Below are 115,343 nucleotides of genomic sequence, written 5' to 3'. Positions count from 1 at the left end.
ATCAGGACTAAAGTTAGCCGGCATCAATGCCGCTTCCTTTTCCTGCCATAATTGCATATTGTCACGAGCCCGTTTAATTTCTTCATCAAGGCGAAGAAACTCATCACGACTCAAAGCGAGCTCACTATTGTACTGCTGCATGTGCATACGTGCCTCTTCACTGCGACGATACGTATCCCATGCACGCAATACTACATCGATACCATCCCGATATTCCTTCCATTCTTTCAACTGATTTTGCAATTCCATTTCGGTTTGCTCCGTACTGTGAAAGACGGTTTGTAATTCCACATATTGCGCTTCATGCTCCGCCAACTGACTCAGCTTTTGTCGATTTTCTTTAAGCTCATCCATCAATACATTGATACGACGTTTACCATTCGAGGATGCTACAAGTAGGTCTGTAGCCCCTTTTTCAACATTCTTAACAGCTCCACCTAAGTGTTCTCCTCCTTCGGCGCCAAAGAATCGAGAACGAACCTCTACCTCTTGTAATACATCAAGTCCTTGTAGGTCGTCTAATGTTAGCGCAAATATGCGGTTATATGTTTTTTTATCGATGCCATGCCACCAATATTGAGCCGGCTCTTCATGGATAGCAGGATTACCAGGACTGTAAAAGTCTAACTGCTTACCCTTACGACCGATATAGTAGCTTTCACCATTACGGTCCACATCAAGGGCCCCCGTCATAGGGCCATAAACCTTATGAGTACCGCCAAATAACAAGGTGCGCATCCCTTCGAGCAAGGATGTTTTACCACTTTCATTAGGACCATACATGAGTTGAACCCCATTATCACCCGTGGTGAAAGACCAGTCGCGATACGGGCCAAATTCATCAAATCGTATGCGTTTAATGTTCATCATTAGCCCCCATCAATACAGTAACACCTTCAATTTCACAACGTTTTAAAGCTCGTGCCAATAATTCATCACTTAATAAATCGGCATATGCGCCTAAGCGCTTAAATTCAGGACGATCAGCCATGATTTGGCGCGCAGTCTGTATCGCATCCCCATCTACCATATCATCATAAGCACGCAAATAATCACCTACTACATCTGTTAATAGACGTCGTTCAACTAGATTAATACTAGGTCTTGTATTAGAAGTGATACGGTAAGGCATAACAAATATAGATTTGCCTTTCTCTTCATTTTGAGACTCTTGCAACCATAGTTTTCGAATCCCCTCTTGCGTACATAGGCGATGTAGAGGTCCTGTACCGGACACAACGATGGATAGCAAGATGTTTTTCTTATGCTGCTTTCGCAAATTTTCTTTTTTACGGCGCAAAATCTCTAAGAAATCCGTTTCATTTTGCATGCCAGCAATATCGATTTTGATTTCCTCAAATCGGACAGCGCAGGTATCGATAAATCGCAAATCACAATGACCATTATGTGATACAGATACAATATAACATCCCTTAGGTCCATGTTCTTTACGATGCAAGCCTTGCGGATTACCAGCATAAACTACGAGAGGTTCCTCGCTAAGAACTTGAGATTTATGAATATGGCCCAATGCCCAATAATCCATAGCGGCCTCTGTTAAATCAGTTAAATTACAAGGTCCTGTTACATTATGGTTTTCAGAGCCTACACTAGAACCTACAGTACCATGCATGACAGCAAGGGAAAATTCATCCCGTTCAAAAGCTCTGTATTGACGAGCATAGTTGTCACTTTCATTACCATGACCACAACTAATACCATATACGCCACCAATTTCTATATTGTTAACGATGAGCGGAAAACGTTGTACCTGTTCACTAGAAAATATATGGACATTATCTGGCATCTGCAGTTGCGCCTTCCAGCTTTCAGCAGGATCATGGTTACCTTGTACCATATAGACATCAATACGATGCTCCGCCAAGCGATACATGGCGCGCACAAAACGGACTTGAGCCTCTAAATTATGGTCTTCACTATTATAAATATCACCAGCTATTACGACAGCATGAACATGTTCTGTAATAGCAGTATCAATAATTTTATCTAAGGCTACATAGGTTGCTTCACTTACGGCGCGATCAACAGCGCTGCTAATACCTGTAGCATATTGAAAGGGTGCCCCTAAATGCAGATCACCACAGTGTATAAATCGAAACGGCTGCATCTATATCCACTCCTCCATTAATATTCTTATTATAGTTATATATAGTAATTACAATAGTTTATTATACTACAAAACCTTAAAGATAAGTTAAAAATAACTATCATTTAGCATCAAAACAATATAGTTAAACTAAACTTCTCTTAACTATTAATAAATATAAATTATAAGATAAGCACATTTTCTTTCATCATAAGAGATAAATCATAATATGTTATTATTTTTGTTAACCAATTCACGCATTAAGTTGACAATTTATACGCGAACGTTTACAATCAAATTGTCAATATATTATGTTTTTATTAAGTTAACAATTTCCTGGAGGCTATTATGGCTTTGCCTATAGATCAACAACCATCCCAAGTGGGTACATACGAAAAAATACTTACCATTGCAAACCGCATCATGAACGGCGGCGAAATTACAAAAGAAGAAGCAATCGAGCTAATTCATACTTCAGATGATGATACTATGATTCTACTCGCTATGGCTGATAAAATTCGCCAACATTTCAATGATAATTCTGTAGATGTATGCGCCATTGTTAATGCTCGATCCGGCAAATGTCCTGAAAACTGTAAATTCTGTGCTCAATCCGCACACCACAACACAGGCGTTCAGGAGTATCCTTTCATGGATGAAGAAAGCATTCTCCAAGCAGCACGTAAAGCTAAAAAGGCTGGTGCCATTCGTTTTTCCATCGTAACAAGTGGTCGTAATACTAATAACCCTGATGAATTTGATCAAATCATCCACGTATTAGGCCGTATCAAAAACGAAATTGGCCTTGAAATCTGCTGTTCTCTTGGGTTGTTAACTTACGAACAAGCACTCAAATTAAAAGAAGTTGGTGTTACTCGATACCACTCCAATATCGAAACGGCACCTAGTCACTTCCCAGATATTTGTACTACACATTCCTACGAAGATAAAATGTTTACCATAGATAATGCACAAAAAGCAGGCATCCGTGTTTGCTCTGGTGGCATTCTTGGCCTTAACGAAACATTAGAACAACGCGTAGAAATGGCGTTCGAACTTAAACGTTTACATATTGACTCCGTGCCATTAAACATTTTGAATCCTGTTAAAGGGACTCCATTTGAAAGCAACGAAGCTTTACGTCCATTGGATATCTTACGTACCTTCGCCGTATTCCGTTTCATCTTGCCAAATGCATTGATTCGTACTGCAGGCGGTCGCGAAGTAAATCTACGGGACTTACAAGCTTATGCTCTAAAAGGTGGCCTAAACGGTATCATGGTTGGTGGCTACTTAACCACTGGCGGTCGTTCACCTCAAGACGATCTCCAAATGATTCAAGACTTGGAGTTGACTCGCAATACAGCTCAAGTCTAAAAACCTCATATATACCATTCTCCATATCTAGAGGATGTAGTATATAAATTATTCCCTAATGCTTTATAAATATTTTACACATAAAAAGAACCATCTAGTTTGCTGTACTAGATGGTTCTTTTATTTCCATAATAAAATGTAAATGGCTTGACCATTTGTGTTACCCGCAATGGGCTCAGGATTCTCATTAAATTCTACATTCTCATACGGCGTCCCGTCTGACATGTACGCATCTACCTTCAATGTTTCCATGGTTCGATTATATCTACTGATATAAACTTTATATCGCAATTCGTCGCCACCCAGTTCATTAACTCGCAGCCACAAAAGTGCATCGTAATCACTCTTCTGTACACTATCATTGTCAATAAATAATTGGTTTCCTGATGCATCTGGTCCAACATAGTACCAGTCCGTTGCGTTAGTAGTCCCCCCTATACTGAGTAGCCACAAAAGTGTTAATATGGTGAATATTTTACTCATATGACTGCCCCTCTCATGCTATCGAGCTGTATATTTTATAAAAGCTTAATGTGGATAAACCTTTATAAAATATACAACTTCTCCTTTATATAATACCAAAATTGTCCCATATTTATCAACAATAATTAAAATTAATTACCATGTTTTTTACAAATATAAGAAACTTAAAGAAATTTATTAAATTTCTTCATTTTTAACTCATTTACCCTTCCTATAATGATAATGTCAAATGATAGACAAAGGTAACAATTCCCTGGTTACCGTACGTGTATTTATCTCCCGACAAGTAATACTAACCCCAAACCTACTACTTGTTTAAATACATGTTTCATTTGATATTAATACTAACACTCCCCTTACATGAAAAAAGGACTCTATATAGAGTCCTTTTTTCGTTGCTTCATAAACTTATACATATTGTTAAGTCTATATACATATTACCATAAGGGTTAATAGTAAAGGGTTTGTAAGAACTCACGAATTAACAAGTAACACTATACTCTTATATAAAGAAAAAAGCTCAAAAGCTTAAGGAAATACGATAACCATTACGCTTTTGAGCGTTTCTTATTATAAACTATAATTTACTAATTACTATTTTACTTCAGCCCAACCTAAAGCAGCGCGTTTTTCATCGATATCTGCCAAGATTTTCTCAGCTACTTTAGCAGGATCTGTATTAACATACATAACAGAACCTAAGATGTCTTTAGTGTCCTCTTTCAACCATTTTGTTACAGCATCAGAGCCTTGTGTAGGTGGTTCAACGCAGTGGTAAGAGTTAATACCCATTAGGCGGAAGCCAAGGGATGCATCGATACCTTTTTCGTTAGACCATTCAGGACTAGACATAGCAAATGGCAATTGAGGTAAGTTAAGGCCAAGTTCTGCAGCAATACCGCCGAAGATACCAGAGGAACGCGCATTATCTACACATTCACCCACATGCCATACTGGTGGTTGATCATCGCCCAAGAACTCTTGCAATGCAGGGCTACATTTCTTGTTAGCATCTGTATTACAATAGCCAAGTTTCATCAATGGGAAAGATGCACAACCGTTTGTAAGGATGATACAGCCATTTTTAATAAGTGTATCAACAATATCTACAGTTGCCTTTTCATAGATAACACGAGGGTTAGAACAACCTACTACGTTAACGATACCGCGAACTTTACCAGATTTTAAAGCCTCTGCCAATGGTTTGAAGGAACCATAATGTTTAACAGTGGATTCTGGAGAGAAGCCAACTTCTGCTGTGATTTCGTATGGCGGAATGAATACAGGCATACCTTTACGCAATTCATGCGCTTCAAGAGCACGATCCAAAATTTTGCGAGCCAAATCTTTTGTTTCAGCCAAGTTAGTGTGATGATGATCGTAGCCGATGTGTTCAGCACCTGGTAAACGAGCTGCATCAGATGTAGTGATAACCTTTGTGTTGAAGCAACGTGCTACGTCCATGATAGCAGGATATACGTCTTGTACGTCAGCTACCCAGCAATCGAGTGCGCCTGTACCAAGTACGAGCTCAGCGCCGATAGCATTACACAATGGAATAACATTTTCATAGCGGTACATACTGGATAAGCCAGAGCAGCAAATACCATAGAATTGAATACCTTTAGCTCCGATAGCTTTTGCTTTTTCTAAATACTCTTCGGACGCACCAATCTTACAAATTTGAGAAACCAATGTTGGCAAGTGACCATGAACAGCGATGTTAACATACCCTTTTTTCAAGGCTCCAATGTTAACTTTGGATGTACGGCGACCGCCTTGACCGAATAATGCATCAGTAGCGATATCTGCGGCCACTACGCCTGTGAATGTGAACGCAAGACCACAACGTAAGAATTGTTTCATGTTGCTTTCCCAATCGCCATCTGTACCTACGGTTGTACGATGATATGCATCAAAGGCTTCATTGTATGCGGAAACAGGCAAGATATCCAAGTTTTTCCAAACTTCGCGACGCTCTGCAGGAGCCATAGCTGTAATTGTTTTATATTCACCTGGCAATGCACGGCTCAAATCTTCGAGCAATACATCTGCTAAATCATTAGCCACTTCTTTCAAGGAACGACCTTCTTCAGGGATGTTGAAAGCCTTACATACAGTACGGATTTTTTCTTCCCCTAAAATTGGAATGTCCAATTGGTCATTAGCAGCAGCTTTCAAAGAAATCAAGATTTCACGAGCATGTGCACCATGTTGAGTCAAACCACCTGCAGCAGCACGTGTCATATTACGAGCTACGATGAGGTCAGCATCCGCACCGCAGACACCACGAGGACTCTTAGGTGTAATTTTACAAGGGCCCATGAAACAGATACGACAACATATACCAGCAATACCAAATGTACATTGTGGTTGTTGTTTATCAAAGCGGTCAAATACCGTATCACAACCGATTTGCTCCATACGAAGAATCATTTCACGCACAGCAGGATCTGGTGTTTGTTCAATTACATCTTGTTTTGTAGGCCATGTTTTACGATACTCAGCAACAGCTTTCATGTAGTCATTTACACCATGTTCATGAGGTACCCCTGGTTCATGAGTGTGTGGCACCCATTTATCCGTCGGAAGAGCCTTTGCATGACTATGATCGTGGTCATGTTGATGATCGTGGTCGTGACCATGATGATCATGACCGCCACAGTGGCAATGATGTTCATGATTATGGTCGTGACCATGTTGTTCACCATGATTGTGTTCATGGGTATTTTTATTTTCCACATCTTTACTCATTTGAAACCTCCTAGGGGCCTACATAGGCCAACCAATAAAAACAAAAACATATTCTACTTTTAATTCACTTTAAATCCACTACAATGATGGGTTTTAAATCCTATCTCCTAAATATGTTTTAATCTACTATAAGTATATTTTCTGAAAAGACATTTGTCAATTAGAATTTGAGAAATTTTTGACGCATCTATATCTAAGAATATGATAATTACTATATTTATTTAATTCGATTTTTTCAGTTTCTTTTCATAAATAAAAAGAGACTAATTCCTAAATTTTACAGGAATTAGTCTCTTTATTTTATTGATTAATTGATTGATTTACGTATTAATTTATATATTAATTATTAATTTATTAATATGATCCACCCCTCAGGATATGCCACCTAACTATCTTTATACCTATACACTACAAAAATTGCAGCATGATATGTGCTACTTCAGATAAATGGAAACGTTTTGCCCGATCAGACCTCGCCACAAGAACTAATTGGCGGAAACAAAGTTTCGATGCAAGAGGATAGAATTTAACCTTATCGTCATCCCCCTTTCTATTGAGCGTGCTCGGCAAGAATGTAATACCATAATCATCTTCTACCAAGGACCGGCATGAATCTAGAGTTTCAGAGCCAATGACGGCTTTGGGCACAAAGCATTCCGCTTGGCATAAACGGTTTACCAACGTCCGTAATTTGAGTCCTTCTCTTAGCAAAATAAACGGAAATGCTCCAAAGGGTGCAATTTCTCGAATTCCATCACCAGTCATGAGAGAATCTGCAATGGCTATAGCCTTCTTATTTTCCACACTAATGGCCAATAAAATCTGCTCATCTAAAACGGGATAACTTTCAAGATCCTGAGAATAAATCGGCGTTGGGAATAACCCTACATCTACTAAACCATCACAAATTTGCTGTTCCAAGAAGTGAGATTCACCCTCTACAACATGGAACTCCCAAGACGGTTCAATCTGTTGAAAGCTTTTCAATGTTTTCCCGAGCATATGATGTCCATAAAATTGAGACAAGCCGATACGCACATGATAGGCTACATCTGTGCCTTGATTAATGATAGATTGCGTTAAAGCCTCCGCCTTTAAAACTAACGGCATGCCCTCTTTTGCAATTTGTAATGCCGCAGCCGTTGGCACGACTTTTGTACGATCACGAACAAACAACGTAACTCCTAGCTCTGCTTCAATACGACGAATTCCCTGACTCAACGCCGGCTGAGAAATATATAACTTTTTAGATGCCTTAGAAAATGATGCCATCTCAACGATGGTACTAATATATTTAATGTCTTTTATGTCCATATACGAGTCCTTATAACTATGTACATATACAAGTCTTATAATAAAACATTATTTCTATTATAACTATATATTACTAAAATATACGTTACATATACATGGGGAAAATAAAAAAATACCAAGAAATTTAGTGCCTTACAAACCTAAATTTCTTGGTATGTCTTATAAGTTAAACGAACTACATATAGTATGCGGTAAAACCGCATTCTATTACAGCCCTTTTTAATTTTTAGATTACATTAAAGATTTAAGTACATCCAATACTTCTTGAGGTAATTCGTTTTTATGACCTTTAAGTTTTTCTACATAATCATAGCGGAACTCAAAAGCTTGGTGCAATTGGTGATGATACTCGCGTACTTCGAATGGAGGTTCAAAACCAGGAACCTCTACATAAGAAAGATTTTCGTATTCACAGAACGGTTTAAATTCTAATGTACCTTCTACTAAACGCTCTAATAAATCAAGAGTAACTTCTTTAGGAATTTTATTTTCCAAGAAGAAGCCGGTGTTCATGATGTAGCACTCTACGCCACATTTAGAAAATAATTTTTTGTAGCTTTCATAATCACGAACCAATGGATATGTACGGAATGGATTTGCATATGGTTCGATAACAAGCGCATTTGGATCGACGTGAGCATCAAGTTTTTCTGCTGTAGAACGACGAGTCGCAAGGGTTGCACCCATTGTAGAAGCCAATACAGGATCAGAAATCTTAAGGATTGGTGGCAATGTTTTATCTTTCATAAGCCATACAATCGCATTAACAGGTTCACCTACGTAGTTTACGCGGTTATCTGTCCAGAATTGAGATTTAATAGCACGTCCATTGCTGTTTCGCACATCTTCGGCCAGTACAACCTTACGGCCATCCTCATCCATCGTTACACCTACATTTTGTAGCGTCAACAAGAATTCGTTAGCAGGATGTTCCACAGGATAATCTTGCATTTTGTCAAAGTATGTAGGTTCAAGAGCAATAGAACTCAAATCGTTTGTATTGATAACATACGCATCGTCATGCAAGATAGAAATATCATAACGACCATCATGTTTTTCATGAGTCAATGTGGATTTACCGGAACCGGACAAACCGAATACACCAATAGTGTAGGATTTGCCCCCTTCAAGGTTGTAACGTTTCATACCGCCGTGGCATGCAACATAATCAAAGCGGTTTGCCAAGGACCACGCAAGTGTAAGCGTACCTTTTTTATGCTCCCCGAAGTAGCGCATACCAAGAATCATGGCACAGTTATGAGCAGGGTCAAAAATAGCAAGACCACCTGGATGACCTGGCACAACATAGTCAGGATCAGAGTAAATATAGATATCGCCTTCCGGAATGTCTACACTATCGTTGTAGAATTCTTTTACAGCCGCATCAAAGAACTTAAAGTTCATAAGCCAAGAATATAAAATAGACGCGTGATCTTTTGGAATCATCAAATGAGCACGAGCTGTGAATTTTTTATCAAGACCAACGATAGATTCCGCAGAAATCCACTCTTTATTGCGGCTATCATATACTGCGTCACGTGCAATGTTAGCGAGTTCAACTTCATCTATGCCTTCATCGCCAATAATGCGGCGAGCTTTAGCATAACGGCCAGTAGTTTTACCATCGTTTGTAACAAGAACCTTTGCATCAGCTGGCAAACCTTGCTCTAAAGGTTTAAATACTGGCATATCGAGGACGATAACACCTGGCTCTTCAGAGGCTAATTGATACGCTTGTGCCACAGATGTTACAGGAGTTACATTGTTCCCATAGAATGCAGTTTCAATTGTACTGCGCATCATAGAAAATAATGGGTTTGTTTTGATTTCACTTTGCTTCCAAACGCGTCTTGTCGACATAGTATCTAGATCCTCACCTTTAAATATATTAGTAATTTCTCTTGTAAAAGTAATGTTGTACATGAAAACACTGCTAAGGCAAATACTTTCATTATTTTCTATTTTACCCTGTTCAATCAAATTTGTATACATAAAACAGATGATTTATAGGAAATTAATGTATGTTTATTTTGAATTAGTGCAACACATTTGTAATGTAATAAATTAATACCTAGCGGCATGAAACTATTAGTATGCAATGGAACACCTTAAAAACTAGACAGAGTTACAAAGTAACTAGTTATATGTACAAATCAACTAGTCAAATAGCAAAACGAAAAAGAGGCAAAGTCCTAAGCACTTGCCTCTTTCACGTTTGAAAGTACAACTATTTCTTATCTTTATTGATAAATGCATCGATTTTACTAATTAGATCATCTACCTCAAAATCGCCACGTTCTGCCATCATCTTAATTGTTGCCACCTTGGCCATTACTTTTACCATAGGTGTTTTTAATTTCTCGAATTTAGGATTTAAAGAAATCAAATGATCTACAATATCCGGACAATGTTTAATTAGATTAGACAATGTTGTTTTTGCATCGATATGGAATCGACCATTTGCATCAGTTGTTAATGGTTCTTCTTCTACCTCTTCTGCTGCCTCTTGAGCCAAAGATTTTTCCTTACCACCATCGCCTACAAAATCAGTTTTATCCCAAGTCAACAATGTACGAGAACCCTCAAGTTCACGGATATGAGTACAGTCTTGCATCATTTCCAATACACCGCGGAATTTACCATTTTCATCGCGCACCGCTGTGTAGATAACATAGATGAACAAGCCTGGTTTATTGATCCAGAATTCCGCTTGGCTTTGTTCGCCAGAACGGAACTTCTCTACGATTTCCTCTACTATATGAACGGATTTTGCGGGGTGACAATTCTTCACCTCACGGCCGATAACGTTCGCACTGCGAGGGAAAATACGATGTGCCGTATCGCTGTAGAACTTAACTAGTTCATTTTCATCTACATAGGATAAATCTACCGGTAAATGACGGAACAACAAATTAATTTGCTCTAATGTCAATTTACCCGTTGCTACATCGAGGACTGCATCCTTACCAGCGGGCGCCGCACCAACAGGGCCTACATATTTAGATAGCAATCCGGCTAAATCATTTAAGAATTCGTTAGATACAGCACCACCTTGAGCTGAATTATTACCATTCAATTGCGCCGCAGAATCATTGATACCTGGCACTACATATAAGCCTGGCGCATTGATGATAGCATAACCAATTTCATGGTCATTTTTACTCATCCGAACAAACTCTTCGTCACTCAACAATTTATAAGAAGTCGGCAGTAAAACTTCTAGTTCTTTAGAATTCAAATCCCGTAATTTCGCCAAAGTTTCTGGCACAGACGCTAGGAATTCTTCATACTTATCTTCCCGAAGCAATGCATAGGATGCAGAGATAGCATCGCGCACAGCATCATCAAAGGTCCACATAATGCGCGTTGGGCGGTCAAAACCGTGGTCCTCAAGCATTGGATACAGTTGATTTTGCTTACGAGATAGATGAGTTCTCCACTCTGCTAAGGAATCAAAAACACCGAGCCACGGATTTTTGATAAACTTCTCTTGTTTCAACAATTCGTCTGCTTCAAGGGCTACCTTTTCAACAGCGTTGATTTCTTCCAAGTACGCCCACAACGGATGGTTCTCAGGATACTCATTTTCAGCACGCACCAAAACGCCATCAAATAGATCTAAGAGATCATCCATTTTCTCTAGGATTTCTTCGTCCTTGTAAACACCTTTCAAGCTTTGCTCTGCATAGGCAAACTCATCAGGTGTACAAGTACCTAGTTTCTCTTTTAAAATGCGATTGCCCTCTTCTAAGGACAATTTACCATCTAAATAATCTTCTTTAATGGACACAATAATTCTGTAACGTTCATTGTTAATATCTAGCTTTTGTTTTAATGGATTCATATGCTTATACCTCCACGGGCTAATCTATAATTATATTTTTATTATACCATTTTGAAAGTAATTTTCAGTTGCTACAGATACAATTTTGATTTATTTTTAAAATTTACGAATCCAATGTTATGAAAGTGAATAACCTTACTTTATTTTTTAGAATATTTTGGCATACAAAAACTGCACTTCAAAAATTGTGTCCAATTTTTGGAGTGCAGTTCTGTATGAGTGCCTTTGATTAGTTTTTAAAATCAATATATTCAGTTTTAGAAGATGCTACAGGTTTACCATTAGAATCTGTGGCAGGACTAAATCTCCATTTAGAAATAGTATCAACAATGGCTGCATCAAGAGCACTAGAGCCACTAGATGAGACAACTTCAACGTCCCCTACAGAACCATCTTCCTTGATGGTAAAACGTATATCTGCACCATGAGCAGCTTCACCATAGGCAGCGAGCAATGCTCGGTCAATAGGTGGTGTAGCTATAGCTACTGGTGGATCATATGGAGCTGCCAACACAGAAGCTACCATACTCATTACAAACAATGAGCTTAAGATAATACAACGCAACACTTTATTCATCATTTTCTCCTTATTTAGCTTTCACAGCTTGCTTAGGCAGAGTAATTGTCATCCCAATAATGGATTCGTGTGCCTTTTGATCTGTGCCAATAGCAGGGGTAAACTTCCACTGCAAAATTGCTTTTTTTACTGCTTCATCAACAGGAGCATATCCAGAAGAGCGCTCTACGAAAACATTTTTAACATTACCTTTTTTATCAATCAAGAAGCGTACGCGCATATCAGGCGCTACCGTAGCGGTTTGAGGGATTTCAGGCAACTCAGGTTTTACAATAGTAACCTCCCTTGGAGATTCTAAAAACTTCGCTGCATCAGCTGTATAATCACCTACCATGCCAAAAGATGCAACGAGTACTGCTACAGCAGCGTATCGGAATAATTTATTCATAAGAAGCCTCCTTATTAACCTTTTATCTATGCATAATATCATACTAAATAAAGATGAATATTAAAAGAATAAATTCTTATTGATAAAATTTCTCATTTATGATATATTGAATTCAAGATAACTGTTCGAACTCACATATCTAGTTGATATGACAAAAAACTACACAAAGGAGGTTCATCATGAGACGTAGAAAGCGTATTCAAATGAAGGTCATGATGGTACTTGGTATCGTTGCCCTCATTGGGCCTAGCCATCTACAAGCACTTATTCCCTAGATTATTTTGACCTTAGCAGAAGACCGTATAACTGCCACTAGCCGCTACGTTAGTAGCGGCTATTTTTCCGTTTAGATTCAGAGAGATATTTTCCTTCTTCAAATTATTTCATTATTAGAACAAAATATTTCCCTCAAACAAAGTCATTAATGTTTTTAAATTTAGTATCTATTAAAAAGGAGGCTTATTATGAAATTTAATCGAATTTTATTAGTCGTCGTATCATTAGCACTTATAGTATTTGCCCTTGCAGGCTGCGGAAAAGACACAGCCCAAGATAGTCAGAAAAAACTTAATATCGTAGCTACAACGACGATGTTAACGGATTTAGTAAAAGAAATCGGCGGTGACCATGTAACCGTTCAAGGTCTCATGGGACCTGGTGTAGACCCTCACCTATATCAAGCGAGTGCAGGCGATGTAACAGCTATGTCTAAAGCGGATGTAGTAGTATACAACGGCATTCACTTGGAAGGTAAAATGGGCTCCATTTTCGATAACCTAACAAAGCAAAATAAAGCGACCATCCGCGTATCTGACGCCATTGATCCAGCTACATTGCTCGACTTTGACGAAGAAGATGGTGTAAAAACAAAAGACCCTCATATTTGGTTTGACGTTGCTAACTGGAAACTGGCAGCAAAAGCAGTATACGAAGGTCTTGCTAAAGCCGATCCGGCTCATAAAGAAGATTACAAAAAACGCTATGACGCATATCTTACTAAGTTAGATGAAACTGATGCGTACGTTAAAGCTCAAGCAGAATCTATTCCGAAAGAATCTCGCGTACTTGTAACAGCTCATGATGCATTCCAATACTTCGCTCGCGCGTACGGCTTTGAAGTAAAAGGTTTGCAAGGTGTAAGCACTGCTACAGAAGCAGGCACACAAGATGTGAATGAACTGGTTCAATATATCGTAGACCACAAAATTAAAGCGATTTTCGTAGAGTCTTCTGTACCACATAAAACAATTGAAGCCGTTCAAGAAGCAGCTAAGGCTAAAGGCTGGAATGTTGCCATCGGTGGCGAATTATATTCCGACTCTCTCGGCTCCGAAGGCACTGAAGGCGGTACATATATCGGCATGGTAAAAGCCAATATTGATACAATTACCAAAGCACTTAAATAATCAATTGCTAGATTTTCTTAATTAAATAAGACAAATTAAATTTACGTATACTAACTTAAATAGACTCAAATTTACTTTGTTATTGTAAGTACATGTGCTACTAGCAATATTAGCTAGTGGCACGCATTAATACAAGGAGGTTTCCATGGAATGGGCCGTTGAAGTTGAAGATATGACCGTAGCATATACGACAAAACCCGTATTATGGGACGTAGATATGAAGGTACCCATCGGTTCCTTAGCGGCCATTGTCGGCCCTAATGGGGCCGGTAAGTCCACATTATTAAAGGCCATGCTTGGTCTACTAACAGTTATCTCAGGAAGTGTAAAATTTTATATCGATCACCACTTAGCGATGGACAAAAACGATTACAAAAAAATCGCCTACGTCCCTCAAAGTGGCAGCGTAGACTGGGACTTCCCTACCACAGTACTAGATGTAGTACTCATGGGCCGTTATGGTCATCTAGGTTGGTTTAAGCGTCCTAGCAAAAAGGATAAGGAACTCGCCCTCTCCATGATTGAAAAAATGGGCATGAGCGACTATGTGGACAGACAAATTCGCCAGCTTTCAGGGGGACAACAACAACGCGTCTTCCTCGCAAGAGCTCTCGTCCAAGAGGCAGATATTTACCTCATGGACGAACCCTTCAAGGGCGTCGATAAAACCACAGAGCATGCTATTATTTCGCTTTTACAAGAAATGAAAGCTCGAGGCAAAACGGTTATCGTCGTCCACCACGATTTAAATACGGTGCCCCAATATTTCGATTGGGTAACGATGGTAAACAAACAAACTGTCGCCTATGGCCCCGTAGCAGATACATTTACGGACGAAGCTATTGAGCGCACCTACGGCAAGGGGAGGATTGTATGACCATACTCCAATCCTATACGACGCAGATGGTACTGCTTGGCACGGCTCTATTAGGCCTCGCTAGTGGTATCGCTGGCACCTTTGCGGTACTTCGCAAGGAAAGCCTCATCGGTGACGGCCTATCACATGCGGCATTACCCGGTGTGGTCATAGCCTTCTTGCTGACGGGCATCAAGGACATCGAAGTTCTCATCGCAGGTGCTGCTCTATCCTCTATCACTGCGGCTTGGCTCATTACCATCACCGTAGAAAACAGTAAAATCAAATTCGATGGTGCTCTAGCTACTATACTATCTGCTTTCTTTGGGCTCGGTATGGTTCTACTCACCTACCTTCAAAGTCTAAACAATGCAGGTCAGGCGGGACTTTCAAAATTTATATTTGGACAGGCCGCCACCATATTAGCCCGCGACGTGTACATCACATCTGCAGCGGCGCTTATCATCATCGTGCTAACCGCATTATTCTGGAAGGAGTTAAAGCTCATCTCCTTCGATGTGGAATACGCCAAAACACTACAAATTCCCGTCACTTTCACCCTTATTTTATATCGTTCATTATTGATCATGACCATCATTATCGGCATTCAATCGGTAGGGGCTATCTTGATTAGCTCTCTCCTCATTGCACCCGCCGTTGGGGCAAGACAGTGGACGAATAAACTGGGCACCATGTGTATATTAGCAGGATTATTTGGCATGATATCCGCCATCGGCGGTACTATCTGGAGTACATCGGTCCCAAAATTACCGACAGGTCCAGCTATCATCGTCATTTTATCGATTCTCGTATTATTGAGCCTCATCTTTGCTCCTAACCGAGGTATGCTCTGGCAGTTCCGCAAAAATAGACAGTCAAAACACGCATTATTGTTAGAAACCACAAGGGCTCCCAAATCCAAAGCACAGCAAAGTATTTACGTAGCAGAGGACGCACAACCTCACATAGGAGGTGCCCCATGACAGTTCATACAGAGATATTCCTCATTGCCATTGCGGTGTCCATCGCATGTGCCATCCCTGGGGTCTTCCTCGTATTGCGTCGCATGTCCATGATGGCCGATGCCATTACACACACCGTATTCCTCGGCATCGTGCTCGCTTTCTTTATGACGGAAGATTTAAACTCTCCATTTCTACTCGTCGGGGCTACCTTAGTTGGTGTAGGCACCGTATGGCTTACGGAAATGATACACAATACGGGGCTTGTCAACGAAGATGCGTCTATCGGCATCATCTTCCCGCTTCTATTCTCTATAGCCATCATTCTGGTCAGCCTATACAGCGGTAACGCTCATCTCGATGTAGATACCGCATTACTTGGCGAAATAGCCTTTGCCCCCTTTGATCGATGGATTGTGAACGGCACCGACTTGGGACCTGTATCGCTATGGATTTCTCTAGGCGTAGCGCTCATCAATTTAATATTAGTCATGCTGTTCTACAAGGAATTGCAACTCTCCACCTTTGATCCGCTACTAGCGGGACTCTTCGGTTTTATGCCAGCCCTTATCCACTATGTACTCATGACCATGGTATCCCTCACCGTTGTGGCCTCGTTCCAAGCGGTAGGCGCCATTCTCGTCATCGGCCTCATGATAGGGCCTGCGGTCATCGCTTATTTATGGACGGACTCTGTGAAAGCCATGCTTACTAGCAGTATCATCATCGGTATTATCTGTGCTGTCGTCGGTACGGAAGTATCTTTCACCATGGACGTATCCATCGCGGGTTCCATTGCAACCACCATCGGTATCGCACTGATTATCGCTGTTATCGCAACACCAAAGACAGGCTATATCGCCACATACCGTCGTCAACGTCACTTACGTCGCCACTATCGGGAAACGATGATGTTGTGCCATATTTATACACATATGGATACACCTATCGCGCACATTGAAAACGGCATTGGTACCATTCATGAGCATTTGAACTGGAGACCTGATTATACTCATCAAGCTGCTTCACAGCTAAAGAAACAAGGTCTATTATATGTGACAAATGGACACTACGTGCTTACTGATAAGGGTATAGCACAAGTTAAAGAGATTATTTAAATACAATACCAATACTTTTCCCAACAAAAAGAAGCTGAAATCAATGCTGCTCTGCAAAGATTTCAGCTTCTTTTATTATTAACTAATTATTTTACAGCCTATTAATATAACTGGATTCACGTCAATGATTATCTATAATAAATAGTTCCAACACTATAATAAGCTCAACGCAATCACAAAGAATCCTATTAATTAATAATAGCTTCTAATGGAATTACATGAGGTAGCCCATTGTCATCCATATAAATTTTCGTTTTAACACGGTATACATCTTCCATCATGGCTTCTGTAAAGATGTCTTTCGGCGCGCCTTGAGCATATACTGTACCCTCTTTAAGCACGATGATTTCATCTGCGAACATAGCCGCCAGATCAAGATGATGCAATGTTACGAGTGTTGTAAAATCATTTTCTTGAGTCAGGTTTTTTAGCAATGTTAACAAGTCAAATTGCTTGTGCAAATCTAAAGCACTTGTCGGTTCATCAAGAATTAAGATTTTAGGTTCTTTTACAAGGGCTTGCGCCATGAACACAAGTTGGCGTTGACCACCGCTGAGCTCCATGATGCTGCGCGATGCAAAGCCCTGTAAGTTCAACCGTTCCAATACCTCTTGTGTGGCTGCAATATCCTCATCACTTACACGGAATGATATGGATCCCATGCGCCCTAGCATAACGACTTCAAAAACAGATAGATTGACTTTACAGTCATTATCTTGAGACAAATAGCTGACTGTACTGCTAAAATCCTTTGTAGAATATTGAGATACAGGTTTACCATTAACGGAAATCTCGCCCTTGCCTTTCAAGATACCCATAATTGTTTTTAAAAGTGTAGATTTACCAGCACCGTTAGTACCAATGAGCGCAGTCAATTTACCTGTTTTAGCAGCAAAATCAACGCCCTTTAAGATTTGTCTGTCTTCCGTAGCGGAATAACCAAAGGTTAGATTATGAACTTCAATCATTTGAAATAGCTCCTTTTCCTAGTTAATACCAACGAGAAGAAGAAAGGTACACCGATGATTGCCGTCACAATACCGATTGGGAACATCGCCCCAGGAACGAGCATCTTACTCGCAATAGATGCGAGAGACAAAATCGCCATGCCACACACTGCAGATAACGGCAAGAAATACCGTTGATCCTCACCCACAAGCATACGTGCAATATGTGGTCCTACAATACCGATAAAACCAATGGTTCCAACGAAAGAAACAGCAACGGCTGTAATGATGGAGATGAAAGCAAACACTTTTACTCGTAAGCTTTCAACATTAACACCAAGACCAGAAGCCTTTTCATCGCCTAATTTTAATGCTGTTAAACGCCAAGATTCACGCATCATGAGCGGAAGCATGATTGCTAGCACGATAAGAACAATAGAGATGTTCACCCAATTTGCCTTAGCTAAACTCCCCATAGTCCAGAACACGATGTTTTGAAGGGCCTCAGGAGATGCCATATATTGCATCAAGGATTGAAGCGCTTGGAACAAGAACATCATGCCGATACCAGCGAGAATCATCGTTTCAGAGGAAAAATTCTTAATCTTATTGATGGAATAGATAAAGAAACTCGTCAAACTAGCAAATACAAAGGCGCCAAATGGAACCATAAAGACACCTAAAAACTCTAATGCACTAGCGCCTACAACAACCATAAGAGATGCACCGAAGCCAGCCCCTGCGGATATACCAAGTGTATACGGGCTAGATAACGGGTTATCAAGGATAGTCTGCATGCCAGCACCAGCAATGCCCAAGGAAGCACCTACGAGCAATGCCATAATGGCCGTCGGAAGACGAATCGACCAAATGATAACATATGCGTTTTTGGAAACCTCTGCTGGGTCTGTTAATGCGAGCCATACATCACTCAAGGTGAGTGATGCAGGGCCCACAATAATATCGGTAACAAAACTTACCGCACAAATGATCAGACCAATGATAATAAACATGAGCTTTTTATAGCTCTGTTTCTTATAATCGTACTGATTGTTAGTTTCTGTCACTACGAAAAACTCCTTTTTAGTTCAAATGCATAAACCAAACGCCACCGTAAGAGAATGGAAGGAATTTATCATAGAATTCCTTAAGTGTGCCTTCAGGATCTACATCCTTGAATTCCTCAGGATAGAATGTTTTAGCTAAGTATTCGAATACTGCAACGTCATATACTTCACGAGGTAAACCATGGTGAGTAGAGAAAACATTTTTAGATTGAACGGCTTTCAATTCAGGCCAGCCTTGACGTTCTGTGGTGAAAGCTTTCAATAACTCTTGAGATTTTGCTTCATTTGTATCAAAACCTAAACGCATGGATGTAGGTTTCTTAGGCCAATAAGAACCGATGATCATGATGATATCTGGATTTCTTTCCAAAATAAATTCTGGGTTAACAGGGCCTGCTTTTTGAACTACATCTTTTGTAATAAGGTCGCCACCAACTTGCGTTGCCAATGCGCCCCAGGCTACGTTTCCACTATACGCAAAACCTAAACCTTCTGGACCTTCGTTACCTGTTTCAATGTAAACAGTTGGTTTTGGTTTATTGATTTTGCTAATGCGGTCCATAACTCTTGTTAAACGTTCAGTATAGAACTTGTTGATTTCTGCTGCACGCTCCTCTTTACCCAATGCTTTACCGATAGCTTCGATAGATTTTTGGTGATTTTCAAGCTTTTCCGCATGGTAATCGATATAGATAGTAGGAATGCCAGCTGCATCGATTTTAGGTTTGTAATCAGCTTCATATTGATCTTTGAAATATAAAGGCATGAAGATAACATCTGGGTTTAAGGAAATTACTTTTTCCACATCAAATGTTTTATCATTTACGTTACCAATGAGAGGAATTTTTTCCAACTCTGGCACTTCAGATTTGTAGCGATCCCACATATCTGTACGCAATTTACTCAAATAAGGGTCAATACCAACAATAGTCTTAGCCACATCTTTGCCTTGCAACGCAGCCATAGTCAAGAACGCACCACCAGAAGCACTCAATTGAACTACTACGCGTTCTGCTGGTTTTTTCAACGTAACCTTTTGACCTGTTACGTCTGTAATCTCAATTTGTTTGCCAGATTGTGCCGCATCCTTTTTCGTATCTGCTGGACCACCACAAGCTGTCATAATCATGCTCACAACTAGCAGGAGCACCGTGGCAAGATAAGCCATAAATTTCTTTTTCTTAACCATAGAATACCTCGATTCCAAACTTAATAAGTTCTAATAAACACAATATATAACAGCATTTATTTGGGTTTTACATCATCAGCTCCTTCACACACAACACAACCCTAATTCATATGCATAAACCAGATGCCACTATAAGAGAATGGCAAGAATTTGTCATAGAACTCTTTAAGTGTAGCTTCAGGATCTACATCCTCAAACTCTTCAGGATAGAAGGTTTTTGCTAAATATTCGAATACGGCTGCATCAAAGACTTCACGTGGAAGACCGTGGTGCGCAGAGTAAACTTGTTTATTTTCAACAGCTTTTAATTCGCTCCAACCTTGACGTTCTGTGGTGAAAGCTTTCAACAACTCTTGAGACGATGCTTCGGTTGCTTCAAAACCTAAACGCATAGAGGTTGGTTTCTTAGGCCAGTAAGAACCCATGATCATGATGATATCTGGATTTTTCTCAAGTATAAACTCTGGATTAATAGGAGACGTTTTCTTAATAACATCCTTGGTGATGACATCAGCACCAGCCATAGTAGCTAATGCCCCCCAAGAGTAATTACTACTAAAGGAATTACCAAATTCTTCCGGACCATTCATACCAACTTCAAGGTAAACTGTTGGTTTTGGTTTGTTAATTTTACTAACACGATCGAGAACTCTTGTCACGCGATCCGTATAGAACTTGCTGATTTCTGCGGCACGTTCCTCTTTACCCAAAGCCTTACCTATGGCTTCGATAGATTTTTGATGACTTTCAAGTTTTTCAGCATGGTAATCAATGTAAATCGTTTGTACACCTGCTGCATCTAATTTTGGTTTAGCATCGGACTCATATTGTTCTTTCAAGTCAAGAGGAATGAAAATAACATCGGGGTTCAAGGAAATAACTTGCTCCACATTAAATGTTTTATCACCGATAGTCCCCACTACTGGGATCTTAGCTAACTCAGGCATTTCAGCAGTAAAGTGCTTCCACATATCCGCTCTATAATCCTGTAAGGATGTATCCATACCAGCGATAACCTTTGGCGTATCTTTACCCATAAGGGCAGAAATCGTAAAGAATGGACCACCAGCACCACTCCACTGTAAGACAACTCTCTCTGCTGGCTTTTTAAGCGTTACCGTACGTCCTGTTACGTCAGTAATCTCAATAGGCTTGCTATTTTGCGCCGTATCTTTCTTTGTCTCACTAGGACCTCCACATGCAGCGATGAGCATACTAACAATTAGGAGGAAAACCGTGGCTAAATACGCCATAAACTTCTTTTGTTTGAACATAAGTACCTCTCTTCTCTCAACTAAAACTATCACTATAAGTGCACATAAAAAGCCCGTCTCCCCACGAAGAGGAAACGGGCTGTCATCTCAGTTAGACTAACTACCACGCCTAATAAGCTAGCATATAGTATGAGCTTTCAACTATGCATAGCTAGTATAAATTCATCTATATCAATCCCCATCCCTGTCTCTCGCAGGTCAATTGGCAATTGTTAATTAGGCAGTTCTCCTGGCTCCAGTTTAACGTTACTTTGCGCCTTCCCAAAAACTTCAGTGACCGAGAGCATTTCACCCTCTATGCAAAGTACCTCGCTGTTACAGTGGCGTGACCGCTTTGGCTTGTACCAAATTCTCTATTAAGTCAATAGACACCTAACCCAATCATATGTGATTTTTCTCATCGTAGCATGCGGTATATACAGTGTCAATAAACATATAGGGGTACAGCTATCCCTATAAAATCTACACTTTTCAACTAAAAAGAAGCTAAAACTCAACCACTAAGCGGAGTTTTAGCTTCTCATTAGGACAATCTGTAAAAATGTCCTTAAAATCCTATAATTTATTTTTATCGATTAATAACTTTTCCGCTACAATTCAAGGCGCATTTGATACCATTTAGCACCACCATGATCAGACTCTGATTCTCCTTCATTTACAAAACCAAACTTGGCATAATAAGGTATCTTTTCTTCCTTACAGGTTAAAATGACACCCTTTCGGTTTTCCTCTCTGGCCAATTCTATGAAAGCCTCTATCAACTGACCACCAACACCACGATTGCGGTATTCTGGCAATGTATTTAGGCCAAAAATCATTTGCCATGCACCATTGGGATTATGCAGCGAAGCATCGGCGAACATCTCATCCGTTAAGATTTCATCATTTGTTACAAATCCATCGATAAAACCAATAGGTGTATCGCTGTCAAAGGCAATTAAAAACTGACCTGCATAACGGTCTAATCGTTCCTTAAAAGCCTCACGAGGCGCCGCCTCTGCAGGAGGGAAACAAGTTGCTTCGATATATGTAACTACATCTAAATCTGCGGTTGTCGCTTTTCGTATTAACATATTAATATCCTTCTTTATGTACTTATGTACTTATGCACTTATGTATTTGTATAGAGCACATTTTAAAATGAGTCAGCTAAAATAAATCATTTTTAGTATAAATGGTTTACGCCATAAAGGCTACACGTAGAGATGTTACGTGTAGCCTTTTTCTGCTGAATCTTATATTTACTAAATTTACTTTTTCGTATATTTAGGCACATTGCGATATTGCATCGGTAAGGAATTTTCTTTTACTTTAAAACCATGTTTCTCGTAAAAGGTCGCATTCTTGCTTTCACCAATCATAACATTGATGTACAAATACGATTTGTAAGCGTCTTTCACCATTTCAAGCAAGTGCCCTGCAATACCTTGGCCCCGATAATCAGGATGAACTAGCACATAATTGATGAAGCACACAAGTTCGCTATCATCCATGACACGAATAAGACCTATTAAACGATCTCCATCCCAAGCAGAAATCACGCGCGATGAATTCATTAGTGCCTTGTGCAATCTATCAGGATACTTGCCCACCACCCAACGAACAGATAAAAACAGTTCTGCTACCTGCTGAGGGGTAAAGTTTCTTTCTTCGGTATAGGTAATCGCCCTATCGCCCTTAACGATATTAATCATGCTACTGCCTTTTCTAATCCATTTATCAACTATATCTTAGGTGTGTGACACAACTTCCTTAGGATTCCACCAAATTATAGCAGACCGAGAGGAAATCAAACATTTATTGTCCTTAGATTTTGCTATGATTTCTTTTTTGATTTGTTCCTCTGCTGCTGGCGTTAAGTCTCCATAGTACTGTTCGTATATGATCTTTCGGCACTCGATTTCATCTTCTACAGTACGTTCACATCTATAATCAATGATGCTTACATTAGGTGAGCGCCCTTGTGAAAGTAACATATTATACAGAATTTGAAACTCTTGTACATCAGATTTGCTAGCTTCTCGAGGATTCTTCCAATCGGGAATGCCAGCTACGATTGCACAATAGCCTTTAGAATATTGTTCCATTTGTAAAAGCCGAGGCCACACATCAGGGAACATCCAAAGCACAAGAGATATGGTTACCAGATCAAATTGAAAGTCTGGAGAGCCATCTGGGGATAAGTCCTGTACCATTTCTTCAATGATGTTAATATTCTCAACGTTTAATTCTTTGGCATTTTCTTTAAGGACTGCCACCATGCCCTTGGACGGCTCAATAGCAGTAACAGATTTAATATGTTGAGCAAAAGGAATTGTGAAAGAACCTGGACCAGCACCTATGTCTAACATACTAGAATCAGGTGTTAAGACACTACTTAAAGCAGCATACACCTTCCGTCCAAAGTCGTAGTCATTGCTTTTACGCATGAGAGAAAAGTCATTGGCTCGCTTGTCCCAATACTCTAATAATGGATTCGCCCGAATCTCTTTCTCACGATCATAATAACTTTGTTTCCACATTTCATTCCAGAACGAAAAATCTGTAACTTGCGGTGCCATACGAAACCTCCTGACTTAGTCTAAATTCCTCATTTCTCGGATAAACTCTTCTGCCTCTTGCAGATTCTTAGGGAACTCAAAATAAATACATTGCTCATGTCCACAATAAGGATTACGGAAGTCATAGCCGCTCAACAACAAATACTCGATAATCTTCCATTCTTTGTCATTAGATTTTTTAGGAGCCTTGAACTTCTCGTTCACAAAGTACATTTTACCTTTGCAAGTAGGGCAGGTTTTATTTCTGTTAAATAATTCGTAGTTTGTGCCCTCCGACAAGGAAATCCGGCAGTTTACACATACATTTTTATAACCCATAACTATTTACTCCCATATGGTTTATGCTGAAAGATAGCTTTTACAATCCCTTCACCAACAATATTTCCGCCTTCCATGATAAAAAACTCTGCACCTACCTGTATAGCAGAATAATCTACGGTTTCATATACTGGTAAAGCATTAGCTTGAATTGGCTTATCAAAGATGACATCTTCACCATCAATAAAATTGATACCAAGATATTCCTCAGTACCTTTTATAACGAAATGAGGATAGTACATTCCATTATTTAAATTCGGTGGAGTTCTCCTCTTCTTGCTGAAGAAAGTAACTGTACAACCAATAGTAAAATCTAAATTACTCATTTCGGGCCTCATTCAACTACATATACCATATCACCTTTAAAGTATATGTTCATTATACAGTGTACGGGATTCCCTTCGGTCCATAACCAACCTTGGAATACAGCGTGACCCCAATTATAGGTCTCTGTAATGACCTCGAATTCACTTTCACTATAATCCTGTTGATACTGAGATAACTCAATTCTTTTACCTGTGAAAGTATCTAGTATTGTATTATTAAATACGAGAATTTCAAAAAAATCTATATCGCACGTCTCAAACACGACCTGAGCCTTATGAGTTTGTTCAACACCGTTCTCATAGGAAAAAATGTACTCAAATGTAAGGATCAAATTATCGTCTACGTATTCTATTTTCTGTGCCCTTGCATCGTGGAGAGAATACTTGGAATACTCGCCAAAAGATTTTGTTGTTTTCATAGTTCCTCGGTTTCACAATCTAACAGTTGAAACATAATATCTATTAACCTAAAATCAGTATACCAATTTTTCGATACAATATAAAAGCCAATAGATATCATAATCTATTGGCTTAATTATTAAACTAGGCACTAACAATTACCTTTGAATTCCACCAGATTATGGCAGCCCGAGAGGAAATCAAGCATGTATTATCCTTAGCCTTTGCTGTGATATCCTTCTTGATTTGCTCCTCAACGTCAGCGGTTAAATCTCCATAATACTGTTCATATATGATCTTTCGGCACTCGATTTCATCTTCCACCGTACGCTCACATCTATAATCGATGATACTTACATTAGGAGAGCGCCCTTAAGAAAACAACATATTATAGAGAATTTGAGACTCCTGCATCAATATCTAACAAAGTAGAACCAAGAGTCAACACACTCCCCAACGCAACGTTCACCTTACGACCAAAGTCACAATCATTGCTTTTACGCATGAGGGAAAAATCATTTGCCCACTTATCCCAATACTCTACCAAAAGATTGACACCGATACCTTTTTCTCTTTCGTAATAACTGTCTTTCCACATTTCATTCCAAAAAAATCAATTACTTGCGGTGCCATAAGAAACCTCCTGATTTAGTATATCTAAATATCTTAGCTAAAAACCTCTTTATATAATGCTATCATCTCTTTAGCATATTTCGCAGCCTGAGGAATACGTATTCTTTTATAATAGTCAGCAAATATATCTTGATGATTCTTCAAAAGTTCGAATTCAATAATATACAAACCAACACTCGTTCTAGAGTATTTTCCTATTTCAATTACAGTTGATTCATCATCTTTAGACATCTCCTCACCTATAGGAAATTCACCATCAGGATACGCCTCACTAGTAACATCGCTATATTCCCAAAACCTCTTACTCCAAATGATAATATTTTTTCCATATTCTTCTATCATTTGAATGTAAAACTGCACCATTTCATTTTCTGAAAGCACATTACAATTAAAACCTTCAAGTAAGAATTGTCTTTGTTTTAATCGATTTTTTAGTTCTTCTACTTCAACACTTTGTAGGTCTTTATTAAAGTTGTCGACACCTAGTTCTTTTATAATATCTAAATATATGTCACTATCTAAAAATTCTTTTATAGTATCCATACCTTTATTCCCTTAACAATATTGTCAGTTTCCATTATGCAAATTCGGTGGAGACTTTTTCTTTTTATTGAAAAAGTAACTCTACATCAAATAATAAAATCTAAATTGCTCATTTTACGCATTCAAAATATAAGTATATTACGTCCAACAAATTATCAAATTTATTATAAAGACTAAAAATAATCCCAAATATTATTTGTGAGACTCTATATATTCCATAATAAAATCCCTAAACTTATGAAGTTCAACTCCCTTAATATAATAACCTAGATTAGTCATTATAGACGTTGTAGACCAAATTGCTTGATTAGTTGTTGGTATTTCTCTTACAATTACTTCGCCTTCAGCTCTATATACAGGGCCGGAATATAAAATACCAATTAATATTATTCTTTTCGCGCCTAAATAAGTATTTCCATCTCTATCAGAATATCCATTTTCATTTAATATAAAAATCGGTGAACCTGATGAACCTGGGAAACATGCCATATCTACTAATCCTATCCCCTCCTCATTAAAGTCTAACGCAGGATGAGATGCAGTATATCCACGCCTAAATATTGGAAAATTATTTTTTTCATCCCATAGACCAATAGGATATCCCACCATAACCACTTCTTCAAGAGCACTCAGTGTTTCCAGATTTTCTTCAGATGCAACAAGAGTGTCATCAATCGGCATTGTAAATACTTCTTTCTGACCAATAATATTCTTAATATATTCAAATAGAGGATTAATAAAGCAAAAACATAAATCCTTAGATGAATGAAAAATCCAATCAGCTTGATACTTTACCTTATAATTTTCACATAAATTACCATCTTCTCCCTTTAAGTGTAAATAAAATGTCATAATTTCATTTGGATTATTATTTACAACATGTTTATTTGTAACAAGAACTTGACAAATCTTCTCATCATCAATATTATAAATATAAAAAAATCCAGTTCCAGAAGATCCATTTTCAGCCTCTAATCTTACTGTACTAAACATTAGATATTCAGAAATTGTTTTTGGCTGCATAAAATTTTCCCTTATCTCTATAAAACCTAAATTCACTAACTACTATTATCATAAGAGCCTCCCACCAAATGATGGGAGGCTTTTACGCACTCTTTAAATCCAAAACTCTCCCTTTCAAACTTATTCTTTTACCTTTCAGTTGAATTCAGAATTACTCAAAAAGTACAGTTAATGAATTTAAAATCAATATTTTTTATTATTCCCACTCAATGGTAGCAGGTGGTTTAGATGTAATATCGTACACGATACGGTTGATGTGTTGTACTTCGTTTACGATACGACGGGAGATTGTATCCAATACGTCGTAAGGGATGCGTGCCCAGTCAGCAGTCATGAAGTCTGTTGTTGTTACGCCACGCAATGCCAATGTGTAATCGTATGTACGGAAGTCACCCATAACACCTACGGTACGTGTAGATGTCAATACTGCAAAGTATTGGTTGATACTACGATCAAGACCAGCTTTTGCAATTTCGTCACGGAAGATATAGTCCGCATCACGCAAGATGTCGAGTTTGTCTTTAGTGATTTCGCCCATTACGCGGATAGCAAGGCCAGGGCCTGGGAATGGTTGACGCCATACGAGGTAATCAGCCAAGCCTAATTCAGAACCAAGTTCACGTACTTCGTCTTTGAAGAGGTTGCGCAATGGTTCGATGAGGCCTTTAAAGTCTACAACTGCAGGCAAGCCACCTACGTTGTGATGAGATTTGATAACTTCCGCTTCACCAGTGCCGGACTCTATAACGTCAGGGTAGATTGTACCTTGCGCTAAGAAGTCAACGGAACCGATTTTACGGCCTTCGTCTTCGAATACGCGGATGAATTCTTCGCCAATAGCTTTACGTTTTGCTTCTGGATCTTCAAGGCCAGCCAATTTATCTAAGAAACGTTTTTCTGCATCCACGCGGATAAAATGCATACCGGAGTCTTTGAAAGCTGCTTCCACTTCGTCACCTTCGTTTTTACGCATCAAACCATGGTCAACAAAGATACATGTCAATTGATCGCCTACAGCTTTAGAAATAAGAGCTGCCGCAACGGAGCTATCTACACCGCCAGACAATGCCAACAATACTTTGCCGTCGCCTACAGTGTTGCGGATGTCTTCAATAGCAGTTTTTGCATAGTTTGCCATTGTCCATGTGCCTGTGAAGCCACATACTTCGTACAAGAAGTTGTGAAGCATTTCTTTGCCATGTTCAGTGTGCAATACTTCTGCATGGTATTGCATAGCATATAGTTTACGTTCTTTATTTTGCATGGATGCAACAGGGCAATCCTTAGTATGTGCTACGATTTCAAAGCCTTCTGGAACTTTTGCTACATAATCAACATGGGACATCCACACCACTTGGTCTTCGTCCAAACCTTTGAACAATGGAGATGTAGTGTCCACTTTCGTAGGTGTTTTACCGAATTCACGGTTGTCCGCAGATTTAACTTCGCCCCCCAATGTATGCGCCATAAATTGCATACCATAGCACATGCCAAGAATAGGAATACCAAGTTCAAAGATCTCTTTCTCAATTTTTGGAGAGTTTTCTTCATACACGCTGTTAGGACCGCCTGTGAAGATGATACCTTGCGGTTTTAATTCCTTAATTTTATCCAGCGCTTTGTTGTATGGATATACTTCGCAGTATACGTGATTTTCACGAACACGGCGCGCGATCAATTGGTTATATTGACCACCAAAGTCAACAACAATTACAAATTCCTTGTTTTCCATGCCTTCCTCCATATGCATCTATTTGTGAAAGTATATTCACTATTTGTTATGCCCATACATATCTGTACTGGGGGTGCGTTTTTCCGAGCCAAACGCTAATTTTTCATTACATTTTATTATACCATAGGAAGTATAACGACTCCATATATTCCGTATGTAGATTATAAATAAATCTTTAATGTTCGGATTTCTAGTTATTACTCTTTTAGAGCCTTCCGTATGTAAGTCAATTTACTAACAATGTTGAAAGATTTCTAGCCATCACTTTTTAGGGGCCTCTCGTTTATACATTTTTACGGCCCCCACGGGACAGATGGAATAGCAGTCACCACAACTGATACAACCTTTCCCAATGATAAATCGAGTCTTACCTTCGGTGATGCATTGAACAGGACAATCCTCAGCACAAGCACCACACTTAACGCATGTGTCATCGATATTAAACTTTAGACTTCCCATTATACATCACCTCCTATCTACTGTGTACCTATTAGCCTTTACAAATCTACGTAATCATAAGCACCTATTACGATTCATGTATTTTTGCAATTAAATAACATATATATTTTCAAATACTACCAGTTAAAAGTATTTATTTTTAATTGGTAGTATCTGGAATTTAGCACAACAATAACTATCAAAATTATTTTTTCTTATTTAGTTCACTATTATACGCAATAGCGGAATAGATTGCCTTTGCCACGCCTTGGTGGTTATTGTCTGTCGTTTCGTATCGTGCCACTTCTTTAATGTTCGGCTTGCTATTGCCCATGGCCACGCCAGCGCCCGCAAAGCGTAGCATAGATAGGTCATTTTCGCTATCCCCTAGTGTCATTACCTCGTCAGGGCTTAAGCCCCAATGTTTTGCCAACGCTTCTACGGCTGTGCCCTTTGTAGTATGGGGCAAGACGAATTCTAAATTGCCTTCACTAGAGAGCAGCACATCATAGAATCGTTCACGACCTGTACCGTCGTGGGATAAACCTTGGTATTCATCGCGCAAGTCTTGCAAGATACGTTGACGCATCGGTTCATCACCGTAGAAGATTTGAATCTTTTCAGGCCCTTCGTCTAAAGATTCCATATGAGCTAGCAAATCACATACCATGGTCCGCGTAGCCAAGATAAATGGACGAATATTAGGTCTAAAGAAGAAATTAGATTGCTCTATTTCACATTCAGACATCTTTACCTTTGCTGCTTCGTTGCCTTCCGCCAATGCATAGTGATCGTAAGTTGCGCCTGGCAGACGAGTGTCCCCTATACCAGAGATCTGATTTTTAGTATTAGGCAGATGATTGTCCATTATGCCATGCAAAGTTTTTTTATTTTTCTCATTACGTTCGCTAGCACAGACTCCTAAACGTTCAGGTGTAATGCATCTAGATGGCGGATACATGCCAAAGATTTGGTCTTTCACATAAGCCTCTACATAGACACCATAGGTTAATAGTTTACGCAACAAATGTAATGCTTGTTCTTTATCAAAACTTACGTGGAATAGACTGCGGTTTTCGTCCTTATCCATTACATAAGCACCATTGGTGCACATGAAATAGCGCAAGCACGGCAATTTTTCGATGACATCATTCATCTCATTCCAAGCGCGGCCAGAAGCAATGGCTACGCGAATGCCACTTTCACGAGCGGCACGAATCGCCTCAATGGCGTCCTCAGGAATCGCCTTAGCATCGTTTACTAAGGTACCATCTACATCGGATGCGATAAATCGAATGGGCTTATCCCCAGTGAGGCCTATATAATTTTTTATTTGTAATGTTTCAGTCGAGGCCATACATCCTCCTTCTATTCCTTCTATTCCTTCTATTTAGAATTATTAAATTCGGCTATGATTTCTTCTAAGATTGTTGGATTTTCTACCAATCGCAATACTGTGCCACCAATGATGTTTGCACCGTCGATAATGGTTTGTTCAATAGTAGGCTCTAACATAGCAGCTGCAAATTCTTTAGAATGGCACACCTTCGGCTCGCCAGCGAGGCGCAATTTAGGGTGGAATGCTGCACATTGATAGCTTACATTGCCAATATCTGAGCTACCTCCAAGGGCTGCTGGACCGGGCTCAAAATCGAGACCCATATCGGCCATTACCTCTTCGATAAGCGCTGTGCCACGATTGTTTTGGTTCATATCATCATAGGGATTGCCATAAAACTCTACATCCACAGTTGTACCAGTACAAAGAGCAGCCCCTTCAAAGATTTTTTTGATTTGCTCGGATAAACCATTCAAGTACTCACGCTCCGTATGACGCACGGTGACCTCTAATTCACCGAAGGCAGGGATCACATTGGATGCGGTACCTCCCGCAATGATCCATGTGCCGATGCGCGTTTCAGGGCGCACTTGTTGGCGCATCATATCCATAGCATGGATAGCGAGTTGCACACCATTCACTGCATTGATACCGTTCCAAGGCTCGCCAGCTGCATGGGCCGGCTTACCGTGGTACTTAGCCCGGAAGCAATCGAGTGCCAAGAATTGTGAGTTAGGACGCGTTTCCTCGCCATCGAGGTGAACCATGATGGCAAAATCGTACTCTTTAAACACCCTTGCATTGCACATATCCACCTTACAGCCCATCGCTTCTTCGTCTGGTGTGCCGATAATATCGATGTCCATTTTAAAAGCTACGCCTTCTTGTTGCATTTTATGTAGTGTTAGTGCAGCTAACACACTCATAGAACCACTGGCAGAGTGACCGCACGCATGGCCCACCTCTGGCAGTGCATCGTATTCACAGAGGATTGCCAGACGACCTTGAGGGTTATCTACTTTCACGGCAGATGCCTTGAAGGCTGTCGGCAAATCACAGAATTCATAGATTACGTCCATGCCATATTTTTCGAGAACAGCACCTATGGTTTTAACAGACTCAAACTCCTGACTGGAAATCTCAGGGTTCTTGGCTAATGTGTAATTAATGGCAAACGCATCAGGTGCGAAGCTTTTACAAAGATCAGCAAAAGTAGTTGTAAGGGACATATTGCCTCCATGTATATAACCACATTATTGTAAAGGATTATGATACTCTACAATAAAGAATAGAAAACTCGTTTACTCTTAATTATACAATGTTATTGCCTATTGGTGTAAAATTCCGTACAATATAAACAGAAATGTATAAACCATGTATATGGATGTTTGAGGAGGATACTATGTTTAAGTTCAAAAAATTGACAGCCATCGCCCTCGTAGCGGTAGCAGCAATGGGTTTATTGGCTGGTTGTGGCAACGACAAACCTAAAATGACACAACAAGAAGGTGTATTGCGTGTAGGTTCTGAAACTACATTCCCACCATTTGAATTCACTGAAGGCGACAAATACGTTGGTTTCGACGTTGATTTGTCCGAAGCAATTGCTAAAAAACTTGGTTTAAAAATGGAATTCAAATCCATGGGCTTCGATGCTTTGATTCCAGCAGTTCAATCTGGCGATATCGACATGATCGCAGCAGGCATCAACGCTACACCTGAACGTGAAAAAGCATTGGACTTCTCCGATGTATACTTCGACCAAGGCGGTTTCATCACAGTTGTTCGTAAAGACAACACAACAATCCACAACATGGATGAATTAGCAGGTAAAACTGTAGGCGCTCAAATCGGTACAATCCCGGTTGAAATGGCTCAAAAAATTCCTGGTACAACAGTAAAACAAATCGATTCTAATGCTAATATCTTCATGGAATTGAAAGCTGGTACAATCGACGGTGCTATCATCGATAACGCTGTGGCTATGTACTACCTCAAACAAGGTGCTGATCAAGACCTTAAACTTGTAGGCGAACCTACACAATCTCCTGGCACAGTGCTTGGCGTGAAAAAAGGCAACAAAGCTTTACAAGAAGCTGTTAACAAAGCTCTTAAAGAACTTAAAGAAGACGGCACTTACCAAAAAATCTACGACAAATGGTTCGGCGATTACAACAAAAAATAATATGTATTCCTAAGAACTAGGATACATAATACCCCCTCTGAAAGATTGCAGACATCACATAAAATTTGTGACAGCAGATTTTCTTCAGAGGGGATTTTTTTATCATTTAAATCCAATACATGCTGAAGATTCTGTATTATGCATAGATATAAATTAGAAATAGGCTAGTATATTGTGAGAACAGGTAAACGATAGCAGTATGATATCAATGGAGAACATACAGATATACTAGTATTTTCTCTTTTACGGTACCTCGCGTTCGTTATATAATAAATATGTATTTACTATATACATGTATAAAAGGAGGCCTAATGGCACAGTACTTTACGGAACGCCTGCAAAAGGTCTTCCACATGATTTTTGCATCCTATAATCAAAAAATGGCTCAAGAAGGCTTGCGTCAATTAGAGCTCATCGTCAATAATCAGCAAAATCCCAGTCAGCTAAAAGATAGAGCCTTACGAAATGACAAAACAAGCCGTCTTGAAAGTGATATAGACACTAAAGAGGATGCTCTCAAAATAGCCAATGATCCAGAGGCTCGAGAGCTAGGTGATGCGTATGCCCTCTTGGCACGCGTCTATGCAGGCCCTCGCTTTACTTGGGAAGAGTCTAACTTCCCAGAGGATAATATGCGCACCTATCAATGCTTACACGATAGCATTCGCCGCTGTAGCCCTATCGGCATATTACAAGCTTTGCGCATCAAAGGTTCCATCACCCCTACCGTGGAGAAGGATATGCAAATTTCCTTCGACGAAGCATTTCGCATTGTCTATGATTACGCAAACCAAGGCGATGCGTATTGCCAATATGTTATAGGCAATGTCTTTTTCTGGCGTGATGACAATCGCATCGACTCAGCAGAGGCTATGCTAACACCTCCGCCTATGAGTTGGACTAAACGCATTCAAAGAAGCCTTACAGCAAACTCTGTGCAGGATCGCATCGCCGCTTTGCAAGGCACGGTGCCAGATGAAACATTGCAAGAAAATGCATCTAACCTTGCGAAAGAGTGGTTTAATAAGGCCCTCGATAACGGTCTTGCCATGTTCCAAGGGAACTTACGGAATATCTATATCGACGAAGCCGATTTTATCAATGCGCGCCGTGTTGCCAAGACTGCGGCCGAACTTGGTAACCCTGCTATGATGCTATATACAGGCCTCGACTGCCACGAAAACGGTAAATTCGAGGATGCTTTCACGTGGTTCACTAAAGGTGCCTCCTTAGGTCAATCTGAAAGTATCGCAGAATTAGCGGATTATTACTATCATTTCTATGATGCTAAAAAGTTACGTTCTACGATTCCCTACGATCCGGTAACGGCTATTGGTCTCTATCGCCGGGCTGCAACGAAACAGTTTAGTGATGCAGGATATACCGCCTTACAGGCAGCCTTTGGCTATATCTTTCACATAGGCCACCTGCCTCTCGACTGGGGACTCATTGCAGATTTAACACATATGGCGGCTACAAAAGATCGTTTCATATTCGCCTTGCCCTATATCGGATACATGCGAATCCACGGTTTAGGGGTGACGAAAAATATACGCTTTGGTGTGCAATCATTACTACGTGTCTTAGACGAGGAACAAAGAGCCTTTGAAGAGGAGAATCGCGTTCTTTTCTACGATATTACGCGCGCTTTAACACGCGTTGCCTTGGGCTATGCCTACGAAAAGGGCTATGTAACAGGCAAACCAGATTTAGATCAAGCCGTATCCTATTACGAGCAATCCCATCAATATATCTTGTCTCACAAAGCCAATTTGGATCCAGAGATAAAAGATATTCCCATCGATGACGAAGCAGAAGAACGATTAGCGGCCTTTGAAGAGGTTGATGGTCACTGGCAATACAAAGAAGGCATTGCCGAATCCACTACTACGGTGCGCCCTGCACCTGCCGCCTGGCCTCAAGATGCGGCCCGTTTATCTGTGACCATGGACGACTTCCTGTGGGATACGACTTTGTACGACTGGCAAACCATTGAAACCGCCTTAGAGTCACAGGAAGAAATGAAGCTCAGCTTTTACAATCGTTTCCTATCCATTCCAGATGTATTGCGCAATATCTTTAAGCTCGATGTAACGCGGATGCTACGAAATCATTATCAAGTAAGACTGCACGGTTATGATCCAACAGAAGGACAGGAAATCGTCTATAAGGCCCTATTCAACAAAGAAAATACCTTAAGCCTATTAAAAGAGCTTTACCATAATCGTCACTTGCCTAGCCTCGAAGAGAACTGGTCCATCGAAAAGAATGAAGAAAAGCCGACTTGGCACTACGTACTCGATGTTGATCAACAGCCATTCCTGTTAGAGGAATACGACGATGCGAACGCTATGATTCAGACTGCCTTGCAAGGGTTGAAAGAGAAAAAGTACGAACAAATTAATATTCGCACCCATGACTTTGTGGGCCCATCCTATTTTATTTTTAAAGGCAATCAATCGACCCCATTTAGAGTGCAGCTCTATCTGAAAGAATCCGCCCGTCACACCATCGATGAAGATGGAAACCCACAAGACACGCCTGGTAAGACCTACTTATTTGAGCAATATGTGGGGAACGAAGTATCCTTAAACTATTGGATTCAAAAAACGATAAATACCTTGGAAATTCCTGAACTAGATAATTGGAAACAATTAACAGTGCCAAAGGATTTACAAACATAAAGAAGACCATCCCCAGTGAACTACACCCCCAAATTTAGACACAATTTTTGGAAGTGAAGTTCAACAGGATGGTCTTTTTTTGATAATCCCTATAATCTTAATAATAGAATTATTTTGATTCTAGATTTTTACTACAGCGTTTCTATTATAGTAGTCTTATTACAGCACTTTTATTATAGTGTTTTTACAACATCGGCACAGCGTGCACAAAGTGTAGGATGTGCGCTATCTTGGCCTACTGTATCGCGGTGGATCCAGCAGCGTTCACATTTTTCGAGATTAGATGCAACAACAACTGTAGCAACGCCAGTTTCTTCGTCTTTTACAGCCTCTGCCGGTGCAGCGCCATTCACAATGTGAGCTTCGGATACGATAACGAGTTTAGCCAAGCCTTCTTCACCAAGTGCATGCAATGCATCGAATGCAGCGCCTTCAGCGTATACTGTAACAGATGCATCTAATGGATGACCGATTGTTTTATCTTGACGAGCAAGTTCCAATGCTTTTTGTACGGATGTACGCAAGTCTAATAATTGGTTCCATTTGTCAGCCAATTCTTGGTTGAAGTGTTCTGGATGACCTTGTGGCCAATCTTGAAGCATAACGGATTCGCGCATGCCCTCTTCTTTAGGCATGTATTTCCAAACTTCTTCCGCTGTGAAAGAAAGTACTGGAGATACCATGGCTACCAATGTTTTCAAGATTTCGTACATCGCTGTTTGAGCAGAACGACGAGCTACATTATCTTTGCTTTCAGCATACATTGTATCTTTCATTACATCAAGGTAGATGGAACTCAAGTCTACTGTACAGAAGTTATGAATTGCATGGTACAACATGTGGAATTCATAGTTTTCGTACGCATCAGTAACCTTTTGACGTACTTCTTCTAAGCGCAACAATGCCCATTTATCGAATTCGGACATATCTGCGTAAGCCACTTTATCGGTATTCGGATTGAAGTCATCCAAGTTACCGAGCAAGAAACGGAATGTATTACGGATCTTACGGTATACTTCGGATAATTGTTTTACGATGTCTTTGGACAAACGTACGTCTGCTTGGTAATCCGCAGAAGATACCCACAAACGCATTACATCGGCACCGTATACATCGATGATGTCGCTTGGAGCCACTGTATTACCTACAGATTTAGACATTTTGCGACCTTCACCGTCCACAACGAAGCCGTGAGTCAATACGGAGTTGTATGGTGCTTTACCAGTTGTAGCTACTGCAGTCAACAAGGAAGAGTTAAACCAACCGCGATGTTGGTCAGAACCTTCAAGGTACATAGCACATGGTACGTCAAGATCATTAACTTCGAGTACGCCAGCCCAAGAGGAACCAGAGTCGAACCATACGTCCATGATGTCTGTTTCTTTTTTGAACTCATCATGACCGCAATGAGGACATTTGAAACCTTCTGGTAATAATTCCTTAGCGCTGTGCGCCCACCAAGCATCGGAGCCTTCTACGGCTACTTTTTCTTGTAATGCTTTGATAGTATCATCGTTGATGATGTGCTCGCCACAGCTTTCACAATAGTAAATAGGAATTGGCACGCCCCAAATACGTTGACGAGAAATTACCCAGTCACCGCGGTCGCGAACCATGTTGAAAATTCGGTCGTGGCCCCATTTAGGAATCCATTGCACTTGGTTGTCGATTGCATCAAGCGCTTGTTGACGGTACCCATCTACAGAGGAGAACCATTGTTCTGTAGCGCGATAGATGACAGGATTTTTACAACGCCAGCAGTGAGCGTATTGGTGACGCAAGCTAGATTTGTGAAGCAATGCATTATTGTGCGCCAAGATTTTAATAACAGACACCTCTGCATCGTGAATTTCCACGCCAGCCAATGGGAATTCAGTATCGCCATAACGATTGTCATCTACTTGTTTAGTATAGTTACCAGTTTCGTTAACAAGGGAAATGATAGGAAGCTCAGTTTTACCTTCCTTGTTATAACGCATAACGATGTTAAAGTCGTCTTCACCGTGTGCAGGAGCTGTATGTACACAACCAGTACCTGCTTCAAGTGTTACATGGTCACCACACAATACAGTGGATGTACGTTCAACGAATGGATGTTTGAACTCAGCTAATTCTAAGTCTGCGCCGGAAAAACAATTTACGATTTCATAGTCTTCGATACCAATATCTTTCATAGCTGCGTCAACAAGTTCAGTAGCCATCAAGTAGTATTCGTCGCCAGCTTTCACCCAGCCATATTCTAGATCAGGGTTAACGGAAATAGCTACGTTGGCAGGCATTGTCCAAGGAGTAGTTGTCCAAATAACAGCGTATGCTTGTTTTGGATCTACGCCAGCTGGCAATGTTACCTTTTTCTCGGATACATAAGGGAATTTTACGTAAATGGAGAAGGATTTTTTCTCAGCATATTCGATTTCTGCTTCTGCCAATGCAGTTTCGCAGTGCGTACACCAGTATACAGTTTTAAGACCTTTATAGATATGTCCGCGTTTTGCCATTTCGCCGAAGATGCCAAGTTGTTTAACTTCGAACTCAGGACGCAATGTCAAGTACGGACGGTCCCATTCGCCTAATACACCAAAACGAATGAAGTCTTGTTTTTGTGTTTCTACGCACTCCAATGCATATTCCTTACATTTATTGCGCAAGTCCAATGGAGCCATTTCATGACGGTTAAGACCAGTGTTCTTAATAACCGCATGCTCGATTGGCAAGCCGTGCGTATCCCAACCAGGAATGTAGCGAGTATAATGACCAGTCATAGTTTTGTATTTCATGATAATGTCCTTCAACGTTTTGTTGAGGGCATGACCAATGTGCAATTTACCGTTTGCATATGGAGGGCCATCATGCAAAATGAATGGCTTTGCGTCTTTACGCAATTCCAAACGTTTTTGATAAATCTTGTTATCTTCCCAGAATTTTAAGATTTCTGGTTCGCGCTTAGGCAAATTGCCGCGCATTGGGAATTCTGTTTCAGGCAAATGTAACGTCTTACCGTAATCCATGATGTGCTCCTTTTACATAAAAAAATCGCCCGTCCCCGAAGGGACGGACGTAATATCCGTGGTACCACCCTACTGACTCTCGTTACTTGTGAAAGCTAACGCCACCGCATTTCTGCGATTGTCACACCATGCTAGCACATGATTGTAACACATAAGACGCAACTCATCTCTCATATTGTGAAAGCCACTTAGACATATAACGGTGTTCACCGGCGGCGTTGCCGCTTGCTCCAAAGTGATCCGCACATCTCTAGATTTCCAAACCTTTCAGCCCATGAGTTTGATCTCTACAAAATCCGCCTGAGACATGCCGTCTTTTTCAACGCAATATTCATATAATAGATAATTATAGGACTCACGAGGGGGAATTGTCAAATACTTCATTTCTAAGTTTAACAAAATCTACATGCCCTATTATCATAAATATCTTATTATAGACTACATCATAGCCTACATCGCACTAGTCATAAGTAGTTTATCTACCAAGAACCAAAGCACAAAGATAGCGCAGAATAGTCCTGCAGTTAGTCCCATAGATGGCGTAGTATCAATAAGACCTAATTCACGGGCCATTTGTTTTGTTACAACCACTTGACCTGTAGGGGAACCAAAGCGATTTGATTGGCTTTCACCAGGTAGAGCCATAAGGATCAACAGGATAATGGTCCCTACCACCGGGATAAAGCCAATAAATACGAGTCCGCCCGATCGTCCTTGATCGTGTAAGCGTCGTACTGAAACGGCCACACCAGGAATAACCATAATCACGGACAAAAGAACAAGAATGACCAAGCCAAAACCTACGCCTACTACACTAGACAGTGGGCTAATATAGCTCAAAAAAGCACAGGTAAACAGAATGGCCACAAACAACAATTGATAGACTAAGAAGAAATGCCAATATTCACTACGACTTGCACGACCATCAAAATCAGCATATTTATAAACCAAACATTGTTTAAAGTTTTCAATCAAGCCTAGATTATATTTATCTAACGAGATTTGTGGCCTACTAACATGCCCACATTCTGGACAGTAACAATCTGTTTTTAACACTTCATGTCCACAATAGGGACAAGATTTCATAATAAACTCCTTCTAGTTACAAACAGGAATCAGCAAAGATTACGAAGTCCTGCTGTACTTAACACATATAACAACTTAGATATTTTTTATTTATTAATATCTATATTTTTGAATTCATCTGAAATTCATTTTACTACAAAGTGTTATATTGTCTATAAAGGAGATGTTAAACTTTTATAAAATAAAATAATGAGATTGTTAATAAATGCAGATCTTTATTACATATATCCATTCCCATTAATACCATACCATAATATCTCTCTAATAATATCAGCAATAATAATAGATTGGATAATAAAGATAGCAATCCCCATCGCCCAATCTTGGCGACGGGATGGAGTTTCTTCTAGACCAGTAGCTTTGCCAACCTCAGGAGTAATAGGTGTATATCCGGTTCTTTCACCATATGAATTCTCTCTTTCATCACCACGACGCAATTCGTAAACGAGGAATATAAAGAATCCTATAACAGGAATAAATGAGATTAGCTGCGTCCAACCACTCCGGCCAATATCATGCATACGCCGCGCTGTGATAGCTATATTAGGAACTATAAAGAAAAGGGATACCCCTACAGCAACATTATCGATAAGCGCTTCATAATTAGGGAAGCCCAAGATACTACAAAGTAAAGCTAAAATGCCAAGTAATCCTTGTATCAATGTAACGCCTGCCACAAATCGCCAATATTCACTACGGCTAACACGACCGTTAAAATTAGCATAGTTCCTAATACCTAATTTGAAGGCATCAGTATAGTTCAAATCATATATATTTATGGTTGACATAACCTAATCCTCCTCCATGGCTTCAATAGCAACAATGCCCCAGCCTTTGCCTTCATTATGCAAACGAACTAATAGAGGCTCTGATTTATCTTTAAAAGTAACGGTAAAGCCCATATAGTTTACAACAATATCATCATCTTGGTCTTGAGAAACATAGTCAAGCTGTATCGCTTTCACCTTAGGAACCTCTTCCTTAGTCATGGCTTGTTCCCATAGTTCAAAGGTACCATATCGTTCCATAGCACGAGCGCTCAAATAACGATATGCACCATGATAATCCTTTTTATTGAGGGCTTCATAATAATTACTTACCACAGTACGCCCCTCTGTTGTAGCCGTTTCACTTTGTAAAAGACGATTTGCTTGTTTCGTTAACGAACTAGGTTCTAAATTGCCATAAGCAGTCTCCTCTACTATAAAATTATGATTAATCATTGTACTACCTGCACTAATAGCTAGGCAGCCTAATACTAATATAGCCACAATAAAGAGGCCCGATACGGAACGTTTTTCCTCTAATCCATTAGATACAGGCGATGTGCGCTTACAGAATAGATACAATAATGCAAGCCAGCCTAAAATAGGAACCAAAAGCAAAATCATCAACGTTGGATCATTATTAGAGTCTCGTAACCGTCTTGCCATTAGCATAATCTTCGGCAAGCATAACAGGATGGACAATACAAATAATACACCGCCACCGATAGAGACAGCATAAAGAAATCCGTACGGTATGTAGGTTGCAAGACCTGTAATACATATAATTAAGCCATATACAAAGGATATAGCACTTATGGTGAGCCAAAAATCGGCTGTATTGGTACGTCCCTTACTGTTCGCATAGTTTTCTACTAGCTCACGATAGAGGATTTCGTATACTCTCTGTTTCATAAAGCTCCTACTATAATCTTAGATAATATTAAATAATAAACATATATAGATATTCCTATTATACTATGATTTATCAACTTAGTTGATTCATTTTTTATTCATGAAATCTACCTATACTACAGATATATTTCTTACAACTAAAATTTGTACAATTAATTATACAGGAGATAATTATGAAAGCTAAATTAATTAAAGCAGTAGCCTTGGCCAGTTTAGGTGCCTTTTTAATAGTTGGTATTAGTGCCAATGTAGCCCAAGCCAAAGATTATCACTTCAAAATCGGTGAAAACCATCGCATGGTAAAAAATGATGATGGCACATTAGATAGCAGCAATCATCCATGGTACAAAGTAAATGATAAAAAGAAAAAGCACAGAAAGCATAGAATATCTGAACGTGAAAAGCATGATAAAAATGCAACAGCAAAACGCAGTGAACGACATCAACGTTCTGAATCCTCTAATGACTAAGCCTTGCGCATAATACATATTACTAGCCCTAAAAACACAAAACTAAATTAACCAACCAATGAAAAGGACGTTATACATTGCATAACGTCCTTTTATGTTATCCCCTATATAATTTTTCCCAAGGCTATATGAGTTATTATGTTATGCGCCAGCCTTTAGAACAGCTTGCTTCATGGATTGTACGTAATCAAACAACGCTTGATCTGCATGTTCACCGTGTTCTGCCACGATTTTAACGATGGCAGAGCCTACGATAGCTCCATCGGATACGCGCGCCATAGCTTCCGCTTGTTCTGGCTTAGAAATACCAAAACCAACAGCTACAGGGATATCCGTATATTTGCGAATGGTTTCAACGATGGATTTAATATCCGTCTTAATTTCACTGCGCATGCCTGTAACGCCAAGTGAGGATACACAGTATACAAAGCCTTCTGCGTCTTTGGCGATCATTTCGATGCGGTTTTCAGATGTTGGCGCAATTAAGGATACAACTTCAACACCATGCTTATGAGCCACACTAGCGAGCTCGCTTTTTTCTTCAAACGGCATGTCTGGTACGATAACACCAGAGATTCCCACCTCTTCACAGAGGGTAAAGAATTTTTCACGACCAAATACGTAAATAGGATTCAAATAGGTCATGAATACGAGCGGTATAGTCACCGCATCATCACCTGTACGCAGACGACGCACCATATCGAAGATATCATTGATTTTTACGCCTGTAGATAATGCGCGTGTACTTGCTTCTTGGATAACTGGGCCTTCCGCTGTTGGATCAGAGAAGGGAATACCGATTTCCACCATGTCTGCACCGGCTTTCACCATAATGCGAATATAACGTTCTGTATTTTCAATACCGTGGTCACCAGCACTAATGAACGGGATGAATGCCTTGCCCTTTGTAAAAGCATCTTTAATTTTACTCATGAAGATCCACCCCTCTATATTTCGCCATAGCCGCTACGTCTTTGTCACCGCGACCAGATAAACAAATAATAATGATGTCGTCCTTGCTCATAGTAGGAGCAATTTTACGTGCATGTGCCACCGCATGAGCACTTTCAATCGCAGGAATAATACCTTCCAAGCGAGATAAATATTCAAAGGCATCTACTGCTTCGTCATCTGTAACAGGCACATATTCAGCACGACCGCTATCGTGCAAGTACGCATGTTCAGGACCGATGCCAGGATAATCGAGGCCTGCAGAAATAGAATATACTGGAGCAATTTGACCGTCTTCATCTTGGCAGAAGTAGGATTTCATACCATGGAAGATACCAACAGACCCCTTCGCGATTGTCGCCGCATGTTCCTCTGTATCGATGCCGCGACCTGCTGCTTCACAACCGATGAGACGAACCCCTTCATCTGGAATGAAGTGATAGAACATGCCCATCGCATTGGAGCCACCGCCTACGCAAGCCATAACAGCTGTTGGTAATTTGCCTTCTGCTTCAAGGATTTGCTCACGCGCTTCACGGCTGATAATAGATTGGAAATCGCGAACGATCATAGGGAATGGGTGAGCACCCATAACGGAGCCCAATACATAGTGCGTATCGGACATGCGGTTTGTCCATTCGCGTAACGCTTCGGAAACCGCATCTTTCAATGTACTAGTCCCTGTTGTTACAGGATGCACCTTAGCGCCTAGCAATTCCATACGGTAAACGTTAAGTGCTTGACGTTCACAGTCCTCTGCACCCATGTATACTTCACATTCCATGCCCATCAACGCAGCGATAGTAGCCGTTGCCACGCCGTGTTGACCTGCGCCGGTTTCAGCAATAACACGAGTTTTACCCATCCGTTTTGCCAATAACATTTGACCGATTACATTATTCAACTTGTGAGAACCAGTATGGTTTAAGTCCTCACGTTTTAAATAAATTTTGGCTCCCCCAAGGTCCTTTGTCATACGGTCCGCATAGTATAAAAGAGATGGGCGACCTGTATATTTTTTATGTAAATCCTCAAGTTCATGTACGAAATCAGGATCATCTTTGTACTTGTTGTACGACTCTTCTAGTTCGATGACTGCATTCATCAATGTTTCTGGCATAAATTGACCCCCAAAGGAGCCAAAATAGCCATGTCTTTGTTTACTCATATAACTTACCTTTCTATATACCATTCCTGCTAGCACGCCATACTATGGCATTGCTATTGTTCTCACAATGTTGGTGAAAGCTTTTATCTTCTCATCGTCCTTCACACCTTCTGTTTCAATGCCGCTACTGATATCGATGCCGTACGGTCGAACCGTACGAATGGCACGCGCCACATTGGTGCTATCGATACCACCAGCGAGCATAAACGGTCGTTCAAACTCATCTAAGCAAGACCAGTCGAATACTTCACCCGTACCGCCTCGCTCGTCTTTGTGATATGCATCAAACAAGAGCATATCAGCATTGCTATCAATCCACGCCTCTGCATCTGCAGCACTGCGGATTTGAATGGCCTTCCAAACCTCTACATTAGTACGTTCTTTTAAGGATTGGATGAAAGCTTCATCTTCATCACCGTGCAATTGCACCGCATCAAGATTTACTTCTGTGGCAATCGTAACGAGATTATCTAGCGTTTCATTGACAAAAATGCCTACCGTTTTAATAAATTCTTGTACTACATCATTACTCCATTGTATGACATTTCTGTTATATCGATTTGCATATTGTTTGTGTAGCTCACTTACTAAAATCTTAGCTTGATCTACAGTGACTTGTCGTTTACTTGGTGCAAATACAAGGCCCATGTAATCAGGCTTTGCCTCTACTACAGCAGGGATTGTTTCCACCTTGGAGATTCCGCACATCTTAACCTTAGGTGTATAGTATGTCGGCCCATAAAGATAGGCTAACTTTTCAACCTTATTGGGAGAACGCATGAAGGTTTCACCCATCAAGGCTACGCCGATATTGTTATCCCGCAATACTTGGATATCCTCTGGCGTTTCTAGCCCGCTTTCAGATACGAAGATCACATCGTCTTGCACGAGATTGCGCAAGCGTACGCTGTTTTGTACATCTACAGTAAAGTCCTTGAGGTTACGATTGTTAACGCCAATAATGCGGGCACCGCAATCGATGGCCATTTGTACCTCATGTTCATCATGCGCCTCTACCAAAGAGGATAAGCCAAGAGAATCAGCTAACTCACGAAACTTTGTCAGCGTAGGCACATCCAGGCATGCACAGATTAAAAGAATGGCACTAGCACCCCATACCTTTGCTTGGTAGATTTGGTATTCATCGATGATGAAGTCCTTACGAAGCACAGGAATTTTTATGGTGCTTGCAATTTCTTGCAAATATTTTTTATCACCCTTAAAGAAATCTGGCTCAGTCAAAACAGAGATAGCCGCAGCACCAGCCACTTCATATTCTTTGGCAATCTCTAAATACGGGAAGTGCTCTGCGATGATGCCTTTTGATGGAGATGCCTTCTTTACTTCGCAAATGAAGTTAAAATCTTGCTGACGAAGGGCTGCTTCAAAAGGAAATCCTGTATCAGATGGTAATGCTAAAGCCGCTGCTTTCACAGACTCTGGAGATTCCACCTGTTTTTCTTGGGCTACCCGAATTTTGGTCGCCTCTATAATCTTATCTAAAATCAATGGTTACACCTCTTGGGTTGCTTTCACAAACTGTTCCATTGTAGCAAGCGCCTTGCCAGAGTCGATCATATGTTTCGCCTCTTCAATGCCCTCTGCTAATGTAATGCCATCTTTTGCAAGGTAAATCGCCATGCCAGCATTGAGAAGAACTGCGGTACGTTTACCGCCTTGCTCACCACCGAGAACGCGGCGTGTAATCTCAGCATTTACTGTTGCGTCGCCACCTTCAAGCTCAGTTTTATCAGCGTATTCGAAACCATAGTCCTTAGGATCGAATTCGTAGCTTGTGAAAGTACCATTATTAATTTCACATACGTACGTTTTGTTGGTAGCCGTAATTTCATCAAGACCGTCGAAGCCATGTACCACGGCTCCGCGTTTTACGCCAAGATTAGCCAATACGCGAGCCAATGGTTCTACCAAGGATTTATCGTAAACGCCCATCAACTCTACAGTTGCACCTGCTGGATTTGCCAAAGGTCCAAGGATGTTAAACACAGTGCGCACGCCCAAAGCCTTACGTACAGGACCTGCATATTTCATAGCTTGGTGATACACAGGAGCAAACATGAAGCACATATTCGCTTTGTTAAGAACCGCTTCGTTTTGCTCGCCGTTAAGCTCTAATTTAGCACCCAACGCTTCGATCAAATCTGCAGCGCCACATTTGCTAGATACACTACGGTTACCATGTTTTGCTACAGGAATACCTGCTGCGGAAATGATGAAACCAGATGTGGTAGAAATGTTAAACGTATTAGCTTCATCACCGCCAGTACCTACGATTTCTACAACAGTACCTTCGTGAGGAACAGAACCGGCCTTCTCGCGCATAACCTCAGCAAAGGCTGTAACCTCATCTACAGTAGGGCCCTTCGCTGCCAAGGCGCACAAGAAACCCGCCATAGGAACCTCGGGTACATCACCGCTCATAATCTTGTTCATTGTATCTTTAGCAAGGTCGTAGGATAAATCCTGACCGTGCGTTACTGCATATAATGCGTCTTTAATCATTTTATAGCTCCTTACTTGTTGTTCATTTTCTTTGGTTCAATGTTAATAGGGCATATACCTACTTTAATGCTACATGTGATTCACGTGGACCTATGCCCTCCACTGGCCGGGTCTGACTGCGGCCTGCGGCCTTCGCAGGGCCAAAGTCGGGCCTAGAACCCCGTGAACTCACATAAACACTAGGACACTTAATCTTTTATATGCCCTACTCACTGTCACACGCACAATAAAATGAACAACAATTCAATATCTCTTAAATGATCCTGCGCATTATATGGAGTAACGCACAGGTCATCCCTTTATAGGGAGAGTGGGAATGGTGGTGCTACGCACCACTTTTTCTTATATTAGGGGTTCTGATTCGCATATTTCTTTAGGAAAGTATGGCTATAGTTTACGATATGTATTGTAGAGGGGCTATTATAGGTACTGCCAAGGTTGAGTTGGCAGGAAATAAGGTCTTAAGGAACGACTTGGCGGCCCCACGTAGTGGGGAGAGTGGCCATTGGAGTTCCGAGAGACCTTATTTCTGCCTTACCGTACTAGTAACTAATAATAGCCCCTCGAATACAAAACAGTAGTTATTTTTCTAAGAAATTGCGAATCATTTGTTCCCCGTTTGGTGTCATGATGGATTCCGGATGGAATTGGACTCCATAGATCGGGTAGTCTTTGTGTTCCACACTCATTACTTCTCCATCGTTGGTAATGGATGTGACGATAAGTTCGTTTGGCATGGTTTCGTCGATAATCGCCAAGGAGTGGTATCGAGCGACTTCGAATTGTTCAGGCAAACCTTTAAGGATTTTAGATGGATGTACTTGTTTCGCCACGCTTTGTTTGCCATGCATCACTTGTTTAGCGTAGGATACGGTACCGCCGAATACTTCGCCAATGGCTTGGTGTCCAAGGCATACGCCGAGGATTGGGAATTCCCCTTTGCATTCGCGCAATAGGTCTTCGTATACGCCCGCATCAGCTGGTCTGCCAGGACCTGGTGAAAGTATCACATAGTCTGGTTTCAACGAACGGATTTCTTCAACTGTTAATTCATCGCTGCGGATGACTTTAATATCTGGATCGATAGAGCCTACTAATTGATATAGATTAAAGGAAAAGCTATCGTAATTATCTATAAGGAGTACCATTATTCTACCTCCTGTGCATCTGTAATTGCGGAAATCATGGATTGGCCTTTGATCAAGGTTTCATTAAACTCGCTTTCAGGAACGCTATCTCGAACGATGCCTGCGCCAGCACGAACATATACCTTGCCACCTTTATTCATAGCCATGCGGATACCGATACATACGTCCATGTTGCCGGAGAAGTCGATGTAACCTACGGCACCGCCGTATACGCCGCGTGGGCTTTTTTCAAGTTCGTGTAAAATTTCGATAGCACGAATCTTAGGCGCCCCAGACAATGTGCCTGCCGGCAATGTAGCACCGATAGCATCGAGTGCATCTTTGCCGTCTTGAATGTCACCGCTTACAGTAGATGTAATATGAATTACATGGGAGAAACGTTGCAACATATGTAACGCTTCAACTTTTACGGAACCAAATTTAGAAATTTTACCTAAATCATTGCGTCCCAGGTCAACGAGCATGTTATGTTCAGCCAATTCTTTTTCATCGTTAATGAGTTTTTCCTCAATAGCAAGATCCTCTGCTTCATTTTTACCGCGACGCATGGTACCTGCAATTGGGAAGGTATACATTTTACCAGCTGTCAGTTTTACCAATGTTTCTGGAGAAGCCCCTGTAAGCTCTACATCGCCACCAGATAGATAGAACATGTATGGAGATGGATTCAATGTACGCAATACGCGGTATGCATTTAACAAGCTCCCTTCAAACTCGGCTTCGCGGCGATTAGATACAACACATTGGAAGATATCCCCTTCCTTGATGTAGTGCTGCGTCTTTTTAACAACTGCTTCGAACTCGTCCTTTGTAAATTCAGAGGTAAACTCTGTTTTAAGAACGCCTTTTGGCACATCCGCCTCTTTGCCATTTACAACGAGATCAGCAAGAGTTTTCAGTTCGAGCTCAGCCTTGTTGTAGTTGCGTTCTAAATCATTTGTGCTGATGTTAGCGATTAAGTAAATTTTATTTTTGTAATGGTCAAAAGCGATAACCTTATCAAAGAGCATAAGGTCTACATCGTTTACCATGGCAGAGTCATCATCCGGTGTTGGAAAATCCAATGTTGGCTCGATGTAGCGAATATATTCACATGCGAAGTAGCCTACAAAGCCACCTGTAAAGGTTGGCAACTCTTCTAAACGAGGACTTTTATATTGACTCAAAATATTGCGAATCTCTGCAGCTGGATCAGAGCACTCAAAGGTACGTGTCGTACCGTCTTTGATAGTCATTTTATGATTTTTACAGAATAGCTCAATCTTAGGATCATAGCCCAAGAAGGAGTAACGGCCCCAATGATTACTATTATCCGCACTTTCAAGCAAGTACGTATGACTGCTCACTTGTTTTAACGCTTTCAACACACTAATCGGTGTGCGTACGTCGGATAAAATTTCCATATATACAGGCACGATATCGTAGCCCGGTGCGATAGCTTTCACACGGTCAAGACTAGGGAAAATCATGAGAACCTCCATCTGGCATTTGCCAATAAAAAAACTCGCCCATGACAATATAACGTCAAGGACGAGTTTATAGTTCTATTCTTATACAATTATTAGAAAATATTTGTATTGTGCTATAAATCGCGGTACCACCTTGTTTGAATGCAATGCATTCCCCTTTCGCAGGATACTAACATATCCCTCACGACTAACGCTCGTGTGACGTCGCACCATACTAGGAATGACTGTGAAAGTTCATTCTTTTCCATGCGCCCTCGGTGGTCCATTTAATAAGCTGCGTACTACGGGTTCTCAGCTAATCCCGCTCTCTGTGAGTGCATATCCTATTTTTATCTCCACCTCATCGGTTTATTTCAGGCGAGTATAAAATTATAATCTGATTATAATGTTTCTATAGAATGAAAGTCAAGAAGTTTTAATTATCTAATACCAATCTCCCATAAATAAGCCAATCGACCGATGCCACAATTTTCTTAAAGCATCCGTATATTTATAAGATTTTATTGGCAAACTACATATCTTTAATTTTCCTTGCTTATACTTTCAATACATTCTTTTGCCTCACAACTAGTGTCTAATTCAACAATCAATCACTATTCGGAAATAGTATAACTTCGCAAATATGAATCTCCTGTTCTCTCATTAACAATCAACAATACTAAATAAGAAAAATCTTTATCATGTATTAACACGGCTCCATAACAAGCTTCATTATTAGCATAAATTTTCTTTATCCTATTTTTTGTATTACTTATACTGGTTAAAACTATAGTAAATTCATTTATGGCAACAAAATAATCACCATTTATATCAAATCGATACCATTTACTATATTCCATCGGGAATTTATAGACAAGCCTATTATCCTGATATATCTCAATATCCTCCTCATATACTATCCATTTATTATCTATAAAGCCAATACTATTTGCACCTCTAAATTCACGTTCCCAATTCCTATATAAAGTGAGTTCATTACAAGAAGATAGTTTATCAATAGCTATGAAACTTAAATTATTATCAACAAAGTCCCACTGTATCATGAGAGAACTGGAAAATATGCTAATAGACCCTGATTTAAATACAGAAAAATACAAAATATAAATGCATTCACTCTCAAAATCATACTTTATGAACTGTGAATAATGTCTATTTAAATCAATGTACCATAATCCTGCTTCTAAATGGAGTACAATTCTATTATTTTCAGAGTCTACAAAACTATTTAAAATTATGACCTTTGTATTATCTAGTATATAAGATTCAACATACTCTAATTGAGGAGTGTAAATTATTACACCTCTATAATCATCATTAACAGTAACATAGTCTTGTGTCCTATTAATAAAATATAAATCATTTTGTTTAAGTGCGATTTTTATTTCATTTACTAAATTAATATCCATAACGCCTCGCCCATCAACATCATGTATTTATCTCTTAATCGCAATAAGCAATACGACAAAATCAAATCAATTTTCTAATCTCTTGTTTTTATGTCAAATGGTATTTTAAATCCAAGGCATTTCATTTAATTATCTATACACCAAGATTTTTTAAACAAAAGATGATAACTGACAAAAATATTGATATACGGAATAAAAAGGCCAATAATCCACAACCCGCTTAATAGAGAATCGTGAAGTCTACGTATACCTAGTGTAATCATAGCTAAGGTTGGCCATATTAGGATAACCATAAAGCCCCAACGTGGTATATGAAGATGGATACCCAGCTGAACAACTAACGACACTACTGCTATAGCCATATACATAATGATATCCATAAAAGTACGAGAGCCTACAAGACCAACCCAAAAGGCTGATGCGGGAGATCTTCCTTTAATATCAAAGAGCTTAGCAAATAAAACATCCCATATACAACTGCACACATAGTCGAATGTACCAACATCCTTATCTTCACTAACGGTGGAGCTTCTATCGTAGGCAATAATATAGTTATTATATCTATCCCGACCTTCATCTAAGCCATACTCATTAGATTCTGGTACACTAAGAGGCAAGGCAAAACAAGCTAAGATGAAATACTGCCAAAAGAAACCATCCCAATAAAAGCTTTCATTTACAATAGTTTCGGATATAGCTCCCCAACTAAAACTCATCCCCCAATACATCCATAAACTTAGGTATGCTATGGGAACCAAAATCATATACCACAAGGATGACCCACAATCATTTAGTCTACGTTTAAGCAAAAAAATAGTTGCAATTACATGCATAATCTGTAGGCATCCAAAATAAATATAAGACAAATACTGACTATCTTGAAGTGAACTATCTTGAATAAGCACTGCCAATAGCCCAAACATAAGATAGGCTAAAAATTTACTAACCATTAAGCCAAGTACACCCCACAAATATGCTAGTCTGCCTATCCTTTGATTCACTCGCAACATTTCTATATTTTGTTTAAATAGTGAAAGTTCATTATCTAACCACATTAAAATAAAGCTCTCTTCTCTCTCATACCGAAGGATATCTACAAATTACTATGTAAACATAATCAATACAAAAACATATAGATAAATAATAGTAACAGGAAGCTCAAAAATACTATCATAATAAGACTATTCTTGTAATCTTTAGATACTTTCTTTTGAGCAATCTGTATTATTCGACTTACAAGAAAAGAAATGCCAGCAATTATCATAAATCTAAAAGAATTTGTTGTTAGACCTTCAATACAATAATAAGTAAATGCAACAATAATCAATAAAGAACTACATATACAAACCCATTTATATAAATTGGGAAATAGCATAAATTCTCTCCTAGCTGCTTCACGCTCAGAGAGTTGCTTGCTCATAGCATACTTATAATACCCTCTACAATTAAGTATTATCATGGCAAATGCGGCAATTATCAAATCAAAACTAAGTTCTACCATTATCTTCCCTTCACTATTTATATTTTATTAACTCTTATATTAATTTATTCTAATACAAATAGCTAAAATTGAATATATTATCCCTCAAGCAATCGACAAATTCAGAATATTTATATTGTTTACGCTAAATACTAATAGTATACTGAAATTACATATGTTATCAGCTCCTACTGATTATTTTGTGGAAAAGAGAGCATAAGTTTTTATTTTAATCATCAAACACTGGATTCAAGATACCATTGCAAATGACAAACTTCTTGACTTAATATTGGGAATGAAGTCAAAAAGATATAGAATTACTAATTTTCTGGTACTATAAATTGTACTAGGACTAGTGAAGGAGAGATACTTTGGAAACGTGGAAACGTACGGTATATATAAGTTTAATATGTGTATTCTGTACATCCTTTGGGGTGAGCCAATTAGCACCTATTCTCCCTCTGTATTTTCATGATTTAGGTGTTCAAAGACCATCGGCTATGTCTCTCTGGTCAGGTTTAGCAACTGGTGCAACCTATTTAGTCGTATGTTTAGTGGCACCCTTTTGGGGGCGTGTAGCTGATAAGAAAGGTCGTAAAATCACATTAATACGATCTAGCTTTGGTATGGCTTTATGTAATTTATTGCTCGCCTTTCAAACAACACCTGAAGGGGTTGTAATTATTCGTCTCATACAAGGTTTAGTGAGTGGTTTTTATTCTGCAACCATTACATTAATAGCCTCAGAGTCCCCCATCGAACGAACTGGTTGGGCACTTGGCCTATTAGCTTCGGCCAATCTGGCGGGCTCTCTAATCGGCCCTTTATTAGGTGGATATATTGCAGATACTATAGGTATTCGCAATGACTTCATCTTGGTTGGTATACTCATGGGTTTAGCTGGATTATTAGCCACTATATTTATCCATGAAAATTATGTACCAAAGCCTAATATTGAAAAACTGTCTTTTAGAAAGCTAAAAGAACAAATTCCTGAATTTAATAGTATTGTAGCATTGTGTATAGCATCATTTATTTATGCTATATGCATCATGTCCTTACAACCTGTTATCTCCGTATATATCAAAGGTATTGTTCCGAGCAACACTGAAAATCTAGCATTTATTGCTGGCGCTGTCTTCTCAGCTATGGGTATTGCTCAATTGATAAGTAGTTCACCTCTCGGTAAATTAGTTGATAAAATTGGTCCTCGCAAGGTATTAGTCGTATCTCTTATCTATGTAGGCTTATTTAACATTCCTCAAGCCTATGTAACTGATGTTTACCAACTAGCACTCATTCGATTTTTACAGGGCTTCGGCCTTGGTGGTATGTTACCGGCATTAAACACCTATCTCTCTTCAAAAACGCCTCGTGAGTTTACGGGACAAGTATTCTCCTACAACCAATCAAGTTTATTTCTTGGCTATTTCTTAGGTGCTGTCGGTGGTGCAAGCCTAATGGCTTGGCTAGGTTTTACTACCTTATTCTGGGTAAGTGGTGGTCTATTTATAATCTCTGCCCTTTGGATTGGTTTAAAACTAAAATAATACGTATACATGACAAAAGAAAACCCTTCTATGTATCTGATTGGTAAAAGTTATATGCTCACGCATATGATTTAATCTAATCAGTATTAGAAGGGTTTTCTTTTACAATATAGTTTTATTGAACTAGAGTAATAATAGCATGATGACTACAGTCGCGATAATGCAAGGCACGGCATTACGTTTAGCCATTTCCATAGGGTTAATACCTGCCAGTCCTGCAATGATGATACCTGCCCCTGCAACAGGACTCATACTACGACCGATACCAGCACCGATTTGAGCCATGGATCCAAGTTGCATAATACCATAACCAAAGTCTGCTGCATGAGGTGTGACAGCACCATTAAAAGCAAGAGCTGCTGCATTACCAGAACCAGAAATAACCGCCAATAAGAACGGACCAAAGGCTGCCCCGATTTGGGCGATTTGTTGAGAGTTCTTCATACCATCGATGAGCGCACTTGTAAGTCCAATGAGTTGCATCCCTGCTGTAAAGCATGCTGCTGCAGCCATAAGGCCCACTACATCACACATACCATCTCCAGTACCGCGGAAGAACTTCTTAACAGCTTCTGCCACATTAGGACGCACGGCAATGATGCCAATAGCAGTACCGATGAGCATGGATACAGGAACAGAGATTTCTGGGATCACCGCCACTTGTTTACTACCTAATACAAGTAATACAAGAGGAATAATAGGAATGATTGCATAGAAATAATTTACTTTGAATTCTTTGCCTTCCTCTACAGTATCGTTTTTCATTACATACCCTGTATGTTCCTTCTTAACAATGGCCACAATATTGAGCAAAATAGCAGCCACTACGATACCAATAACGGCTTGCATGGAGAAGCTGGCAATAACTGTCATTACGTCTACCCCCGCCAGTTGTGCCACTTGAGGGTTAAACATAAGGCCTGGGCTCAAGGAGCTCCCCCATGTGCCTAAGAAGATAGCAGAACCAGCCATCGCTGGATGTACTCCAGAACGAATGAGGGCAGGAATCAAGAGTGCACCTACGGCCGCCGCACAGCCTGCCGCTGTAGGCAGTGCAATGTTGATTAAGAATGTAATAATAACCGCACCTGGGATGATGATTTTAGTCATCTTTTTAAGCCCTGCAGAAATGAAATACACCATATGCTCTGTACATTTTGTATATTCCATAACATAGCTAAAACCTAACACCGTACAGATTGTAGGCACAAGGCCTGGATTTGTAAGTTCTTTCACAAAGGCCGTCGTACCAGCACCAAGCTGCCCACCAATAAAGCACATCAGTAAGCCCGATAATAATAAAACGAGCCGCGTTTCAAACTGTTTAATAATAGCTATAAACGTCGCTACTACAATAACAATACCTGTAATAACCATAACTCTCCTATCCGTGTACATAGGCTGCAAGATAGCTTTATTCCCTCTATAAACACTTTACACCCAATACACAACTAACAACACTAAATACAATAGTCCTATCTATGCCTTACACCTAATAGGCCTAACAATAGTAAAAGTAATCACTTAATTATATACAGTATAACTATATAACTATATAACTATATAACTACTTATCTACATAACTACATAAATACATAAAGAAGTATATTAAACAATCTTTGTTTCTTCCAAGCTAAGTTTTCTAAGCACTTTATCAAGCACCTCTGCACCCGTTACGATATCATCCATTTCAGCAAATTCTGCAGGATTATGACTGATGCCATCGCGACATGGAATAAAGATCATTCCCGTAGGAACTGCCTCCGCCCAATGCATCGCATCATGACCGGCACCGCTCGGCATTGTCATGTACTCCACACCGACAGACTTAATAGCCTCTTCGATTTCTCGAATCATCGCCGGGTGCATCTCCACTGGATGGTCCTGTGCAATTGTTTCAATTGTATACGATAATCCACGTTTTTCTGCAGTAATATCGATAAATTCCTTAACGAGAGTAACTACAGAATTGCGAGCTACCTTAGATATGCTGCGAATGTCTACCCCTAGCTTTACAGCACCAGGAATGACATTCATCGCCCCTGGTGTAACCTCCACAATACCGACAGTTCCCACCACGGGTGGTTCCTCTTGCATAGATGCAATCTCCTCGATACCGAGGATGATTTTTGAAGCTCCACATAGAGCATCATGACGCAGGTTCATCGGTGTAGCGCCACTATGATCAGCATTACCACGAATGGTTACATAGAATCGCTCTGGCGCGGCAATACCAGTCACAATACCAATCGTTTTCTGTTCGTGCTCCAGCACCTTGCCTTGCTCAATATGAATTTCTGTGAAAGATTTTACAGGCCGTTTATATGCCATTGTTTCAATCCCATCGGGATTTAAGTTGCGGTCTTTCAAGGCTTCATACAAGGAAATCCCTTGTTTATCCACCAATCGGTGTAAATCTTGTAATGTCAATTCACCACGCATAGCCTTACTGCCTAGTGTAGCATTCCCAAAGCGACCGGACTCTTCGCACATAAAGGACACCACAGCGATGGTATGATCATGTTCATAGCCATCATCGGTCATGCTACGAATTACTTCAATGGCAGACAATACGCCAACCACACCATCGTAATTGCCTCCATTGGGCACGCTATCCGTATGAGACCCCACCATAACAACTGGCAAATCTGGTTTCTTACCAATCTTATAGCCAATGACATTACCAAAATCGTCTATTCCAACGGATAAACCTGCATCAGTCATGCGATCTATAATATATTGACGTCCTGCCCAGTCTGCATCTGTGAAAGCAAGGCGATTAATGCCCTCACCAGGTGCCGTCAATTGGGCCATAGCCTCAAAATCTTTAACCAATCGCTCTCGTTGAATCATGTAACACCTCACAATCTATTACATCAATTACTGACAAACCATATGGTGCTAGTCCATAAATCTTATTTTAAATAGTGAGCTGCAATGGTACCTAATGCAACGATACCATTTAGCATATCTTCTTCATCGATATCAAAGAGCGGATTGTGATGCGGTGCTTTAATGGCAGATCCCACAACCATATAGGTCGCTCTACCACCGCGATTGATGACACGATTCAAGAAGTACGCACAGTCTTCACTACCGCCACCGCTGTAATCGAAGGGAACCTCTTTAAAGATCCCAAGTGGTTCCACGATAGCTTGTACTTCACGAGCTAAATCGTCGCTGATGCGACCTGCAGGAGTTTCTCCTTGTTTTGTAATTTCAAAGGTACAATCATGCATTTCTGCAGCACCTTTAATAATAGTCTTCGACCGTTCAATCATGTAATCATTGATTTCTGTCGTAGCACCACGAGTTTCTAGTTTAAGCACCGCCACATCAGGCGTCACATTGCGGCCTGTACCGCTTTCAAAAACACCTACATTCATGCGAGAAGCGCCTTGACTATGACGAGCGATGGCTTGTAAGTTAAGAACCGCTGTACAGCCGGCGAGCATTGCATTTTGTGCCTTTTCAGGGGAGCCACCAGCATGAGCAGAGTAACCGTGGAATACCGCATCAAGTTTTGTTGTCGCTAAGAAGCCATGATCACTACATGCAAAGCAATTGGATAGTTTTTCGTTAAACCCAATATGCATGCCGAACATCAAATCTACATCATCCACAACGCCCGCTTCCGCCATCGCTTTAGCACCGCGCACGCCTTCCTCTGCTGGTTGGAAAATGAGTTTAATAGTACCTTTGAATTCATCCTTATGCGTAGCCAAATATTCAGCTAGGCCTAGCCCCATCGTCATATGTGCATCATGACCACAGGCGTGCATCGCCTTATCATGACAAGAACGGAACCCGCCCTTTGCGGGTACATGGTTATCATCTTTAGCTTCGATGACATCATTGGAATCCATGTCTACACGAAACGCTACTACGGGACCCTCGCCACCGAACTTCATAGTTGCGACGATGGCCGTTTTACCGTAGCCCATCTTTTCTACAAGTTCAGGATTAGCACCTTCTTCGATGGCGCGATCCATAGCGGCTTTCATGACCTCATCACTAGGTAAGCCCATGCGAGAGTCTAAATCGAGTACATCTGCCCCCAACGCCACATCATAACCCAAAGAAATAAGCCTATCCGCTACCTTCGCAGCAGAGCGATACTCAAGCCAAGCAGGCTCAGGGTACATATGAAAGTCGCGACGCATAGCGATTAACGCATCGCGCCGTTGTTGCACAAAATCTTTTACAGACATAAATACCTCCTTAACAAACTAATAATCACGTATACATTTACTATATGAATTGATATGTAAATAGTCAACTAAATGGAGCATGTATACAGTATCTAAAATATACTGTATGTTATAACAAAAAACACATATACCGCGAAATGATTTCTGTGATATATGTGTGCTTATCAATTTATTCTAATATTGTTTTATTCAGTTTTGCCAGTACTTCTCGTTTAACAGTTCGTTGTCTATCCCAAGCAATGATAACAACGGTAGCAATAATCATAGCCATACCAATTAGCCCTAATAGACTAAATTCATTTCCTAAAAAAGCCCACCCAAAGAAAGCCGCCGAAATAGGTTCAATAGATGACAAAATAGATCCTGGTACGGCCCCAATTCGTTTAACCCCTTCTAAATAGGCATTGAAAGATACTATCGTCCCTAGGAATATGACATTGAAACAACCAATAACAGTCCATGCGTCCCACACTGCATATGAATTCGGTTGATGGAATAATATAGCGGCTACAATACCACTAATAAGCATCCCAAACCCTACAATAGGCAATGTGCCATATTTGTAGAGTAAATCAACAGGAGAAATGCTATATATGGCTACACCGACAGCAGATAAAAGCCCCCATACGAGAACCATTAAAGGAAAGCTTTCAATAGAAAGGCCATCACCATTCCCCATCAAACAAATGGTCCCTACTAAAGCAAGTATAACAGAAACCGTCTCCCCCTTGGATGGTCGTTTACCATAGCGAACCAGCAGGTAAATAATAATCATAGACGGCGCCAGATATTGTAAAACCGTTGCAATGCCAGCTCCAGCTAAAGCAATGGATCTGAAGTATGTATACTGACATAATGCCATTCCAAATACGCCAAAAACAATGAGTCCTAGCGTATCCTTTACACTATGAAATACATTAAAGATGGAATTTCCAAATCTAAACCATGCATAAATAACAGTTAGTAAACCTGCTGTAATCAATCGCATAGTTACTAGCCATTCCAAATTCATATCTCTAAAATTGCTTAAGAACTGTACAGATGCACCTGATACACCCCATAGAACAGCCCCTAATAGAGTTATAATAACACCAATAACTTCATATTGTTTCATGCTAGTCACCAAGCAAAGATACGTGAACTTTCACAACCACCTTACGGATTTTAATAGGTTTATCATTTACAGCAAGCAAGGGCCGATGAACATCAGAGGGAAAGAATACGGTGTAGTACCCTTCTGGGCAATGGATTTGCCCTTCATCAACGGCTTCATTAGGATAGAAATAGCAATCTCGATCCGGATAGGACTCCACAGGTTTAACGAACCCTTTATCTACGAAAAAGCCCATATTTTCCTCGCCGCTCACCATAAATTGGATATCTACATAATTACGATGCGATTCTGGTTTTGTAGCTTCAAATAGTTTTGTTTCTACATCATCTACGTTCGCATACATCATGTCGCCCTCGATGGCATGACGTCCTCCAGGCAACGCTTTCAAATCTGTGTTTTTCAAGAAATCCAAAGCGCGCACGATGGCTTTAGGATAGCCCATTTTTGTATAATCTGCGGTAATACTAGAAAAAAACATACACAATCCTTTCACAATATCTATGGATATGGCACCACAATAAACCAATTATATTACCTTTTATGTTAGCACATATATACATAAAGAACTAGCTATTCTCTTATGTAAAAGCCCTCCATACGCTACATATATGGAGGGCCTCAGTAAAATACTATTCAAATTTATGACTTTCGTCAATTATTACGCTATTAAATTGTTACATTATTAAGTTGTTACAGTATGCAATTGTCTATTCAGTTGTAAAGATTCAAACTGTATTAAATACAGCATGTGGCCATTACTTTATTCTTGAGTTTTATGAGCAGCGATAATTTCTTCCGCTTGCTTATGTGGAACCTCTTCATATGTATAGAACTGACGGTTAAATACGCCTTGTCCTTGTGTGATAGAGCGCAATGCAGTCACATAATCGGCCATTTCAGCCAATGGTACTTGTGCTTTAACAACAGAAATACCTGTTCTTTCACTTTGTTCCATGCCCAATACACGACCTCGACGACTATTCAAATCACCCATGATGTCGCCCATGAAAGCATCTGGTGCAAACACGTTAACTTCATAGATTGGTTCTAATAGGACTGGTTTCGCCTTAGGGATCACATCCTTGATAGCCTGTGACGTAGCTACTTTAAATGCCAACTCTGAGGAGTCTACGCTGTGGTAAGATCCATCCAAGAGTGTCACTTGCACGCCAATCATAGGATATCCTGCAATTAGGCCTTTATCTAGGGTTTCTTTGGCACCCTTTTCCACTGCTGGTATGTATTGTTTAGGTACAGCACCACCAAAAATTTTGTCTACAAATGCAAATTCGCTACCATCATATAATGGATCCACTTGAATCTTAACGTGACCATATTGACCATGACCGCCACTTTGTTTCTTATATTTAGACTCGGTTTCAGCAGAGCCTTTGATAGTTTCGCGGTACGGAATATATGGAGTCACAAGTTTAGCTTGTACGCCGTATTTACGGTCCATTTTGTTGAGAATATGCTCGAGATGTACTTCGCCCATACAATCAATTTGTAATTGGCGAGCTTCAGCATTTTTCACTACTACGCAAGTAGGATCTTCTTCTGCCACTTTAAGAACAGCACTAGCTAATTTTTCCTCCTCACCTTTTTTCACTGGCTCCATAGCCACAGTGTATAGAGGTTGAGGGAAACGGATAGCATCGTATGTCACCTTAAAGTCAGGAGCCGTTAATGTATCGCCGGTCTTAGCATTGGCCAATTTCGGTATCACTACGATATCGCCAGCTTTTGCAGCAGATACAGGGATTTGTTGCTTCCCAATAAGGGTAACCATCTTGCCCCATTTTTCTTCTACACCTTGGTTTACATCATAAAGGCGATCGCCTTCTTTCAGTTCACCAGAGAAGATACGTACAAAGCTTTGTTTGCCTGCGAATGGGTCTAACAACGTTTTGAATACGAAAGCAGTTAATGGTTTATCTACGTGTATTGCACGTTGTTCGCCGGTTTCCGCATCAGTTGCGGTCATCACTTTTTTAGTTGCATCCGGCATGTAGCGGATCATACGATCCAATACTTGATCTAAGCCAATACGAGATGTGGCACTGCCACACATGATTGGGCACACACGGCCACTAATCATCCCTTCACGCAAGCCTTGGCGGATTTCCTCTAAGGATAATTCTTCGCCTTCTAAATATTTTTCCAACAACTCATCGCTACCTTCAGCCGCGGCTTCTACGGTCATTTCCCGAATTTCTTGAGCCTTTTCGATAAGGTGAGCTGGTACAGCGACCTCTGTTGGTTGGCCGTCCTTATAAGTAAACGCAGTCATTTTTGCTACGTCTACAACGCCTTCAAAATCGGCGCCTTCACCGATAGGAATCTGCAACGGCATGATGCCTTTGCCAAATAACTCCCGCATTCTTTCAATAGTACCGAAGAAGTCGGCACCATCGACATCCATTTTATTGATAAATGCCATGCGAGGCATTTGTAATTCCACTGCATAATCCCATGCGCGAACTGTGTCAGTTTCTACACCAGATGTGGAGGAGAGCACCATCAACATGCCATCGCACGCACGCAAAGCGGCACGAACTTCGCCATGGAATTCGTTGTAACCTGGAGTGTCTATGAAGTTAACTTTATGGTCATGCCACTCACATGGTGCCATGCCCAATTGAATAGTTACATTACGTTTAATTTCTTCCGGTTCAAAGTCCATAATATGTTTATTATCTTGACCTTTACCTACGAAATCAACCGCACCAGAGGTTAACAACAAAGATTCAACAAGAGCTGTTTTACCCGCACCATCGTGGGAAACAACAGCAACGTTTCTAATTTTATCACTACTGTACTCTTTCATTGGAATCGCCTCCTTACTGGCAAATTACGGCTTTGCTAATACATTTCGACACTACAATAAAAAAATCCTCTTTTTCTGAGAAAAATTTCTTAGAAAAGGAGGATTATATAATAATACTAAATTATAAAGAAAATTTTAGTATTCCGATGTAGATCCTAAACTTAATTAAATTATTAATAAGACTTTCTCGGTATATCCTATATATAGATGGGACTAGTTCTCTCACAAAGTTATAAAAAAGACGGTCTGTACTTGTGCCGCGACATCAGGAACGAGGAGCAAGCAAGTATAAACCGTCTTTTTTAATTAAGTTGTCGCTATGTAACGGGGCCCCATCTATATATAGGTAATACTAACGACAAAGATATAGTCAGCTAAATAATTTAGTTAGAACATAGAATACTAAAATTCTCCCGTCCGTTTGCCATAGTGTTTTGAGTCCCCATTTTGTTTCCAACCTACCGTATCCCCGATGGACATAACGCGTCGCGTCAAGCAGTCTTTACATTGTTCTGCATTGTCGTCCACACATGGTTTATTATCGTATAGCAAATATTTTGCACGGTGTTCAGGAATGGTGATAATAGGCATAAGGATATTCGCCCCTGCAGCCAAGCCTTTTTCACGGCCTAGTTTGTCTAGTGCTTGTAACGCCGTCGTAGCTGCAATATTTACGTCTTTCAAGAATAAACGAGTCAAGGCAATCATCTTGAGTCCCAGTTGAACGCGACGCAATTTACCTGCTTCGTCATCAATGCCCATCGCCAATGCTTCTTGGCCTAGAGGCGTATCATGATGCACTACATAAGGCCCCATGCCGATCATATCGATATCCATGTCGCGATAGAACAAGATATCGTTTACAAGATCTTCCTCGGTTTGACCAGGTAGGCCAATCATAACGCCTGTGCCAACTTGGAAGCCGACGCGTCGCAAACGACGTAAGCATTCTACGCGCGTCTCAAAGGAGTGCAATTCATCACGAGGATGAATTTTATGGTATAAATCTGTATTAGTTGTTTCAATGCGCAGTAAATAACGGCTAGCACCGGCTTCACGCATGCGGCGGTACGCCTCTTCGCTTTGTTCCCCTACACACATCGTTATGCCAAGAGAACCATCACCGATGGCTTTAATGTCGCGAATTAAATCCACAACATAGTCTACAAAGGCATCATCACAGCGTTCACCAGATTGGAGTGTAATGGAACCATATTCATGGTCGTATGCCCACTGCGCCATCTTGATGATGTCTTCGCGGTTCATATCAAAGCGTTCCGCCTTATCGTTTTCACGACGGATGCCGCAATAATTACAATTTTTAATGCATCGGTTCGAGAACTCAATGAGGCCACGATAATATGCTACAGGCTTTACGTATTTTGCCTTTACTTCGTAGGCCTTTTTATATATTAACTGCAACTGTTCTTCATCAGTTACAGACATGAGAAATCGCAATTCTTCCTCGGTCAGCCATTCATCGCCGACGAGATCTTTTGCAAGAATGTCTTGCACTTGCAAACAATCACTTCCTTTCATAACGAATCGTCATCGATTCGCTTGGTACGGTAATGGATTCAATGTCAGTGACACAGGTAAATCCATTGATTTCGTGCGGCAAGTCCCGCACATGTTTCACTTGTCGGGTTAAACATTCGTGAGCCATCACACCGCGACTCATTTTGGAGGACGTACTCATCTGCTTAAATGTATCGCCCCGTAATTCCCAAAATTCAATGGTTACCACCTTTGGATGGTTCACCATTTTTGCATATTCTTTAGACGCTAGGTTTAAAATCCAATCTTCCTTGTGAAAGTATGCGTCTACCGCTTCACGCCAGGTATCGTATAGATTAACCCCCACCTTATCGACCATATCGAGTCGATAGTCGCGCACACCCATATTAGGTTCAACGACACCATACAACGCGGACATCACAACGAGGTGGCTTTCACTAAATGCCTTAGCCTCCTTAGATAAGTTCGGCCAGTCTAAATATTTAAAAGCAATACCATCGTAGCTTTCACAAGCGATACCTACTGGATGGGACTCAAAAGCTTGATAAAAATCAAAAAGCGCTTGTGCCTTGTCATCCTTCAGCTTTAAAGCTTTACCAAGAGCCGTTACATCGAGAGCTTGCACATGTTTTATGATTTCTTGTGTGATGTGCGGCTGAAATTGTCCGTCTCGAACTGCATGATTGACTGCCCCATCGTTGCTAGCAGCATTAGTAATTGTTTTTGTCTTACTAGGAGAGAGGACGATTTTCATGAGATAATTCCGCCTTAATAGATTCCTCTGTCAAATTATCGATCAATTCAGGGTTCCACAACATGAGAGGCACCGCCACTACGTGGCTTGCTTTCAATTCTTTACATAATTTAATGCATTCTTTGAGATAATTAGAATCTTCATCTACAAGGTCGCATACGATAACCACGTGACGCCCTTTAAGGTTTACACCTTCATAATCGATACTTTCAGCAGATACTGTAAGCATGCCTGTTTCCAAGCGGCCTTCGCTCATGTCGTTCAAACGAGACATCAATACATGCTCAAGCATAGTAGATACAGGTGTCACTACGCGGCCTATGCCAATAAGAGCCTCAGGTTGTGCATGAACGATAACCGTTTTCTTGCGTTTATCCGTTCTGAACTCAATAAGGACTTTTTCTAAAGCGCCAAAAAATACGAATAACTGCCAAGGATCAAAAGAGCCTGTTTGGAACATATCAATAACAGAACCATCCTCATCCATATTGAGGCGCGTCAATAACTCTTCAGCAATGTCGTTAACCACAACACTAAAATCAGATTGTATTGTCTCTTGTACGTTGATTTCCTTTGCCATTAGGGCCTCCTAATTTTCCATATATCACACTGCTGAGTAATACTCTCAACAGATATTATATTATTCTTAAAAATATTATTCTTAATTATACTATTCTTAATTGTACCATATTTTATACCCCTCTTGGGTATTCAAAGATACGCTTTTCACATAATAGATACGTTAGCAACATGGCAAAAGGACCGCCATAGCGGTCCTTTGCATTTTAATTTTGTATTCTAATATTATACTCTAATATTGTACTCTAATGCTGTATTCTAATTATGATTTTATAATAAACCTTTTGGTAACTAACAAAGAATGTTCTATTAGCCTACAATCAATAAGTAGATATTCATGATTGTAACGATGATACCTATGCCCCATAAGAGAATATTTGTAAATTTACGGTTCGCGTATTCTCCCATGACCTTGCGGCTACTTGTCATGTAAAGTTGCAAGAAGATGGTGATTGGTAATTGCAAGCTCAAGAACATTTGAGAGAACAATAATGCTTGGAAGGAATCTGTAATAAACACGATCAACAATAATGCTGGAACATATGTTAGTGCCAAGCCTAATCGCGTATGGAAGTCTTTCATATCGTAAGACTCGCCAAACATTCCTGCAAAGATACTTGCCCCCGCCATACCTGCCGTAGCAGATGAGGCAAAACCTGCAAATAACAATGCTATCGCAAAAATAATACCCGCTGCGGGTCCAATGAGTGGTCGCAACAACTCCTCAGCCTGTTCAAGCTCTGTTACTTCAATTCCATGAACAAAGAAGACAGCCGCCGCCAATATAATCATGGCGGAGTTAATCATCCACCCAATCCCCATAGATAACAAAGTATCGAGGAATTCATAGCGCAACTGCCGTTTCATAATCGCTGGGTCTTGTGTATTAAACTGGCGACTTTGGATGATTTCAGAGTGCAAAAACAAGTTGTGAGGCATAATTACGGCCCCTAATATACTCAAAATAACAAGCATCGATGTATTAGGAATATTAGGATCCACCCAACCGATACTAGCCGCTGCCCAATCCACATTGACCATATTTACCTCAACGAGGTACGCCAACGCGATGAGGGACACAAAGCCAGCAATGATTCGCTCTAATTTACGATAGGAGTTCGTAATGAGCATGACCGTACAGATAAGAGCCGTCAGAATGCTGCCTATCAAGATAGGAATACCAAAGAGCATCTTCAAGGCGATAGCGGCGCCAATAAACTCAGCCAAGGCTGTCGCTGCCGCCGCAATTCCTGCCGTGCTAAGCACAAAGCGAGATGCATAACGCGGTAAAAACTCATAGGCACATTCCGACAAGCATTGCCCGCGTACAATGCCTAAATGTGCCACATTATGCTGTAATAAAATGAGCATAATCGTAGATAGTGTGACTACCCACAGCAATTCATAACCGTAACTGGCGCCAGCTGCCAAATTGGCGGCCCAGTTTCCCGGATCGATAAATCCAACGGTTACGATTATACCAGGTCCTATATATTTAAAGACCTCACTGACCTGTTGCTTACCGTTTTGATGGACAGTAAACAATTGTTTCTTTAAAAAATCAATCATTATAACCCCTTACTAAGAGTTATAGAGTGAACGTCATCTCCGTCTGCATACGAGCATCTGTTTTGGACTTTTTATCCTTGGAGTCCGCATAACGAATACGCACTTCATTATTTACCTTAACGCGAGAATCATCAATTTTGAATTTCTTCATTTTTTCTTTGATTTGTTCATCTGTTAAAGCGCGTTCTTCCGGTTTTGCTACTTCATCACCAGCCTTATCAAGAGCCTCTTGTTGATCCTTGGATACTTGATACGTCTTACCAGATTTTTTAGCCTTTTCAGCACGCTTTTCATCTAGTTTTTGACGGCGCTCGTCAGTAGCTTTTTTATCGCGAGCAATACGGTAATCCATTACATCACGCATATTTTCTTGGTAAATACGCAATGCATATTCCCGATCATTGTCGTTCATTTGCTCACGTTTTGTGACTACCTCATCGATAAGTGGCATAAGCTCATCCTTTGTGTAGCTAGCACCATCAAAAGTAAATCCGTGGGTATCTGTAATAGCACCATGTTTTATGAGCCTTTGTAACGCTGTATACGTCCAATCATTAGGCGTAATAACATCTGAGTTCACATGCTGTTGTCCTTTACTAGAACTACTAACAGTCTCTACATCAGCACTTACGCCATCCACCATAGGACGTGCACTTGGAATGGCAATACTTTCAGCATGACTAAAGCCAACAGACGCAACGAGGCATAATGCGCCAATGCCTAAGGCTCGACGGATGCGATTCATTTGACGTGTATGTTTTGTATTCATAAGAGTCTCCTTAAAATTACATTTTATACAATCTATTATATGAAACCCCTAGACATACGTCAACTCTATAACCTTACACACCTGTGTCATTCAATACTAATAAGGCCTTGGACTCACTCGAATCCTCACAAATTAGGCCTATATAAATAATATAATAAATCACTATATTATACAAAAAGACCCCACATCGAGTGATGTGAGGTCTTTACATGGCGGAGGATTAGGGATTCGAACCCTAGCGACGGTAACCCGCCCTAACGATTTAGCAAACCGTCCTCTTCAGCCTCTTGAGTAATCCTCCATGCTTTACTGAGTAATCATATCATACCCAATAAGGCATTGTCAATTGTCTTATTTCAACATGGATTTGATGAACCAGATTTGTTTTACATAGTATGCAACGTGATCTTCCATCATGCTCACGAGCAAGAAATCACCTTCTTCATCAGCTGCTGCACGAATTGCTACAGCTTGATCATTCATGTATTTAAAATCTTTAAGAAGGATATCAATTACCTTTGCTTGAGGGATGTCTTCTTGACCCAATTCTTCGATTTTAGTTAATTTTGCGTATTCTGCAGAATTTACCAATGGAAATTGACCTTGCATTTTTACATGTTCTGCTACTGCATCAAAATATTCAAATGCTTCATCATAGATGGATTCCAAGTATTCATGGATGGATTTGAATTGCGGACCAGTTACATTGAAGTGTAAATTATGTAATTTTACATTCCACACGGAAAGATCTGCTAAATATTGATTTACTTGTTGTATGTTTTTCATAATAATACTCCTTTTACCATTTAATTCTCAATTACAGTTCATTCTAAAAGCAGAACAAACTCAGTTGGCTTATATGCCATCAATTCGTTTATTTAATTTATAATCAATATTGATTATGTTTATATTCTACCAATAATGATTTTCCATGTCAATATATGAATAGATATTTTTGTATAAAAGTTTAATGAAAATATTATAACCATACTAAATCAAACTTATCCCCCATACAATCCATACCAAATCTAAATCCAATAATTCACGGAATCATATTTCTACGAATCATAAAAAACCCCTAACTACTAGTTAATCCAATAGTTAGAGGTTTGTATGATTCTATATTAAATATGATTATATATTAAATACGTTTCTATATTAAATATAGTATTCTATGTAATTATCAGGAATCTTCTTCTCCTCTGCTTGTGCAGCAGCTGCATTGCGACTAGGTTTACGGACATACATATTTTCTGGATCTGTTTCAAAGATTACCATATCCTTAGGAATATCATGTTTGATAACGAGATTACAGCCAATCTTCGTGCGCGCACCAATCGTAATATCCCCTAAGATTTTTGTACCCGTACCGATGAGTACATCATCTTCAATGGTCGGATGACGCTTTACCTTTTTAGAAGACATCCCACCTAGTGTTACTTGATGGAACAAGGTTACATTATCACCTACAATAGCCGTTTCACCAATAACAACCCCCATACCGTGATCGATAAAGAGACCGCGACCAATCGTCGCACCTGGATGGATTTCAATGCCCGTTACATGACGAGAATGGAGAGCCACACGACGAGCCAAGATGGGCCACCCCGCCTTATATAAACGGTGGGCAAAGAAATGCCAGAACAAAGCCGTAATATGCGGATATGTCCATATAACCATCCATACACTTGTGGCAGCTGGGTCAGAATCCATTACACGCTTAATATTATATTGAATTTTGCCCCATAATTCGCGCAAACCTTGCATCATAGTGACTCCATCTCAAATAACTCTACTTACATTCTACAGAAATATAGATATATCTAGTATACAACATATTTGGTCTATATTCCTATATATAAGGCTTTATATCTATATAGAACCTATTCTTATACCAATCCAAAATTCCGTATTGTATCTATTTAAAATCTATTATTTAACGTATTCGTTGTTGCCGAAGTCCAAGAGGGATAAATATTTCTCTACTCCATCAGGTGCAATAACAACGATGTTCGCCTTAGGTAACTCACGAGCCATCCGTTTTGCCGCTACAATGGCCGCCCCCGCGGAAAGGCCAATAGAAATACCACTTTCACGCATAAAGGTTTGCACCTCGCTAAAAGCTTCTTCGTCACTTACAGTTTGCACACCATCCATCAATGTTTGGTCAAAGTTTTCAGGAATAAACCCAGCCCCAATCCCTTGAATTTTATGAGGGCCGCCCTTACCTTCGGTAATAGCAGGAGATCCCGTTGGCTCTACAGCAATGGCTTTTAGATTAGGATTATGTTCTTTCAATCGTCTTGTAACGCCTGTGAAAGTACCACCCGTGCCGATACCCGCTACAAATACATCAACATTCGGCACTTGTTCTACAATTTCAGTACCCGTCGTGCGGTAATGCATATCTGGGTTTGCAGGATTTACGAATTGCCCCAAGGTGAAAGCATTTGGATACTTCTCTAAAATTTCATTGGCCCGCTCAAGAGCCCCCTTCATACCTGTTTCTTTTGGTGTTAAGATGAGCTGCGCCCCATACGCCTTAATAAGCTCACGGCGTTCTTTACTCATACTTTCAGGCATGATAATCACTGTTTTAATATGTAAAATAGCGCCTACCATAGCAAGAGCGATCCCCGTATTACCACTTGTGGCTTCTACGATGATGCTATCCTCATGGATGCGACCTTGCTCTCTTGCAGCCTGTAACATACCGAGAACGGCACGGTCTTTTACAGAACCGCCTACATTATATTTTTCAAGTTTTACATAAATATTGGTATTTGGCAATTGATATATCGGTGTTTTACCAATAAGTTCAGTTGTTTGGTTTGTTACTATACTCATCTAATTCTCCCTCTAGCGATAGATGATAAAAATCGTCCTTAGGAACATCCCAAGGACGATTTTATATTGCACCTTGTTATTCACCATATACGGGGTATAACCGTTTATGTATTCCAATTAATACAACCATACTCTAACATTTGAATCATTTCATTGTCAAGAGAATGAGAACGACTTTTAAAACCCTAAAAATACAGGAAATAACTAGCTTTATCTATTTTTTTGTAAGTGCGTCAAGTACCCCATCCCATGTGATGGGTACCATTATAATGATGAGGGCCAATCCTATAAAGAAAACCGCTCCTACCAAGACTGTAAGACGAGGGATAAGAGATATAGCCATACTACTAGCTAAGTGCGATACTTTAGTTACATCATGATGTAATGCTACATAGCCCCATAAGAAACCAGCAACTGCATAGGTGACAATGTATGGGTCGAAAATGATTAGGGTAGTCATTTCATTATCAACATGCATAATTCGGTTAATACTTGGTGATACTAGTACATTTGCAAGTATGGCTAGGATTTTAAACCACACTAGGCACACGATATAAGGCCACATTGTTTTTATCGTCATTCTCAGCATATAGAGCAAGCCCACCAAACTCGCTCCAAGAAAGCCTCTTTGACTCTCCATATACTGCTCCATCCAAGAAGGCTTATGTTTACCTACATCTACTTGGTCATAATAAAAGGATAAATCCCGTTCTCCATGAGCTAAATCAACGAGCCCTAACACTTGAAATAACACAAGCGAAAAGACTAGAATAACGCCTATTTGAAAACTTTCACTAAAGAACATGTCCATAGGATCGAAATCAAGATAACCAATGTTAAAAAGATTACCATATACATCGTGAAACGCAATATATATACCATTCGTTACGAGCATATCTAACACAAATAGGAGCAACACAAACATGATATATCCATTCCAGCGAGTCCATTTACTTTGTTCTCTTAAATGAGTGTGAGTCCCTACGATTATTGATGCAGGTTGTAAAGACAAGGTCACACCCATCATAAAACAAGTAATAAAGGATGCGACCATTGTTAAATATTCGTATGCCATATTAACGATATGCTACGCGCTCAGGCTGCATGTCATGGAAATGAAGGCGCTCTTTTGCCGTCTTTTCCCACTCTGTACCAGGCTTGCCGTAATTTGCGTATGGATCGATGGACAAACCACCGCGCGGCGTGAACTTACCCCAAACCTCGATATATTTAGGATCCATCAACTTCACAAGATCTTTCATGATGATGTTGATGCAGTCCTCGTGAAAGTCCCCGTGATTGCGGAAACTAAACAGATATAACTTCAAAGACTTGGACTCTACCATTTTCTTATCTGGCACATAAGAAATATAGATTGTGGCAAAGTCTGGTTGCCCTGTCATAGGACACAAGCTTGTAAACTCAGGACAGTTAAACTTAACGAAGTAATCATTATCAGGGTGTTTATTATCAAATGCCTCCAACACCTGTGGCGCATAATCAGTAGGATAATCGGTCTTGTGACCTAACATCGTTACCCCTTGTAACTCTTTTTCAGATCTGCCGGATGCCATAAGGAACCTCTTTCTATAAAATATAAATTCTGCGAAATCATTCAATATAAATAAATTATATCATACGTAGTGCTAAAAAAGTCCTCCCTCAGGTCTAGTTAAACTGTTAGTAGCAACTAATGCATCTAATAACATGCTCTCAAACATCAAATCCATAAAAACTAAAAGGACACTATGGTTCCAACCCATTCAGTAATACCGCTCACTGAAGATTAGACTATAGCGTCCTTTTTTAGATTCATATACCTTATATTAGCATTATACGTTAATCAATAGATCCTGCTATATGTACGGTCAGAATATCTAATAATAGGTCAAAATATATAAATATATGTATAAAGCTACTAGAAATAACCAAACATATACGCCAGCTTTAAAATTAAACTGATATTTTTCTACTTTATCACTTTCAAACTCATTATTTTTAAGCATAAAGTACATTCCAACTAAAGAAATCCCCATACAAAATATCCACCAAAACAACATAGTAAATGGAGATATTAAATTACGTATGAAAAATATTCCAAACCCGAGGACTAAGCTAAAAGTATAGATAATTCGAGCTAAACTAAGCTTACCTTTATGCGTAATAAGTTTGTATATGAGGAATATAATACCAAGTATTATAATCAGATCTTGATACATTACTTATCTACATCCCTTTTCAAATTAAATTTAATTTCATCTTTAATACGATCGCCAAATGTTGCACCAGCAACACCAACAGCAAAAGCTCCTACAGGACCAGCACCACTTCCTACAAGTCCGCCACCTAATCCAGTAGCTACAGGAATTAAATCAGCTCCCCAGGCTTCTACTAGTTCACGCCCACTGTATACTTGATAGTCCATATATAAGTCCTTAGCTAAATAACCAATTAAAACAGGTCCTCCAGTTCGAGAAACAGTACGTGCAAATTTTGATGCCTTTTCAGTATAATGAACATATCCAACCCATGGTTGATTTCCTACCTCTGATAATACATTTTGAGCTACAGACTTTCCTAAATCATCTTTAGTCCGAACAAATTCTGAATTATTAGAATTTTTTAGTATTTCACTATGATTAAAAGACAAGAACTTCGGTTTATCAAATAAATTAGCTTTATACTCTTTTGTTCCTCTAATTATAATATGATTTACTTCTCTTCCATCAGAATTATAATACTTATATATAAATCCATATGTAGGATTAACAGCACCTATTTTTTCTTTATATTGATGAATATGTTTTCTTATTAAAGAATATAAATTCGGATTATTTCTATAAGAGGCATTTTGATAATATTCATTTTCAATTTTATTTATTAATTCTGCTTCCTGTTCCCTATCAACTGATAACCAATATCCTTGGATATCATTACGTTCCTTCTGACTTTTAGCCTCCGCCAGTAACACTGATATTAGCCCCAACAGACCAATTTTTACGTTTCGCATTTTCAAGTCATTTGCTTAAATGAACGTAAAATAGGGACAACAGATAAAATACAAGTTTATTAGATTCTATCACAGTCCCGCTTTATTAATTATAAAGATATACAAATACTAATTACACATATAACAATTCCCCTAAAAGATTAAAAAATGAACAAAGATTTTTCATCATATAACTCGTTAGCAAAAATATCGCTTATTGTATGCCCCTCTAAACAGGGAATTGTAAAAAAACATCTAAATCCTACTCTTTAATGACGCATTCGTCATTAATCCAAAATTCCCAAACAACATTATTAGGAGTTATAAAACATTCTAACCCTTTATACGAAAATTCAATTTCATCATTCATAGCTAAATAACTTCTCATTTCATTTAATCTATTCATAGTTATGTTTACTCCTTTCATTATTAATCCATACATGTTTATGTGGGAGTAGATGTTTTCCACCATGAGAAAACTCAATATCTACTATTATATTACCATCATTATCAAAATAACGTCTCTGCTTAACTTCACCATTTGCAATCAAATCTACATAGGAATTAGGCTCTCCAAAATGATTTGATTTTTCTATTTTAGCTCTATCTAATACCTTATGCTTCTTCAATGGTACCCCTAAGTCCATTTGTTCATATTGCCAATCAGGAACCTTTCCTTTGATTGAAGAAATGTCCATGTGATCTTTTTGAATAATCCCACCAGTTTGTTGCTTCTGTGCTTTTGCGAATAAAGTAATATCATTCCCAAAATTCTTACCAGAATTAGCTATTACTCCACCTCCAGCCGCAATTTGACCTACTTCAGCGGAAGTTAATGAAAGTGAAGCACCAGAAGATGGTGCAGCACCAGCAATTGTCAAGCCAGTTTCCCCCAAACCAGTAACAACTAATCCAGCTCCCTCAACGGTAGTAATTGCATCACTAGTCATACGACCCGCATAGTAGTAGTTATTATTCGGTCTATTTAAATCTAATCTTGTTCGTACATGTGTAGTGAACGATTAAATAAAAAGGACGCTATAGTTCTAAACCATTAGTATATACTACTGAAGATTAGACTATAGCATCCATTTTAGGTCTATATACCTTATATTAGAATTAAATATTAATCAATAAAATCCTACTATATGCATTATCAAAGTATCTAATAATAGGTTAGAACATATAAATATATGTATAAAGCGACTAGAAATAACCAAGCATATACACCTACTTTAAAATTAGACTGATATTTCTCTACTTTATCACTTTCAAACTCGTCATTCTTAAGCATGAAATACATCCCAACCAAAGAAATTCCCATGCAAACTATTGACAGAAAAATCACCATAAATCCGGATAGAAATTCATGAAGTAGCCCTACTCCAAACCACGCAACAAGACCTAGCATATTAGCCATTCGGTCCTCACTAATAGGTCCTTTATGAGTTACTAATTTATATAAGATAGATATTATACCTATTACTGAAATTAAATCCTTAAACATTATTTATCTGTATACTTGATAGTTCATATATAAGTCCTTAAGTAACCAAACATATACGCCATCGTTAACATTAGGCTGATATTTTGCTAAACACAGAGTCATATAAATATCTAAATCCCCCCACCTTTAATAAATCATTTAAACTTATAATAAAATTATATGATTAGGCATCTTATCAAACGGAATTAAATACTCTGAAAGACTTGTTAATTCATCCAAATCATTACGAGTTATAACATATAAATGGAGTCCATCATCTTTTCCAACTATATCAGCCCGCTCACCATACCACGGTCTTTTATATGATAATATCCTACTTTTTATATCTCCATTTAGGTTAAAAATCTGTAATTGTTCCTCTCCAATAGCTAAACCATATCTATCCGTCACAGATACATCAAAATACGGGACAGAAATAGGATTTTTAATCTGAACCTTTTTAAAATAGTCTAATATAGTTATATTATCTGTATCCAAACAGACTAATTTTCCATTATGAGAATAGAACTCTTTTGTTTCACTTTCATAAACAACGTATGCAAATTTTTCATCATATTCTGCTACTTCATTTATAATATGAACAGAATAATCAACCAATGACAAAGATACTACCCCTTTATTGGTACGCATTAAAATTATGTCATCATTAAATTTGTATAATTGATAAAAATAGAATTCCTTAATATTATTAGGAATAGGTATTAATTTAACAAAATGTGTATCAATATCTACAAAGCATAAAGACGACTCTAATTTAAATACAATTCTGTTTTTCAGCATATCTGTATATATAGCTTCAATAAGTAATAATTGTTCGCCTATATAAATTCTATTAACTTCGCTCCACTCCATGTCCAAAATAATTAGACCATTAAGTTTATCATTTATAATTATATAATTTGCACATCGCAAAGCAAAAATTATAACATTTTCTGAACTTGGACTTTTTATCTGTTTAATAGGTTCTAATTCTATCATCTATATTCCTTACTAAGTTTCTTTTTAGAATCAACAGAATGTGGCTTTATTTTCCCCGTCAAAGGATCTGCTTCTCCTAAATGATTACCTCTTCTATCAAATACTTCCAAATGTGCTTTCTTTCCATAGTGAAGTGTATCTCTATAATAATATTTATTATCTTTTTTATAAACCTGAGCACCATGAGGTTCGACTTTACCCATTTTTTCAAATGTACCATCTGATAAAATAGTTTCAGAATCTTTAGGCAGACGATTTTCCCTAATATAAGGGGCTTCTTCATCAAAGTTAAATTTGGTGGATATTTCTGATTTCTCTCTATTATGCTTTGCAAACAGCGTAAGATTCTTTTCAAAATTATTAGCAGAATGAACTGCTAGTGTACTACCTGCCATTATTTGTGTCACAGATACCGGCGTAGCAACAGCTGTTACTCCGCCAGCTGTAAACACACCCGTTTCTATAATACCTGCGCCAGCAGTAACCCCACCACCAACAACACCTATTCCATCTCCTAATAATTTACCACCGTAATAATATTGGTTGTAACTAGGAGTAATTCCTAAAGAACGTTCAAATGCTGAAAAACCATCTTCAGTAAAGCTATCCAAAACACCTCTTGTAACATCAGTACTTTTTAAAATATGTGATAAGAGTTTATCTTCTCCTACTCGTATCCGATTATAATGATATAAAGTATTTTCATCAAATTCATCAGATCCAGCTTCAAAGCCCTCTATTTTACTTATTATTTCAGCCCGATTTAAAGCGAATATATTTTTCTCATTTTGTATTCGCTCAGCAAAAGAACTTTCCTCTTTCAAAGGTAATGATATTACTTTTACCATCGCCTCCTTAAGCTTACCAGTATTAGAATCTAAAGAGAATGCACGATCAAGACTAATATTATATCTGTTACGCTCTCGTTTATACGGAAGATAGATATTAAAATCAATTAAGTCCGATATTGTATTAAAATATTTTTTAAATATACTTTTCTCTTGACTAATATAATCAGCTTCTTGTTTTTCGTCAATAGCTTTCCATTTTTGAATTACTAGTTTACGTTCCTTTTCACTCTTAGCCAAAGAAAGCTCATACTCATACTGTTTTCCTTGCTCATGAGTTAAATAATTACTTGTTGTAGCAGATAATGAAATACCAGTTCCTAACGAAGAGTGTGAAACTGTATTACCTAATATTGCACTAGCAATTTTATATACATCAGAATTATCAACATATTTACCATCAGCATTTATTGTACTATTAGGGTGTTTAGCTAGTTCCTCAGCAATAGTCCCCACCATTATCTCGTTAGCACTAGCAGTTGCCAAACCGTCTAAACTAGAACCACCAGCCATATTAGAAACAACAGCACCAAAACCACCATGTAAGGCAACTTTATAAATACCGCCATCTTTCCATTTATCAGCTTCTTTTTGATATCGTTTTTTTAGAGCTTCATCAGAAGTGTTAGCTGCTTTTTCCTCATACTTCTGAGCTTGCTTCATTGCAACATCTCCAATTAATTTAAAGCCTTCATCAGATATAGCATTAACGTATTCCATACGTTCTTTTACATCAGCCTTATCAAATATTGGTTTAATACTATTGAGTGCATGTTCAGTGTCTCTGTTAATAGTAGTAAGAGTTTTACCCTCTACTTCTACCAATATAGCATCGCTAATAGCAGATTTAGTGGTAGATTGGGCTTCATCTGATACTGGAATAGAGACTACTGGAGATAATCCCAATGGGTTGATTTTACCGAGAATACCTTTTGCTGTCAATCCAGATGTATTCATGGCTATACCAGATTTTTTAGCCTTATAAGAAGCTTCATTATGAATGTCTTCCATAACTAGAGATTTTGTAGAAATCTTATTTTTTTCAGGTGTAGCCTTACTAGTTATAATGGCTCCTTTTAATGTTGTCGTATCGCCAACAACAATATTTACGCCATCACTACCAGCATAAATACCAGATTGTTCTGTAACACTCTTATAAGAACTATCAATATTGCCTTTTACATTAGCACCATTAATCATAGGTTGAGATATAAAGTTTGCACCAGATATAGATATCCCCTTGTTCTTGGATATTTCATGATAGATCTGACTGTCTTGCAAGCTTTCTACACTCAGATTATTACCTACATTCGCCGCTACACCTTTCCCAGAAATAGTAGAACCGATAAGGTTCGTATCATTTCCACTTGTAATAAATACGTTGTTTGAACCTACAACATGTGTACCAGTATGAGTAGTAGTATCTTCTACCCCATTCTCTGTCCCTTTATAAGTAGAAGCTGACCACCCTACAAGTCCACCAGTTCTCATACCAATATTAGCAGAAACATTCCAGCCACTAGACTTACTATTTGTCTCAACACGTTGCGTATTTGAACCGGCCTCCAAATTAATAGTATTTGAAGCAGTTAGTTGTACGGTCTTACCTTTAATTTGTTCACCAATTGCAGTAATATTACCTTTAATTGAATCTGCACTATTAGCATGAAGTAAAATAGTTCCATCAGAATCAATAGCACCACTAGAATATGTATAGCGTTCTAATTTCGATTCAGCTACACTTTTACTTGAGCCAATGCCAACTTGTATATTAACAGCTCTATCTACTGCTCTATCAGTGGCTTTATTAACAATTCCTTTATTCTCTTCTAAAGTAGTTCGTTTTTTCAATAAAAGCTCTTGTTTAGCCTTAAGCTCTGCTAACTTAGTTGAGTCAGTTTCTGGTGTATTGACTATATCAGCATTGACATGTTCCAATTGTGAATTAATCGCTCTCATTTGGCCATTATAACTTCTATCAACAATTTGCTTTGCTTCGCCAATAGCAGAGAATAATCGTTCTATAGACTGTTTACCTTCTAATGATTTAAAGTGACTGTTTCTTCTATCAGATGCACTGTGTTGTTTTTTTACAGCACTATCTATTTTTTCAACAACACTGCCACCTAAACTTACAGTTAACCCTGAAGACTTACGCTCATGACGCTCCTCTTGTTTATACAAGTCATCTTTACCATCTAATATAATATCTTGCCCTACAATGACAACGCCATCTTTCCCTACTGTATTCGTCGTGGTCAAATGAACTGTATCACCCGCTTGTACAGTAACTTCACCATTAGTAGATCCTAGAGTAGTGGCTTTATGAGTAGTTTCATCGATATAGTAGTTATCTTTCGATTGTTTTTTACCAATCATGATACCCATGCCAGCCCCCATAATACCAGATTTTTTTACATCTTTAGATGCGGTACTTAGCGTATGCTCTGCTGCTGCATCAGTTATTACATCATGACCTGCTAATACAGATGTTCCAGCAGTACTCACCACATTAGAGGATGTAAGAGTTACATCATTATTAGCACCCACAACTACAGTATGACCACTAACTGTACTCATTAAGGCATTTTTAGATTCATCATTCGTTTTGATTTTAGTTTCTTTTTTATTAAGAAGGCCTTTTTCTTTATATTTTAACGCAAATGCATCCTTAGATTCACTATATCCATTTTCAATGGATACGTCATGTTCACCAATTACTTTTACCGCCCCAGAGTCACTGCTAATGGTCAAATTACGAGCCTTAATATCATTTTTGGCGCCAATAGATACATTTCCACCAGCCTCTATTGTCGTACTTAGTTCAGTTTGACGATAGGTTCGTAAATAATTATCGCCATCTTGAGTCATATCTTTTTTTGCTGTAAGAGTATCTGTGGTGCTATTAATATCACGTCCAGCTGTAATAGTGATAGCACCTTCTTTACCCAATGCTTCGATAGTTGCACCACCTAGGTTTACATCATTACCAGCAGATACAATCATAACACCGCTATCACCGGTTACAGCAATACCTGCTGTTTTATGTAAAACATCTTGGTTTGTTAAATGCTCAATAGAATTGTTAAAAGTGATATTCTCTTTTGCTTGTAATTCTACAGCATCACGGCCAACAATTTGCCCTTGTTGGTAAATAGTTGTATCCGATTGCAAACCAACTTTGTCTGCATTAATATGACCGCTATTAATAATATCTTGATCAGATGCAAGAACTACTGTTTTACCTTGAATAACACCTTCATTATGAATACGTTTCTTTGCATTCATAACTAATGTATTAGCACTAATTAAGGTTCCGTCAGTATGTAACTGCAATCTATTACTTTGTTTAAGGTATACTTTAGGATAGATCATCTCAACAGGTTTACCCTCTACCATAACAACATCTTTTACAAGCCATACCATATCACTAGTGAGACTAGCTGCTTGTTCTGCCGTCAGCGCTACACCTGGAACAATACCATGTTGTTTAGCGTATACAATACCAGCATCCATTAAAGCTTTAAATTGACTTTCATCATCTGTATACCCATCAAGGAATCTATACCCTGTTCCAGATACAATCTGATTTCTAACTAAGGTCTGCTCATACAAGCCATCGCCTAGTCGTTTTTCAATATTCTCAGGCTTTGTTTTCATCTCTTTATACATATAATCGGATGATAAAAAGACTTTTTTATTCGTAAATTGCGGATCTGTTTCAACTACATAGTTAGCAGTGCTTTCAGGATGTATTCTATACAAAGATTCTGTAGGCAATGCCAAAATATTAGTTCCTGCTGTTGGTTTAGATGCATCATTACTGCTATCTTGTGCAAATGGATTTAAGAAGTCTTGTACCTCTTTACGGTGATTAGTCCCTACCTCACCTTTTGCCTTACCATTTTTATCTTCTTTTTTAGCCACCCCCAGTGATGTTGGATTTGTTTTATCCACTTGTGGCGTCATGAAGACTTGCCCCTTATAACCTCTTCGTCTAGATTTATGTGGCCATTTTCGTTTATAGGTATACGAAGCTTCTGTAGTACCAAATGTATTAGTCACTTCTTGATTTTCTTTTGCTACTTGATCAATAGCGCCCGTAGTACTTAATGTACCACCTACAATCATTTGACTATTTTCATTAGTACCATTTCCGGTGAATGACACATCCCCACCAAAGCGCACAACACCTGGTGTACTGTTTTTCACCTCTTCATGGGATGACATTTTTTTACTTCGAATAATAGCATAAGTATCTATTGGTTCTTTAGCTACACTAGAGACTTGTTGATTAAATACTTCGGCCTTTTTGTTATGAGCTTTAATTTTTTCATTTAATGAAGCTAAAATTGGCTTAAATTGTGCATCCCACGCTTCTTGTTCAGGACCTGACGTTAGTGGGCGCTCTGTTGTCATAGATGTAATGCCAAACTCTTTAAAAATAGGATCATCATAAGCGTATGAAGGTACTTGTGTACCAATATATTCTGCTGGAATTAACTCTTCACCTGCCGCTTGCTCTTCTGGCGTAATTTGTTCTACCGTAACATATTCCGCAGCCTCATATATTGGCATTGGGGATTTTCCGTAACTATGAAGTGCGCCATAACCACTATTTAAAGAAGTAAATTCAGACTTTTTAAAAACTTGACCATGCTCACTATGGTTTTTATCTGTAATTAAAATCTGATCTTCTTGCTCTGTAAGCATAGCATCATTACTTGCCCCAGAAAGACCTTTTTCAATTTCAGGACTAACTCGTTTTGCTGTAAAGGAAGAGTTCTTATTCTGATAGTCTTTACTTCGGATGACACCTTTTCCTAATCCCTCAATAGTACCACCGATATTGTGCAATGTGTCACGACCATCCAATGTCATAGTGCCACCACTATATATAAGAGATTTTTCTCTATTCAAGGTAGAATCCGCCTCAATAGTTACATCTTCTCGACCTGCTATAGTACTCCCTTTATGAGCAGATAATTCCTCTTGTACTAACTTAACAGCTTTAAGTTTTTCATCATATACTTGAGATAGTTCTTTGATTCGGTTCAAATATTCATCTTGTTCAGTTTTTGATGTAAAAGCTGTAGTATCTATAGCATAGGCTGCTTCAAGCTTATCCTCTACTACTTTCATATCTGCCATAGCAGCATCTAATTTAGATTCTAACGCCACATTCTTACGATTTTCCAGTACTTCAGTTTGTATTGCTACTTTTCCACCATAAATGCGACCATTCTCTATATTATGTACTTCTTTACTATTAATTCTAGTAGTACCACCAGATACAATCACTGCGTCAGTATTACGAATATTACCTGCCTCAACAGACAAGGAGCCATTACCTGTCACAGCGCCTTGAGTATTGGCACCAGCTGCCATTGTATTTTTGTTAGTTAAGGTTTCTTTTACCTTAACATGTCCATTTTTAGCGGATGTAATATGCCCTGTATTACTTAACTCTTTTGTTTCTAAACCCAAGTCGCCACCAGAAGCAATTGTCTTTGTATTCTGTATAGAGTTTGCTTTAGCCACGAGACTTGTATCGGATTGAAGTGTACCATTAACAGATAAATGACCATTAGCATCCACTGAAACAGACTGAACCCCTGCAACTACGCCATTAAGATTAACACCTACACCAGCTTCGGTACCAACCATAGTAATATGATTTGCATACATCCCACCAACTGCAGCCACATCTAAGCCAATAGTTGGCTTTGTTTCAGTAGACGACAAATCTAAAGCTGTAGCCTTTAAATTCTTGGCGTCAATATTATTTTGTCCAGTACGAGTATTAAGTTTGTTTGCCCAAACACCTGCATTTACATCAATAGTTCGTGCCAAAATAGACACAGAATCTGTACGTTTCCCATCAAGGCCTTTACCTTCAATAGAGACTTTGCCTTGTTCTACACGGTAATTTTGTAAATTTCCAGCACCATCTAATTCTGGTCTACCTGTAGTTAACACAGCATGCTCCGTATTAAGGAAGCCCCCACCATTAACTGTAATGCCATTAGGGTTAGCCACTACAACGGAGGCTTTTTGCCCCGCCACTTCTAAATAACCATTCATAGATGTCGGTGTATCTGATGTAACTTGGTTTACGATAACCTTTGCAGTACCATTCACCATGTTACTATTACCTTGCACATAGCCAGCAAGTTTTGTTTTACTCGTTACATATGAATTATTTAAAATAGCCCCTTGTTTCTCTACATCAAAACGATCATATTTATTCATAGAAACGCCACCATTAGTAGGTGCCGTCACGTTAACTAGTGGAATCTGATTAGCTGTTTCCTGAACTAACGGTCGTTCAGTAATAATAGCATTATTATCTGGCATAATTGGTGCAGCCAAGACCATCGATTGAGATGCTACAAATACACCAAGGGTTAGCCAAGACATTATCTTTCGTCCTAGCGTACGTCGTTCTTGATTTGTTTTACACATATAACTCTCCAATTATATAAATGATAATTCAACACATATTTAGTCTTAATTATATTAAGATTAGAATCTATATCCTACGGTAAAACCGCTATAAAACTTCTTCGTATGATATCCTTGTGGCTTATATAAAGGCGTGCTGATAAATGCATCAAATAATAAACCTGATGCATAATTACCTCTTATACCGATTGCAGTACCTGCAATAGTTTTGCCTACCAATGTTTCTGCACTTTTACCATATACAGCTCCTACATCTAAACCAAGATATACTTCTGTATTAAGATGAGGAATAACAGAGGCTACCTCATTACGTAAATACCACCCACTATCACCCATAAGTGTATATTCACCATCAAAACCATAGACACTATACCGATTACCAATATTTATAGTGTCTACACTATATAGCCTTTTACCGCCTTGTACCCATTGTCCATGGAATGAAGATGTAAAGGATGCAGGACGATGGCCCATAACAAATGGCTTACGATAATCGACATCAGCAAGCCACATATGATATCTAGATGTAGGCCCACCCATTGCAACAGATGCTGTACGTTCGGGCTGTGCACCAAATGCACCAATGCCCCATTGAAATCCTAAACGAGAATATAGGGTAGCATTACCAATATATTTACGATTAGAAACACCAAACTCCATTGAGGTAGTACGTAATGCTTGCACCGGAATTTCCATATCATTAACAAAGCGATGATTATGACGTGTACTGATAGAAATATCAAATGCACGTTTCTCACGCTGTGTACGAGACCAAACATGATTCCATTTCGCCTTTATAGTAGTTGACTTACCACTATATGTGAAGTCATATGGATTGGACTGTATCATTTGATGATATCGTGATTTAGAAAAACTAAAACTAAAGGTATCCTTTCCATGAGGTATAATATAATTAAGACTGGTTGCACGAGTTCCTTTTATACTACCTGATCCACTAAGATCACCTGATAATGACATAGTAAATGTATCATTAGCTCTAAAAACTTGATCAAAAGAGGTAGTAAAGCTACCTTGATATATTCCGGTTGATTCCAGACCACTATTATCAATACTAATCGATCCATGTACTGGCTTTTCTTATTTGATTGATAGCCCAATAACAGATGTACCTATAGCTTTACCTGGGAGTAATTTCATTGTCACGGATTGAGATGATACACGTTTCATCTGCTCAAGACCTTGTTCAATATCACGGATATTAAGTATATCTCCAGGTCGTACAACTAAGGCAGTTCGCCAAGGTCCATGAGCCGAAGGCTCACTATAACGGATATCTTCCACGCGACCAGGTATAACCATTAATTGTAATATTCCATCATTTAAATTTTGTTCCGGAATATAGACTTGAGATGTTACAAACCCCTTATCCAATAATTTACGTTGGAAGGCATTACGAATATTAGCAATATCTGATACAGTCACATGTTTTTGCTCATGCATACGAGCAATCTTATTTAGAAACGATAATTCTTTAGGCACACCATCTAACTGTATTTGCTTAATATAAAAAGACGCACCATTCTGATCAGAAGGTACGCCTATAAGTGCCGGCTCACTAACAACAGTCTCTACACGCTCTTCATCTAAGCGTAAGCTACGTTCTCGTTGAGTATCCCGGTCTTGTTGTAATTGCTCTTGTTGAGCTCTAGGTATAATTGGATCAGCGGCCTGTACCATTAAAGGCATAGATAGACTATACATACCTAAACTCAAAAGAACTAAGTGTTTTATATTCACAAAACTCTCCTATAAACATACTCAAATAACATCAATCATGATAAATTCATGAAGCATATATCATCAGAATAGCATAATTAAAGTTTTATTGTAAAGTATAAATATATTTCTTCTTTATTAGTTTTGTAAAATTAAAGTTCATAATATAATATTCATATATCGATGTTATATTACCAATTATGATTTATCGTGACGTTTTATACACAATGGAGGTCCCCATGAAATTAAAACAACTTATTTTATCCGGTATAGCCTTAGGAGCGCTTGCTTTCACAAGTGGAGTGGTACAACCTACACAGGCAGCTGTCGGTATGGATACATCTGCACCGACGCAGAGTTTAAAAAGACCTGCATCTGTAACAACACAACATTACATCAATGTAGATGGCCTATTATTGGAGCCAATCGATAAGAAGCCAAATGTCATCTATGTTGACGGTCAGCCACTCGTAGCTTTACGTCAAGTATCAGAAGCATTAGGTTACAAAGTATCTTGGGATGCACCTACTAAAACAGCATTGATCGACATGAACATTGCTACATTAGCGGTACAACCAGACTCTAAACAAGTCGTGCGCAAGGGTAAATTGCAAATTATCAACCTCGATACATCCGAATCTTTACTGCCTGCAGCACGTATGGTAGACGGAATTCTGTATGTAAGTCCGAACGCATTCAAACTCTTGTTAAATGATGTAACTATCAATAAAGACGAAATATATATCGTTCCACAACAAAGTCAATTGGCCACTGATTCAAACACGCAAAAAGGCAAACGAAATGGTATTGAAACATTTTTGCCGGATCAAGGGGATAAAGTAATTCCATACGAAGAAGAGGAAACCAAAGAAAAGAAACCTCTTATTACGGTAAAACGAACTAACACCAAAACAGATACCAAAGACACAGAAAATACCGAATATGTACGCTCTAATGGATTAAACAGATAATAAAATCTTTCGTATAGCTACATATAATTTAGCACCTTATAACTAAAAGAAGGCAACTCATCACCATGATGAATTGCCTTCTTTTTTGATTTCTGCTAGTTTATTATTTCCGTTACTTTATATTATTACTTTATTGTTTCTTCTCACCCTTTACGGCTCAATACAGTTTATTGCTTACTGTTTTTTGACAGATTATCTAAACTATCTTTTGCCGTATCCATACTCCGTTTCAGATCCTTCATGGATTCTTTTATGTCCGGCGCTGTAAGCCCAGATTTGTCGATGCCTTTTGCAGAGTCAGAAGCACGCCTACTATTTTCCCTAGCTTGTTTCATATCGTCTTTAATGCGAGTCATATTTTCATCAATTTCATCAAATGACTCATCATACAGAATAAAATTACTGCCTCCGTGAGAAGTAATATTAAGGGGCCCCATCGTGAGCTGTCCATCATCGATACGCAGAGCATCCGTAGTGATAGTGGTGATTTTCGTATTTACTTTCACATCGCTAAAGGATAAATGTCGCCCTTTATTGTGAAAGTTTCCCGTAATACTTTGAATTGGAATCAGCATATAGTGCCCTTCACCAGACCAGAAGTTCCCCCATACCTCCATGTCTCGAGGTTGGCCTTCACTTTTAAAGTTCAAATTTGCCGATACAGGCACGAGGAACTCAGGAGCCTTGAGGGCTACACTACTGTCTAAATCCTTTGCTACGCCTGTAATCGTATAGGCTCGAGTGTCCAAATTATATACACCCTTAGCCTCCAATTTACCGCTGTATACATTGGCACTAACGTTTTCAAAATTCAAAATACCATCTTGGTACGTCACATCTCCTACTACATTCTCAAAGGTAAGTGCGGGGATGCGTAAAATAGGCATCGTCACACGACCTTTAGCAAAAGGACGGTTAAAATCACCTGTTACCTTTGTAAGCAAGGTCATGGCATCATGAATATTCTCACCAAAGCCTAGTGATGATGGATCCACCCCTTTCACATCAAATTGTAGATCCAGTTGAGGCATGCGATGCTTTAAAACATCCTTTAAATCTACACGACCTTTTAATACAAGACCATCCCCTATGGCGGTACCACCAAATTTGCCCGTCTCCATATCGATACGAATGGCCCTCTTACTATCAAGATCAATTTTTGAGTTTACATTCTTTATCACATAATGGCGATTTCTATTAAAGACCTCTAACTGACTATTTCTAAGTGTAATCTTAAGATCTAAATGTTGACCTTGCCAATTAAAGTTACGTACTTTCTTACCTAGTTCCTCTTGCCGTTCTTGTGTGGTCTTTTTAGGTGCTTTCGGACGAGGCTCTACCTCATTAATTGGTTTATTTACATCTGGAGATATGGGCGCGAAATCCAACCGATTATTATCGTCTAAATCAATAACTATAACCGCATCATCTAATTCAATGCCCTTGATAGCGGAGGACTTAAAATTACGTGTCACCACATCCCACATATTGACGCGGACTTTCCCACTTGGTGCATTGAGCAACTCATGCCCTTCTGGGTCCTTCCAAACAAGGCCTGTAAAAGTCAAAGTTCCCCACGGTGTAGCAGATAAACTTTCAACAGTAACCGTACCGCGCATCATAGTTTGTCGAGCCATAACCTCATTAAAAATAACGCCCATTCCACGACTAGCAATGGTTGCTAGTACAAAGACTATAATCGCTCCAATGGCAAGAAAGGCAGCAATGCCTTTTAGGCCTTTCTTATACAATTGTTTATATTTTGTCCAATAAGAACGTATATAATGTTTCATAGCCCTATTATAACATGTTCAAATCACAATATCCATGTGGTGTTGCCTGTATCAATCATATTGACCATAAGAAACTCTTTTCCATACAAAAAGCGCCTTGCTCACAGAAAACTCTGCATGCAAGGCGCCATTACCTAACTATTTTATAAAAAAGACAGCAAATTTATAGATTAAAAGTGCACCCACAAATGTGAGTGCACTTTATATATTGCAATAATCAATCTTATGCTTTTACTTCTTTACCGTATTTTACAAGGCTTTCAGCTTCGATTTCAGCTTGAGTCCGATAGTCTTGAGGAATGCTAGACAAGCGAATCCAACTACGTACGGCTTCTACCAATACGATAAGGATCATGAAGAACATAGCAGCACTAAATGCTACTAAAATCCATTTACCAGCAGGAATATAGCTGTAGAATACATTTTCATAGTCTGCAGCGATAGCCACGATAGCCATTAAGATACAAGGAATACCTGTTACCCAAGCATAGCGTTTGCGGCCAAGTCTCATAATAACTGTAGTACCTACGGCCAATGTCATGGTACCTAATAATTGGTTAGATACGCCGAATAGAGGCCAGATAATACCGATATTACCTTGTAGAACTAGGTAGCCCCACAAGATACAAATTAAAGCGGCACAACCATACACACCAGGAGCCCAGTGTTGGTCGTTGAATTTAGGATGGAAATGACCTAATAATTCTTGAAGTAAGTAACGACCTACACGAGTACCAGCATCGATTAATGTCATGATGAACAATGCTTCAAACATGATACAGAAGTGATACCAGTAACCCATCAAGTGAGCCATGTTAGGCAATCTGGAGAAGATATGAGCCATACCTACTGCAAGGGATACGGCGCCACCAGGACGGTGCATCAAGTCTTCACCAACCATTGCAGACAATGCTGGCAATTCATGGACTTGAAGGCCTAAAGCTTTGAAAGACTCAACTGTGGAGTTAATCGCAAAGTAATCATCTGGATGCAATGCAGTGGCAGCAATCAAGGCCATCATAGCGATGAAGCCTTCTGTTAACATCGCGCCATAACCGATAGGTAAAATTTCTTTTTCATTAGTAAGCATTTTAGGTGTTGTACCTGTAGCAATAACAGTATGGAAGCCAGATAACGCACCACATGCGATAGTAATGAAGATGTAAGGGAATACGGAACCTTTCAATACAGGACCGCCGCCCCAGATGTAAGGAGTTACAGCTGGCATTTGAATTTCAGGCATTACAATGATAATACCAAGAGCCAATGCACCGATTGTACCGATTTTAAGGTATGTGGACAAATAGTCACGAGGAGCAAGTAACAACCATACTGGCAATGCAGCCGCAAAGAAACCATACACAGCAAGCATAATTTCAATGGTTTGCAAGTCGTATGTGAACCAAGATGCATATTCGCTAGCCGCTACATTTGGACCGTAGATGATGGCTGCGAAGATTAAGGCTACCCCAATAATAGTCGCCTCTTGGATTTTACCAGGACGCAACCATTTCAAATAAATACCAATAAAAATAGCGATTGGAATGGTAGCAAATACGGAGAAGAATCCCCAAGGAGAGTTATGCAATGCGTTAGCTACTACTACGGCCATACCAGCAAGGGTAATGATCAATAGGAATAAGGTAGCGAGCATAGCACCAAAACCAGCAAGTTTACTGATTTCTTCACGAGCAATATCCGCAATCGATTTACCATCGTAACGAACGGAAGCAAACAAGATAACCATATCATGTACAGCACCGGCTAATACGGAACCAATTAGGATCCATAATGCCCCAGGCAAATATCCAAACTGTGCTGCGATAACAGGACCTACAAGTGGCCCTGCACCAGCAATTGCTGCAAAGTGATGACCAAAGGTTACCCATTTGTTGGTTGGCACGTAATCGTGACCATCATTGTGAACCATAGCTGGCGTTGGACGATATTGATCCAATGTCAGTACCTTAGCCGCTATAAAAGCCCCATAAAAGCGGTACGCTAAAATTAGAATACACGCGGAGGCAATAACTAAGTAAATACCATTCATAACCATATAAACACCTCCAATAATCACGTGACATGGAGTATATGAATATTACTGATAAAACTTATGTATCGTATCCATGCCACAATGGCTTCCTAAAATGTTAGTACTTACAACATTATTGTATAACTAATCAACAAGGTGTCAATTATTAATTTCTCATTTTGAAAGTTAAGTATAACTATAAAGCATAATAACGGCATTCTCTACCTATGAGATGCCGTTATTATCCTAGATATATTGGTTACTGAATGACTCATTCTTATCTGTAATAAAAGATAGCTATATCCCTATTCTCCTGCTTTCCTATAAGTTTTTGTAATAGTCCCAAATGTACGCAACAAATTTAGACCTACGACACCGCTTTTTTCAGGGTGGAATTGCATTCCATATACTCTACCTCGTTCTACAATGCCAGGTACATCGATACCATAATTTGCAGTAGATATGATATATTCAGGATCTGTATCCACATAATAGGAATGAACGAAATATGTATATTGATCATCTACATTGCTAAAAGCACTATGAGGCTGGTGTACTACATTTTTATTCCAACCCATATGAGGCACGCTAAGGCCAAGGTTGCGAGGAATTTCTTTTACCTTACCGGGAATAAGGCCTAAACCGGGCGTTGGGCCGTATTCTTCAGATTCTTCAAATAAAAGTTGCATCCCTAAACAAATACCTAATAAAGGTATTTCACGTTTTACTACTTCATAGATGACATCGACTAAACCACGTTCTTTTAGAACTGCCATCGCCGGTGCATATGCGCCTACACCTGGCAAGAGAACACTATCAGCATTTAATATAGTCGCCGAATCTGCCGTTAGCACTGCATCAATGCCAATGTAAGCTAAGGCTTTCTGGACATTGAAGGTATTCCCTGCATCATAATCTATAATGGCAATCATAATAAACTCCATTCTATAGGGTAAAACACGATAAGATTAAACAAAACGTATTACGAATTGTATGTTATTCTATACAAATCAATTCATGAAGTCTCTTAATATCTTACGCATAACATCCCCATCTTGAGGCATGGGAATCGTAAGACGTAACCATCCTTCTCGTTGACCTCGGCGCACTTGGTAACCTGATTTAAGCCAAGCATCTGCAAGACCCTCCGCATCAGGCGCTGCAAAGAAAATAAAATTAGCCTCACTCTTATAGTAGTGAATACCTAGCTCGTCAAAAAGGATTTCCCATTTTGACCGTTCCTCTGCATTTTGAGAGACCGTTCTCGCCACGAATTCTTGATCACCGAAAGCGGCTTCTGCAGCCACTTGAGATAAGGTATTCAAATTGTACGGCAAGCGAATGGTTTGCATATAATTTGCCAACTCTATAGGTGTCATCATGTAACCTACACGGTAATTGGCAAGGCCATAGGCTTTCGAGAAGGTACGCATGATAGCCACATTAGGGAATTCATCCAAGAGCGCACGTGCCGTAGGAACTGCTACGGAAGTGACAAAATCGATATACGCCTCGTCTATGATGACCAAGGTTTCCTTTGGTATAGCTGCTACAAATTTGCGGATATTTTCAACAGACTCATAGGTACCCGTTGGATTATTAGGATTACAAATCCACACGACCCGTGTCGTTTCATCTACAGCTTTCACAAGAGCAGAAAAATCATACTGTCCCGTTTCAAAATCAGCTGGCACCTCACGGATCTCAGCACCTTCCACGAGGCCATTCAAGGCATATTCCGAGAAGGCTGGCACGCTTACTACGATGGAGTCACCAGCGGTAATCAATGTTTTATTGACCATGGCGATGACCTCATCTAGACCCACGCCGATGACCAGTTGCTCAGGTTGTACCTGCCAGTAATTCGCTAATTTCATGCGCAAATCGGTGGCGTTGCCATCCGGATAGTAGTTGGCATCATTATGGGTTACATAGCTAAGGATAGCCTCCCGTACCAATGGCGATGTGCCGTATGGATTTTCATTCGCCGACAAGCGCACCAATCGCTCTACACCAAGGCGCTCTTTCACCGCTTCAGCCGACTCCTCAGGTATATAAGGTTTCAATGTGCGAATTATCTCTTTCATAGGCTATCCTTTCTATCTATTCCTTAACTCATATAACACATATGAACTCCACCAGAGCTCATATGTCCGAGCTCATAACAGGATATACATTATAAGTTTGTAATTTCTGGGCGATCCGTAGTCTTGCTAACAACCCCTTCGCGGCTCGCTAGCTCAGCTTCAATGGCTTCGTATGGGATATTTTTCTCTACTAATAACACGAGCAAGTGATATAACACGTCTGCTGTTTCGTAAATCAGCTCCTGTGGATCTTCATTTTTTGCGGCGATTACTACCTCTGTAGCCTCTTCACCAACTTTTTTCAAGATTTTATCGAGCCCTTTGTCGAATAAATAATTCGTATAAGAACCTTCCTTTGGCTGTACCTTGCGATTTTTAATAATTTCGTATAATTCGTTCAGTGTTTGCTGTGCCATGTTTAACTCCGTTCTACTTCATTAAAGAAACAGCTTGTGCGCCCTGTGTGACAGGCAGGACCTTCAGGCTTAACTTGAATGAGCAAAGTATCGCCATCACAATCTAGGGCCATGCTCACCACGTGCTGCACATTACCGCTAGTGCCACCCTTATGCCATAACTCTTCACGAGACCGAGACCAAAACCACGTTTCCCTTGTTTCTAGTGTTTTGTGAAAGCTTTCTTCGTTCATCCAAGCCACCATGAGGACGTCCTTAGTCTCCGCATCCTGCACAACCGTCGGCAACAAGCCATTTCCTTTTTCAAAATCCGGTTTCATATTCTATCCTTTATTAAAAGTAATCACCAATCTGTTATCCTATATTAGCTTGTATCTCTTTCTATTGCTATTGCTATTGCTATTTTCTGTTTATCTATCTATTGCTATTTCTATTCTGTTTATCTATAAACAAGCTATTTAACTAACTCTGAACATATAGACTAGTAAAGAACTTGCGAGAGATAATAATTTTTTTTAATCTGTTTTAGCGTACCGTAATTCCGTGAGCTCGTAGTTCTTGTTTAAGTTCAGGAATTTTAATTTCTCCAAAGTGAAATATAGATGCTGCCAGTGCACCGGTAACACCGGTTTGCTTAAAGAGATTTACAAAATCCTCAACCTTACCTGCCCCTCCAGATGCTATGATAGGTACATTTACGACAGACTCTATGGCCTTATATAGTTCAATATCAAAACCGGATTTTGTACCATCTTTGTCCATGCTCGTTACTAGCAATTCCCCCGCTCCACGAGATACGGCCTCTTTTGCCCAATCTAAAGCTTTCCATTCTGTACGCTTGCGACCACCATGAGTGTAAGCATACCATTCACCAGTTTCTTCATCGGTTTTCACGTCGATGGCTACCACCATGCATTGATTGCCAAACTTTTGAGCCCCTTCTGTGATGAGCTCAGGATTAGCGAGAGCCGCAGAGTTCAAAGATATCTTGTCCGCACCAGCTTTCAACAAAGCCGTCATATCATCAACGCTCTTGATACCACCACCCACGGTGAGTGGCATAAATACTTGTGTGGAGATTTCTTGTACCACATCGCGCATAGTAGTCCGCGCATCAACGGTAGCCGTAATATCTAAAAATACAAGCTCATCAGCTTGTTGCTGCTCATAGGAGGCCGCAATGTCTACTGGACTGCCTACGTCTACGAGATTAACAAAGTTAACCCCTTTTTTTACGCGCCCATCATCTACATCTAGGCAAGGAATAATCCGTTTCGCTAACATAAAGCTCCTTTCCATCGAGTGTCAATCAATATATTCCATTGGTTACGGTCAATAATTAATTTGAGAACATCACAATCATTTCTATTATTTCTGCTGATTGTACTCGGCGATTTCCTCTAACGTAATAGTGCCCTCGTACAAGGCCTTACCAACGATACTATCCATAACACCTTTTTGTTCTAGGGATTTAATATCTGCTAAATTACGAACACCCCCAGAAGCAACGATGCGAGCTGTAGGAAATTCGTTTTGCAAATTTCCAAGTAACTCTTCATTGGCGCCCTGCATTGTACCGTCTCGGTCTACATCGGTAACGATGAAATACTTTGCCCCACCTTCAACCATGGCACCGATTAAATCGGTCATCGGCACGTCGGATTGGTCGAGCCAACCTTCAGCGGCGACCTTGCCATTTTTTCCATCTACACCGATAACGATGCGCTCCGCACCGTATTCAGCGATAACTTGCTTTGTAAGTTCCGGATTTTTAAGCGCTACAGATCCTAAGATAACCCGATCTACGCCCAAACTCAAATAGAGGTCAACAGCCTCTTTATCTCGGATGCCGCCTCCGATTTCAAGGATACCTGTGAAAGCTGCACGCACTGCTTTTACAATGTCTACATTTACAGGCTTGCCCGCCTTGGCACCATCTAAATCAACGAGGTGCAAGGCTCCAACCTTAGCTGCTTCATATTGTTTCGCTTGGTCTACTGGATCAGGGTTGATGACCGTTTCCTGTGCGAAATCGCCTTTATACAGGCGAACACTGCGCCCCTCTTGTAAATCTATAGCTGGAAAAATCATACATTCTCCTTTATTAAATAACTCCCTTTGTAGAGTTAACTCCTTGGATATCCGGATTGATAGTAACTGCTTTGCGCAATGCACGACCCGTTGCCTTAAACATACTTTCAATAATGTGATGTGTATTGCGACCATACAAATTGCGCACATGTAAGTTCATAGCAGCGCTCATCGCAAGAGCTTGGAAGAAGTCCTCCACCAGCTCTGTTTCAAAGTTGCCACCTAAAACCGGCGTACTCCATTCCCCTTGGAAAACGAGGTACGGGCGACCACTCAAATCGATGACAACTTGCGTCAATGCTTCATCCATAGGGACCCAAGCATCGCCATAGCGCTCGATACCAGCCTTATCGCCAAGGGCTTTCACCAAGGCCTGCCCTAAGGCAAGTCCAACGTCCTCAACTGTATGATGAGCATCCACATATGTATCTCCCTTTGCCTCTACCACAAGGCTAAAACGGCCGTGCTTCGCCAATAGCGTCAACATGTGGTCAAAGAAGCCTATTCCGGTCGAGATGGAGCTTGTTTGTGCCCCATCAAGGGTAATTTCTACTGTAATATCTGTTTCTTGAGTGGTGCGTTGCACCGTGCCTGTGCGTATCATAACGACCTCTATACTTCAAATCTATTTTTATAATCTATATTTCTAATCTATATTTTCACTGTATATTTTAAATACACATATAAATATAGATGCCAAATCTATTTTCTAATATTTTTTATAATCTATTTTTCAAATCGTACTTCGATGGCACGAGCATGCGCTTCGAGACCTTCCGTACGAGCCAATGTAGTAATGTGTTTTGCCACTTCTTCTAAACGTTCTTTTGTAAATTGTGTGAAAGATGTACGTTTCACGAAATCATATACGCCTAACGGAGACGAGAATCGCGCCGTACCACTAGTAGGCAATACGTGGTTTGTACCACCTACATAATCGCCCAACGGCTCAGACGCATAAGCGCCAAGGAATACAGAGCCTGCATTTTGAACGAGGCTCATATAGTTCATTGGATCCGGCAATTGGATTTCCAAATGCTCTGGCGCCACTTCGTTCATCACCGTGAACATGTCTTCAATGCTGTCCATAATAGCAATGTAACTGTTGTTTTCAATAGCTGGACGAGCGATGCTTTCACGAGGTAACAATTTAAGTTGACGTTCCACCTCATCAGATACGGCATTTGCTAAACTTTCACTAGTAGTCACCATAATAGCGCGTGCACGAGGATCATGTTCTGCTTGAGATAACAAGTCTGCTGCCAAATGAACTGGATTTGCGCTGTCATCGGCGATAACACCGATTTCACTTGGGCCCGCAATCATGTCGATATCGACTTGGCCAAATACTTGACGTTTCGCCGTAGCCACGTAAATATTGCCAGGACCTACAATTTTATCTACCTTTGGAATCGTTTCCGTACCATAAGCGAGGGCCGCCACACCTTGGGCACCGCCCACTTGATATACCGCATCAACGCCGGCAAGCTTTGCAGCACCTAATACGGCAGGATTAATGCCATCCTTTTGAGGCGGCGTAACCATGATGATTTCTTTTACGCCTGCAATCTTTGCGGGCAAAGCAGTCATGATAATGGTCGAAGGATACGCGGCTGTACCTCCAGGAACGTAAAGACCAACACGAGCCAAAGGAATGACCTTTTGACCACGGATGATACCCGGTGTATCCATATCCACAAAACCCTGCTCGATTTCACGGCTGTGGAATTCTGTAATATTCGCCTTTGCCTTTAATAATGCGGCTTTCAAATCATCAGATAAAGACTCATAAGCTGCGTCGATTTCCTCTTGAGGCACCTTGAAATCTTCAATGGAAACACCGTCAAATTTTTCAGAATACGATTTGAGCGCTGCATCACCGTTAGTGCGGACATCAGCAATGATATCGTACACACGACGTTCAATTTCCATATCTGTAGTTTGCTGTGTATAATCACGTACGATACCGAGCATCGCCTCTAGTGATTCCTTATATATTTTCATCTGTCGTCCTTCTTCCTTCTTGAGCTATCAGTATCGCTAGTTAGATCTATTATTCATTTTCTATTATTCATTCCATATATTAATAGTTTTATCTGCTATTAATCCTAAATCTTACTAGCCGGATATATGATTCACTCTACGTCTTATTTATTAATTGCTTCTGAAAGCTGATCAATGAGTTTAAAAATAGTATTTCTCTTTTGTTTTAAAGCTAATGGATTTGCCACTAAACGTGTAGAAATTGGCTGCAACCAGTCGAAAATTTCTAAATTATTCTCACGCAAAGTTGTACCCGTTTCCGTAATGTCTACGATAGCATCAGCTAGCCCTACGAGTGGAGCCAGCTCAACGGAGCCTTCAATTTTGATGATTTCTACATCTTGAGCTCCAAAGTATTGTTTTGTAACAGTTGGATATTTCGTACCAATTCGTTGACGACGGCCTTCTTTAGGGTCATAGCCTGCTAAGGACGCCAAGATGAATTGGCATTTACCCGTTTGTAAATCAAGCATTTCATAGCTCGTATCGTCTTGTTCATCTAGAACATCGCTACCGACGATACCTAGGTCCACAACGCCGTTTTTCAAATACGTCGTTACATCTGGCCCCTTTGCAAGGATGACCTCCATAAAATCGCCCAAAGAGATAATGAGCTTACGCGCCTTATTATGTAATGGCTCGCAATCAACGCCACATGCTTCTAGGAGTGGAATAAAATCCTTTTCTACGCGCCCCTTCGTAAGAGCAATGCGTAATGTATCGTTATCCTGAACTTTGCTTTCACCTTGCAAGGTAATCTCAGTCAAAACGTCAATGTTGAAAGCCATCCCCACAGCCGGCATCGGTGTACCATCAAAGCTAGATAACAGTCCGTCATAACGACCACCACTGACGATATATTGAGACACGCCGTCCACATAACCTCTAAAGGTAATCCCTGTGTAATAAGATTGAGGCGGTTCTGTAGACACATCGATGCGAACCTGTTGCCCTGTTTGCTCCACTTGGTTTGCCATATCTACGAGATTATCTAAAATGCGCTGCGCCGCTGCAGGCAAGATGATTTGGTTCAGCTCATCCTTGATATCTTGAACCGTACCAAATAAACGAGGCCACACATTGAGGAATGGGAACAACGCACTATTTTTAAAGTCAGCAATCAACTCGTTGTAACGAGGTAAATATTTGGTGAACAAAGTCTCGAGAAGTTCTGTTCTTTCATCATCACTGAGCCCTAGCGCATCGGTGATAGCACGAGAGAATCGAGCATCACCAATTTCGAGCAACAAGCTACCACCTAGCTGAGTTTCATTTACCTCTTTAATGATCTTGAAGCACTCTTGCTCTGCCTCAATCCCATCATAGCCCACCATCTCGATACCACCTTGCGTCACTTGGTTCACATCGCCGCGGTGCTTTTTATTTTTCATGAACACATCGCCCAAGTAATAGAACGTGCGAGGCAATTCAATATTAGTAGTCGCCAAGAAACGACCGATAGGCATAGTCAAATCGGGACGAATTACGACGGATACTTCAGAACTATCCATGAATTCGTACATATGTTGACCGCGCCCCATTGCATAGCCATTGAATACATCTTTGTACTCTACGAGAGGCGTAGAAATCTTTGTGTATTGACGATTTCGACAAAGACCGAGCACATATTGACTCACATCATCCTTACGCTCTGCTACGATCCCTATATCATCACGGAAACCAGTAGGTAATTGCTGCTGTACCATCGTAAACATCCTTTCTATCAATTCATTTATATCATTTCTCATATTTTTGAAAGCTATATATCATCTGTATTAACCATTTAAGTTATATGACGGTTTAAGTCATCTGGCTATTCAGTTTATTATGAGAAAAAATTTACCTATATCGATGCTTTTCTATTTTATCGCTTTACTTTATTAAAGTATGAAATTATAATATAACGGTTCTATAGAATTGTCAATAGAACCGTTATAATTTCATGTATTTACTATAATAATGATTTGATGCTATCCCCAAACATTTTCTATATCTGCTACACTATGTGCATCAGATCCCAGTACAAATGGCACCCCAATGATAGCTGCCATGCCCTGGATGAAACGGCTTGGGTACATTTCACGGCAGTCTGGTTTGAAGAAGCCGCTCATGTTGTAGTCTAGTTCGCGACCTTGGACGCGCATGATATGCAAAATATCGCTCACCACTTGCGCATTGCGACGATCTAAATGCCGTTCAAAGCCAAAGTGGTGTTGATATTTTTTTATCAAATCAAAATGACCTATGCGTTTAGGTGTATATTCACCGAGGTCAGCTCGCACGGCTTGGCGCACTGTGGAATAATACTTGTAGTACAACTCATATTGCTTTTCAATCCACGGCCCGAAGCCTTTTTCAAATTCTTGAGGGCTGTAGTCTAAGCAGTAAAAGGCATTATTAACGCCTTCCATAAAGTGAACGGATAAAATATTATCATCCGTCAACGAACCATAACGATCCAAGAACTCTTGAATATCTGATTCAAAACCCGGAATATAATCGACTTCAAAACCGAGGGAGATATCGATATGTGTGCCATACGCGCGTTGTAATTGACGTCCTAGCTCTAAATAGGCATCAACTTGATTTAGTTTCAAAGACGCTGTATCATAGGCCTTTTTGTCGCCACCGTATTCAGCAGCAAAAGCTGTTAGCAATGGTGCATGTTCTGTGAGGCATACCTTTTCTATGCGCAACTCGATGGCCTTTTCTATCATCATCGCAGTTCGGTCACCACTACCATGTGGACACAACTCCGTATGCACATGACCGTCCACGAGACGGCTGCGATACTTACTGTATCCAACGAACTGCCGTTCATCTTTCATGTTCATTCAATCACCCCTATTCGCCCTAACCCCTGGCGAACCCTTATCTATAATCTATACATCATTAGTATAACGTATTAATTTCTATATTTTACTATACTAATTATTATACCAATAATGCGTATGTTTCGGTATCCTGATATTTACCATGTTTGAATCCAACTTGAGGCGTTAAACCACAATAGGTAAATCCAAATCGTTCATGTAGCGCTGTACTTGCCGCATTCCCTGCAGTAATAACGGACACCACGGTGTGTAATGTGTCAGTCGCTTTAGCATGCTCTAAAATATGAGCCATCAACTTAGATGCTACGCCCTTACCACGATAATCTTGGTGGATGTAAATAGATAATTCTACGGTGCTTTTGAAAGCATCTTTTGTTCTATATGGTGAAAGCGATGCATAGCCTACCACCACGTCATCCACAACACCTACAAAAATACAATGCTCAGACGTTTGATGAATTGCATACCACTCCTGCCATTCTGGCAACGTGCGCGGTTCAAGATCAAGCGTTGCTACACCATTTACAACCTCGTAATTATAAATAGTTAAACAAGAAGCTATATCATCCTTTGTAATTGGTCGTATTACTAATTCGCTCATAAAAAACCTATTATAATTAAAAGCTATTTTAATCCTTCGTAAACATTTAAATATTATAAAAGGAATCTCTTTAACATATAAAGATAAAAAGATTCCCTCTACTATTTTAGGTATAAACTATAAAACTTTAAATATTATCATATTCTTAACTTAATAATATCTTTATATAATCTAATTTATATTTTATCCACACAAAATATAAATTAATACATATCATTCCGCCTTCTTGACAGCAAATCAATACACTCTTTTAATAAATCTAACCTTCTAAAATTCGGATTTTTCTCAACCAAATGCTCTTGTAAACCAATCATTTCAATTAAAAGGTAATCAAGTCTTCTTTTTTGACTTCCAAGTTTCAATTGCCTATAAAACCCTAAAATTACATTATCATCTTCATAGGTCTTAGCTATACGGATATAATAACCATTATCTCTTACAAAAAGATGTTTAAGATTGCCCGCATCAGGATGAAGTAATTTGTTATATTCAATTGGCCATGTGAAATTACTTTTATCTCGATTACAACATTTACAGGATAATACCAAATTAGAAATACATCCAGAATCTACACCTTTAGATGAACCAGAAAATGAAGACTCACAAATAAAATGGTCAACTTCAAATAAATGAACATTTGTCAACACACGATTAGAAACACCACAATAAGCACACCGAGAATTATAGATTTGCATAAACTCACGAATATAGTACAATCCACGATCTCTAATCTTATTATAAATTATTCGTGTATGTGGACACTCTCGTTTTATCAAAGCTTCAAGCTTTTGCTTTCTCTCATTAATATCATGATAATCATCACAATAACGAGTTAGTCTGTAATCCTCACACATTTAGTTCCTCTCTCAGTTTAGTAAAATTATTAATCAAGTTGTCAATATCTTCTTTACTTAACTCTGTATAGTTATTATCTCCATCAATTGTATCTCTAATCTGCTCTAATAACATACTACTATTCATATAGCCTTTATTACTTATTCTATCAAATATATTTTTAGTAGCTTCTATTGATTCTCTACAGTCTTTAATTTTAGGAAGGAGCCTTTTATCATAAAACAGCTTAGCTTCCTTTTCATACACCTCAAAGCTACTATTCTCTAGTGGACTTGAAGGTTTAAATTTAGATTCTATATCATATTCACTTGTATCATTTTGACTTATAACCAGAACCTCTTTATATGGAAACACTTTTCGTATAATAAAACGAAGTTCTTCACCTGTTAAAGTATTCTCTGTATATTCAACTTCTTCAAATAGCCTTGAATCAATAATTAAAATATCCGACATATTAATTGTTTCGTTCTCAAGTAAATCATTATACGACAAAGAGGGTCTTACTTCATACTCTTCATACTTATAATCTGGACAATTACACACAGATTTATCTAAATAACTAACAAGAAAAGGATCAAGATTATCATCTATATAACAAATTTTAATTTCCAATACTACTCATCTCCCTTATATGAAATATAATATTAAAGCCATTATAACCATCAATAGAGTCTATTTCTCCTCGTAAGGATAATATAGTATTATATACAATCCACATTCCCAAGCCATGTCCACCATTACGTGTTGACTCATGTGGTTCAAGAATTAATCTAGGTCTTACTAAATACTTTTTTGCTAATCCTTTACCATTATCATGATAATTAAATTGAATTGTATTATTCTTTACAAGTACCTTAATAGTGATTATCACATTTCCAGAATTTTGCTGAATGGAATTTAATATTAAGTTATCAAAAATTGTCCCCAATACATCATCCGATAAATTAAGTATAATACCATTTTGAATATCTAAATTAAAATTAACCCTATTATAATCAGTTTTCCACTGTCTAACAATATCCTCTATTAACCCCTTTAAATCTACACTCTTAGGAATAAATCGTTGAACTTCACTTTTTTGTAATACAGTATCAATTATTCTAACAATACGCTTCATTGAACTTCTACCTTTTTCAATGATTTTAGGTATATTTTTAGTACTAATTCTAGTATACTCTGGTGTCTGAAGGATATCCCACATATCATAATCTTTCAATGCATTTTCAATATTATCATACGACAATATATAGTGATTTCTATCATTATATATTTCATGGGCACTAGTCGCTACTTTCATACCTATAGTAGCCAGAACATTCAATAATCTCACATCATATTCATATCGAGCTTGTGTCTCTCTTTCAGTCCCGATCCTAGCTCTAAGCGACTTTTTAAGGTCTTGAATTTCTGATAGCAACTGTTTCTCTTCTATATCGGATAATTCTTGTACTTTACATTTTTTGCTCAACAGTTTAGTAATTATATTATCCGTCTTAGACGATACACCTTGCTCACTTTCTTTATGTTTTTTTATGGCTCTAATGATTGACTGTCTATAACGTTCAAATTCCTTTAACCCCAGGGAGACAACTTCAACTAAAAGATGATAATAAATATTTTCGTCTAATCCCTGTCGATTTGACAAATCTTGTAATAAAGGATTTTCTTCTTTATCAATACAAACGAATCCTGCTATTTGATTTTCTCTAACGCGCCATGCACCTGTTTCATGCGTCGCAGCCGCCGGAGATTTACGAGCACGAGCATTTAAATTCAACCAATCTTTATTTCCATCATATGAAGATAAACTAAAAGCATTACGATAAAGAACAATTCCTTTAGAAAGAACTGTATCAGTAACAGTATACTTATATTCATATTTAGCTTTATCATTCTTTGATGCCTTAAAGTTAAAAAAGAATTCAGCACTAAAATCGCCTAACTCATCTATTAATTTATTAATATCCCCCTCATCTATAGAGTCTCTCTCATCATTATCCCAGTTACTTAATAAGACATTAATATTTTGTTTGAATTCAAATTCTTTAATATTTATATCAGGAAGAAAGGCTTGAGCATAATCATTAAACTCATCACTCTTAACATTAACAAATAACTCCCCAGATTTTATATCTAAATGAATATAACTTTTACAATTTATGCCAACCTCAGGCTTTGGAAAATAATTAGACAAAGTGACATTGTAATTCTCACTAATTATCCTAATAGACATCTTACTATCATTATATGTTCTCTCCAAAAATACCTTAAGCTGTTCTAATCTTCGCTTTCCCCACACACTTCTTAAATCATATATATGTATTTCTGTCCCATTCGACCAATCAGACTTATTTTCTTCTATTTCTACATAGCTTTCATCCCAGTCTGTCTCCCACTTTACAGTTTCAAATGATTTTTTCTTACTATAAAGTTTTACACGAGCCCCTAATCGAGCTAATGCAAAACGACCAATGCCTTTACTGCCAGATAATATACGATTCTCATTATTTTGATCTACTTCTAAATAACCCTTATCACTCTTACCTACATGCATCCATAAGTTTTTAATATCTTCTAATGACATTCCTTTTCCATCATCTTTAACGACTAATGAAGATTCAAAAAAACTTAAATCTACTTTTGTAGCGCCAGCATCATAAGCATTCTTAACTAACTCTAAAACAGCAGCTTCATCAGTTGTAAAGTTCTGTATGCCTAATACTTTAGCAATAACATGATCCTCAATTGTATAGGTTAATTTATTCATACTGTATTAAATCTCCCTAAAAGTAAAATTCTCTATATCTTTAGATGTAATTCTAACTGAGTTTCCATTTAATGGAACACCTATACTTCTAACGTAATTAAAAAAATCTCTACTTTGTAGAATCTTTTTAGCTATTGATAATGATAGTCCTGAATTTGATAACTTTGTGATAATTAATCCTGAATAAGGTATATCTTGTCTCTTTAATGAGTATACTAATACAGTATTAGTAATAATTGTTGAAATTAACAATTTTTCTTTATTCACTAGCCCTAGAGCTTGTGACCGTCCATATTCAAACCATTTGCAACTTTTATCTCTATCACGACCAAGTAATTTATCTTCATATAGAGTTAAATAATTTCTTATCCCAGGAAATCTTTCTTGAAATTCGATTTCTGTCATTCTTATAATCTTGCCTCGCTTTATAAGATAAGGAAAGATTATAAACTCTCTTTTGCCATATCTTAAACTTTTAGGTGAATATGCCGGCTTAATTAAACTCTCTTCTAATTTAATATTATTAATGACATATTTATATTTTTCTAAATCTATATTTTTTATAACAAAAGCTTTATTATATAGTGTTGCAATAGTATTTGACACTTTAAAATAATCTCCAAATCTTTTAGTTGAGATTGACTTATATTTTGAAAAGATCCATTTTTCTTGAAGTGATTTTTTTTCTATATCAAATTGTATTTTATTTGATATATCTATATAATTAATTACTTCTTTGTTATAAGAATTATCTAAGATAATGATTACCGATTTTACTAATGCACCATTAAAAATATCTAAACATTTATAATCTTTTATGGCTACTAAGTTACACTTAATCTTATCACGTAGAGCTTTACCAAAAACAGTTTTAAATATACTTCCTGGAACCAAATATGAAAACTTCCCACGTTCATTTAACTCTGTAAGACTCTTTTCAATAAATGCATAACAATAATCAAATTTTCCCAATCTACATGTTTCGAATTTTTCTTTCAAATTAAATCGGTTTGATTTATCTATCTCACTATAATTTAAGTAAGGTGGATTACCAATTATATAATCATATTTTATTTCTACATTTGAAAATAAATAATCTTGATTAAATATACTCCACCGAATATTAGGTAAATTAAATTGCATAGCAATTTGATTTAGATTATCAATACATTTATTATAATGTTTTTTATCAATTTCATATCCATATATATCTGATTCTAGCCCAGTTACTATTTGTCTCTTAGAATAGCCTTGCTTTATTGCATCTATAATATATCTACGAACAACTTCTTTTAAAATATTACCATCCCCACAAGAATTCTCTAGAAGTTTTAATCCGTATAGATGTTCAGTATATGAAACCGAATCTAATAGTTCATGGACATAGTTATTAGGAGTAAAAACCTGACACTTTGTATACATTTATCAATCATTCTCCTTCCAACTAGTTCATGAAATAATAAAAATACAAATATCCCATCTAAATTTAGCTAATTACATTATATACGATTATAAATTATCTTTACACACATAAAACATTTAAATTCATAAACTAAAAGTCTTTCATTTTATTTCATATTCATTCATAAGATTAAAGGTTATAGAGTTGATAGTTAAGAGACGAATAAAAACACTATCAAACTAATATATTGCTAAGGTTAAAAAGAACCGATTATATAATAGCTGATAGTGTTTTTCTTTAAATATAAATAAATAATAACAAACTGATGGCTATAAGACCTGCAATAACACCGTAATCAATTGTTTTCAAGCCTACAGAGGCAGCAAAGCTGTGTGTTGGGCCACCAAAACCGCGTAGTTCCAAGGACAACGCCATTGTTTCGGAGCGTCCCAAGGATTTTAGCAGTAATGGTTGGATAACGGACGCATAGGATTTGATTCGTTTAATGAAGTTACCTTCTAAAGACAAACCACGGCAGGCTTGAGCCTCTTGTACAGCATGGCTTTCAGCAATGAAATCAGGCACGAAGCGAAGAGCAGCAGTGAACATAAATGCATATTCATAAGGAATTTTGCACTGTGTTACGAGTGCAGCTGTAAGATCTTGCAATTTTGTAGTTGCCAACAGTCCAATGAACACAAGTGTCATAGCGAGCATTCGCAAGCCAGATACGATGGCAGAAGTTACATCGCCACTACCGAGGAATTGGATGAGACCAAGGAATACAGCAAAGCTAGTTAATGCTAACACTGCTTTGTGTTGTTTGAACAGCAACCCTGCTACAAACAATATACCAAGTTCTACTACGACTAATGCCAATAGCGATACCCAATCGCGCAACAGGATGGCCCACACGGATACGGCGAGGGTCATCAAGATTTTTGTTAACGGTACTAAACGTTCCATATGTCCCTCCTATTTTCCGCTCAATTGAGCCACTAACTTAGATTTCAATTCATCCATAGATTTACAATAGCCCAAGGATGGTACCGCTAGTGAAAGTTCCACACTTGGCGGTTTCGTAAGGCCTAAATCTTGCAATTCATCCGTAGACTTTTTGAATAATTCTTCTGGACTGCCATCAAAGGCTACGGTTTGGTTGCCCATGATGATAGCACGGCTACATTCGCTAGCCATGATTTCCATATCATGAGTAATGAGAAGGATCGTGATACCTTCCGCATTGAGCTGACGCAATAATGCTAGTAGCTCTTTTGTTTCCCTACCATCTTGACCACTTGTTGGCTCATCGAGGATGAGGATTTTAGACTTCATAGCCAACGCGGAAGCAATGGCTACGCGTTGCTTTTCACCACGACGCAATGTCGGCGGGTATGCTTCACGCAAGTGGGCAATACCTGTACGTTTCAATACTTCATCAACAATGCGTTTCACTTCGGATTTAGTACGACCCAAAGACTCAGGGCCAAAGGCAACCTCAGTGGCTACAGTGGGTCTAAACATTTGACGATCTGGCTGTTGGAATACATAGCCGATAAATTGCCCCCGTTTAGACGGCGGCATGGACGTAATGTCCCTACCGTTATAATACATGCGGCCTTCGCTAGCCTTTTCGAGGCCTACGAGCAAACGAGTAATGGTCGTTTTACCGCAACCATTACGACCACCGATGGCGATATATTCGCCCCCTTCGATGGTAAAAGTCACGTCTCGGAAAATATCTACGGATGGCACATAGCCAAAGCGAATGTTTTCAACCTTAAGCATGAGCGCCACCGTCCTTTCCTGGTACATCATCAACACGTTGAACTGGTTGTCTATTTTCTACTATATTAGAATGATCAGCAAGATTATCTACTATATTTCTTTGATTAGCTGGAGAGTTGCTTTTACCATGTACCTCGGTTTGAATAGCATGAGCCATTTCAATTTGATGCAAGCCCTTGATAGCAGACTCGATGCTGAGCCAAGGTTCATCACTGTGGAAACCGGCTTGTTCAAGTTCCATGTACGTAGTAAACACGGATGGCAATGCATCGACGTGAATGTTATGCTCGTACATGTAACGAAGCGTAGTAGGTACATCGTCATCACATGCGATAGAGCCATCCACCATGAGAGCCATGCGGTTAGCGTACGGCAATACAGCATGCAAATCATGGTCGATAACGACAACGGTGATACCGTGCTTTTGGTTCAAATCACCTACGAGGCGATATAATTCGGCGGTCCCATCTGGATCAAGGGAGCTAGTCGGTTCATCAAGAACAAGTACGGTTGGATTCGTAGCCAATACAGAAGCGATAGCCAAACGTTGGCGTTGACCACCAGATAAACTTGTAATCTTGCGGTCTTCTAATCCCACAAGACCAACTTGTTCAAACACCTCTTGAGAGCGAGAGGTAATCGTTTCACGGTCGTAACCACGGTTTTCCATGGCAAAGGCCACTTCTTCACGAACCGTCATCGTTACGAGCTGTGTATCGTAATCGGCGAGAACTACACCGATATGGTTCGCTAGTTCTGGGATTTCCATTTGTGTGGTCGCATGACCATCTACAAAAACCATGCCTTCTAAGCGTCCACCATAGAATTTAGGCACCGCACCTACCATCGCCATACAAAGGGTGCTTTTACCACAACCTGCAGTACCTGTGACAACGAGGAAATCCCCCTCATGCACATCGAGATTGATGTTTTCAAGGGATGGTGTAGTCGCCTTTGGATGATAGTAATTAACGTGCTCAATGGATATTTTAGCTTGGCGCTCAGGCAAGATAGTCAAGCGACTATGGTCAGATGTCAATTGATCCGCATTTGGCAACATGCCACGTTTAGAAAATAGACGTTGTGCCGGAATATACAAAATTGGCGTAATGGCACCATTCAAGGCACCTACGATGAGTACCAATGGCCACATACCATACATGTACACATTATTTGGCAACCCAAGCACTTGCCACAAAATAGTAACAAAGATACCCCCAGATACAACAGTTGCTAAAAAGCCGGACACGACAGGAGTTAAATCAAAACCACCAATTTTACGGAACTTCACGGACAACATAGCACGCGTTACGAGAGCCGCCGTCAAAGCACCACCTGGCTCAGACAACAAGTTGCCGTAAGGGAACGCTGACTTAGACGTCAATACATTGATGAGGGCCGCCACGAGGCCAATCCCCAAGGTTTGACTCAAACTAGGACGAGTCAATAAAATAGCTACGCAGTACGTAGCAATCGTCCAGTTCGGCGTTACCCCAGCCACACTAGGGCTCACCAAATGCAAAATTGTGCCCAATGCGAGCATCAATGTGCTAACAGTAACCCATCTAAACTGGCCACCCTGCACATGCGTGTACACAAGATCCTGAATCCGTTCCATAATAGCCTCATTTCTATAAAAATATATATGGATTTATTTTATCATTCTTCGAGAATTTGTGAAAGCCTAGAGACTATCAAGGGACTTCAAGTAAATTTAACATCAAATTTTACAGCGTCCTTTAAAATTACTATCAACATCTATGATACTTCTTTCTTCCTTTTCTTGTTATATACTTATGATATAATGCGCATAGATACTTATTTACGAATAAAAAAGGAAATATATCATGGCACAAGCATTAATCGTAATCGATATACAAGAAGGCTTAGTTAAGGAAAACCCTTACAATGCCAAAAACTTTATCTCAAATACAAAAGCAATCATTCAACATTTTAGAGATCAAAATATAGAAGTCATTTTTATCAGGCATTCTGAAGATGAAGGCTTATTAGCAACAGGTAGCGATAATTGGCAAGTCTATCACGAATTAAAACCGCAAGAAAACGAAAAGATTTTCAATAAATATTACAATAGCATCTTCAAGGACACTGAATTAAAGGAATATTTAAACCGAAAAAATATTACCGATGTAACATTCGTAGGAATGCAAGTGGAATTTTGCATTGATACATCTGTGAAAGTAGGCTTTGAATATGGTTATAATATCACTATCGTCGAAGATGCTATCTCAACCTTTGACAATAATCATCTATCCGCCGATACAATCTTATCCTTTTACAAAGAAAAGATTTGGCGGAATCGATTTGCACAGCTAAAAACAACAAATGAAATGTTAAGCATCAATTAAATTACGAAAATAATACAAAGATTTTTATAATTTTTTCTCACGTATTTGTCATATATGTATGTTAAAATTTCATTAAATATTTATGCCCGAACATAGGAGGTCTTTTTTATGTATAAGTATATTACGATTTTAGGAGCTGCGGGCCAAATAGCTCAAAAGTTGACTGCTACACTATTAACATATACAGATATGCACATTACATTATATGGTCGTCAGTTGAAAACACGTATACCTCCAGAGATTATCGACCATGAACGTGTTACAGTGATTGAAGGTTCGTTCCAAAATCCTGGTAAATTAGAACAAGCTGTAACAAATGCGGAGGTTGTATTTGTAGGTGCTATGGAGTCTGGCAGTGATATGGCGTCCATCGTGAAAGCATTGAGCCGCAAAAATATACGCCGTGTTATCGGTGTATCCATGGCTGGACTTTCTGGTGAATTCCCTGTAGCACTTGAAAAATGGACCTTCGACAACTTGCCGATTAGCTATGTTCAAGGTGAGCGCCAAGCACGCAACGTATTGCGCGAATCCAACTTAAATTACACCATCTTGCGCCTTACATGGCTCTACAATGATCCCGAAAAAACCGATTACGAACTCATCCCTGAAGGAGCTCAATTCAACGATGCCCAAGTTTCACGCGAAGCAGTGGTAAAAGCCATCTTTGATATCTTACACGCTGCGGATGAAACGCCTTTCCATCGTACAAGCATCGGCGTAGGTGAACCAGGTACACACTATGACAAACCAAGCTTTCACTAATATATAGCTATATTAATTCTTTAATAATAAGGTATATCCAAGATCTAGAGAGTACATTTTTACTCATGTAACATAGATTTTGGATATACCTTTTTTATTCCTACATTTTATAGATATTTATATAGATAAACTCACGTATTTACGCTATACTAATAAATGATTAATATATACTATAGGTATGTGAAAGCAAATGCCTTTTTGGTTATCAATTATATTTATATATGCAACTTATTGTATAAAACGCCCTAGTTTTTATGTATAAAAATAAATGATAGTCATTTTTAGTCCCAGTTAGGGCAGAGGCGAATCAAGGAGTTATTATGAATCGCATTGTTGTTATTGGCAGTTGCAACATGGATATTGTAGTCCTCGCGAACAAACGCCCTACTGCAGGCGAAACAATCATGGGCAACGAATTGCACATCGCTCACGGTGGCAAGGGAGCAAACCAAGCGGTGGCTGCGGCTCATCTAGGTGCAGAGGTCACTATGGTCGGCTGTATCGGTGAAGATGCATACGGCCATATGATTATAGATAATTTAAAAGAAAATTTCATCAATACAGATTACATCGTTACGGTACCGAATACTACAACCGGTACAGCACACATTACATTAGCTGAAGGCGATAATAGCATCATCGTGATTGCAGGCGCTAATGCTAAGGTAGACCAGTCCGTAGTAGATAACGCTTGGTCTGCTATCGAGCAAGCCGATCTTGTAATGGTTCAAAACGAGATTCCTATTCCAACTATTGAATACATCGTTCGTCGTTGTCACGAGGCTAATGTGAAAGTCCTCTTAAATCCTGCTCCAGCAGCCGACCTCGATTCGGAATGGTTAGAATTAGCAACCTATATTACGCCAAACGAACACGAGTTATCTGCGCTCTACCCTAATCAATCTACAGAGGAGATTTTACTAGCTAACGAAAACAAAATCATCGTTACCCTTGGTAGCAAGGGTGTAGGATATGCCGATAACGGTGAAATTCACATTGTACCTGGCTTCAAGGTTGAGCCCGTAGATACAACAGGTGCTGGCGATACATTTAACGGTGCCTTTGCAACGGCTATCGTTAATGGTAAAAGCTTAGCCGACGCTCTACACTACGGCAATGCAGCAGCGGCCCTCTCCATCCAACGCTTGGGGGCTCAAGGTGGCATGCCAACAAAAGACGAGGTCGCTGCATTCTTAGCAGAACACGTATAGATTGAACCGGTCTTTCAAAGCTCCACTGACCGGGTCTGCCTTCGCAGGGCCAAAGTCGCTTTGAAAGGCCTATTCAATCCAAACTATACGTTCTTCAAGCAATGAATGCAACTGTCCTCTATATAACAAAGGGAGTTAATGACTAAGGCATTAAAGCCTTAGTCATCGGAATAGATAAGGAGTTATTTATGCAACGACACGGTATTTTAAATAGCCATATTGCTAAGGTTTTGGCAGATCTTGGTCACACAGATACAATTTGTATCTCTGATTGTGGCTTACCGGTACCTGAAGGGGTTCAAAAAATCGACTTAGCCTTGGATTTTGGTGTACCTAGCTTTGAGCAAGTAGTATCCATCATCGCTAAACATATGAAATCCGAAGCGATTCATGTGGCAACAGAAATTAAAGAAAATAATCCTAAGGCTTACGCCTTCTTAGAGTCTACCTTCCCATCTGATCAATACGAATGGATTGAAACGAGCCACGATGCTTTCAAAGAAGCCACGAAACAATGCAAATGCATTATTAGAACTGGTGAAACATCTCCGTATGCGAACATTATCTTACGTGCCGATTGTATTTTCAGCGATCGTCCCTAAAATAATAGATTAACCAACTAAGTTTATACGTTAAGGAACTGAACCTATAAATCAGTTTATGTAAATTAGATAGCTTAGTTTTCAAAGATTATCTAAACATCTAATCTATTACATATATCAAGAGATACTTTCATCAGTCATATAGGAGTAGTTATGGAAATTGTTATGTCAGGCATTGCGAAGGCATTTGGTACAAACCAAGTACTGCGCGATGTAAGTATTACCCTCAAGGAGGGCGAAGTTCACGCCTTGATGGGCGAAAACGGCGCCGGCAAATCTACGCTCATGAATATCCTCACCGGTATTCACAAGGCGGATGCTGGTACGATTACCATCGACGGCGTAAAGCGAACCTTCCCGAACCCGAGAGAGGCCGAGCTAAACGGTGTGGTCTTCATCCACCAAGAGCTTAACATTTGGCCAAATCTAACATTGTTAGAAAATCTATATTTAATGAGACCAAAGCGCAACAAATTTGGTATGCTCGACAAAAAGGCGATGCTCACTGAGGCTGAAAACACATGCCGCGAACTAGGCATCGAATTGCCACTCACAACAGAAGCAGGCCTTTGCTCCGTTGGTCACCAACAAATGACGGAAATCCTTCGTATTTTGATGTTAGATGCAAAGGTTGTCATCATGGACGAACCGACAGCTGCCCTCACAGAGCGTGAAACGGCGACATTGTTCAACATGATGCGCAAAATGAAAGCACGCGGCGTTGCTATCGTATATATCTCTCACCGTATGGAAGAAGTATTTAGCGAATGTGACACCATAACGGTTATGCGTGATGGTCACACAATCATTACAAAACCAACTGCAGAAATTTCTGTAGATGAAGTAGTACGTCACATGGTAGGTCGTTCTATCGACGAGTTCTACCCTGCTCGTACGACAACACCAGGCGAAGTAGTCATGAGCGTTGATAACCTTAAACCAGAAGGTTTCGGCAACGAAATTTCCTTCTCCTTGCGCAAAGGCGAAATCCTCGGCGTAGCAGGCCTTATGGGTGCTGGCCGTACAGAAATTATGCGTGCCATTTTTGGTGTAGATAAACACAAAGGCGGTACTGTAACAGTTAACGACTCCGTTCTAAACTGTAAAAAACCAGAAGATGCCATCAAGGCGGGCATTGCTTTCATCACAGAAAATAGAAAGAGCGAAGGCTTGATTCTTGATTTCTCCATCGGTTCCAATATTACATTGCCTAATCTTGACGAAATTTGCCCCTCTCATGTACTTGATAAGGGCAAACTCAATTCCTTTGCTGACGAATTGTCTAAAAAACTAGACGTTAAAACACAATCTATTCACGAACCTGCATCATCCCTATCCGGTGGTAATCAACAAAAGGTGGTTATCGCGAAATGGGTCGGTAAAAAGCCATCTATTATCATCATGGACGAACCTACGCGCGGTATCGACATCGGCGCCAAGCGTGATATTTACGATTTAATGAACGAATTAACAAACGATGGTGTGTCCATTATCATGGTGTCCTCTGAGTTGCCTGAAGTGCTGGGCATGAGCGACCGCGTCATGGTCGTTCATGAAGGGCGCGTAGCAGGTATCTTAGACCGCAGTGATGCAACACCGGAATCGATTATGACATTAGCCACAGGAGGACAATAATGGACAGCAAAGCTCTGCAATATGTAAAAAAATTAGGCCCCCTCATCGGCCTCATCCTATTATTTATCATTATATCTGTCATGAACGACAGTTTCCTTGAATTCTCTAACTTGCGTAACTTGTTGCGCCAAGTATCCATCAATGCAATTATCGCCTTCGGTATGACCTTCGTCATCTTAACTGGCGGTATCGACTTATCGGTTGGTTCCATCCTTGCCCTCTCTAGTGCAGTGATGGCAAACCTCATCGTAACTGGTACTGACCCTGTATTAGCTATCGTATTAGCCGCAGGTGCCGGCCTTGTATTGGGCGGTATTAACGGTCTCGTTATTACCTATGGCCGCGTAGCTCCATTTATCGCTACCTTGGCGACCATGACAATCTACCGTGGTGCGACGCTAGTATTCACAGACGGTAACCCAATCTCCGGTCTTACGCAAGACCCTCTATTCCACGGCTTTGGCCAAGGGGATATTGCAGGCCTTCCAGTTCCAGCGATCACAATGTTCCTAGCTTTCATCGCCCTTTGGTTCGTATTGAGCCGCACATCCTTAGGCCGTAAAACATACGCCGTAGGTGGTAGTGAAAAGGTAAGTTACATTGCTGGTATCAAGATTGACCGCGTTAAAATCTTCGTGTATGCCTTAACCGGTATGCTCTGTGGTATCGCGGGTGCAATCATCACCTCTCGTCTTAACTCTGCACAACCGACAGCAGGTGCAGGCTATGAACTTGACGCTATTGCAGCGGTGGTTCTTGGCGGCACAAGCCTTGCTGGTGGTCGTGGTCATATTGTTGGCACATTAATTGGTGCCCTCATTATCGGTACCCTCAACAACGGGTTAAATATTCTCGACGTTTCCAGTTTCTATCAACAAGTTGTAAAAGGTATTGTCATTTTATTGGCGGTTCTTGCAGACCGCAAGAAAGCCTAGGAGGTTCCTATGAAAAAACTATTGTTACTGTTGGCGATGGCTATCATGGTTATCGGTCTTGTAGCAGGCTGTGGTAAAAGCGCTGATAACGGCGGCGACAAAAAATCCGGCACAATCGGCTTCTCTGTTTCCACATTGAACAACCCATTCTTCGTAACTATGAAGGAAGGCGTTGAGGCTCAAGCTAAAGCGCTTGGTCTTAAAGTTAAAATCGTTGATGCTCAAAATGACCCTGCAAAACAAGCAAACGATATTTCCGACTTACTTGAAAGCGGCGTTTCTGTATTGATCATCAACCCTGTAGACTCTGCAGCTATCTCTACTTCCGTAGAAGCAGCAAATGCTAAAAACATTCCTGTAATCACTGTTGACCGCTCTGCTGATAAAGGCAAAGTAGTAGCTCACATCGCTTCCGATAACGTAAAAGGCGGCGAAATGGCCGCTCAACTTATCGCTGAAAAAGTAGGCAAAGCTGCAAAAGTTGCAGAAATCGAAGGTATCCCTGGTGCTTCCGCCACACGTGAACGCGGCCAAGGTTTCCACAACGTAGCTGACAAAGACTTAACAGTAGTAGCAAAACAAAGTGCTGACTTTGACCGTACAAAAGGTTTAAACGTAGCAACAAACATTTTGCAAGCTAACCCTGATGTACAAGCTATCTTCGCTCATAACGACGAAATGGCATTAGGCGCTATCCAAGCAGCTAAATCCGCAGGCAAAACAATCTTCATCGTAGGCTTTGACGGTACTGCTGATGCAGACAAAGCTGTTAAAGACGGCACATTGGCTGCAACAATTGCGCAACAACCGGACCAAATGGGTAAAATCGCTATTGATACAGCTCAAAAAGTTATCAAAGGCGAAGCTGTAGAAGCTAAAATCCCTGTAGATCTTAAAGTTGTTACAAAATAATTGTAAATAGAAACTGGGTACAAAAAAGAGTCGCATCCTTTGATGCGACTCTTTTTATTTTGGCTCTCGTTCCAAAAATTCTTTGAAAAACTCAATAAACTTTGGCAAATATGTTTGATCTAAACTTTCAATAATCATATGACATTTATAATTATAAATGGTACAGATGTTAATCTCCATCGTTAGAGCACCCTTTTGATCTAACGAGAATGTAAGCGTATCCCCTTCTTCAGTTAATACATAAGTAAAGGTGGCTGTCCCCTTGCAATTCGCATATAGCGCAACTAATTCTTTGTATCCGGTATGAATACCAGACCAGTCACTAGGGTCAATGTACCCAGCACAAATATTGTAGCCCTGTTTAATATATACGCCAAACACACCAAATTGAGATAATTCTGTATCCATATCAAAAGCAATTATTAAATTGGGTTCATTTACGATTTCATACATCCTATTCACACTCCACAAATAGTAACATTTTCATTTATTATAACGTAACTATATGTAAAAATCATAACCACCCGTAAAACGGGTGGTTTGCTCTGACCCTATAAGGGTCTTTCTCTAGTAGTGGCCCTCTAAAGAGAGCATTGAATGATCTGACAACCACTCTATTACCACTGGCTGCCCCCTACTCGGGGGCTTTTATTTTGCCTATTTTACCGGCTCACCCGTAAACGGGTCGGTATATTCTTTAAAGTTTAATGTATCTTGTGCTATATCTTCTTGTAACTGAT

The 115,343-nt window shown here is 39.4% G+C and carries 100 protein-coding genes, 1 tRNA gene, 2 pseudogenes and 1 riboswitch (1 of these 104 running past the window's edge); of the genes and pseudogenes, 17 read left to right on the top strand and 86 right to left on the bottom strand.

The window, feature by feature from the left end; translation table 11 throughout:
• A protein-coding gene (locus tag E7L28_RS03360; protein ID WP_316711454.1) for an ATP-binding protein crosses the window boundary here: on the bottom strand, positions 1–867 show its beginning. It extends 2,016 nt beyond the left edge of the window; the window shows 867 of its 2,883 coding nt (coding positions 1–867); it begins with the start codon at positions 865–867; its stop codon lies off the left edge, out of view.
• Positions 857–2,128, bottom strand: a complete 1,272-nt coding sequence (locus tag E7L28_RS03355; protein ID WP_278617630.1) for a metallophosphoesterase family protein — start codon at positions 2,126–2,128, stop codon at positions 857–859. The genes E7L28_RS03360 and E7L28_RS03355 overlap by 11 nt, the downstream gene beginning before the upstream one ends.
• A 327-nt stretch (positions 2,129–2,455) precedes the next feature.
• Between E7L28_RS03355 and bioB the strand changes: the two genes are divergently transcribed.
• Positions 2,456–3,484 carry a biotin synthase BioB gene (gene bioB, locus E7L28_RS03350; protein WP_077708013.1) on the top strand — a complete coding sequence of 343 codons (1,029 nt, stop codon included), beginning with the start codon at positions 2,456–2,458 and terminating at the stop codon, positions 3,482–3,484.
• Between the two features lie 120 nt (positions 3,485–3,604).
• Here bioB and E7L28_RS03345 read toward each other — a convergent pair whose 3' ends face one another.
• The 7 genes from E7L28_RS03345 to E7L28_RS03315 all read right to left on the bottom strand — a co-directional run bounded on the left by E7L28_RS03345 (position 3,605) and on the right by E7L28_RS03315 (position 12,844).
• Positions 3,605–3,967 carry a hypothetical protein gene (locus tag E7L28_RS03345; protein ID WP_008603073.1) on the bottom strand — a complete coding sequence of 121 codons (363 nt, stop codon included), beginning with the start codon at positions 3,965–3,967 and terminating at the stop codon, positions 3,605–3,607.
• Positions 3,968–4,561: 594 nt separating this feature from the next.
• On the bottom strand, positions 4,562–6,721 hold the full coding sequence (gene cooS / locus E7L28_RS03340) for an anaerobic carbon-monoxide dehydrogenase catalytic subunit (RefSeq protein WP_077708012.1): 2,160 nt from the start codon (positions 6,719–6,721) through the stop codon (positions 4,562–4,564).
• Positions 6,722–7,129: 408 nt separating this feature from the next.
• Positions 7,130–8,035, bottom strand: a complete 906-nt coding sequence (locus E7L28_RS03335; RefSeq protein ID WP_077708011.1) for a LysR family transcriptional regulator — start codon at positions 8,033–8,035, stop codon at positions 7,130–7,132.
• A 231-nt stretch (positions 8,036–8,266) separates the two neighbouring features.
• Positions 8,267–9,895, bottom strand: a complete 1,629-nt coding sequence (locus E7L28_RS03330) for a phosphoenolpyruvate carboxykinase (ATP) (protein ID WP_077708010.1) — start codon at positions 9,893–9,895, stop codon at positions 8,267–8,269.
• Between the two features lie 367 nt (positions 9,896–10,262).
• Positions 10,263–11,879 (bottom strand): PAS domain-containing protein, encoded by a 1,617-nt coding sequence (locus E7L28_RS03325; protein ID WP_077708009.1) that lies wholly within the window; start codon positions 11,877–11,879, stop codon positions 10,263–10,265.
• Positions 11,880–12,108: 229 nt separating this feature from the next.
• Positions 12,109–12,456: an energy transducer TonB gene (locus E7L28_RS03320; RefSeq protein WP_004697914.1), complete on the bottom strand. Its 348-nt coding sequence runs from the start codon at positions 12,454–12,456 to the stop codon at positions 12,109–12,111.
• 10 nt (positions 12,457–12,466) lie between these two features.
• Positions 12,467–12,844: an energy transducer TonB gene (locus tag E7L28_RS03315; RefSeq protein ID WP_077708008.1), complete on the bottom strand. Its 378-nt coding sequence runs from the start codon at positions 12,842–12,844 to the stop codon at positions 12,467–12,469.
• A gap of 464 nt (positions 12,845–13,308) precedes the next feature.
• Here E7L28_RS03315 and E7L28_RS03310 point away from each other — a divergent pair, with 464 nt between their 5' ends.
• From E7L28_RS03310 to E7L28_RS03295, 4 genes are all read left to right on the top strand, one after another.
• Entirely contained in the window at positions 13,309–14,250 is a 942-nt protein-coding gene (locus E7L28_RS03310; RefSeq protein WP_278618590.1) for a metal ABC transporter solute-binding protein, Zn/Mn family, read from the top strand.
• A gap of 145 nt (positions 14,251–14,395) precedes the next feature.
• Positions 14,396–15,127, top strand: coding sequence for a metal ABC transporter ATP-binding protein (locus E7L28_RS03305; protein ID WP_004697906.1), 732 nt, complete (start codon positions 14,396–14,398; stop codon positions 15,125–15,127).
• A complete protein-coding gene (locus E7L28_RS03300; protein WP_316692187.1) occupies positions 15,124–16,089 on the top strand; it encodes a metal ABC transporter permease in 966 nt (321 codons plus the stop codon). Before E7L28_RS03305 ends, E7L28_RS03300 begins: the two co-directional genes overlap by 4 nt.
• Positions 16,086–17,186 (top strand): metal ABC transporter permease, encoded by a 1,101-nt coding sequence (locus E7L28_RS03295; RefSeq protein ID WP_316692186.1) that lies wholly within the window; start codon positions 16,086–16,088, stop codon positions 17,184–17,186. Before E7L28_RS03300 ends, E7L28_RS03295 begins: the two co-directional genes overlap by 4 nt.
• A 188-nt stretch (positions 17,187–17,374) precedes the next feature.
• On the opposite strand, the gene E7L28_RS03290 is transcribed toward E7L28_RS03295, so the two are convergent.
• The 18 genes from E7L28_RS03290 to E7L28_RS03205 all read right to left on the bottom strand — a co-directional run bounded on the left by E7L28_RS03290 (position 17,375) and on the right by E7L28_RS03205 (position 32,204).
• On the bottom strand, positions 17,375–18,154 hold the full coding sequence (locus E7L28_RS03290; protein WP_316711433.1) for an ABC transporter ATP-binding protein: 780 nt from the start codon (positions 18,152–18,154) through the stop codon (positions 17,375–17,377).
• The gene (locus E7L28_RS03285; RefSeq protein ID WP_004697920.1) at positions 18,151–19,200 is read right to left on the bottom strand and encodes a FecCD family ABC transporter permease; all 1,050 of its coding nucleotides are present in this window, start codon (positions 19,198–19,200) and stop codon (positions 18,151–18,153) included. Before E7L28_RS03285 ends, E7L28_RS03290 begins: the two co-directional genes overlap by 4 nt.
• 16 nt (positions 19,201–19,216) lie before the next feature.
• Positions 19,217–20,389: an ABC transporter substrate-binding protein gene (locus E7L28_RS03280; protein ID WP_123138380.1), complete on the bottom strand. Its 1,173-nt coding sequence runs from the start codon at positions 20,387–20,389 to the stop codon at positions 19,217–19,219.
• A 101-nt stretch (positions 20,390–20,490) separates the two neighbouring features.
• Positions 20,491–21,663, bottom strand: coding sequence for an ABC transporter substrate-binding protein (locus E7L28_RS03275; protein WP_316692322.1), 1,173 nt, complete (start codon positions 21,661–21,663; stop codon positions 20,491–20,493).
• 202 nt (positions 21,664–21,865) lie between these two features.
• A riboswitch (cobalamin riboswitch) is annotated at positions 21,866–22,054 on the bottom strand.
• Between the two features lie 199 nt (positions 22,055–22,253).
• On the bottom strand, positions 22,254–22,736 hold the full coding sequence (locus E7L28_RS03270) for a GNAT family N-acetyltransferase (RefSeq protein ID WP_316604045.1): 483 nt from the start codon (positions 22,734–22,736) through the stop codon (positions 22,254–22,256).
• Between the two features lie 177 nt (positions 22,737–22,913).
• Entirely contained in the window at positions 22,914–23,357 is a 444-nt protein-coding gene (locus E7L28_RS03265; protein ID WP_270279259.1) for a GNAT family N-acetyltransferase, read from the bottom strand.
• 36 nt (positions 23,358–23,393) lie between these two features.
• Positions 23,394–24,224 carry a class I SAM-dependent methyltransferase gene (locus E7L28_RS03260; RefSeq protein WP_316691968.1) on the bottom strand — a complete coding sequence of 277 codons (831 nt, stop codon included), beginning with the start codon at positions 24,222–24,224 and terminating at the stop codon, positions 23,394–23,396.
• A gap of 15 nt (positions 24,225–24,239) precedes the next feature.
• Complete coding sequence (locus E7L28_RS03255; protein ID WP_077707997.1) at positions 24,240–24,542, bottom strand: hypothetical protein; 303 nt, start codon at positions 24,540–24,542, stop codon at positions 24,240–24,242.
• Between the two features lie 2 nt (positions 24,543–24,544).
• Positions 24,545–24,868 carry a hypothetical protein gene (locus tag E7L28_RS03250; protein WP_316604047.1) on the bottom strand — a complete coding sequence of 108 codons (324 nt, stop codon included), beginning with the start codon at positions 24,866–24,868 and terminating at the stop codon, positions 24,545–24,547.
• Between the two features lie 8 nt (positions 24,869–24,876).
• Complete coding sequence (locus tag E7L28_RS03245; RefSeq protein ID WP_316604048.1) at positions 24,877–25,287, bottom strand: hypothetical protein; 411 nt, start codon at positions 25,285–25,287, stop codon at positions 24,877–24,879.
• 124 nt (positions 25,288–25,411) lie between these two features.
• Positions 25,412–25,591: a hypothetical protein gene (locus E7L28_RS03240; protein ID WP_316604049.1), complete on the bottom strand. Its 180-nt coding sequence runs from the start codon at positions 25,589–25,591 to the stop codon at positions 25,412–25,414.
• Positions 25,592–25,655: 64 nt separating this feature from the next.
• Entirely contained in the window at positions 25,656–25,814 is a 159-nt protein-coding gene (locus E7L28_RS03235; protein ID WP_316691967.1) for a hypothetical protein, read from the bottom strand.
• Positions 25,815–25,933: 119 nt separating this feature from the next.
• On the bottom strand, positions 25,934–26,443 hold the full coding sequence (locus E7L28_RS03230; RefSeq protein WP_316604051.1) for a hypothetical protein: 510 nt from the start codon (positions 26,441–26,443) through the stop codon (positions 25,934–25,936).
• A 192-nt stretch (positions 26,444–26,635) separates the two neighbouring features.
• On the bottom strand, positions 26,636–27,466 hold the full coding sequence (locus E7L28_RS03225; protein ID WP_316691966.1) for a S1 family peptidase: 831 nt from the start codon (positions 27,464–27,466) through the stop codon (positions 26,636–26,638).
• A 196-nt stretch (positions 27,467–27,662) separates the two neighbouring features.
• A complete protein-coding gene (gene guaA, locus E7L28_RS03220) occupies positions 27,663–29,198 on the bottom strand; it encodes a glutamine-hydrolyzing GMP synthase (protein ID WP_316604053.1) in 1,536 nt (511 codons plus the stop codon).
• Positions 29,199–29,459: 261 nt separating this feature from the next.
• On the bottom strand, positions 29,460–29,657 hold the full coding sequence (locus E7L28_RS03215; protein ID WP_316604054.1) for a 4Fe-4S binding protein: 198 nt from the start codon (positions 29,655–29,657) through the stop codon (positions 29,460–29,462).
• A 184-nt stretch (positions 29,658–29,841) separates the two neighbouring features.
• On the bottom strand, positions 29,842–30,993 hold the full coding sequence (locus E7L28_RS03210; RefSeq protein WP_316604055.1) for a Cof-type HAD-IIB family hydrolase: 1,152 nt from the start codon (positions 30,991–30,993) through the stop codon (positions 29,842–29,844).
• A 29-nt stretch (positions 30,994–31,022) separates the two neighbouring features.
• Positions 31,023–32,204: an amidohydrolase gene (locus E7L28_RS03205; protein ID WP_316604056.1), complete on the bottom strand. Its 1,182-nt coding sequence runs from the start codon at positions 32,202–32,204 to the stop codon at positions 31,023–31,025.
• 173 nt (positions 32,205–32,377) lie between these two features.
• On the opposite strand from E7L28_RS03205, the gene E7L28_RS03200 reads away from it, so the two are divergent.
• Both E7L28_RS03200 and E7L28_RS03195 read left to right on the top strand, forming a co-directional pair.
• Positions 32,378–33,160, top strand: coding sequence for a basic amino acid ABC transporter substrate-binding protein (locus E7L28_RS03200; RefSeq protein ID WP_120055818.1), 783 nt, complete (start codon positions 32,378–32,380; stop codon positions 33,158–33,160).
• 311 nt (positions 33,161–33,471) lie between these two features.
• Positions 33,472–35,844, top strand: coding sequence for a tetratricopeptide repeat protein (locus tag E7L28_RS03195; RefSeq protein WP_316711432.1), 2,373 nt, complete (start codon positions 33,472–33,474; stop codon positions 35,842–35,844).
• A 173-nt stretch (positions 35,845–36,017) separates the two neighbouring features.
• Here E7L28_RS03195 and ileS read toward each other — a convergent pair whose 3' ends face one another.
• The 4 genes from ileS to E7L28_RS03175 form a co-directional block, all read right to left on the bottom strand.
• Positions 36,018–38,852: an isoleucine--tRNA ligase gene (ileS, locus tag E7L28_RS03190; protein WP_316604058.1), complete on the bottom strand. Its 2,835-nt coding sequence runs from the start codon at positions 38,850–38,852 to the stop codon at positions 36,018–36,020.
• Positions 38,853–39,302: 450 nt separating this feature from the next.
• A complete protein-coding gene (locus tag E7L28_RS03185) occupies positions 39,303–39,938 on the bottom strand; it encodes a DUF805 domain-containing protein (RefSeq protein ID WP_278472838.1) in 636 nt (211 codons plus the stop codon).
• A 218-nt stretch (positions 39,939–40,156) separates the two neighbouring features.
• On the bottom strand, positions 40,157–40,726 hold the full coding sequence (locus tag E7L28_RS03180; protein ID WP_316604059.1) for a DUF805 domain-containing protein: 570 nt from the start codon (positions 40,724–40,726) through the stop codon (positions 40,157–40,159).
• A 3-nt stretch (positions 40,727–40,729) separates the two neighbouring features.
• Positions 40,730–41,617: a DUF805 domain-containing protein gene (locus E7L28_RS03175; protein ID WP_316604060.1), complete on the bottom strand. Its 888-nt coding sequence runs from the start codon at positions 41,615–41,617 to the stop codon at positions 40,730–40,732.
• Between the two features lie 173 nt (positions 41,618–41,790).
• On the opposite strand from E7L28_RS03175, the gene E7L28_RS03170 reads away from it, so the two are divergent.
• Positions 41,791–42,087 carry a hypothetical protein gene (locus tag E7L28_RS03170; protein ID WP_316604061.1) on the top strand — a complete coding sequence of 99 codons (297 nt, stop codon included), beginning with the start codon at positions 41,791–41,793 and terminating at the stop codon, positions 42,085–42,087.
• Between the two features lie 141 nt (positions 42,088–42,228).
• On the opposite strand, the gene trpA is transcribed toward E7L28_RS03170, so the two are convergent.
• From trpA to E7L28_RS03125, 9 genes are all read right to left on the bottom strand, one after another.
• Positions 42,229–43,020: a tryptophan synthase subunit alpha gene (trpA, locus tag E7L28_RS03165; RefSeq protein ID WP_302010134.1), complete on the bottom strand. Its 792-nt coding sequence runs from the start codon at positions 43,018–43,020 to the stop codon at positions 42,229–42,231.
• The gene (gene trpB / locus E7L28_RS03160) at positions 43,013–44,206 is read right to left on the bottom strand and encodes a tryptophan synthase subunit beta (protein ID WP_316604062.1); all 1,194 of its coding nucleotides are present in this window, start codon (positions 44,204–44,206) and stop codon (positions 43,013–43,015) included. The genes trpA and trpB overlap by 8 nt, the downstream gene beginning before the upstream one ends.
• 42 nt (positions 44,207–44,248) lie before the next feature.
• Positions 44,249–45,715 (bottom strand): bifunctional indole-3-glycerol-phosphate synthase TrpC/phosphoribosylanthranilate isomerase TrpF, encoded by a 1,467-nt coding sequence (trpCF, locus tag E7L28_RS03155; RefSeq protein WP_316604063.1) that lies wholly within the window; start codon positions 45,713–45,715, stop codon positions 44,249–44,251.
• A 3-nt stretch (positions 45,716–45,718) separates the two neighbouring features.
• Complete coding sequence (gene trpD, locus E7L28_RS03150; protein WP_316604064.1) at positions 45,719–46,729, bottom strand: anthranilate phosphoribosyltransferase; 1,011 nt, start codon at positions 46,727–46,729, stop codon at positions 45,719–45,721.
• 581 nt (positions 46,730–47,310) lie between these two features.
• Positions 47,311–47,877 (bottom strand): anthranilate synthase component II, encoded by a 567-nt coding sequence (locus E7L28_RS03145; protein ID WP_316604065.1) that lies wholly within the window; start codon positions 47,875–47,877, stop codon positions 47,311–47,313.
• Positions 47,877–49,346: an anthranilate synthase component I family protein gene (locus E7L28_RS03140; RefSeq protein WP_316692055.1), complete on the bottom strand. Its 1,470-nt coding sequence runs from the start codon at positions 49,344–49,346 to the stop codon at positions 47,877–47,879. The genes E7L28_RS03145 and E7L28_RS03140 overlap by 1 nt, the downstream gene beginning before the upstream one ends.
• 593 nt (positions 49,347–49,939) lie before the next feature.
• Positions 49,940–50,752 (bottom strand): hypothetical protein, encoded by an 813-nt coding sequence (locus tag E7L28_RS03135; protein ID WP_316604203.1) that lies wholly within the window; start codon positions 50,750–50,752, stop codon positions 49,940–49,942.
• Positions 50,753–50,877: 125 nt separating this feature from the next.
• The gene (locus tag E7L28_RS03130) at positions 50,878–51,807 is read right to left on the bottom strand and encodes a DUF805 domain-containing protein (protein ID WP_316604204.1); all 930 of its coding nucleotides are present in this window, start codon (positions 51,805–51,807) and stop codon (positions 50,878–50,880) included.
• Between the two features lie 62 nt (positions 51,808–51,869).
• Positions 51,870–52,253, bottom strand: coding sequence for a hypothetical protein (locus tag E7L28_RS03125; protein ID WP_316604205.1), 384 nt, complete (start codon positions 52,251–52,253; stop codon positions 51,870–51,872).
• 350 nt (positions 52,254–52,603) lie between these two features.
• Here E7L28_RS03125 and E7L28_RS03120 point away from each other — a divergent pair, with 350 nt between their 5' ends.
• Entirely contained in the window at positions 52,604–53,782 is a 1,179-nt protein-coding gene (locus E7L28_RS03120; RefSeq protein WP_316604206.1) for an MFS transporter, read from the top strand.
• Between the two features lie 123 nt (positions 53,783–53,905).
• Here the strand turns inward: E7L28_RS03120 and dcuC are convergent, their stop codons facing one another.
• From dcuC to E7L28_RS03000, 24 genes and pseudogenes are all read right to left on the bottom strand, one after another.
• A complete protein-coding gene (gene dcuC / locus E7L28_RS03115) occupies positions 53,906–55,159 on the bottom strand; it encodes a C4-dicarboxylate transporter DcuC (protein ID WP_174892152.1) in 1,254 nt (417 codons plus the stop codon).
• Positions 55,160–55,390: 231 nt separating this feature from the next.
• Complete coding sequence (locus E7L28_RS03110) at positions 55,391–56,635, bottom strand: M20 family metallo-hydrolase (RefSeq protein WP_316604207.1); 1,245 nt, start codon at positions 56,633–56,635, stop codon at positions 55,391–55,393.
• A gap of 62 nt (positions 56,636–56,697) precedes the next feature.
• Positions 56,698–57,993 carry an amidohydrolase gene (locus E7L28_RS03105; RefSeq protein ID WP_316604208.1) on the bottom strand — a complete coding sequence of 432 codons (1,296 nt, stop codon included), beginning with the start codon at positions 57,991–57,993 and terminating at the stop codon, positions 56,698–56,700.
• Between the two features lie 169 nt (positions 57,994–58,162).
• The gene (locus E7L28_RS03100; RefSeq protein WP_316604209.1) at positions 58,163–59,107 is read right to left on the bottom strand and encodes a DMT family transporter; all 945 of its coding nucleotides are present in this window, start codon (positions 59,105–59,107) and stop codon (positions 58,163–58,165) included.
• A gap of 1 nt (position 59,108) precedes the next feature.
• A complete protein-coding gene (locus E7L28_RS03095) occupies positions 59,109–59,585 on the bottom strand; it encodes a NanQ anomerase/TabA/YiaL family protein (RefSeq protein ID WP_278606717.1) in 477 nt (158 codons plus the stop codon).
• Positions 59,586–59,867: 282 nt separating this feature from the next.
• A complete protein-coding gene (gene fusA / locus E7L28_RS03090; protein ID WP_316692304.1) occupies positions 59,868–61,934 on the bottom strand; it encodes an elongation factor G in 2,067 nt (688 codons plus the stop codon).
• A 402-nt stretch (positions 61,935–62,336) separates the two neighbouring features.
• Positions 62,337–63,473, bottom strand: a complete 1,137-nt coding sequence (gene hydE, locus E7L28_RS03085; protein ID WP_302498215.1) for a [FeFe] hydrogenase H-cluster radical SAM maturase HydE — start codon at positions 63,471–63,473, stop codon at positions 62,337–62,339.
• The gene (locus tag E7L28_RS03080) at positions 63,460–64,206 is read right to left on the bottom strand and encodes a YaaA family protein (protein ID WP_288565398.1); all 747 of its coding nucleotides are present in this window, start codon (positions 64,204–64,206) and stop codon (positions 63,460–63,462) included. Before E7L28_RS03080 ends, hydE begins: the two co-directional genes overlap by 14 nt.
• The gene (locus E7L28_RS03075) at positions 64,184–64,786 is read right to left on the bottom strand and encodes a hypothetical protein (RefSeq protein ID WP_316604252.1); all 603 of its coding nucleotides are present in this window, start codon (positions 64,784–64,786) and stop codon (positions 64,184–64,186) included. The genes E7L28_RS03080 and E7L28_RS03075 overlap by 23 nt, the downstream gene beginning before the upstream one ends.
• Positions 64,787–65,094: 308 nt before the next feature.
• The gene (locus E7L28_RS03070) at positions 65,095–66,354 is read right to left on the bottom strand and encodes an Nramp family divalent metal transporter (RefSeq protein WP_316604253.1); all 1,260 of its coding nucleotides are present in this window, start codon (positions 66,352–66,354) and stop codon (positions 65,095–65,097) included.
• Between the two features lie 19 nt (positions 66,355–66,373).
• Positions 66,374–67,123 (bottom strand): hypothetical protein, encoded by a 750-nt coding sequence (locus tag E7L28_RS03065; protein WP_316604254.1) that lies wholly within the window; start codon positions 67,121–67,123, stop codon positions 66,374–66,376.
• A 210-nt stretch (positions 67,124–67,333) separates the two neighbouring features.
• A tRNA-Ser gene (locus tag E7L28_RS03060) sits at positions 67,334–67,424 on the bottom strand.
• Positions 67,425–67,474: 50 nt separating this feature from the next.
• Positions 67,475–67,909, bottom strand: a complete 435-nt coding sequence (locus tag E7L28_RS03055; protein ID WP_316604255.1) for a Dps family protein — start codon at positions 67,907–67,909, stop codon at positions 67,475–67,477.
• A 372-nt stretch (positions 67,910–68,281) separates the two neighbouring features.
• Positions 68,282–68,893: a serine O-acetyltransferase EpsC gene (gene epsC / locus E7L28_RS03050; RefSeq protein WP_105086845.1), complete on the bottom strand. Its 612-nt coding sequence runs from the start codon at positions 68,891–68,893 to the stop codon at positions 68,282–68,284.
• 162 nt (positions 68,894–69,055) lie between these two features.
• Positions 69,056–69,970, bottom strand: coding sequence for a cysteine synthase A (gene cysK / locus E7L28_RS03045; RefSeq protein ID WP_004694163.1), 915 nt, complete (start codon positions 69,968–69,970; stop codon positions 69,056–69,058).
• Positions 69,971–70,184: 214 nt separating this feature from the next.
• A complete protein-coding gene (locus tag E7L28_RS03040; RefSeq protein WP_316604256.1) occupies positions 70,185–71,045 on the bottom strand; it encodes a hypothetical protein in 861 nt (286 codons plus the stop codon).
• 1 nt (position 71,046) lies between these two features.
• Positions 71,047–71,544, bottom strand: a complete 498-nt coding sequence (gene queF, locus E7L28_RS03035; RefSeq protein WP_004697960.1) for a preQ(1) synthase — start codon at positions 71,542–71,544, stop codon at positions 71,047–71,049.
• A gap of 644 nt (positions 71,545–72,188) precedes the next feature.
• Positions 72,189–72,980, bottom strand: coding sequence for a hypothetical protein (locus E7L28_RS03030; RefSeq protein WP_316597927.1), 792 nt, complete (start codon positions 72,978–72,980; stop codon positions 72,189–72,191).
• Positions 72,981–73,357: 377 nt separating this feature from the next.
• A complete protein-coding gene (locus E7L28_RS03025) occupies positions 73,358–73,909 on the bottom strand; it encodes a hypothetical protein (protein ID WP_021147607.1) in 552 nt (183 codons plus the stop codon).
• A 215-nt stretch (positions 73,910–74,124) separates the two neighbouring features.
• On the bottom strand, positions 74,125–74,379 hold the full coding sequence (locus E7L28_RS03020; protein WP_051147510.1) for a hypothetical protein: 255 nt from the start codon (positions 74,377–74,379) through the stop codon (positions 74,125–74,127).
• Between the two features lie 231 nt (positions 74,380–74,610).
• Positions 74,611–75,444, bottom strand: a complete 834-nt coding sequence (locus E7L28_RS03015) for a hypothetical protein (RefSeq protein ID WP_021147606.1) — start codon at positions 75,442–75,444, stop codon at positions 74,611–74,613.
• Positions 75,441–82,757: a two-partner secretion domain-containing protein gene (locus tag E7L28_RS03010; protein WP_316711430.1), complete on the bottom strand. Its 7,317-nt coding sequence runs from the start codon at positions 82,755–82,757 to the stop codon at positions 75,441–75,443. Before E7L28_RS03010 ends, E7L28_RS03015 begins: the two co-directional genes overlap by 4 nt.
• Positions 82,758–82,817: 60 nt before the next feature.
• A pseudogene (locus tag E7L28_RS03005) lies at positions 82,818–83,840 on the bottom strand (ShlB/FhaC/HecB family hemolysin secretion/activation protein); the annotation flags it as partial.
• A gap of 15 nt (positions 83,841–83,855) precedes the next feature.
• Positions 83,856–84,515 carry a POTRA domain-containing protein gene (locus tag E7L28_RS03000; protein WP_316711429.1) on the bottom strand — a complete coding sequence of 220 codons (660 nt, stop codon included), beginning with the start codon at positions 84,513–84,515 and terminating at the stop codon, positions 83,856–83,858.
• Positions 84,516–84,733: 218 nt separating this feature from the next.
• Between E7L28_RS03000 and E7L28_RS02995 the strand changes: the two genes are divergently transcribed.
• On the top strand, positions 84,734–85,465 hold the full coding sequence (locus tag E7L28_RS02995; RefSeq protein WP_316711428.1) for a copper amine oxidase N-terminal domain-containing protein: 732 nt from the start codon (positions 84,734–84,736) through the stop codon (positions 85,463–85,465).
• A 167-nt stretch (positions 85,466–85,632) separates the two neighbouring features.
• Here the strand turns inward: E7L28_RS02995 and E7L28_RS02990 are convergent, their stop codons facing one another.
• The 20 genes from E7L28_RS02990 to E7L28_RS02895 form a co-directional block, all read right to left on the bottom strand.
• Positions 85,633–87,258 carry an AsmA family protein gene (locus tag E7L28_RS02990; protein WP_008603217.1) on the bottom strand — a complete coding sequence of 542 codons (1,626 nt, stop codon included), beginning with the start codon at positions 87,256–87,258 and terminating at the stop codon, positions 85,633–85,635.
• Positions 87,259–87,481: 223 nt separating this feature from the next.
• Entirely contained in the window at positions 87,482–89,314 is a 1,833-nt protein-coding gene (locus tag E7L28_RS02985) for a carbon starvation CstA family protein (RefSeq protein WP_004694192.1), read from the bottom strand.
• A gap of 281 nt (positions 89,315–89,595) precedes the next feature.
• Positions 89,596–90,222, bottom strand: coding sequence for an imidazole glycerol phosphate synthase subunit HisH (hisH, locus tag E7L28_RS02980; RefSeq protein WP_008603219.1), 627 nt, complete (start codon positions 90,220–90,222; stop codon positions 89,596–89,598).
• A 78-nt stretch (positions 90,223–90,300) separates the two neighbouring features.
• Positions 90,301–91,377: a histidinol-phosphate transaminase gene (gene hisC, locus E7L28_RS02975; RefSeq protein WP_008603220.1), complete on the bottom strand. Its 1,077-nt coding sequence runs from the start codon at positions 91,375–91,377 to the stop codon at positions 90,301–90,303.
• 89 nt (positions 91,378–91,466) lie between these two features.
• On the bottom strand, positions 91,467–91,793 hold the full coding sequence (hisE, locus tag E7L28_RS02970; RefSeq protein WP_008603221.1) for a phosphoribosyl-ATP diphosphatase: 327 nt from the start codon (positions 91,791–91,793) through the stop codon (positions 91,467–91,469).
• 2 nt (positions 91,794–91,795) lie between these two features.
• The gene (hisI, locus tag E7L28_RS02965) at positions 91,796–92,113 is read right to left on the bottom strand and encodes a phosphoribosyl-AMP cyclohydrolase (protein ID WP_004694201.1); all 318 of its coding nucleotides are present in this window, start codon (positions 92,111–92,113) and stop codon (positions 91,796–91,798) included.
• Between the two features lie 205 nt (positions 92,114–92,318).
• Entirely contained in the window at positions 92,319–93,077 is a 759-nt protein-coding gene (gene hisF / locus E7L28_RS02960) for an imidazole glycerol phosphate synthase subunit HisF (protein ID WP_316711427.1), read from the bottom strand.
• 84 nt (positions 93,078–93,161) lie between these two features.
• Complete coding sequence (gene hisA, locus E7L28_RS02955) at positions 93,162–93,884, bottom strand: 1-(5-phosphoribosyl)-5-[(5-phosphoribosylamino)methylideneamino]imidazole-4-carboxamide isomerase (RefSeq protein ID WP_008603223.1); 723 nt, start codon at positions 93,882–93,884, stop codon at positions 93,162–93,164.
• A 13-nt stretch (positions 93,885–93,897) separates the two neighbouring features.
• Positions 93,898–94,488 carry an imidazoleglycerol-phosphate dehydratase HisB gene (hisB, locus tag E7L28_RS02950; protein WP_008603224.1) on the bottom strand — a complete coding sequence of 197 codons (591 nt, stop codon included), beginning with the start codon at positions 94,486–94,488 and terminating at the stop codon, positions 93,898–93,900.
• Between the two features lie 122 nt (positions 94,489–94,610).
• Positions 94,611–95,888 carry a histidinol dehydrogenase gene (gene hisD / locus E7L28_RS02945; RefSeq protein WP_316711426.1) on the bottom strand — a complete coding sequence of 426 codons (1,278 nt, stop codon included), beginning with the start codon at positions 95,886–95,888 and terminating at the stop codon, positions 94,611–94,613.
• A 143-nt stretch (positions 95,889–96,031) separates the two neighbouring features.
• Entirely contained in the window at positions 96,032–97,633 is a 1,602-nt protein-coding gene (gene hisG / locus E7L28_RS02940; protein ID WP_021147589.1) for an ATP phosphoribosyltransferase, read from the bottom strand.
• Between the two features lie 264 nt (positions 97,634–97,897).
• Complete coding sequence (hisJ, locus tag E7L28_RS02935; protein ID WP_316711425.1) at positions 97,898–98,761, bottom strand: histidinol-phosphatase HisJ; 864 nt, start codon at positions 98,759–98,761, stop codon at positions 97,898–97,900.
• A gap of 100 nt (positions 98,762–98,861) precedes the next feature.
• The gene (locus tag E7L28_RS02930) at positions 98,862–99,362 is read right to left on the bottom strand and encodes a GNAT family N-acetyltransferase (protein ID WP_316603982.1); all 501 of its coding nucleotides are present in this window, start codon (positions 99,360–99,362) and stop codon (positions 98,862–98,864) included.
• Between the two features lie 203 nt (positions 99,363–99,565).
• Positions 99,566–100,216, bottom strand: coding sequence for an HNH endonuclease domain-containing protein (locus E7L28_RS02925; RefSeq protein ID WP_316603983.1), 651 nt, complete (start codon positions 100,214–100,216; stop codon positions 99,566–99,568).
• On the bottom strand, positions 100,209–100,829 hold the full coding sequence (locus E7L28_RS02920) for a hypothetical protein (RefSeq protein WP_024061558.1): 621 nt from the start codon (positions 100,827–100,829) through the stop codon (positions 100,209–100,211). Before E7L28_RS02920 ends, E7L28_RS02925 begins: the two co-directional genes overlap by 8 nt.
• Positions 100,819–102,984: a sensor histidine kinase gene (locus E7L28_RS02915; protein ID WP_316603984.1), complete on the bottom strand. Its 2,166-nt coding sequence runs from the start codon at positions 102,982–102,984 to the stop codon at positions 100,819–100,821. The genes E7L28_RS02920 and E7L28_RS02915 overlap by 11 nt, the downstream gene beginning before the upstream one ends.
• A 6-nt stretch (positions 102,985–102,990) precedes the next feature.
• The gene (locus E7L28_RS02910; RefSeq protein WP_316692111.1) at positions 102,991–104,406 is read right to left on the bottom strand and encodes an Eco57I restriction-modification methylase domain-containing protein; all 1,416 of its coding nucleotides are present in this window, start codon (positions 104,404–104,406) and stop codon (positions 102,991–102,993) included.
• A gap of 277 nt (positions 104,407–104,683) precedes the next feature.
• On the bottom strand, positions 104,684–105,352 hold the full coding sequence (locus E7L28_RS02905) for an energy-coupling factor transporter transmembrane component T family protein (protein ID WP_316603986.1): 669 nt from the start codon (positions 105,350–105,352) through the stop codon (positions 104,684–104,686).
• Positions 105,353–105,361: 9 nt separating this feature from the next.
• On the bottom strand, positions 105,362–106,174 hold the full coding sequence (locus E7L28_RS02900; protein ID WP_316603987.1) for an energy-coupling factor ABC transporter ATP-binding protein: 813 nt from the start codon (positions 106,172–106,174) through the stop codon (positions 105,362–105,364).
• Positions 106,167–107,792, bottom strand: coding sequence for a tryptophan transporter (locus E7L28_RS02895; RefSeq protein WP_316603988.1), 1,626 nt, complete (start codon positions 107,790–107,792; stop codon positions 106,167–106,169). The genes E7L28_RS02900 and E7L28_RS02895 overlap by 8 nt, the downstream gene beginning before the upstream one ends.
• 229 nt (positions 107,793–108,021) lie before the next feature.
• Between E7L28_RS02895 and E7L28_RS02890 the strand changes: the two genes are divergently transcribed.
• From E7L28_RS02890 to rbsB, 7 genes are all read left to right on the top strand, one after another.
• Positions 108,022–108,543 (top strand): cysteine hydrolase family protein, encoded by a 522-nt coding sequence (locus tag E7L28_RS02890; protein WP_316603989.1) that lies wholly within the window; start codon positions 108,022–108,024, stop codon positions 108,541–108,543.
• Positions 108,544–108,651: 108 nt separating this feature from the next.
• Positions 108,652–109,308: an NAD(P)H-binding protein gene (locus E7L28_RS02885; protein ID WP_004694229.1), complete on the top strand. Its 657-nt coding sequence runs from the start codon at positions 108,652–108,654 to the stop codon at positions 109,306–109,308.
• A 320-nt stretch (positions 109,309–109,628) separates the two neighbouring features.
• A complete protein-coding gene (gene rbsK / locus E7L28_RS02880) occupies positions 109,629–110,519 on the top strand; it encodes a ribokinase (RefSeq protein WP_004694236.1) in 891 nt (296 codons plus the stop codon).
• A 188-nt stretch (positions 110,520–110,707) separates the two neighbouring features.
• Positions 110,708–111,121 carry a D-ribose pyranase gene (gene rbsD / locus E7L28_RS02875; protein ID WP_004694238.1) on the top strand — a complete coding sequence of 138 codons (414 nt, stop codon included), beginning with the start codon at positions 110,708–110,710 and terminating at the stop codon, positions 111,119–111,121.
• Positions 111,122–111,274: 153 nt separating this feature from the next.
• Entirely contained in the window at positions 111,275–112,756 is a 1,482-nt protein-coding gene (locus E7L28_RS02870; RefSeq protein WP_316711424.1) for a sugar ABC transporter ATP-binding protein, read from the top strand.
• A complete protein-coding gene (locus E7L28_RS02865; RefSeq protein ID WP_105097599.1) occupies positions 112,756–113,691 on the top strand; it encodes an ABC transporter permease in 936 nt (311 codons plus the stop codon). The genes E7L28_RS02870 and E7L28_RS02865 overlap by 1 nt, the downstream gene beginning before the upstream one ends.
• 9 nt (positions 113,692–113,700) lie before the next feature.
• Positions 113,701–114,603 (top strand): ribose ABC transporter substrate-binding protein RbsB, encoded by a 903-nt coding sequence (gene rbsB / locus E7L28_RS02860; RefSeq protein WP_004694244.1) that lies wholly within the window; start codon positions 113,701–113,703, stop codon positions 114,601–114,603.
• Positions 114,604–114,657: 54 nt separating this feature from the next.
• Here the strand turns inward: rbsB and E7L28_RS02855 are convergent, their stop codons facing one another.
• Entirely contained in the window at positions 114,658–115,056 is a 399-nt protein-coding gene (locus tag E7L28_RS02855; protein ID WP_316603993.1) for a hypothetical protein, read from the bottom strand.
• Between the two features lie 204 nt (positions 115,057–115,260).
• Positions 115,261–115,343 (bottom strand): annotated as a pseudogene (locus tag E7L28_RS09835) (IS200/IS605 family transposase); the annotation flags it as partial.

It is taken from the genome of Veillonella parvula (assembly GCF_032575955.1).
GTDB lineage: Bacteria > Bacillota > Negativicutes > Veillonellales > Veillonellaceae > Veillonella > Veillonella parvula_J.
This window is presented reverse-complemented; position numbering and strand designations above follow the sequence as displayed.

Bases quoted from the DNA above. Each gene is read 5' to 3' on its own strand.
- E7L28_RS03255 (WP_077707997.1), bottom strand. From the start codon at position 24,542: ATGGGTTATAAAAATGTATGTGTAAACTGCCGGATTTCCTTGTCGGAG.
- hisF (WP_316711427.1), bottom strand. From the start codon at position 93,077: ATGTTAGCGAAACGGATTATTCCTTGCCTAGATGTAGATGATGGGCGC.
- E7L28_RS02855 (WP_316603993.1), bottom strand. From the start codon at position 115,056: ATGTATGAAATCGTAAATGAACCCAATTTAATAATTGCTTTTGATATG.
- hisB (WP_008603224.1), bottom strand. From the start codon at position 94,488: ATGATACGCACAGGCACGGTGCAACGCACCACTCAAGAAACAGATATT.
- E7L28_RS03025 (WP_021147607.1), bottom strand. From the start codon at position 73,909: ATGACTAGTGATGCAATTACTACCGTTGAGGGAGCTGGATTAGTTGTT.
- trpB (WP_316604062.1), bottom strand. From the start codon at position 44,206: ATGAGTAAACAAAGACATGGCTATTTTGGCTCCTTTGGGGGTCAATTT.
- E7L28_RS03270 (WP_316604045.1), bottom strand. From the start codon at position 22,736: ATGTTAATACGAAAAGCGACAACCGCAGATTTAGATGTAGTTACATAT.
- E7L28_RS03080 (WP_288565398.1), bottom strand. From the start codon at position 64,206: ATGAAAATCGTCCTCTCTCCTAGTAAGACAAAAACAATTACTAATGCT.
- E7L28_RS02910 (WP_316692111.1), bottom strand. From the start codon at position 104,406: ATGTATACAAAGTGTCAGGTTTTTACTCCTAATAACTATGTCCATGAA.
- E7L28_RS03010 (WP_316711430.1), bottom strand. From the start codon at position 82,757: ATGTGTAAAACAAATCAAGAACGACGTACGCTAGGACGAAAGATAATG.
- E7L28_RS03175 (WP_316604060.1), bottom strand. From the start codon at position 41,617: ATGAAACAGAGAGTATACGAAATCCTCTATCGTGAGCTAGTAGAAAAC.
- E7L28_RS03335 (WP_077708011.1), bottom strand. From the start codon at position 8,035: ATGGACATAAAAGACATTAAATATATTAGTACCATCGTTGAGATGGCA.
- E7L28_RS03295 (WP_316692186.1), top strand. From the start codon at position 16,086: ATGACAGTTCATACAGAGATATTCCTCATTGCCATTGCGGTGTCCATC.
- E7L28_RS03030 (WP_316597927.1), bottom strand. From the start codon at position 72,980: ATGCGAAACGTAAAAATTGGTCTGTTGGGGCTAATATCAGTGTTACTG.
- E7L28_RS02870 (WP_316711424.1), top strand. From the start codon at position 111,275: ATGGAAATTGTTATGTCAGGCATTGCGAAGGCATTTGGTACAAACCAA.
- E7L28_RS03230 (WP_316604051.1), bottom strand. From the start codon at position 26,443: ATGGATACTATAAAAGAATTTTTAGATAGTGACATATATTTAGATATT.
- fusA (WP_316692304.1), bottom strand. From the start codon at position 61,934: ATGAAAGAGTACAGTAGTGATAAAATTAGAAACGTTGCTGTTGTTTCC.
- epsC (WP_105086845.1), bottom strand. From the start codon at position 68,893: ATGATGCAAGGTTTGCGCGAATTATGGGGCAAAATTCAATATAATATT.
- E7L28_RS03075 (WP_316604252.1), bottom strand. From the start codon at position 64,786: ATGGCAAAGGAAATCAACGTACAAGAGACAATACAATCTGATTTTAGT.
- E7L28_RS03135 (WP_316604203.1), bottom strand. From the start codon at position 50,752: ATGGATATTAATTTAGTAAATGAAATAAAAATCGCACTTAAACAAAAT.
- bioB (WP_077708013.1), top strand. From the start codon at position 2,456: ATGGCTTTGCCTATAGATCAACAACCATCCCAAGTGGGTACATACGAA.
- E7L28_RS03140 (WP_316692055.1), bottom strand. From the start codon at position 49,346: ATGATTTTCCCTAGTCTTGACCGTGTGAAAGCTATCGCACCGGGCTAC.
- E7L28_RS02905 (WP_316603986.1), bottom strand. From the start codon at position 105,352: ATGGAACGTTTAGTACCGTTAACAAAAATCTTGATGACCCTCGCCGTA.
- E7L28_RS03130 (WP_316604204.1), bottom strand. From the start codon at position 51,807: ATGTGGTTAGATAATGAACTTTCACTATTTAAACAAAATATAGAAATG.
- E7L28_RS03225 (WP_316691966.1), bottom strand. From the start codon at position 27,466: ATGCAGCCAAAAACAATTTCTGAATATCTAATGTTTAGTACAGTAAGA.
- E7L28_RS02930 (WP_316603982.1), bottom strand. From the start codon at position 99,362: ATGAGCGAATTAGTAATACGACCAATTACAAAGGATGATATAGCTTCT.
- hisD (WP_316711426.1), bottom strand. From the start codon at position 95,888: ATGAAAATATATAAGGAATCACTAGAGGCGATGCTCGGTATCGTACGT.
- E7L28_RS02865 (WP_105097599.1), top strand. From the start codon at position 112,756: ATGGACAGCAAAGCTCTGCAATATGTAAAAAAATTAGGCCCCCTCATC.
- E7L28_RS03170 (WP_316604061.1), top strand. From the start codon at position 41,791: ATGAAAGCTAAATTAATTAAAGCAGTAGCCTTGGCCAGTTTAGGTGCC.
- hydE (WP_302498215.1), bottom strand. From the start codon at position 63,473: ATGAAAGGAAGTGATTGTTTGCAAGTGCAAGACATTCTTGCAAAAGAT.
- E7L28_RS03280 (WP_123138380.1), bottom strand. From the start codon at position 20,389: ATGGTTAAGAAAAAGAAATTTATGGCTTATCTTGCCACGGTGCTCCTG.
- E7L28_RS03015 (WP_021147606.1), bottom strand. From the start codon at position 75,444: ATGATAGAATTAGAACCTATTAAACAGATAAAAAGTCCAAGTTCAGAA.
- E7L28_RS03180 (WP_316604059.1), bottom strand. From the start codon at position 40,726: ATGTCAACCATAAATATATATGATTTGAACTATACTGATGCCTTCAAA.
- E7L28_RS03215 (WP_316604054.1), bottom strand. From the start codon at position 29,657: ATGGGAAGTCTAAAGTTTAATATCGATGACACATGCGTTAAGTGTGGT.
- E7L28_RS03245 (WP_316604048.1), bottom strand. From the start codon at position 25,287: ATGAAAACAACAAAATCTTTTGGCGAGTATTCCAAGTATTCTCTCCAC.
- E7L28_RS02990 (WP_008603217.1), bottom strand. From the start codon at position 87,258: ATGAAACATTATATACGTTCTTATTGGACAAAATATAAACAATTGTAT.
- E7L28_RS03100 (WP_316604209.1), bottom strand. From the start codon at position 59,107: ATGAAACAATATGAAGTTATTGGTGTTATTATAACTCTATTAGGGGCT.
- E7L28_RS03105 (WP_316604208.1), bottom strand. From the start codon at position 57,993: ATGTCTGTAAAAGATTTTGTGCAACAACGGCGCGATGCGTTAATCGCT.
- queF (WP_004697960.1), bottom strand. From the start codon at position 71,544: ATGGCATCCGGCAGATCTGAAAAAGAGTTACAAGGGGTAACGATGTTA.
- E7L28_RS03185 (WP_278472838.1), bottom strand. From the start codon at position 39,938: ATGAAATCTTGTCCCTATTGTGGACATGAAGTGTTAAAAACAGATTGT.
- hisH (WP_008603219.1), bottom strand. From the start codon at position 90,222: ATGATTGCCATTATAGATTATGATGCAGGGAATACCTTCAATGTCCAG.
- E7L28_RS03355 (WP_278617630.1), bottom strand. From the start codon at position 2,128: ATGCAGCCGTTTCGATTTATACACTGTGGTGATCTGCATTTAGGGGCA.
- trpA (WP_302010134.1), bottom strand. From the start codon at position 43,020: ATGAGTAAAATTAAAGATGCTTTTACAAAGGGCAAGGCATTCATCCCG.
- hisE (WP_008603221.1), bottom strand. From the start codon at position 91,793: ATGGCACAGCAAACACTGAACGAATTATACGAAATTATTAAAAATCGC.
- E7L28_RS03205 (WP_316604056.1), bottom strand. From the start codon at position 32,204: ATGTCCCTTACAACTACTTTTGCTGATCTTTGTAAAAGCTTCGCACCT.
- hisI (WP_004694201.1), bottom strand. From the start codon at position 92,113: ATGAAACCGGATTTTGAAAAAGGAAATGGCTTGTTGCCGACGGTTGTG.
- E7L28_RS02995 (WP_316711428.1), top strand. From the start codon at position 84,734: ATGAAATTAAAACAACTTATTTTATCCGGTATAGCCTTAGGAGCGCTT.
- E7L28_RS03095 (WP_278606717.1), bottom strand. From the start codon at position 59,585: ATGTTTTTTTCTAGTATTACCGCAGATTATACAAAAATGGGCTATCCT.
- E7L28_RS02985 (WP_004694192.1), bottom strand. From the start codon at position 89,314: ATGGTTATGAATGGTATTTACTTAGTTATTGCCTCCGCGTGTATTCTA.
- E7L28_RS03315 (WP_077708008.1), bottom strand. From the start codon at position 12,844: ATGAATAAATTATTCCGATACGCTGCTGTAGCAGTACTCGTTGCATCT.
- ileS (WP_316604058.1), bottom strand. From the start codon at position 38,852: ATGGATTACGGTAAGACGTTACATTTGCCTGAAACAGAATTCCCAATG.
- E7L28_RS03260 (WP_316691968.1), bottom strand. From the start codon at position 24,224: ATGGCACCGCAAGTTACAGATTTTTCGTTCTGGAATGAAATGTGGAAA.
- trpD (WP_316604064.1), bottom strand. From the start codon at position 46,729: ATGATTAAAGACGCATTATATGCAGTAACGCACGGTCAGGATTTATCC.
- E7L28_RS02885 (WP_004694229.1), top strand. From the start codon at position 108,652: ATGTATAAGTATATTACGATTTTAGGAGCTGCGGGCCAAATAGCTCAA.
- E7L28_RS02895 (WP_316603988.1), bottom strand. From the start codon at position 107,792: ATGGAACGGATTCAGGATCTTGTGTACACGCATGTGCAGGGTGGCCAG.
- hisC (WP_008603220.1), bottom strand. From the start codon at position 91,377: ATGAAAGAGATAATTCGCACATTGAAACCTTATATACCTGAGGAGTCG.
- E7L28_RS02915 (WP_316603984.1), bottom strand. From the start codon at position 102,984: ATGAATAAATTAACCTATACAATTGAGGATCATGTTATTGCTAAAGTA.
- E7L28_RS03065 (WP_316604254.1), bottom strand. From the start codon at position 67,123: ATGAATACAAAACATACACGTCAAATGAATCGCATCCGTCGAGCCTTA.
- E7L28_RS03345 (WP_008603073.1), bottom strand. From the start codon at position 3,967: ATGAGTAAAATATTCACCATATTAACACTTTTGTGGCTACTCAGTATA.
- E7L28_RS03250 (WP_316604047.1), bottom strand. From the start codon at position 24,868: ATGAGTAATTTAGATTTTACTATTGGTTGTACAGTTACTTTCTTCAGC.
- E7L28_RS03290 (WP_316711433.1), bottom strand. From the start codon at position 18,154: ATGATTGAAGTTCATAATCTAACCTTTGGTTATTCCGCTACGGAAGAC.
- cooS (WP_077708012.1), bottom strand. From the start codon at position 6,721: ATGAGTAAAGATGTGGAAAATAAAAATACCCATGAACACAATCATGGT.
- E7L28_RS03020 (WP_051147510.1), bottom strand. From the start codon at position 74,379: ATGGCTAATATGCTAGGTCTTGTTGCGTGGTTTGGAGTAGGGCTACTT.
- E7L28_RS03070 (WP_316604253.1), bottom strand. From the start codon at position 66,354: ATGATTGATTTTTTAAAGAAACAATTGTTTACTGTCCATCAAAACGGT.
- rbsK (WP_004694236.1), top strand. From the start codon at position 109,629: ATGAATCGCATTGTTGTTATTGGCAGTTGCAACATGGATATTGTAGTC.
- E7L28_RS03110 (WP_316604207.1), bottom strand. From the start codon at position 56,635: ATGATTCAACGAGAGCGATTGGTTAAAGATTTTGAGGCTATGGCCCAA.
- E7L28_RS03265 (WP_270279259.1), bottom strand. From the start codon at position 23,357: ATGATTAATATCGTTAAGGGCGATAGGGCGATTACCTATACCGAAGAA.
- E7L28_RS03210 (WP_316604055.1), bottom strand. From the start codon at position 30,993: ATGGCCTCGACTGAAACATTACAAATAAAAAATTATATAGGCCTCACT.
- guaA (WP_316604053.1), bottom strand. From the start codon at position 29,198: ATGGAAAACAAGGAATTTGTAATTGTTGTTGACTTTGGTGGTCAATAT.
- E7L28_RS02890 (WP_316603989.1), top strand. From the start codon at position 108,022: ATGGCACAAGCATTAATCGTAATCGATATACAAGAAGGCTTAGTTAAG.
- E7L28_RS03040 (WP_316604256.1), bottom strand. From the start codon at position 71,045: ATGGCATACGAATATTTAACAATGGTCGCATCCTTTATTACTTGTTTT.
- hisJ (WP_316711425.1), bottom strand. From the start codon at position 98,761: ATGAACATGAAAGATGAACGGCAGTTCGTTGGATACAGTAAGTATCGC.
- dcuC (WP_174892152.1), bottom strand. From the start codon at position 55,159: ATGGTTATTACAGGTATTGTTATTGTAGTAGCGACGTTTATAGCTATT.
- E7L28_RS02925 (WP_316603983.1), bottom strand. From the start codon at position 100,216: ATGTGTGAGGATTACAGACTAACTCGTTATTGTGATGATTATCATGAT.
- cysK (WP_004694163.1), bottom strand. From the start codon at position 69,970: ATGAGTATAGTAACAAACCAAACAACTGAACTTATTGGTAAAACACCG.
- E7L28_RS02900 (WP_316603987.1), bottom strand. From the start codon at position 106,174: ATGCTTAAGGTTGAAAACATTCGCTTTGGCTATGTGCCATCCGTAGAT.
- E7L28_RS03200 (WP_120055818.1), top strand. From the start codon at position 32,378: ATGTTTAAGTTCAAAAAATTGACAGCCATCGCCCTCGTAGCGGTAGCA.
- hisG (WP_021147589.1), bottom strand. From the start codon at position 97,633: ATGGTACAGCAGCAATTACCTACTGGTTTCCGTGATGATATAGGGATC.
- E7L28_RS03145 (WP_316604065.1), bottom strand. From the start codon at position 47,877: ATGGTACTCCTTATAGATAATTACGATAGCTTTTCCTTTAATCTATAT.
- E7L28_RS03275 (WP_316692322.1), bottom strand. From the start codon at position 21,663: ATGTTCAAACAAAAGAAGTTTATGGCGTATTTAGCCACGGTTTTCCTC.
- rbsD (WP_004694238.1), top strand. From the start codon at position 110,708: ATGCAACGACACGGTATTTTAAATAGCCATATTGCTAAGGTTTTGGCA.
- E7L28_RS03125 (WP_316604205.1), bottom strand. From the start codon at position 52,253: ATGGTAGAACTTAGTTTTGATTTGATAATTGCCGCATTTGCCATGATA.
- E7L28_RS03310 (WP_278618590.1), top strand. From the start codon at position 13,309: ATGAAATTTAATCGAATTTTATTAGTCGTCGTATCATTAGCACTTATA.
- E7L28_RS03325 (WP_077708009.1), bottom strand. From the start codon at position 11,879: ATGAATCCATTAAAACAAAAGCTAGATATTAACAATGAACGTTACAGA.
- E7L28_RS03195 (WP_316711432.1), top strand. From the start codon at position 33,472: ATGGCACAGTACTTTACGGAACGCCTGCAAAAGGTCTTCCACATGATT.
- E7L28_RS03305 (WP_004697906.1), top strand. From the start codon at position 14,396: ATGGAATGGGCCGTTGAAGTTGAAGATATGACCGTAGCATATACGACA.
- rbsB (WP_004694244.1), top strand. From the start codon at position 113,701: ATGAAAAAACTATTGTTACTGTTGGCGATGGCTATCATGGTTATCGGT.
- E7L28_RS03320 (WP_004697914.1), bottom strand. From the start codon at position 12,456: ATGAATAAAGTGTTGCGTTGTATTATCTTAAGCTCATTGTTTGTAATG.
- E7L28_RS03055 (WP_316604255.1), bottom strand. From the start codon at position 67,909: ATGAAAAACATACAACAAGTAAATCAATATTTAGCAGATCTTTCCGTG.
- E7L28_RS03330 (WP_077708010.1), bottom strand. From the start codon at position 9,895: ATGTCGACAAGACGCGTTTGGAAGCAAAGTGAAATCAAAACAAACCCA.
- hisA (WP_008603223.1), bottom strand. From the start codon at position 93,884: ATGATTTTTCCAGCTATAGATTTACAAGAGGGGCGCAGTGTTCGCCTG.
- E7L28_RS03300 (WP_316692187.1), top strand. From the start codon at position 15,124: ATGACCATACTCCAATCCTATACGACGCAGATGGTACTGCTTGGCACG.